The following is an 85,242-nucleotide window of genomic DNA, read 5'->3' as shown; positions in this document are numbered from 1 at the left end:
CCGCGTGCGTCGGGGCTGGGCACGGTGGCGGCCAGGCGCACCAGCGGCGCATAGGCTTCGCGGAACAGCGCAATGTCGGTCACGGCCAGCGCGCCCACGGTCTCGCCGTGGTAGCCGCCGGCCACGCCGACAAACCGGCACTTGTCGGCCTGGCCCGCGTTGCGCCAGTGGTGCGCGCTCATCTTCAGCGCGATCTCGGTGGCGCTGGCGCCGTCGCTGCCGTAGAACGCGTGGCCCAGGCCGGTGAGCGCGGCCAGGCGCTCGGAGAGTTCGACCACCGGCCCGTGGGTGAAGCCGGCCAGCATCACGTGGTCGAGCGTGTGCAACTGGTCCACAAGCGCGGCGCGGATCTCGGGGTGGTTGTGACCGAACAGGTTGACCCACCAGGAGCTGATCGCGTCAAGGTAGCGCCGGCCTTCGTGGTCGTGCAACCACACGCCTTCGGCCCGTGCCACCGGGATCAGCGGCAACGCCGCGCCCTCGGGCGCGTGCAGCTTCATCTGCGTGCAGGGGTGCCACACCGCGGCCAGGCTGCGCTGGCGCCAGGCGGCGTTGGGCGACACGGGCAGCGTCAAAGCTCGGCGCCCAGGGGCAGGATGACCGGGTCGCCGGCCTGCGGACCGGCGGGCTCGCTGCGGGTCTCGACGATGCGGTTGGCGGCATCGGGGAACACCAGCTTGGGCACGGCTTCGTCGAGCTTGTCTTCGTGCACCATGCCGAAGGCCGCGATGATCACCAGGTCGCCCACGCTGGCGCGCCGGGCGGCCGAGCCGTTGAGCGAAATGATGCCGCTGCCGCGCGGCGACTTGATGGCGTAGGTGATGAAACGTTCGCCGTTGTTGATGTTCCAGATGTGCACCTGTTCGTTGGGGCGGATGTTGCTCGCCTCCAGCAGGTCTTCGTCGATGCCGCAGGAGCCTTCGTAGTGCAGCTCGCAGTGGGTGACGGTGGCGCGGTGGATCTTGGATTTCAGCAGGGTGCGGAACATGGGTTGTCTCCTCGGAATGGGGCTTCAGCCTTCAATGGGGTGCAGGGGGTTTTCGTCACCGACCGAACGCGTGCGGGTGGTCAGGCCCACGCGCCGGAGCAGATCACGGTCGGCCTCGACGTCGGGGTTGCCGGTCACCAGCAGCTTGTCGCCGTAGAAGATGGAATTGGCGCCGGCCAGGAAGCACAGCACCTGGGTCGATTCGCCCATCTGCCGGCGCCCGGCCGACAGGCGCACCTTGGCCGTGGGCATGGTGATGCGGGCCACCGCCACCGTGCGCACGAACTCCAGCGGGTCCAGATCGGGCTCGTCGGCCAGTGGTGTGCCGGGCACCTTGACCAGGTGGTTGATCGGCACCGATTCGGGGTACGGCGCCAGGTTGGCGAGCTGCGCGATCAGGCCGGCGCGCCCGGCGCGTGATTCGCCCATGCCCACGATGCCGCCGCTGCAGACATGGATGCCGGCCTCGCGCACATGGCCCAGCGTGTCCAGCCGGTCCTGGTAGTCGCGGGTGGTGATGATGTCGCCGTACAGCTCGGGCGCGGTGTCCAGGTTGTGGTTGTAGTAGTCCAGGCCCGCGCCCTTGAGGCGCTGCGCCTGGTCACCCGTGAGCATGCCCAGGGTGCAGCAGGCCTCCAGGCCCTCGTCCTTGATCACGCGCACCAGCTCTTCGACCTTTTCCAGGTCGCGGTCGTTGGGCGCGCGCCAGGCGGCGCCCATGCAGAAGCGCGAGGCGCCGGCCGCCTTGGCGCCGAGCACGGCTTCGCGCACGGCCTCGGGCGTCATCATCTTGGTGGCTTCCACGCCGGTCTCGTGGTGCACCGACTGCGGACAGTAGCCGCAGTCCTCCGGGCAGCCGCCGGTCTTGATCGACAACAGCGTGGCCAGCTCCATCTCGGTGGGGTCGTGGTGCTCGCGGTGCACGGTCTGGGCGCGGTGCATCAGCTCGGGCAAAGGCAGGTCCAGCAGGGCCTGCACGGCGGCGACGCTCCAGCGCTGTGCCGTCGCCGGTGCAGACTTGACGGGGCGGTGCAGGGTCACAGGGGCTTCAACGATCATGTTCATCGGGTGTCTCCAGAGGTTCAGTCTTCAATGCCGCGCTGCGCCGGGATACCGGCGTTGAACGCGTGCTTGATCTTGGTCATTTCGGTCACGGTGTCGGCCAGCTCGATGATCTCGGGCGGGCAGCGACGACCGGTCAGACAGACATGCACATGCGAAGGCCGCTCGCGCAAGGTCTGCAACACACCGTCCAGCGGCAACCAGCCGTAGATCAGCGGGTAGGTGATCTCGTCGAGCACGACGAGAAAGTGATCACCGGCGAGGATGGTAGCGCGGGCCTTCTCCCAGCCGTCGCGCGCCAGTTGGGCGGAGCGTTCCAGGTCCTGACTCTTCCAGCTGAAGCCGTCGCCCAAGCCTTCGATCGGGATGCCGATCTGTTCGAACATGCGGTGTTCGCCGAAGCGCGCCGTTGGCACCTTCATGAACTGGTAGATCTTCACGGCCTTGCCGCGGCCGTGCGCGCGCAAGGCCAGCCCGAAGGCGGCCGTACTCTTGCCTTTGCCATCGCCGGTGTTGACGATCACGAGGCCACGGCGCTCGCCCTCGGCTTTGTCGTAGGGCTTCTCGCTCGGTGGGGTTTCAATCTGCATGGTGTGTCTTCGGTAAAGAGGTGATGCGCGGCAGCGCCACCCACTGCCCTTGCAGTGCGTGGACTTCGATGCGGTGGTCGAACACCGCTTCCAGCGCGCGGTGGGTGGTGGGCTCGGCACACAGGCCCTGGTGGGTGATGCGGCCTTGCGCCATCACCACCAATTCGTCGGCGTGCAGGGCCATGGCGATCTCGTGCAGCACGCTGACCACGGTCTTGCCTTCGCGCACGAGGGCCTGCACCAGATCGAGCCAGTCGGCCTGGTGCGGCGGGTCGAGGTTGGCCAGGGGCTCGTCCATCAACAGGACCTGGGCCTCGACGGCCAGCGCGCGGGCCAGCAGCACGCGCTGGCGCTCGCCGCCCGAGAGCTGACCGAGCGAGCGGGCGCGCCAGCCCCAGGCCTGGGTGGCCCGCAGCGCGCGCTCCACGGCGGCGTGGTCGGCGGCGCTGGGCGGGCTGAGCCAGGCCTGGTGCGGCAGGCGCCCGAGCATGGCGACGTCCCACACGGTGAGGTCGTCGCCACTCGATTCGTTTTGTCCCAGCCAGGCGAGCTGCTGCGCCCGCTGGCGGCTGGGCCAGTCGGCCAGCGGCCGGCCCAGCAAGGCGACCCCACCGCTGTGCGGCAGCAGCCCGGCGAGTGCCTTGAGCAGCGTGGACTTGCCCGCGCCGTTGGGCCCGACGATGCAGGTCCAGCGCGCACGCGGCAGCGCCAGGGTGATGTTGTGCAGGATCTCGGTGTCGCCCAACCGCGCGCTGAGACCGCGCGCTTCGATGGCAATGGCGTTCATGGTTGCGTTCACAGCCCCGCCCCCCGCGACACGCGCGTGTTGCGTTGCATCAACCACAGCAGGTAGCCGCCACCCAGCACGGCGGTGAGCACGCCCACCGGCAGCTCCTGCGGCGCGATCAGCCAGCGCGCCAGCGTGTCGGCCGCCATCAGCAACGCGCCGCCCATGCAGCTGGCCAGCAGCATCAGGCGGGCGCTGGTGGTCTTGACCATGGAGCGCACCAGGTGTGGCGCGGCGAGGCCGACGAAGGCGATCAGCCCGGTCTGCGCCACGGCGGTGCCGGTGGCCAGCGCGAGCACCGCCACCAGCGCCGCGCGCATGGGACCCAGCGGCAGGCCCAGGCTGCGCGCGGTCGCGTCGCCCAGGCTCAGGCCGTCGAGCACACGCGCCAGCAGCCAGGCCGCCAGCGCACACAGCGCCCACACGGCCACCATCAGCACGCAGGCGGTCCAGCCCACGAAGCTGGTCGAGCCCAGCATGAAGGCCTGCATGGCCTGCAGCGATTCGGGCGAGAACAGCAACACGAGGTGCGTCATCGCACCCAGCACCACGCCCACCACCACACCGGCCAGCAGCAGGCGCAGCGTGTGCTGCACGCCGCGCGAGAGCAGCAGCGTGAGCAGCACCGCCAGCACCGCGCCGCCGAAGGCTGCACCGGTCAGGCCCAGGCGCACCCAGACGCTGCTGGAGAACACACTCACGGCCACGCCGCTGTTCATCATGCCGGCGCCCAGCATGCCCGCGCCGCCGCCCATCGCGGCCAGCGCCAGCGCCACACCGAGCGATGCGCCGGAGGCGCTGCCGAGCAGAAACGGGTCGGCCAGCGGGTTGCGGAACAGGCCCTGCGCCACCGCGCCGGCCAGGCCCAGCAGCGCGCCCGCTCCCCAGGCGCCCAGCGTGCGCGGCAGGCGGATCTCCCACACGATCTGCTGCGCCATCGCGGTGGCGGCCGGATCGGCATCCGGGTTCAGCAGCGGGCCGATCAGGTTCTCAAAACCGGCGCTGCCCACGCAGACGCCGAGCGCGGCCAAGGCCAGCGCGGTGAGCAGCAGGCCCACCACCAGCCACGACGCGCGGCGTGCGTTCACGGGCGTACTCCCGCTTTTTTCGCGCCGGGCGCCTTATCGGCCAGGCAGCGCACCATCAGCCGGGCCCCCTCGGCCATGCGCGGGCCGGGCCGCACCAAGGTGTCGGACTCGTCGGCCGGGAACACACACAGGTGCTGCGCGCGCATGGCGCGCATGCTCATCCAGCCCGGGCGCTGCAGCATGCCGTCCACGCTGCGCTGGCCGACCATGATCAGGTCGGGGGCGGCGCGCACGATGTACTCGGGGTTGAGTTTGGGAAACGGCCCAAGCGACGCGGGCACGATGTTCTTCGTGCCCAGGCGCGTGAGCGTCTCGCCGATGAAGGAGCTTTCGCCCGCGGCGTACGGCCCGGGGTTGACCTCGAAATACACGCGCGTGCCGCGCACGCTGGCGGGCAGCGACTGCGCGGCGGCCATCACGGCTGCATCTATGGCGCGCCAGATTTTCTGCGCGTCGGGCACCTCCAGCAACTGGCCGATCTTGAGCATCACGCGCTGCACGTCGGCGTGCGTCTTGGGCTCCAGCGCCACCACCTTGAGGCCCAGCGCACGCAGCCGGTCGCCCGCGCGCGACGACGTCGCCATCAGCACCACATCGGGCCGCAGCGCCACGATCTGTTCGATGTTCGGGTCCAGCCCGCCGCCCACCTTGGGCAGCGGCTTCACGCTCGCGGGCCAGTTGGTGTAACGGTCCACGCCCACCAGGCGCTGGCACTGGCCGAGTTCGCACACCGTCTCGGCCAGCGAGGGCAGCAGGCTCACGATGCGTTGCGGCGAACGCTCGAAGTTCACCACATCGCCGCGGTCGTCGGTGATCTGCAGCGCGGCGCGGGCTGGCAAAGACAGCAGCGCCAGCCCCACCAGTGCCACAGCGGCCAGGATGTCACGCATCGGTTTCATGGCTTGTCTTTCAAGGTCAGCGGCAGGCCCGCCGCCATCAGGGTGACGCGCTCGCACGCGGCCGCCACGCTCTGGTTCAAGCGGCCCAGCGCGTCCACAAACTGGCGCACCTCGCGCCCCAGGGGGATCACGCCCAGGCCGATCTCGTTGCCCACCAGCACCAACGGGCCGGGCGCTGCGGCGATGGCCTCGCACAGCGCGTGGCCCGCCGCCTCCACGGCCGCCTCGTCGAGGGCTCGCGCGGCATCGGCCGGCATCATCAGGTTGGTCAGCCACAGCGTCAGGCAATCGACCACCACCAGGGTCTGCGCATCGCTGGCACGGCGCAGCGCCTCGGCCAGCGCCAGCGGCTCCTCCACCGTGACCATGCCCGGCACCCGCTCGGCGCGGTCGCGCCGGTGGCGCGCGATGCGTTCGCGCATCTCGCCGTCCCAGGCCTGGCCGGTGGCGATCAGCACGGCGCGGTGATCGGGCGAACGCTCCAGCCATTGTCGCGCCAGCACCTCGGCGCGGCGCGACTTGCCACTGCGCTGGCCGCCGAGGATGAATTCGCTGCGGGTCGGGTCAGCCATGCTGATTCATCCACGTTGCGACGATGCGGTGCATCTGCTCCACCCCGTCGGTCAGCGCCGCCGGGCCGGGTTGCAGGATGTCGGCCGACTTGATCTCGAACAGCTGGCCGTTCTTCACCGCAGGCACGTCCTGCCAGCCCGGCCGCGCCGCCACCTTCTCGGGACGGAACTTCTTGCCGCACCAGGAGCCGATCACGATGTCGGGTGAGCGCGCCACGATCTCTGCGCCGTCGGCGATGATGCGGTTCTTGCCCAGCGACTGCACGGCCAGCTCGGGAAACACATCGTCACCGCCCGCGATGCCCAGCAGCTCCGACACCCAGCGGATGCCGCTGATGTGCGGCTCGTCCCACTCTTCAAAGAACACCCGCGGGCGGCGCTTGCCCGCCGCCACCAGCGCGCTCACCTCGGCACGGATGGCCACCAACCGCAGGCGCATGACGTCGATGCGCGCCAGGCCCTCTTCAGCGCAGCCCACCATCGCAGCCACCTGGTACAGCATGGAAAAAACCTCCTCCACGCTGCGCTGGTTGAACACCGTCACCTGCACGCCGGCTCGGATCAGCGAGGCCGCGATGTCGGCCTGCAGGTCCGAGAAACCGAACACGCAGTCCGGCTGCAGCGCAAGGATCTTGTCGATCTTGGCGTTAAGGAAGGCGCTGACCTTGGGCTTCTCGTCGCGAGCCCGGCGCGGGCGCACCGTGTAGCCGCTGATGCCGACGATGCGGTGCTCCTGCCCCAGCAGGTAGAGCCACTCGGTGGTCTCCTCGGTCAGGCAGACGATGCGCTGAGGCCCCAGGTGCGGTGTGCTCACAAAACCTCCTCAAGGAACAGCGAGGCTGCGGCCTCGGGGTTGGAGGCAAACCAGGCGTGGAAATAACTGGCGCGCACCGGGCCTTGCGCGTAGATGGTCTCGCCGCGCCCGCCCGCGCGCTGCGATGCGGTCGATGAGCGCGGCATCAGTGGCGACTCGGTGGTCGAGTAGTGGAACGTGTGCCCGCGCAGCTCGCCCTGCGGCGTGTCCCAGCGCTGCGGCCCGAGCGCGGCCAGGCGCTTTTGCATGACCACTCGGCCGGGCAGCAGGCCCCACATCGCGTGCTCGTCGCCGTCGGTGGTGGTCAGGGTGTCAAACAGCGGCATCATGCCGCCGCACTCGGCCCAGACCGGCCGGCCCGCCGCGACGTGATCGGCCAGCGAGGCCCGGCAGTGCACACCCTTCGCCAGCGTGGCCGCGTGCAGCTCCGGGTAGCCGCCCGGCAGCCACACGGCGTCGCACGCGGGCACCGGCTCATCGGCCAGCGGCGAGAAAAACACCAGCTCGGCACCGAGCGCGCACAGGCTGTCCAGGTTGGCCGGGTAGATGAAGCAGAAGGCCGCATCGCGCGCCACCGCCACCGTGCGCCCCACCAGCCGGCGAGCGGGCAGCACGGGCGACACCGCGTCAAACCGCACCGCCCAACGCTGCCAGCCCGCGTGGTCGAGCTGACCCAGCGGCGTCTGCGCCAGCGCGTCGGCCACGGCGTCGAGCCGCTCCATGGCGTCGGGCAGCTCGGACGCCACCGTCAAGCCAAGGTGCCGCTCGGGCAGCGTGAAGCCCGCGTCGCGCAACAAGGCCCCGAGCCAGCCGGCGTCGATGCCCACCGCTTCACTTTCAGACATCGCCGGTCGCAACGAGCGCTGCAGCATCTGCGCGTGGCCCTCGCTGGCGACCCGGTTGGCCAGCACGCCCGCCCAGGGCAGGCCTTCCTGGTAGTGGCGCAGCCCGTGCGCCAGCGCGCCGAAGGTGCCCGCCATCGCCGAGGCGTCGATCACCGCCAGCACGGGCAGCCCGAAACGCCGTGCGAGGTCGGCCGCGCTGGGCTCACCGTCGAAGAGGCCCATGACCCCTTCGATCAGGATCAGGTCGCACGACGATGCGGCCTCAAACAGGCGCGCACGGATGTCGGCCTCGCCATTGAGCCAGAGGTCGAGGTTGTGCACCGGGTGGCCGCTGGCGAGCGTGTGCCAGTGCGGGTCCAGAAAATCCGGACCGCACTTGAACACCCGCACCCGGCGGCCCTGCCGCGTGTGCAGCCGCGCCAGCGCCGCCGTCACGGTGGTCTTGCCCTGGCCCGAGGCCGGGGCCGCGATCAGCAGCGCGGGGCAGACAGCAACGGCGTGGTCCATGGCGGCACTCAGCGCGGTGACCAGTTGAGGCCGACGTACAAGGTGCGCCCGGCGGTGGCGTAGCCCAGCACCGACTCGTAGGCCTTGTCGCTCAGGTTGTCGACACGGACCTGCAGCTTCCAGTCGGGCGTGAGCGCGGTGCTGGCCGTCAGGTTCAGCAGGCTGTAGGCCGGCAGGCGCTGCGTGTTGGCCGCGTCGTTGAACCGCGAGCCGACATGCTGCACCTCGCCCCCCAGTGTCCAGCTGGCGAGCTGGGTGTCGGCGGTCAGCGTGGCCTGGGTCTGGGCGCGCCGGGCGAGGCGCAGACCGGTCTCCTGGTCTTTGGGACGCATCAGGTCAAGCGAAGCGCCGAGGTTGACCGTGCCCACCCGGGTGCCGCCGCTGAGCGTGACGCCGGTGTAGCGCGCCCTGCCCGTGTTGCCGTAACAACCCGCGAATTCGCCCACGCCGTTGGCGCAGGTGCCAGGCCCGCTCACGTAGTCGATCAGGTTCTTCACCTCGTTGCGGTACAGCGTGAACCCGGCCCGGTCATGACCCGACTGGTAGCGCAGACCGGTTTCGAAGTTGCGGGCGGTTTCGGCCTTCAGATCGGGCGTGCCGTAGAGGCTGAAGCGCTGGAACAGCGTGGGCACACGGAACGCGGTGCCGGCCGACAGCGTGGCGCGCCAGGCGGGCGTGAACGCAAACGCGTAGGCCGCGCCCCCGGTGGACTGGCCACCGAACTCGCTGTCCTCGTCGTGGCGTGCGTTGAGCTGCAGCGTGTGTGCACCGTGGCGCAGTGTGTAGCCCAGTGCGAGCGCGTTCTGGTCGCGGTCGTTCTGTTCGGGGGTGGTGCTGCCGTTCGTGAGGCGGTCTTCGCGGCGCTCCAGATCGGCGCTCAGGGTGGCCGTTCCCATGCGCCACTCGTTGCGCAAGAGGTAGGTGTCGATGCGCGTGTTGGTGAGGTAAGGCGACGGCGTGGTTTCGTAGCGGTCGGTACCGCGTGTCACCCCCACCCGGGTTTTCCAGGTGTCGCTCCAGGCCGCCGACCAGCTGAGTCCCAGGGTGCGGAGGTCTTGCTGGCCCTGGTCGTCCTGACTGGGAAGAAAGCCGTCGTAGCCCGCCTTCTGCTCGCTGTCGAGCAGCGTCGCTTCCAGCTCGTGGCCGGGTGCGAGCTTCCAGCCCAGCCGCCCAGAGACCGAGTGGCTGCGGTAGCCGTCGCGGTCCGGGTTGCCCGAGAGCTTGGCATTGAACCCGTCGCTGCGCTCACCCGAGAGGCCCAGCGCGTAGCTCACCGCGTCCTGCCCGCCCCGCAGCGACACGCTCATGTCGCGCGTGTTGTGCGTGCCCACGCCCACGTGCACCGAGGGAAAGAAACCCGCCTCACCCTGGCGGGTGAAGATCTGGACCACACCGGCCAGGGCGTCCGATCCGTAGATCGCTGCCGCCGGGCCGCGCAGCACCTCGATGCGCTCGACCTGCGCCAAGGGAATCGCGTTCCAGCTGGCGCCGCCGGTGGACTGCGAGTCCACGCGGACCCCGTCCACGAACACGGCGGTGAAACGCGTCTCGGCGCCGCGCAGGTACACGCTCGTGGTCGAAGCGGGGCCGCCGTTGCGGGTCACGGTGATGCCCGGCACGCGCGACAGCACATCGGCCAGACCGTTGGCGCCGCTGCGCTCGATCTGCTCGCGGTCGATGATGGAAACGTCGGCCACCACATCGGCCACAGGAATGGCAGACCGCGTGGCGGTGACCACGGTTTCAGGCAGTTCCGTGGCGGTGGAGGTTGCAGAAGTCTGGGCGTGGGAAGACAGGGCCAGGATGGCCAGGGGCAGCACGGCCAGGGGCGCGCGCAGGTTGCGGTTTTTCATGAAAGCAGAACGAACGATGATGTGCTCTCACCGTCTTCCCCGACGGTGCCTGAGCGTCACGGCAGCGCGCCAACTTCTGGACGCACCACCACCTCGTTGGCCGGTATCCGGGCTGGCAGAGCGACCTTCATCACCTTCCCAGACAGCGCGAGCCGTCCAGTGGTTGTGAGATGAAAGCGGAGTGGCCTGAAGACATCAGGCATCTCGTCTGCTTACCGTTGCGGGGGCAGCGCAGGTTAGGTCGGTCCGTGTGGACTTTCCCTCCTGCTTCCCGTTGAACTGCGGCATGTGAACCACACCGCGAGCACCAACAGCGCGCATTGTAATCGCGTGGCCCGTGCCGCAACCCTACAATGTGGCAGCAACATGTCGTAACCATGGCCGATCCCAAGCACCTTGACCAGATCACCGAACGCGTAGAGCGGCTGCTGCTGCGACACGAGGAACTGCAGCGCACCAACGCCCTGCTGCACGAGCAGGTGCAGGCCCTGCAGGCCGAACGGGACTCGCTCAAGTCGCGCCTGAACGCCGCGCGCGCCCGCATCGACGCCCTGCTCGACCGGCTGCCCGCCTCGGCCACTGAAGGCCTGACGACCCCGCACAAGGATCGCGAATGAACAAGCCGGCCAGCAAACAGATTGAAGTCCAGATCATGGGTCAGAGCTACCTGCTGGCCTGCCCTGTGGGTGGCGAGTCGGCCCTGCTCGATGCCGTGGAGCGGGTCGACACCGCCATGTGCCGCATCCGCGATGCCGGCAAGATGAAGGCCCGCGACCGCATCGCCGTGCTCGCCTCGCTGAACCTCGCCTTCGAGCTGTCGCAAAAAGAGTCACAACATTTTGAACAGCCCGTGTTCGGCCACACTGAATCCGGCGCGCTGACCGAGCCCTCACAGACACTGGGCAGCGCGGACAACGATCCGGCCGCGCAGGCGCGCATGGACGAACTCATTCGCCGCCTCGACCAGACCCTGGGCAGCGACGGCCAACTGCTCTGACGACCATTCGGCGGCGCGCAAGTTTTTATGGACCGGCGGTCCTGAAAACACAGCGCAGCGAGCCTACAATCCAAACCGTCTGCAGTGCGCGCCGGGCTTTATATTTCCTTGAACCAATGCTCATTGAGCACGGACTAGGTACATTGCCTGATGGGTGTGAGCATCTCGCGTCAGATGAACCCGAAGTCACGCTGCCCTGGCCCACCTGAACCCCGGTTCAGGATGACGGTCCGGCGGCACGGCAGACACCTTATTCGAACCTCCCCCTGCGCCGCTTCGCGTCGTCCCCCCTCTCCTGCGGGAAGGGGGACGTGGCCTGTGGCCCGGCTGAGCCGGTTCCACGGCCACCCTCGACCAGACCACCCGCTCCGGTCGCACTTCTTCTCGCTCCCCATGATCCTTGAACCTCTGCTCATTGCCGAACTGGTTGCCCTTGGCCTGTGCACCGGCTTCCTGGCTGGCCTGCTCGGCATCGGTGGCGGCATGATCATGGTGCCCTTCATCACCGTGATCCTTTCGGGTCGTGGCGTCGCCCCCGATCTGTCGATCAAGATGGCCATCGCCACCTCCATGGCCACCATCATCTTCACCTCCATCTCCAGCGTGCGTGCGCACCACCAGCGCGGTGCCGTGCGCTGGGACATCGTCAAGCGCCTGGCGCCGGGCATCGTGCTGGGTGCCGCGCTGGCCAGCCTGGGCGTGTTCGCGATGCTCAAGGGTTCGTGGCTCGCGCTGGTGTTTGCCGCCTTCGTCAGCTTCTCCGCGACGCAGATGCTGATGGACAAGAAACCCAAACCCACACGCACCCTGCCCGGCACCGCGGGCCAGATCGGCGCGGGCACGACCATCGGCTTCCTCTCCGGTCTGGTGGGTGCGGGGGGGGGCTTCGTGAGCGTGCCTTTCATGACCTGGTGCAACGTCGCCATCCACAACGCCGTGGCCACCAGCGCCGCGCTCGGGTTCCCGATTGCGCTGGCCAATGCCCTGGGCTACATCGTCTCGGGCCAGGGCGTGGCCGGCTTGCCCACCGGTTCGCTGGGCTATGTGTTCCTGCCCGCGCTGCTGGTCATCGCCATCGCCAGCGTGCTCATGGCGCCGCTGGGCGTGAAAGCCGCGCACGCGCTGCCGGTGAAATCGCTCAAGCGCGTCTTCGCCAGCATCCTGTATGTGCTGGCCGCGTACATGCTCTACAAAGGTCTGGCAGCCTGAAGGGCTGTGAGCCCCCACGCTCCACCGCTGCGCGGGTCGCTGCCCCCCAAAGGGTGCGGTCTTGCTTGGGGCGGCCCTGCGTTGCGACCAGTGGCATTCCAGCTCAGGCCGTGAGCTGAACGTTCGACACCACGATGCCGTCCTCGTCGGCGTAGAGCCAGTCGCCCGGACGTACCCACACCCCCTGGATCTGCACCGCCAGATCGCGCAGCCCCTCGGTGCGGCGCTCGGTGGGCAACGGTATGCAGGCCAGCGCGCGGATGCCCACGTTGCAGACGGCCAGCTCGGCCACGTCACGAACGCAGCCATCGATCACCACGCCAGCCCAGCCATTGCGGGCCGCCGCAGCCCCGAGGTTGCCGCCCAGCAGCGCGCGGCGCAACGAGCTGCCGCCATCCACCACCAGCACCCGGCCCTCGCCCGCGCTTTCGACCGCCTGCTTCACCGGGGTGTTGTCTTCGAAGCATTTGACGGTGACCACCGGACCCGCGAAGCGGCGCACCGCACCGAATTCACGGAACACGGGCGGCAGCACACGAAAGGCGCCGGAGTCATCGTTCTTGTGGGCGTCACACAAATCGCAGGTGGCCATCATGGGGGTGTTGGACATGGTGAAAATCGGATTGAAAAGCGGGTTGAAAAATGAAGGGAAGACGGGCCTGGAAATCGAGCGCATTGGAGCATGACCACACGCTCTGACGAACAGCTTGCACAGGGCGTGGGCTGAAGTGTTGTTTTCAACGCCAATATGGGCCTCACTTCCTCTGAAAACCTGCAAAAAACCTGATCACGCCGCTTGGAATGGTGATGCAAGTCCATTAGCATCCGAGACACCAGTGAGAAAGCGCGTTTTCCGCTGGTGAATAGTCAACTTCTAGAAGGATATCCAACCATGGCAACTGCAAAAAAAGCGCCGGCTAAAAAAGCCGCCCCGGCCAAGAAGGCCGCTGCTCCGGCAAAGAAGGCCGCTCCTGCGAAGAAGGTCGCTGCACCCGCGAAGAAAGCCGCTCCGGCCAAGAAGGCTGCTGCTCCGGCAAAGAAGGCCGCTCCGGCCAAAAAAGCCGCCCCTGCCAAGAAGGCCGCTCCGGCGAAAAAGCGCACGCCCAACGCCGCGTTCATGAAGGCCATGACGCCCAGCGCCGCACTGGCCGCCATCGTCGGCTCCACCCCGCTGCCACGCACCGAAGTGACCAAGCAGGTCTGGGCTTACATCAAGAAGAACAAGCTGCAGGACGAAGTGAACCGTCGCATGATCAATGCCGACGCCAAGCTGAAGGAGATCTTCAAGAAGGCCCAGGCTTCGATGTTCGAAATGACCAAGATGATCAACGAACACCTGAAGTGATCAGGCCACGGGGCTCCGCGCTTCGCGCAGAGCCTTCGATCCAAAGAGCCGGCGCAAGCCGGCTTTTTTTCGTCTGGGCGCGACCGGCGCCGCCGAAGGGCAACGGCAATCGGATACCCCTGCAGAGCATCCCCCAAATGTGAGAAACTGAAAAAAACCTACCCCAAATGAGGTATGACAGTTCCACCCCCACAGCCCAACATGCCGGTCAGCGGTTCAGGTCATGAGGACCTGACTTCGCCGTTGCCGCTGCAATACAACAGGGTGGTCCTTGTGATGGACTTGGTGGAATCGGTGCGTCTGATGGCGGCGAACGAGTCGGCGGTGGTGAATCACTGGCGCGGCTTTCTCAGCCATGCACGAACGCAGGTGCTGCCCCAGCGGCGCGGTCGACTGGTCAAGAGCCTGGGTGACGGCATCCTGGCCGAGTTCGACCAGCCCGTCGACGCCGTGAAGGCGGCCCACGAACTCCACCGCTTCTTTGCCCCCCTCAACCAGACCCTGCCACCGGCCGAGCAACTGCACCTGCGGGCGGGCATCAACGCCAGCCACCTGTATGTCGATTCCGAAGACGTGTATGGCCACGGTGTGAACCTGGCTGCGCGCGTGACCAGCCTGGCCGATCCGGGGGACACGGTGGTCACAGCGGCCGTGCGCGATGCCATCGTGGACGGGGTGGACGGTGAAGTCGAGGACATGGGTGACAGTTATCTCAAGCACTGGCCCGAGCCGGTGCGCACCTGGCTGGTTCACCCGGTGCGAGACGGCCAGGCGGTCTGGCGTCCCGCGGCCCACGAGGCTGAGCCTGTCGACTTCCGGCCCTCCATCGCCGTCATCCCGTTCGAGGCCCGCAACCCTTCGCCGGAACACTTCGTCATCGGCGAACTCATTGCCGACGGCGTGATCGCACAGCTTTCACGCAGCCAGGACCTGCGCGTGATCTCACGCCTGTCCACCACGGCCTTTCGCAACCGCAGCGCCAGCCCCGGCGAAATCGACGCCCAGCTCGACGCCGCCTTCGTGCTCAGCGGCAGCTACGCCACCCTGGGTGACAGAGTGGTCATCATGGCCGAACTGTCCGACACGCGCCGGCATGAAGTCGTGTGGGCCGAGCGCCTCGGTGGCGACACCCTGGACCTGGTGCAGGAACAAAGCGAACTGCTCAACACGCTCAGCACCGCCTGTGCCCACGCACTGCTCCATGCCGAAATCCAGCGCAGCCTGGTGCTGCCCCTGCCCAAGCTGGATAGCAATTCGCTCATGCTGGGCGGTATCACGCTCATGCACCGCTCGACAGTCCGTGACCTGCAGCGCAGCCAGCAGCTGCTCGAAGCGGTGGCTGAACGGCACAAACGCGTGGCGGCACCGCGGGCCTGGATGGCCAAGTGGCACATCATGCAGGTGGTGCAAGGCCTCGCGGCCGATCCGGCCAGGGAATTCCAGCGGGCGATCGACATGGCCGACCGCGCGCTTGATCTGGAGCCCTCCAGCTCGCTGGCCATGGCCATCAAGGGCCACGCGCTGTGCCACCTGGGCAAGGACGTGGAGGCCTCGCACCGCCTGCTGCAGGAAGCCACCCAGAGCAACCCCAACGATCCCATGGCCTGGCTGTACAACAGCGTGTGGTCAACCATGTGGGGCACCCCCACGGATTCGATGATCGAAGCCGAAAATGCTCTGCACCTTTCCCCGCTGGATCCGCAGAAATATTATTTCGAGATGATGTTGGCGACCAGCTGCGCAGCCATGGAGATGTGGGAGCGCGCCATTGAACTCTCCCGTTCGTCGCTGCTAAAAAATCGATACCACCTGCCCACCATCAGAACCTTGCTGATTGCGCAGTACGAGTCTGGTGCCATGGATGATGCTATTCAGACCTTTGCGATTTTGCGCTCCCTTCAACCCGACCTGACCGTTTCAAGATACCTGTCTTCTGGGAGCCAAAGTCGCTTGAGGCGCAGAGGAGCGAAGGTCTTGGCAGCGCTAGGAATGCCCGAGTAATTTTTTCAAGGAGTGACCATGAGTGGAGGACTGAGTGGCGGTCTAAGTGGCGGTCTAAGTGGAGGACTGAGTGGCGGTCTAAGTGGCGGACTTGGTGCCGCCATGGTCTCTTCCGACGCCCTCATCCTGAGCCGAGCATCCATCGTCGGCCCATTCATCGGTGCGTCCTTGCACGCCACCGAACCCGGGTTCGACGAACCCGCCAACCTCAAACTCTGGGCCGATGGACCGCGCGTCACGGCCTGCTTCACCGAGTTGGTCGAGGGCCTGCTGTTCCGCACCCGCAACGGCCCCAAGGAAGCGCTGCTGGAATTCGCCAACCTGCAGGCTCGCAACATCCAGCGCGAACCACTCGTGCGCCTGCGCGCACCCACCAAGGCCCAGTTCAAGAAACAGCTGGATCTGGTTGCGGCCTACGCCGATCTGCGCGCCGACCGCGCAGCCGAGGTCGTGGCGCAGCTGACGCCGCCGCTGACGTTCTTTTCGTCCATGGTCGGCCTGACGGCACACCGCCACAAAAAAACCCTGCAGCTGCTGGATCTGGTCTTTGCGCTCTGCTTGCATGTGGAGATGCGCTTCAAGCACGTCTTCGCCAGCCTGCGGCCGGAAGCGTTTTCGCCGCAGATCCAGCCCATGATCCAGACACCCGGCCATGGCAGCTGGCCCAGCGGCCATGCCACCGAAGCCTTTGCCTTCGCCGTCCTGCAGGAGGCGCTGCTCAACGCCGCCTCTGCAGAAGGCGTCGCCACCCCCAACGGCACCGCCAGCCACGAACAGTTGCAGCGCCTGGCCGCACGCATCGCCGTGAACCGCACGGTGGCCGGTGTGCACTTCCCGGTGGACAGCGCGGCCGGTCGTCTGCTCGGCACGGCGCTGGCCGAGTTCCTGGTGGCCCGCGCCACCGGCACGCGGGTGCACGAGCGCGGCTTTGATGGCCGCCTGTTCCAAGGCGCGAACGGCGAGGCGCTGGACTTCAGCCTGCACCAGAAGATGGATGGCCCCCATAGGCAGGCAGCCTACACACGCTCGGCGACCAGCACGGGCGTGGGCAATGCCCCCCTGCTTACCTGGCTCTGGGAGGAAGCGATCAAGGAGTGGCAATGAGCGCCGCGTTGCGCAGCGTAGGGGTGCCGGAATGAGCGCACCGACCTGGCAGCCCTTGCCCACCGGTGAGTTCACCGGCATCGACTGGAGCGCCCCCGGCGCCATCAATGGTCAGGACCCCTACCTCGCCTGGGCCGAGGCCGACCACTTCGCCGGCTACCGGCGGGGCCCCGGCAAGAAGCCGCCAAAGTGGTTACCCATCGTGATCGAGCTCTCGGCGCAGGCCGAAGTGCCAGCGCTGGTGGCCGCATCCCGCACCGCGTGGCTGCAGATTCCCCGTGTGTACCTGAACGTACCCGGCCTGCGTTTTTGCAGCGCCCGCGTGAGGCCGCGCTTTTTCGACAAGCTTCGCAGCGATGCCCATTTGCGCAGCCTCATCCAGCGCTTCGAACTCGGCCTGCCGGTCGCGCCGCACACGCACGCGCTGATCGACCCTTGCACGCCCACCAGCCAGCCCACCCCGGCCCATGGCCTGCTCGGTGGCAAGGTGCTGGGCCTGATCGACGGCGGTCTGGCGCTGGCCAACAGCGCCTTTCTGGACCGGCACGGTCACACACGCATCCGGCATTTCTGGCGGCAGGACGCCTACGAGAACGGCAACTGGCCCGGTAACCAGCCACGCCACCGCGAACCGCTGGACCCGGCACGCGCCGGCCCCACGCCGCACGACATGGGCTACGGCCACGAACTGTCGGGCGCAGCCATCGACGCGGCCATGACGGCCTACACCCGGCAGGGCCAGGTGGACGAAGACGCGCTCTACCAGCACCTGCAGCTCTGGGACCTGAGCAAACCCGTCAACCACGGTACCCACGTGTTGAGTCTGGCCTGCGGGCCGGGCAGTCCACTGCATCCGGTCCACGACGACGCCAGCCGTGCCGACCTGGTGGCCGTGCAGCTCGACTGGTCGAACGTGCTCGACACCTCGGGCGGCGCCATGAACGTGAGCGTGCTCGACGGTTTGATGTACATCCTGGCGCGCTGTGCGCCGGGCGCGCAGGTGGTGGTGAACATCAGCTGGGGCACCCTGGCGGGGCCGCACGATGGCAGCTCCATCCTCGAGGCGGCCATGGACCAGCTGATCGCGCTGTATGGCGGGCGGCTGCAGGTCACCGTGCCCGCAGGAAACGCCTACCAGAGCCGCACCCACGCCAACGCCACGCTGCCGCCGAACCAGGCCGTGAACCTGCACTGGCGCGTGCAACCGGACGACCGCACCCAGAGCTTTCTGGAGCTGTGGTTGCCCGATGGCGCGCAGGACGTGACGATTTCCGTGACGCCGCCAGGACACCCGCAGCCTTTGCCCGCGATGCCCATGGGGCAGGCGGGCCTGTGGACCGACGCGCACGGCGCCCCCCTGTGCGGGCTGATCTTCCCCGCCTCGACCGCGCTCGGCACCCAGGGCACCTGCGCCCTGCTCGCGCTCGCACCGACCTTCAGCCGCCACGCCGCCGACACCACCGCGCCCTTTGGCCCGTGGAAAGTCACCCTCACCAACACAGGCGCCAGCACCACCCTCTTCGACGCCTACATTGAGCGCGACGATGTGGCCATTGGCCAGAACACCGGCGCCCGACAGTCCTACTTTGAAGACGCGGACTACGACACCAGTGGCAACCTCGGGTCTTTCGTCGACCATCCAGGCAACTCGACGCCGATCCGGCGCAGCGGCACCTTCAACAGCCTGTCCACCGGCCAGAACACGGTGAGCGTGGGAGGTACCCGGCGCGCGGCATCGCCCAGCGGGCACTTCGCCCTGTATTCCCCGCGCAAACCCGACCCGGACGCGGGCCGCCCTGAGCGGCCGGGCGTGAAGAAAGTGCCCGACACGCTGCAACCCAGCGATGACAACCCGACCCTGTGGGGTGTGCTGGGCGCGGGCAGTCGCAGCGGCAGCGTGATCCGCTTGGCCGGCACCAGCAGCTCGTCGCCACAGCTCGCCCGCCAGCGACTCAACGTAGCCTGAAAAACGCCCGCGCGGAACGGGTCTCGCGCTACCAGCGCGCGGGCAAGGGCTTGAGCAGCCAGATACAGCGCTCGCGGACGGCGATGTAGCCGCCACACTCCAGGTCTTTCAGCAGGCGGCTGACCATCTCGCGCGAACAGGCCAGGTGCTGCGCCATGGCCTGGTGGGTCAGTCGCTCGCGCAATGGCCGCTCGCCCCGTTCGTTGGGGGGGCTGGCCATCCGGTTCAGCAGGCTGACCAGACGACCGTACACATCGATGAGTGCCACGCTGCGAGCGCTTTCCGTGGCCAGGCGGGCGCGCCGGATCAGACGGCCCAGGAGCTCGAGGGCAAATTCGGGGTGATCGGCGATGTAGCCCAGCAGCGTGGCTCGGGTCACCACGGCGCAGGTGCTGGCCTCGATGGCTTCGACATTGGCCGACCGGGGACCGCCGTCGAGCGACATTTCGCCCACGTATTCCCACGGCCCGTACGTGCCGAGGGTGAGCTCCTTGCCGCTGTTGTCGGCCAGAAAGGCCCGAAGCCGGCCCTTGAGAACGACGTAGAGCGTGTCGCCGGTTTCCCCTTCCTGGATCAGCAGCGTCCCCCGGCGGTAGAGACGAGGCACCCCGAGGGCGGCCAGAGCCTCAATGTGTGATGTGGAACCGGGTTGGGGCGATAACGCGGCGGCAAGGGGCATGGGTGCTCATGGTTGGGCGAACTCCATGGCATTGTGAGGCATCGGCGAAACGATGCGCAAGGCGGGCACCACCGGCGGCAGGCTGTTGACGCGCTGCATCATCAAACGGATGCTGGGGCAGCCGGTCTTTTCGCGCAAGGCCTTGATCTGGCTGCGCACCGTGGACTGGACCACGCCGTGTTCGGCCGCGATGTCGGGGATCGACAAGCCGCGGCACAGGCCCATCAGCACCGACTCTTCACTTGGACTGAGGTTTTGCGACCGTGCAAACATGCGGACCGCCAGGTTCTCGCAGGCGCTTTGTCGCGACAACAGGACCAGCACCGACGGCTCGTCGGTCTCCAGGGGGTGGCTCAGCGGGATGAAGGCCAGGGACAGCTCCCGCGATGCACTGCGAAGCGAAACCAGCCGGCGCTGACCACGCAGGGCCTGCTCCAGCGCCTGCTGGATCTGCACGGTGAAGTCGGTGGTGACGCCCAGCAACGTGTTGCCGTGGTTCATGATCAGCCGGGCGCTGATCATTTCGTGGCGCGCGAGGTGGTTGGCATGGCGCAAACGGCCCTGGCCGTCGATCACCAGCACACCGTAATCGACTTCGTCCAGCACGCGCAGCAGGAGCGCCTGCTCAAGGCCACCCTGAGCGCCGAAGCCCGCTGCCGAAAAATGGCTGCGGGTGGAGATGGTTTCATTGGCTTGCCACATGTGACGTTCCTCCGTCGTGTTGATGGAGGAACTTTAGAAAAAAGGCGGCCGGACAGATAGCGCGTGGTTGCCCGGCGTTTTGTGATCTATTTACATTTCGCCGAGAAATCGGCCTGCGACAGGTCTTATGCCCGCGCCTTGTCGCGGATGGCCGACAAGGTGCCCCGCGTGGTGATGACTTCTTCACTGAGCATCACTTCGATCACCGTGCCGCCGGGCGCCGCCAGGGCACGCAGCAGCGCGGGCTCGAACTCGGCGGTGTGGGTGATCTGCTCGGCCGCGTAGCCGTAGGCCCGGGCGAGAGCACAGAAGTCCGGGTTGTTCAAATCAGAACCGCTCACGCGCGCCGGGTACTCGCGCTCCTGGTGCATGCGGATGGTGCCGAAGGTGCCGTTGTTGAGCAGCAGCACGATGCTTTTGGCGCCGTGCTGCACGGCCGTGGCCAGCTCCTGGCCATTCATGAGGAAGTCGCCGTCGCCCGCGATGGTGAAGGCGGTGCGCCCGGTGAGGATGGCCGCCCCGATCCCCGCCGGTACGCCGTAGCCCATGGCGCCGTTGGTGGGTGCGAGCTGGGTCTTGTGGCCTTTGACCAGCCCGTGGTAGCGGTAGAAGCGGTGCAACCACGACGCAAAGTTGCCCGCGCCGTTGGTGAGCACGGCATCGGCCGGCAGGTGCTCCTGCAGCGTGTGGATGAGGGCGGGCATGTCGATCGTGCCGGGCAGCACGATGCCCCCGTTGCCCACGTCCACGTTGGCCTCGTAATCGGCGTGGCAGGCCTGAGTCCACTGGCCCCAGGCGACACCGGGTGGCGCGGTCAAAACCTCCAGGCTGCGCGCTGCCGCGTTCATGGTGGCGTTGATCGCCAACGTGGCCTGGTAGACGCGGTTCAGCTCTTCGGCGCTGGCGTGGATGTGCACCAGCTTCTGTTTCGGCACCGGTGCTTCGATCAGCGTGTAGCCGCCGGTGGTCGATTCGCCCAGTCGTGGGCCGATGGCGATCAGCAGGTCGCTCTCGCGCACGCGCGCGGCCAGTGCCGGGTTGATGCCCAGACCGATGTCGCCCGCGTAGTTGGGGTGGTGGTTGTCGAAACAGTCCTGGAAGCGGAAGGCGTTGGCCACCGGCAGTTGCCAGTTTTCAGCAAAGCGCTGCAAGGCCGCTGCCGACTGCGGCGTCCAGCCACCACCGCCAGCGATCACCAGCGGGCGCTCGGCCTGCAGCAGCAGTTCGCGCAGGGTGCGCAGCGCGCCCGGGTCGCTCCAGGCCTGCACCGGCTCCACGCGCGGCAGCGGTTCGACGTCCACGGTTTGCGTAAGCATGTCTTCGGGCAGCACGAGTACCACCGGACCGGGCCGGCCGTTCATGGCGGTGGCGAAGGCGCGGGCCACGTATTCGGGGATGCGGCGCGCATCGTCGATGCGCTCCACGCGCTTGGCCATGCCCTTGGTGCTCGGCCCAAAGAAGCTCAGGTAGTCCACCTCCTGAAAGGCTTCGCGGTCGCGCGCGTCGCTGGCCACATCGCCGATGAACAGCACCATGGGCGTGGAGTCCTGGAAGGCGGTGTGCAGGCCGATGGAGGCGTTGGTCGCGCCCGGTCCGCGGGTCACGAAGCAGATGCCCGGTCGCCCGGTGAGCTTGCCCTGGGCTTCGGCCATGAAGGCGGCGCCGCCCTCCTGCCGGTTCATCACGAAACGGATGCGGTCGGCGTGGGCATGAAAGCCGTCGAGCACGGCGAGGTAACTTTCGCCCGGCACGCCAAAGGCGTGGGTCACACCCTGGGCGATCAGGCATTCGACGAGCAGGTGGCCGGCGAGTTTTTGTGTCATGCCGGCATTGTGCCGCGGGTCGAAATTCAAACTGTCCTGCGGCCGACACCCACAGCCGCATAGACCGATATGAACAGCACCACCGCGGCGCCGGCCAGCGTGAGCGCGTACCAGCCGCGGTCCATCAGGGCGCCAAACACCAGCGGCGAGATCGCAAAACCCACGTCCAGACCCGAATACACGGTGCCATAGACCCGGCCGGTTGCGCCTTTGGGCGTGGCTTTCTTGATCATCATGTCGCGGCTCGGGCCACCCACGCCGACGGCGAAGCCGGTGGCGGCCAGCGCCACCATGGTGCCGGTGGCGCCCAGCCAGCCCGTGGCGCACAGCAGCAGCAAGGCCGCACCACTGGACATCGAGACCGCCACCACGCGGTCGCTGGAGAACCGGTGGCTCTGCCCATAGGCCGCGACGAAGCCACCGACCAGCATGCCACCGGCGCCGCACAGCATGTAGGCGCTGATGGTCAGCGTTGCCGCTTCGACGCTCACGCCGTACAGGCTCTTCAGGATCGATGGCGCAAAACTCTGCACCACCGCGAGCGTCATCGTGGACAAGAGAAAAAAGGCAAAACACCACCACACCACCGGCAGTTTCAGATAGTCCAGCTCAGAACCCTTCGGTGCGTCGGCGAGGCGCACGTGCACCTCGGTGCGCAGCTTGTCGCGCTGCCAGAACAGCAGGGCCAGAACGGCCACGTAGAGCATCGCGGCGGCGTGGTATGCGGTGCGCCAGTCGGCCAGCGCGGTGATGCCGACCAGGAACGCGGGCGCCAGCGCCCAGCCCAGGTTGCCGGTGAGACCGTGGGCGCTGAAGGCGTGGCCCAGGCGCGGCGCCGACACGCGCTGGTTCAGGATGGTGAAGTCCGCCGGATGGAACGGCGCGTTGCCCAGTCCGGCCAGAGCGGCCACCAGCACCAGGCCCATGTAGCCCGTGACCATGGAAGCGGCCAGCGACGCCATCAGGAAGCAGGTGATGGCGGCGAACAGCACCGGCCGCGCACCTATGCGGTCCACCACGAAGCCGGCCATGGCCTGGCCCGAACCCGAGATGATGAAAAAGATGCTCATGAGCAGTCCGACGTCGGAATAGCTCAGGCCGAAGTCGCGCATGAACACCGGGAACAGGGGGGCGAGCAGCAGGTGGGAGAAGTGCGATGTGCCGTGCGCCAGGCCGACCAGCCCGATGACGGAAGCATCCTGCTTGAGGGGAATGGGGTTGGCCGGCGCTGTGGCGCCGAGGGTGGCGGTGTTCATGCGGCCAATGGTAGGGTGGGCAAGCAGGGCTGTTTTGCGATAAAAAGACAATTCCTGTCGAATTCCAGCCAAACCGCCCTGCCCCACCCATGAAACCCCGCCGCCCGCGCCAGGCCGTACCGGTCGGCGACACCGACCCCTTCGAACCCACGCCAGCGCGGCCGGTGCGCTGCCGCGCACGCGCCATGGGGCACGACACCCAGTTCGAGCCGCACCACCACCCCTGGGGCCAGCTCGCCTGTTGCGCCAGCGGCCTGCTGCAGGTGACGGTGTCCACGCCGGGAGACCCGAGCAGCAACGCGCCCGCGTTCGAAACCACCACCATCGTGCCGCCGTCGCGCGCGGTCTGGATTCCGCCGGGGGCGCGGCACGCGGTCACCATGCTCGAAGCCTCGCAATTGCACACCCTCTACATCGATGCGTCGGTGGTGCCGGCGGACTGGCGCTGTTCGCGCGTCCTGGTGGTGTCGCCGCTGCTGCGCGAGCTGGTGCGCGGCATGGACCTGCCGCACGCGCAGCAAGCGCCCCAGCAGCAGGCCCTGGCCACGCTGGTGCTGGCCGAGATCGCGAACGCACCCACCCAGCCACTGGGTGTGCCCATGCCCGACCCGCAACACGGCGACCGCCGGCTGCGCACGCTGTGCGAAGCCGTGATGAACGCACCCGCGCAGCACGCCACGCTGGCCGCCTGGGCGGCGCACAGCGGTGCGAGCGAACGCACGCTGGCGCGGCTGTTTCGTGAAGAACTGGGGACCGGCTTCCAGCGCTGGCGCCAGCAGGTGGTGCTGGCCCATGCATTGCCCATGCTGGCGCGCGGCGCGCCCGTGAGCCAGGTGGCCGCGGCCAGCGGCTACGCGAGCGACAGTGCCTTCACCGCCATGTTCCGCGCCGCGCTGGGCCAGCCGCCCACACGCTTCGGGCCGGGTCGACCAGCGTCCGCCTGATCAGGCGGGCCGCTCGACAGGCAACACCTCCCAGACCCGCTCCTTGGGCCGGCACAGGCGCGTGCCCAGCGGCGTGACGACGATGGGCCGCTCCACCAGCACCGGGTGGTTCACCATGAAATCGAGCAATTGCTCATCGCTCCAGTCGGGCCGGGCCAGATCGAGCTGCGCGTACAGATCGCCCTTGGTCCGGATCACGTCGCGCGGGCGCAGGGCCATGGCTTTCAGCAGGCCGGCCAGCTGTTCGCGCGTGTAGGGCGTCTTCAGGTACTCAACCACCAGCGGGTCGACGCCCGCCTCGCGGACCATGGCCAGCACGTTGCGCGAGGTGCTGCAGGCGGGGTTGTGGAAAAAGGTGATCTCGGGGTTCTTGGGCTTCATGTCGGTGCTTCGGTGGAGGCTGGCGAGAGCATAGCGCCCGCTCGCGGTGCAAAGTGCCCGGCCATCGGGCGCTGGCGGCCTTGTCACGCCCCTGTCACGCCCGGCCCGTATCTTGCTGATCTGAAGTCACACGCACAGGGAGCACCATATGGCCAACATCGAACGGTTCGCCAAAACACCCAAGGCCTGGGACGCACTCGCACGCCCGGGCCAGATCGGGCGCAAAGCCCACAGCCTGCTGCTGATGGCCAATGGACGGCGCAGCGAGCGGGAGCTTTCCATGCTGCTGGGGGATGACGTCTCCGAGCTGGCACACGGGCTGCAGCTCCAGGGTTACCTGCAGCCGATCCCGCTCGTGATGTACAGCGACGGGGACAACACCCTCAACAGCTGATCGCCCCGGCGCTCAGAGCCAGCGCTTGAGCAGCCCCATCACCTGGTCAAAGCGCTTGCCGTACGGCGGGTAAAACAGGCTGCCCATCGCAAAGCGCGATTGCACCAGCACGGACTTCTGCTGAGTGAAACGCAGGAAGCCCGTTTCACCGTGGTAGGCGCCCCAGCCACTCTCTCCCACGCCACCAAACGGCAGGTTGTCGTGGGCAATGTGCAGCAGGGTGTCGTTCACCGTCACGCCGCCGCTCACTGTGTTGCTCAGCACGTGGTCGCGCGCGCCGGTGTCGCTGCCGAACCAGTAGAGCGCCAGCGGGCGCGGCCCGGTGTTGATGGTGGCGATGGCGTCGTCCAGTTTTCTGTAGGTCAGCACCGGCAGGATGGGGCCGAAGATCTCCTCGCGCATCAGGCGAAGACCGGACGGGGTATCAAACACCAGGACCGGGTTCATCTGGCGCTCCTGGGCCACCGTGTGTGCCCCCTCCACAACCGAGGCGCGAATCTCCACCACCCGCGCACCCTGTGTCCGGGCCTCTGACAGCAGCGACTGCAGGCGCGCATGGTGCCGGTCACTGACGATGCTGGTGTAGTCGGGGTTGCCGCCGATGGTGGGGAACAGGCGCACCACGGCCGCCGCAAACGCCTTTTCGAATTCGGCCTCGCGCCCGCGCGGCAGCAGCACGTAGTCGGGTGCGATGCAGGTCTGCCCGGCGTTGAGCAGCTTGCCGTGGGCAATCTTGATGGCGGCGCTGGCGATGTCGCACGAAGCGTCGATGATGCAGGGTGACTTGCCGCCCAGCTCCAGCGTGGTGGGCGTGAGGTTGGCGGCCGCAGCCGCCGCCACCTTGCGGCCAACGGCGGTGGAGCCGGTGAAGAACAGGTGGTCAAACGGCAGGCTGGCGAACTCGTGCGCCACGTCCGCCCCGCCCTGCACCACACACACCTCGTCGGTCGCAAAGGCCTGGTTCAACACCGCGGCCAGCAACGCCGAGGTGTGCGGCGTGAGCTCGCTGGGCTTGATCATCACGCGGTTGCCCGCCGCCAGCGCCGTGGCGGCCGGGCCCAGCGTGAGCTGCAGCGGGTAGTTCCAGGGGCCGATGACGCCGATCACGCCCAGCGGCTGGCGCTGGATGTGCGCGCTGGCGGGCTGCAGGTAGATGGGTGTGGACACGCGCCGCGCTTTCATCCACGCGCCGGTGTGCTTCTCCAGGTCGCCCAGCAGCGCGCGCAGCACAAAAAAGTCGGCCACCTCGGTGAGTTGCAGGGAGCGCACGCCGAAATCGGCCTGCACCGCTTCGGCCAGCGCCGCGCCGTGCACGTCGATCAAGGCCCGCATGCGCTGCAGGCGGTCGAGCCGAAGCGCCAGCGGCACGTCGATCTGGGAGCGGCTGGCCCGGTACTGCGCGTCAAACAGGGCGCGCATCGGGAGGTCGGGCGGGGTCTGGGTCATGGTGCCATCATAGAAAAGACGCCGCCCCGGAGATAGGGGTTGTGCCCCTATCAGGCCGGAACCGCATCGGTGGCGACGACACAGGCGTGAGCGGGAGCGCCGGGCACGCCCTTGACCACCGCGTCGATGGCGGCATCGACCACCGGACGCACGGCCAGCGGCCGCAACCCGCGCTGGCGGATGAGCTTTTCGCAGCTGCGCCGGGTCATGGTGTGCGGGTGCCCGCCCCGGCTGGTGAACAGGAACAGCGTGGCCCGGGCGTTGGCCCAGACCAGCCGGGCACGCAACCACTGTCCGCTGGCCTGCAGATCCACCCAGTCACCCACATGCAGACTGGCGAGCACGCCTGCGGTTTCCGTCCCTTCATCCGCCTCTTCGCTGGACGTGGACAGTGGCGCTGCCGCGGAGTCCTCCACCACCGTGGCAACCGCAGCCGGCGCATCCTGGAACCCGGCCTCGACCCGCTCTCGCGCCGCCAGCCAGGGCGTGTCTGCCACCCGCGGCCGGGGAGCCTCGGCCAGGTTGTCCGTTTCGGGAAAGGCGACCACCGGGGTTTCGAGCGCACCCGGCATCGAAGTCCCGGCCTGGGACCGGGCGCTGGCACGGCGCAACGCCAGCACCGGCTCGTGGTAGCGGATCAAGGCATCGAAAAAGGTCTGTGTTTCCTCTACCGGTTTGTCCAGCATGCCCAGCCCGGCTCGCAGTTTCTGCAGCAGGCCCGGCAGCATCTCGATCAGCTTGCGCGGCTGGTGCAGCGTGACCTCGTGGCGCACGCTCCACAGCAGATCCGAGATCAGGGCCCGGTAGCCCAAGGGGTCAGGGCCGCCGTCGGGATGGCGCAGCTGCGCCTCGGCGATCACCAGCGACCAGCTGCCGTAGAGAAAATCCAGCACCGCCGCGGGCGCGTTGAACACGTCGGGCCGCAGGCTGATTTCCCACGCCACTTGGTCCGCCAGCTCCTGGCGCGCTTCGGCGAAATGCAGGGCCTGCAGGTGCTGCGTCTGCGCATCCGCCTCGGCCTGGTCGGCACTTGCCCAGTCTTCCCGCAGGTGTTCCAGCGCCACCGCAAAGGGTTCGGGCGTCGCACCGGGCAAGGCGTTGAGGGCATTGACGGCCTCGCGCACCGGCGCATGGAACTGCTCGAACTCGCCCGAGAATTCGTCGTTGAAGCGGAAGCTGCGCTGCGCGACCTGTTCCACCAGCAGGCGGGCCGGGTGCTGGTCTTTGGCGAAGAACCGGGGGTCGTCCATCGCCAGCCGCAGCAGGGCCGGCTCCAGCGCCACCACCGCCTCGCGCACCGGCGCCAGCAGCAGCGGATCGCGCGCCACCTGGTTGACCAGCTTGCGCACCAGGTCCAGGCCCACCGCCTGCGACACGCGTTCGGCCTGCTGTTTGAGGTCGAGCAACACCCGCGTGCGCTCGTGCGGGGCGGCGTAGGCGCCCCAGTGGTCCGTGCCCAGCTGCGAACCGATGCTGACCGCTCGAGCGGGCCGGTCGACGACCGGCAGGCCGCGGAACTGCACACGCTCGCGGTCGACCACCACCTCGTCCAGCAGGGGCAGATCGGCCTGGGCCTGGGCGATCCGCTGCTCACGCAACAGCTGGTCGTAATAACCCGAATCGAGCGCTTGCTCGAACCGGCCACCCTCATCGGCCAGGAAATCGTGGAACACCTGATGGTCCAGCCGGGCCTGCGTGCCGGCCAGAGCCGTCATGGGCGGCAGCGTCTGATACGGATCACCGCGCCCGGTCAGAGCGGGTTCAAAAGACTGCGCGTCGCGGGCCCATGGATCGCGCCGCGCTGAAGTCGGACCCGAGCCCGAGCCTGCTTGCGGATCCTCCACCAGGCGGATGCGATAGCCCGCTTCCTGCACATTGGCCTGCTGCAGCCGCAGCGCCAGTTGCTCGTAGAGCTGGCACAGCCCGCGACCGAGCGGGCTGGCCAGGTGCTGCAACCACAGGGACCGGATCTCGGGCTCGCGCTCGAACTCGGCAATGAGGTCGCGCAGCACCCGCACGAACACCGAGGGACGCAGCGGGTTCTTCTCCACCTGCACCGTCTCGAAGCCGATGAGCGAACTCATGCGCGCATCCAGCGCCGTCAGGGCCTGCTCCACCACCGGCATCAGGTCCTGCAGCAGGCGGGCCGATTCCAGCGATTCGGACACCGACAGGTCATCCACCAGCGCCAGCAACGAGGAGTCGGACAGCAGGGCCAGCGACGACGTTCGCCCGCCCTCGTCCCCTCCCCGCTCGAAGGCCTCGCGCAAGCGCGCCGGGTAGGTATCGGTCAGCACGCCCTTGCGTTGTGTCAATCCCCAGCAGGCCTGGGCCAGGCGCTGGCGCTCGGCCACCGCGCTGGACTTCGTTTCGGCCGCCTGCAAAGAAGCCACCGCCGCCTCGACACAACGGCCCAGCAAAGGCTTCGCCTGGCGGGCGACCTCATCAAAACATTGATCGAGCAACTGTGACGAATTCGGCATATATCCTTGGATTTATACCGTCCGCCTCTTGTTCGAATGCAAGGCAATGGCAACAACCTGTTACCAGTGCGACCGTCCATCCCCCGATCACGACCGTCCGACGGTTCTCACCCATCAGGCCATTTCGATGGGTTCGCCGAACTCGAACACGCCCGGGTAACGCACCGGATCCACGCCGACCGGAATCACCGATTTCGGCGGGTACTTGCCCTCCAGCAGCAGCTTGGAGAGCGGGTTCTCGATGCGCTGCTGGATCGCACGCTTCAAGGGCCGTGCACCGAACACCGGGTCGAAGCCGACCTTGGCCAGTTCGGCCAGCGCGGCGGGTGCCACCTCCAGCCGCAGGTCCATCTTCTGCAGGCGGGCCTGCAAAGCCTTGAGCTGGATGCCGGCGATGGACGCGATGTGCTGTGCGTCCAGCGCGTGGAACACCACGGTCTCGTCGATGCGGTTCAGGAACTCGGGCCGGAAATGGTCCTTGAGCTCACCCCAGACGGCTTCCTTGATGTCGTCGTAGGGCTGGCCCACCATGGCCTGGATCAGGTGCGAGCCGATGTTGCTCGTCATCACGATCACGGTGTTCTTGAAGTCCACGGTGCGGCCCTGGCCATCGGTCAGGCGACCGTCGTCCAGCACCTGCAGCAGCACGTTGAACACGTCCGGGTGCGCCTTTTCCACCTCGTCGAGCAGCAGCACGCTGTAGGGCTTGCGGCGCACGGCTTCGGTCAGGTAACCGCCCTCCTCGTAGCCCACGTACCCCGGAGGCGCACCGATCAGGCGGGCCACGGAGTGCTTCTCCATGAACTCGCTCATGTCGATGCGGATCAGGTGCTCCTCGCTGTCGAACAGGAAGCCCGCGAGGGCTTTGCACAGCTCGGTCTTGCCCACGCCGGTCGGGCCGAGGAACAGGAAGGAACCGGTCGGGCGGTTCGGGTCCGACAGGCCCGAGCGCGAACGGCGGATGGCGTTGGCCACCGCCGAGATGGCTTCGTCCTGCCCCACCACGCGGGTGTGCAGCTTGTCTTCCATCACGAGCAGCTTGTCGCGCTCGCCCTGCATCAGCTTGGCGACCGGGATGCCGGTGGCACGCGCCACCACCTCGGCGATCTCTTCGGCGCCGACCTGGGTGCGCAGCAGCTGCGGGCCCACACCCGCGCCGCCCTTGGCCTTGCCGGACTCTTTTTCCTGCGCTTCCTTGAGCTGCTTTTCCAGCTCGGGCAGCTTGCCGTACTGCAGCTCGGCCACCTTGGCCAGGTCGCCCTTGCGGGTCAGGCTTTCGATCTGCTGGCGCAGCTGGTCGATTTCTTCGCGCACCTGGGCGCTGCCCTGGGCCGTGGCCTTTTCGGACTTCCAGATTTCGTCAAGGTCGGCGATCTCTTTCTGCAGGCGGGTGATCTCTTCTTCGATCAGCGTCAGCCGCTTCTGCGAGGCTTCGTCCTTTTCTTTCTTGACGGCTTCGCGCTCGATCTGCAGCTGGATCAGCCGGCGGTCGAGCTTGTCCATCACCTCGGGCTTGGAGTCGAGTTCGATCTTGATCTTGGCCGCCGCCTCGTCGATCAGGTCGATCGCCTTGTCGGGCAGGAAACGGTCGGTGATGTAGCGGTGGCTGAGCTCGGCCGCGGCCACGATGGCCGGGTCGGTGATGTCCACGCCGTGGTGCACCTGGTAGCGTTCCTTCAGGCCGCGCAGGATGGCGATGGTCGCCTCCACCGTCGGCTCGCCCACCAGGATTTTCTGGAAGCGGCGCTCCAACGCGGCGTCTTTCTCGATGTACTTGCGGTACTCGTCCAGCGTGGTCGCGCCCACGCAGTGCAGCTCGCCGCGCGCCAAGGCGGGCTTCAACATATTGCCGGCGTCCATGGCGCCTTCGGCCTTGCCCGCGCCCACCATCGTGTGCAGCTCGTCGATGAAAACGATGGTCTGGCCTTCGTCCTTGGCCAGTTCATTCAGTACGGTCTTCAGGCGTTCCTCAAACTCGCCGCGGAACTTGGCGCCGGCCAGCAGCGCGGCCATGTCAAGGCTCAGCACGCGCTTGCCCTTGAGCGAATCCGGCACTTCGCCGGCCACGATGCGCTGGGCCAGGCCTTCGACGATGGCGGTCTTGCCCACGCCGGGTTCGCCGATCAGCACCGGGTTGTTCTTGGTGCGGCGCTGCAGCACCTGGATGGCGCGGCGGATCTCGTCGTCGCGGCCGATCACCGGATCGAGCTTGCCCAGGCGGGCGCGCTCGGTCAGGTCCATGGTGTATTTCTTCAGCGCTTCGCGCTGGCCCTCGGCCTCGGGGCTGTCCATCTTCTGGCCGCCGCGCACGGCCGTGATGGCGCTTTCCAGGCTCTTGCGGGTCAGCCCGTTTTCGTTCGCGATGCGGCCGATATCGCCCTTCTGATCGGCCACGGCGAGCAGAAACAGTTCGCCGGCAATGAACTCGTCACCGCGCTTGATGGCTTCCCTTTCGGTGGCCTGCAACAGCTTGGCCAGATCGGAGCCGACCTGCACCTGCTCCTGGCCCTGCACTTCGGGCAGGCGCTTCACTGCCGCCTCGGCGGCCTTGGCCAGGCCCTGCACGTTCACGCCCGCGCGCTGCAGCAGCGACTGCGGGCCGTCGGCTTGGCGCAGCATGGCCAGCAGCAGGTGGGCCGGATCGATGTAGGCGTTGTCGTTGCCGAGCGCCAGGGTCTGGGCTTCGCTCAGGGCTTCCTGGAACTTGGTGGTGAGTTTGTCGAGTCGCATGAAAGAGCTCTCCGGAAAATTTGATTACCCGGCATTTGGAGCGATTCCCCGGGTTTTCAAGGTGGTTTTTCCAGCATGCGCCCGCGTGCACCCCATCGTCTTGACGCAGATCAGCCGATCCCCGCCCTTCGGGGGCCGTCTGGACCGGCGCCGCTCAACGGCGCCAGTAGGCGTAGGTCCAGGCGGTGCTCAGGCCCAGCCGACGGTACAGCGCGAGCGCCGGCCCGTTGTCCGCGACGACCTGGAGAAACACCCGGTGAATCCCGCGGCGCAAGGCCTCTTCGGCCATGGCCTGCAACACCCGCCCGGCCAGGCCCCGGCCCCGGTGTGAGGCGGCGGTGCGCATGCCGTGCACGCTGAGCCAGCCGTGGCCGTAGGCCGCGGCCCCGCAGGCCACCGTCTGCCCGTCCTCGCGCAGGCTGGCATACAGCGTCCCGGTGGCCCGGCTCAGCGAGCGGGCACGGCTCCCACCGTCCACCGGGTCCAGGCCTTCGCCCAGGAACATCGCCATCCAGGCGGCGTCTGGCGTGTCCGCCAGGTCCGCCACCGGCCCAGTCTGCGCCATCAGCAGGTCCTGCACGCGGCCACACTGCGTCAGCGTGGGCTGGGCGCGCGCGAAGCCCCGCGCTTGCAGCCCCTGGTGCAGGGCTTCGAAGGCCGGTCCATCGGGCAGGCGGAAGGCCGGCACGAAACCCTGGGCGGCGTAGCGTTCGAGGATGTCGTCGAGCACCGCCGGGTCGGCCACGGCATGGCTCAGGGGGACAGCGCTGCGGGCACGGCCCACGGTGCCGCTGTCCATGGGCAGCAGCCAGCCGGGCAGCGCCTCCACGCGCTCGGGCGAAACGGCGTCGAGCGTGGCGCGCTCGATGGCTTCGATATCGGCGTCGGAAAGGATCGTGGGTGCCATGTCAGCAGGGGCGGTCAGGCGTTCTGACTCCGGATGCCCCACTTGGTCAGCGCTGCGTCGTCGCTGACCCGCGCATCCACCCAACGTGCGCCCTCCGGCGTCTGTTCCTTCTTCCAGAACGGCGCCTGGGTCTTGAGGTAGTCCATCAGGAACTCGCAGGCCTGGAAGCTCTCGCCCCGGTGCGCGGAGGTCACGGCGACCAGCACGATCTGGTCCAGCGGCTGCAGCAGGCCGACTCGGTGGATCACGCGCGCGGCGTAGATGTCGAAGCGCTTGAACGCCTCGTCCACCATCGCCTCGATGCTCTTCTCGGTCATGCCCGGGTAGTGCTCCAGTTCCATGGTGCTGATGCTCTGGCCATCGTTGCGGTCACGCACCGTGCCGATGAAGGTGCAGACAGCGCCGACGCGCTTGTCTTGCTCGCGCAGCCGGGCGACCTCGGTGCTGAGGTCGAAGTCCTGGGTCTGGATGCTGACGCGGGTGTTCATGGTCAGCCTCCGGTCACGGGCGGGAAAAAGGCCACTTCCGCGCCCTCGCTGAGCGCGGCGGCTTCGTCGGTCATGGTCTGGTTGAGCGACACACGCACCGCCCGGCCACGCGCCAGCGCCTCGGCGTAGCCCCCGCCCCGCGCGATCAGTTCGTCGCGCAGGACGGCCAGCGTGCCGGCCGCCGTGTCCAGCGACTCGCTGCCGGTGCCGACGGCTTCGCGGATGGAGGCGAAATAACGCAGTTGAATCTTCACGGGATAGGCCTTCAGAACAGCAGATCGGCAAAAGAAAGATAGGACACCAGATCGCCCCGGGCGATGGTGGTGCCAGCCGGGTTGTCGACCAGACCGTCGCCCCAGACCGCGGAGGTCAAAACGCCCGAACTCTGGTTGGGAAACAGGTCCAGTCCGCCGGCGGCGTTGCGGCGCACGCGCAGGAATTCGCGGCGCTTGTCGGCGCGCGGCAGGTCGAAGTGGGCGGGCAGCTTCACCGGTTGCAGACCCGGCACTTCGGCACCCTGCAACCGCAGCAGGAAGGGTCGCACCAGCAGCAGGAAGGTGACGAAACTGGACACCGGGTTGCCCGGCAGACCGATGAAGTGGCAGGGCAACGCCGCATCGGCACCAGCCCCCGCATCGCGCCGCACCGTGCCGTACGCGAAAGGCTTGCCCGGCTTCATGGCGATCTGCCACAGGTCGAGGCTGCCCAGCAGCTGAACGGACGGCTTGATGTGGTCCTCTTCGCCCACCGAGACACCGCCGCTGGTGAGGATCAGGTCGTGGTGGTCGGCCGCGGTCTTGAGCGCGGCGAGCGTCAGCTCGCGCTTGTCCGGCACGATGCCCAGGTCGCTCACTTCGCAGCCCAGGCGCTGCAGCAGTGTGCGCAGGAAAAAGCGGTTGGAGTTGTAGATCGCCCCGGGCTTCATGTCCTGGGGAGCCACCTCGCCCGGCATCACAAGTTCGTCGCCGGTGGAAAACAGGGCCACGCGCGGACGCACCATCACCGGCAGCTGGGCACAGCCGATGCTGGCCGCCAGGCCCAGGCCGGCCGGGGAAAGCCGGGTCCCGCGCGGCAAGACCACCGCTCCGCGCGTCACGTCTTCGCCGGCACGACGCACCCACTGGCCAGAGGCCGGCACGGCGTCGATGTGCACAGCATGCAGATTGCCGCCCACTTCACGGGTGTCTTCCTGCATCACCACCGCATCGGCACCCGCGGGCATGGGCGCACCCGTGAAGATGCGCGCGCAGGTGCCGGGCCGCAACGGCTCGGCGGCATGACCGGCCGCGATGCGCTGCGACACCGCCAGCACCTTGCCGGCTTCGGTCACGTCGGCCGCGTTGACGGCATATCCGTCCATGGACGAGTTGTCCTGCGGCGGCACCTGCAGTCCTGAGACCAGATCGCTGGCCAGCACGCGGCCATCGGCCTCGAACGTGGCCACCGTCTCGATCCGGGACAACGGAACGACCCGCGCGAGCAAGTCGGTCAACGCAGCGTCCAGCGCCATCAAGGGAGCCCGGGCGGGCGGTGCAGAAGCGTTCATGGCGTCAGGGTCGGTGGATGGGCATGTCCGCCGGGTCAGATGTAGGCCTCGGGAACATAGTCAAAACGGTCTTCATTGTCGAGCAGCCAGCCGGCCACGGCAGCGGCGTCGTTCAAATTCAGCAACGGGCGCAGGGTGGTCTGCGGCAATTGGTCGGCGCTGTCGGTGGCGATGGCGGCGACAAAGGCATCGTCCGGGTACAGCACGGGCTTGCCGGTGGCCGCACGCCAGACCTCCACCTTGAGCAGGTTGCTGTCGCGGTAGCCCTCGACCAGCACCCAGTCCACACCCGGATGCAGCGTGCGAATCACGTCGTGGACCGTCAGCTCAACCGGCCGCTCGAATTCGCGCATCAGCACCAGGCGCTGCGGTGATGCGGCCACCACCTCGTAGGCGCCGGCCTCGCGATGGCGCCAAGTGTCTTTGCCCGGGTGGTCAATTTCAAAACCATGGTGCACATGTTTGACCACCGAGACCCGCAGGCCCCGCTGACGCAGGACGGGGATCAGCTGCTCAACCAGCGTGGTCTTGCCCGCACCGGAAAAGCCTGCAAAGCCGACGACTTTCATGCCCGCTGCCGACGCCCGGGCATCACGCCGCGGGGCAATGCTGGGTGATGTAGCGCTGCACCGCCGCCGTGTCGGCCGCCATCACCTGCACCCGCTTGGGCAGGGCTTCGATGCCGTCGAACTTCGCGGGCCGGTCGGGCTGGCGCCCCAGCGCCTCGACGATGGTCTCGGCGAACTTGATGGGCAAGGCGGTTTCCAGCACGATCATCGGCGTCGCAGCATTCAGATGCTCGCGCGCCACCTTCACGCCGTCGGCGGTGTGGGTGTCGATCATCACGCCGAAGCGCTCGAAGGTGTCCTTGATGGTGGCCAGGCGGTCGGCGTGGGTGCTCTTGCCGCTGACAAAGCCGTAGTGGCTGGCGGCGTCGGCAAACACCGGGTCGGCGCCCAGATCGAATCGGCCGTCCTTGTTCAGCGCCTCGCCAAACAGCGCCTTGACGCGCGCGCCGTCGCGGCCCAGCAGATCGAACACGAAGCGCTCGAAGTTGCTGGCCTTGGAAATGTCCATCGACGGGCTGGAGGTCTCGTGCGTGTCAGCGCTGGCACGCACGCGGTAGACGCCAGTGCGGAAGAACTCGTCAAGCACGTCGTTTTCGTTCGTCGCCACCACCAGGGTCTGGATCGGCAGGCCCATCTGGCGTGCCACATGGCCGGCGCAGACGTTGCCGAAGTTGCCACTGGGCACGGTGAAACTAACCTTCTGGTCGTCGCCCGTGGTCGCCTGGAAATAGCCGGCGAAGTAGTACACGACCTGCGCGAGCAGACGCGCCCAGTTGATCGAGTTGACGGTGCCGATCTTGTACTGGCGCTTGAAGGCCAGGTCGTTCGACACGTTCTTGACGATGTCCTGGCAATCGTCGAACACGCCTTCGATGGCGATGTTGTGGATGTTCTGATCCATCAGGCTGAACATCTGCGCCTGCTGGAACGGGCTCATGCGGCCGTGCGGACTCAGCATGAAGACGCGCACGCCGTGCTTGCCCCGCATCGCGTACTCGGCCGCGCTGCCGGTGTCGCCAGACGTTGCCCCCAGGATGTTGAGCTCTTCACCGCGGCGCGCCAGCTCGTATTCGAACAGGTTGCCCAGCAACTGCATGGCCATGTCCTTGAAGGCCAGCGTCGGGCCGTTGGACAGGGCTTCCAGGTAGAAGCCTTTTTCGAGCTGCTTGAGCGGCACGATGGCCGCGGTGCCGTACACCGCTTCGGTGTAGGTCTTGTTGCACAGCGCCTTCAGGTCGGCCGCGGGAATGTCGTCGATGTAGAGCGACAGCACCTCAAACGCCAGCGCGGCGTAACCACCGGCCGCTCCGCCATTGAACACGCCGCGCCAGCGCGCCAGTGTGGCGGCTTCCACCTGCGGATAGCGCTCTGGCAGGTACAAACCGCCGTCGGGCGCCAGGCCTTCGAGCAGGATTTCGCAGAAGTGTTTGCGGTCCGGGTGGCCACGGGTGGAGAGGTACAGCATCTCAGTTCAGTTCTTCTTTTCGAATCCGCGTGATGGGTGCGAGCACGCTCGGCAGTGCCTGCATCTGCGCGAGCACGTCGTTCATGGCACCTTCACGGATGTCGTGCGTGAGGATGATCAGGTCGGTCTGGGTCGAGCCCTCGCCGCCCACTTCGTCGGCCTCGCGCTGCAGCACCGCGTCGATGCTGATGCCGGCGTTGGCCAGCAGGCCCGTCACCTGGGCCAGCACGCCGGCTTCGTCGGCCACGCGCAGGCGCAGGTAATAACTCGTCACCACCTCGCTCATGGGCAACACCGCCAGGTCGCTCATGGCGTCGGGCTGGAACGCCAGGTGCGGCACGCGGTGCAGCGGGTCGGCGGTGTGCAGGCGGGTGATGTCCACCAGATCGGCGATCACGGCCGAAGCGGTGGGCTCGCTGCCGGCGCCCTTGCCGTAATACAGCGTGGTGCCCACGGCGTCGCCCTGCACCACCACGGCGTTCATCGCCCCTTCAACATTCGCGATCAGGCGCTTGGACGGCACCAGGCTCGGGTGCACGCGCAGCTCGATGCCCTTGTCGGTGCGCTTGGTGATGCCCAGCAGCTTGATGCGGTAGCCCAGTTGTTCGGCGTATTTGATGTCGGTGGCGCCGAGCTGGGTGATGCCCTCCACGTAGGCCTTGTCGAACTGCACCGGGATGCCGAAAGCGATCGCGCTCATGAGCGTGACCTTGTGCGCCGCATCCACCCCCTCGATGTCGAAGGTCGGGTCGGCCTCGGCGTAGCCCAGGCGCTGCGCCTCCTTGAGCACGACGTCGAAGTCCAGCCCCTTGTCGCGCATCTCGGACAGGATGAAGTTGGTCGTGCCGTTGATGATGCCGGCGATCCACTGGATGCTGTTGGCGGTGAGGCCCTCGCGCAGCGCCTTGATGATGGGAATGCCACCGGCCACGGCCGCCTCAAACGCGACCATCACACCCTTGGCCGAAGCAGCGGCAAAGATCTCGGTGCCGTGCACAGCGAGCAAAGCCTTGTTGGCTGTCACCACGTGCTTGCCGGCCGCAATGGCTTCCAGCACCAGCGCCTTGGCGATGCCGTAGCCACCGATCAGCTCGATCACGATGTCGATATCGGGGTTGGCGATCACGGCGCGCGCGTCGTTCACCACCTTCACGTCCGGGCCGACGATGCTTTGCGCACGCGCCACATCAAGATCGGCCACCATGGTGATTTCAATGCCACGGCCAGCGCGGCGCTTGATTTCTTCCTGGTTGCGCTGCAGCACGTTGAACGTGCCGCTGCCCACGGTGCCTATGCCCAGCAGGCCTACTTGGATCGGTTTCATCGTTGTTAACTCTCGGCTTCAAAAATATCGGCGCCGGGCCATGCCATGGCCCAGGGCACCCAGTTTAGGGAACGGCCAGACTGGCGGTGTTGCCCATTGCAGGGGCGATTGATGCGTGCACAGGTGCATGGCGCTTGCGCCAGCCTTCGAAGAACTTGGCCACGCGGCCAATGGCTTCGCGCAGATCGTCCTCGTGCGGCAGGAAAACGATGCGGAAGTGCTGGTTGTCCGGGTAGTTGAAACCCGAGCCCTGCACCAGCATCACGCGGGTTTCCTGCAGCAGCTCCAGGAACAGCTGCTGGTCGTCTTCAACCGGGTACATCGCCGGGTCAAGGCGCGGGAACATGTAGAGCGCCGCTGTCGGCTTGACACAGCTGACGCCCGGAATGGCGGTGATCAGTTCGTAGGCCAGGTCGCGCTGGCGGCGCAGCCGACCACCTTCACACACCAGGTCGTTGATGCTCTGGTAACCACCGAGTGCGGTCTGGATCGCCCACTGGCCTGGCACGTTGGCGCACAGGCGCATGTTCGAGAGCATGTTCAGGCCCTCGATGTAGTCCCTGGCCGGCTTCTTGTCGCCCGAAACGATCATCCAGCCTGCGCGGTATCCGCAGGAGCGGTAACTCTTGGACAAGGAGTTGAAGGTCAGTGTCAGCACGTCTTCCGAAAGGCTGCCCAGCGCCGTGTGTTTCACGCCGTCGTAGAGCACCTTGTCGTACACCTCGTCGGCAAAGATCACCAGACCGTGCTCGCGCGCAATCGCCACGATCGCCTGGAGCAGTTCGTCGGAATACAGCGCGCCGGTCGGGTTGTTGGGGTTGATCACCACGATGCCCTTGGTGGCCGGGGTGATCTTGCGGCGGATGTCGTCCAGGTCGGGCATCCAGCCATTCGACTCGTCGCACATGTAGTGCACCGGCGTGCCACCCGAGAGGCTGACCGCCGCCGTCCACAGCGGGTAGTCGGGCGATGGCAGCAACAGCTCGTCGCCATCGTCGAGCAACGCGTTGGTGGCCATCACGATCAGCTCGCTGGCGCCGTTGCCGAGGTAGATGTCGTCCAGCGTCACGCCCTTGACGCCCTGTTTCTGCGTCTCGTGCATCACCGCCTTGCGCGCCGCAAAAATGCCCTTGCTGTCCGAGTACCCCGCCGAGTTCGGCAGGTTGCGGATCATGTCCTGCTGGATTTCCTCAGGGGCATCAAAACCAAACACCGCCAGGTTGCCGATGTTCAGGCGGATGATCTTGTGGCCCTCTTCTTCCATCTGGCGCGCGGCGTCCATGATGGGACCGCGAATGTCGTAGCAGACGTTGGCGAGCTTGGCGGATTTCTGGATGGTTTTCAAAGTCCCTCCCGCTTGGGGGCCGTAGAAAGAGGTGGAGAGCCGGGCTATGGCGCTGGGCGCTATATTACGGTGCGTCTTGTAGGGAAAACCTCCAATTTGACCACAGTTCTTCACCGTATCCGTGCACGCTCCGCCCCATTCCTGCGCCCGACTTCCCCATGAAACTGCACGCTGACAAGCCCGATCTGCACACCATCAACGCTTACGGCGATGGATGGATCGCGATCAACGGTCAGCGCCACACGCAAAGCCTCATCCTCGCGTCGTCCGGGGAATTGCTGCCTTGGGCCTGCGAGCGGTTCGAAGACCTCGAGCCCGCGCATTTCGAGCAACTGCTGAGCTGCTCGCCGGTGAAGCCCGAGCTGGTGGTGTTTGGCAGTGGCCCGCGCCTGCGATTCGTGCGCCCAGGCATGCTGGAGTGCCTGATCAACCAGCGCATCGGCGTGGAAACCATGGACACCCTTGCGGCCTGCCGCACCTACAACATCCTCGCTGGCGAAGGCCGGCGGGTGCTGGCCGCCCTGCTGATTGGCACCTGAATACCCGGGTACCGAGCGGTCCATTCGGGTCCATTCCCGGCCCGGCAACGCTGTTCAGGGTAAAATACCGGATTGTTTCCTGCTTTGACAGCCATTGGGCGCACGCCGCCCGTGGCGTGCTCGATGCACACGGGAAGCCAACGAATCACCACCAACTTACGTCAGGGGTCCACGCAGTATGGCAGTCGTTGTCAACAAACCCATTCCCGAATTTGAAGCCCTGGCCACCAGCGGTATCAAAGTCAGCAACCAGACTCACCTCGGCCAGACCGTCGTGCTGTATTTTTACCCGAAAGACAACACACCCGGCTGCACCACCGAGGCCATGCAATTCCGCGACAAGTACAAAGACTTCGTCAAGGCTGGTGCGCATGTGTTCGGCGTCTCGCGCGACAACATGAAGTCACACGATGACTTCAAAACCAAACTTGAATTGCCGTTCGAACTGATCGCCGACACGGAAGAAAAGATGTGCCACATGTTCGGTGTGGTCAAGAACAAGATCATGTACGGCAAGAAGGTCAAGGGCATCGAACGCAGCACCTTCCTCATTGGCGCCGATGGCGTGCTCAAGCAGGAATGGCGTGGCCTGAAAGTGCCGGGCCATGTCGAAGATGTGCTGAAGGCTGTCAAGACATTGAAAAAGGCCGTCTGAGCTTAACCACACCGCCGGTGGCGGCGGAATTTTGACCGTCACAGGGCTCGTGCATAATGGGTTCATGACATTGGGAAGACCCTTCGCCCGCCCTTCTTTCTCTGCCTTCTGCAGCCCAAAAAGCCGCCCGGTCTCCCCGGCGGCTTTTTGCTTTCCGGCCCAGCGCTGAACCACCAAGCCCTCCATGCCACTGCCTCCAGCACCCTCCAAACGCGCCGCCCTGCTTGCCTCCGATGCCTACAGCCTCAGGGCATCTGAAGAGTTGATCAGCTTTTCTCCGGAACCCGAGCGCGTGGCCACCCCCTTGCGTGCCGCTCCTGCGGCACCCGCCAGCGAGGCGCCGACTGCAAAAGCCGGTACACGGTCCCGTGGCCGGGAGCGAAAGCCCGAATTGGCCCCTGTGCCATCCCAACCCGCCGCGCGGGCGCCCTCCCCCACAACCCCGGCTGCAGAGCGCCAACCGGTCGAATTCCGTGCGCCTCAGCCAACGGGCAAACCACCGGTCGCCAGCGAGACCGTGTCGCGCGCTTCGCCCGTGGCCAGCAACCGCCGCGCAGGGCGCGCCAAATCCGGCGGGTCAACCGGACCGGCCCGTTTGTTCGTGCTGGACACCAACGTGCTGCTGCACGACCCGATGAGCCTGTTCCGCTTCGAGGAACACGACATCTTCCTGCCCATGATCGTGCTCGAAGAGCTCGACGGCCACAAGAAGGGCATGACGGAAGTCGCCCGCAACGGCCGCCAGACCAGCCGCACGCTCGATGCCCTGGTCGCGCAGCAAGGCGGCGACATGACACGCGGCCTCAAGCTCTCAGCCACCGGTCACCTGTCTGCGCGCGGCTTGCTGTTCTTCCAGACCGAACCGCTGGACGCCCAGTTGCCCGCCAGCCTGCCCCAGGGCAAGGCCGACAACCAGATTCTGGGTGTTGTGCACGCCCTGCGCGACAAGCACCCGCAGCGCGAAGTGATCCTGGTGTCCAAGGACATCAACATGCGGGTCAAGGCCCGCGCTCTGGGTCTGGCCGCCGAGGACTACCAGAACGACAAGACCCTGGATGACGGTGAACTGCTCTACGCCGGTGCCTTGGCCCTGCCGCAGGACTTCTGGACCCGCCAGAGCAAGACGATCGAGAGCTGGGCCAGCGGCAGCCACACCTTCTACCGCGTCAGCGGTCCGGCGGTGAGCCAGTTCTACATCAACCAGTTTGTGTACTTCGAAGCGCCCGGCGAACCCTCGCTGTACGCCCGCGTAACCGAAATCCGGGACAAGACCGCGGTCCTCAAGACGCTCAAGGACTTCACGCACCTGAAAAACGCGGTCTGGGGCGTCACCAGCCGCAACCGTGAACAGAACTTCGCGCTCAACATCCTGATGGACCCCGAGGTCGATTTCGTCACCCTGGCCGGCACGGCCGGCACCGGCAAGACGCTGATGGCGCTGGCCAGCGGCCTGACCCAGGTGCTGGACGACCGCCGCTACACCGAAATCATCATGACCCGCGCCACCGTGAGCGTGGGTGAAGACATCGGCTTCCTGCCCGGCACCGAAGAAGAAAAGATGGGCCCCTGGATGGGCGCGCTCGACGACAACCTGGAATTCCTGGCCAAGGGCGACGGCGGCAACGCCGGCGAATGGGGTCGTGCCGCCACCAACGAGCTGATCCGCAGCCGCATCAAGGTCAAGAGCATGAACTTCATGCGCGGGCGCACCTTCATGAACAAGTACGTCATCATCGACGAGGCGCAGAACCTGACGCCCAAGCAGATGAAGACCCTGATCACGCGCGCCGGCCCCGGCACCAAGATCATCTGCATGGGCAACCTGGCGCAGATCGACACGCCTTACCTGACCGAAGGTTCCTCGGGCCTGACCTACGCGGTGGACCGTTTCAAGGGCTGGCCGCACGGTGGCCACATCACGCTCGCGCGCGGCGAGCGTTCGCGGCTGGCGGACTTTGCTTCCGAAGTGCTGTAACCACCTGACACACAAAAAAAAGCCCGACGGAAGTCGGGCTTTTTTATTGCGTTCAGCGAACCGGGATCAGAAATCCCCGCCGCCAGCGAGACTCTCGAAACGCGTGAGCGTGTTCAGGAAGGTCAGTTTGACGACTCCGGTGGGGCCGTTACGCTGCTTGCCGATGATGATCTCGGCCACACCGGGTTCCTTGGACGTTTCGCGGTTGTAGTAGTCATCGCGGTAGATGAACATGATGATGTCCGCATCCTGCTCGATGGCACCGGATTCGCGCAGGTCGCTCATCATGGGGCGTTTGTCGGTGCGCTGCTCGACCGAGCGGTTGAGCTGGGAGAGCGCGATCACCGGACACTGCAGTTCCTTGGCCAGCATCTTCAGACCCCGCGAGATTTCACCCAGCTCGGTCGCACGGTTGTCCCCCCCGGCTGCACCCGAGCCACTCATGAGCTGCAGGTAGTCGACCACGATCAGGCCGAGCTTGCCGCACTGGCGCGAGAGGCGCCGCGCGTTGGCGCGCAGTTCGCTGGGGGTCAGGCCCGGTGTCTCGTCGATGTGCAGCGACACGTTGCGCAGCTTCTCGATGGCTTCGGTCAGGCGGGGCCATTCGTCGTCGGTCAGCTTGCCGGTGCGCAGGTGGCCCTGGTTGATGCGACCGATGGAACCAACGATACGCACCGCGAGCTGGGAGGCGCCCATTTCCATGGAAAACACCGCCACTGGAAGGCCTTCATTGAGCGCCACGTGTTCCGCGATGTTGATCGCGAAGGCCGTCTTGCCCATCGACGGACGCGCCGCCAGCACCACCAAGTCGCCCGCTTGCAGGCCCGAGGTCATGCGATCCAGATCAATGAAACCCGTGGGCACACCCGTCACGTCCATCGGGTTGTCGGCCATTTCCTGCACGCGGTCCAGCAGATCGACCACGAGCGTGTCCATGCCCTGGAAGCCCTCCTTCATGCGCGAGCCTTCTTCACCGATCTTGAAGATCTTCTGCTCGGCTTCATCCAGGATCTTGGCAACCTGCCGGCCTTGCGGGTTGAAGGCCGCGGTGGCTATTTCGTCGCTGGCAGCGACCAGTTTGCGCAGGATGGCGCGTTCGCGCACGATCTCGGCGTAGCGGCGGATGTTGGCTGCGCTGGGCACGTATTGCGCCAGCGAGTTCAGGTAGGCCAGGCCACCGGCCTCGTCGGCCTTGCCCAGGTTCTGCAGGTGCTCGAACACCGTGACCACGTCGGCCGGCTTGCTGGCGTTGACCAGCGAGGCGATGGCGGAATACGTCAGACGGTGTTCGTAGCGGTAGAAGTCGGAATCGTTGACCAGATCGGCCACGCGGTCCCAGGCGTGGTTGTCGAGCAGCAGGCCGCCCAGCACACTGGATTCGGCCTCGATGGAATGCGGTGGAACGCGCAACTGGGCGATCTGCCGGTCGGCACCGAAATCGACCTCGTCAAGACCGGCGTCAAACGAAGAAAGGGGACTGGAGAATGCGGTGGACATGGCTTTCCTGAAGGACCTTCAATGGTACGTCGCGGCCGTCCGGGTGTCATGGGACAAACCTGTGGACAACCGGTGCAAAGGCGGAGGATTTCGTGGGACAAGTCGCTCCAGCCGATGGGCGGGACGCAGCGCAGGAAACAAAAAAGCCGCCAACCCGAAGGCGGCGGCTTCTGTTCCATCCCTGGCAGCGAACTGCCGGGATGGATGAGGGCGATCAGGCGGTTTCGCCGAGCACCGAAACAGCGACGTCGATGGTGACGTCGGTGTGCAGGTTGACGCTCACGGTGTAGTCACCCGCGTTCTTCAACGGACCGTTGGGCATGCGAACTTGCGACTTGGCCACAGAGAAACCTTGCTTGTTCAGCTCTTCGGACACGTCGTGGTTGGTGACGGAGCCAAACAGGCGACCGTCCACACCGGCTTTTTGCGACAGCTTGATGGTCACAGCAGCCAGCTTTTCACCCAGGGCCTGGGCTTCAGCCAGCTTGGCAGCCGCCACTTTTTCGAGTTCCGCGCGGCGGGCTTCGAATTCGGCGATGGCGTTTTGCGTGGCGCGGCGGGCACGACCGGACGGGATCAGGAAGTTGCGGGCGTAGCCGTCCTTGACCTTGACCACATCGCCCAGGGCGCCGAGATTGACAACTTTGTCGAGCAGGATGATTTGCATGTCAGGCTCTCTTTCAGACGCGGTGCTGGTCGCTGTAAGGCAGCATGGCCAGGAAGCGTGCGCGCTTGATGGCCGTGTTGACCTGGCGCTGGTAGAAGGCGCGGGTGCCGGTCAGGCGCGCGGGGATGATCTTGCCGTTTTCGGCGATGAAGTCACGCAGGACATCAATGTCCTTGTAGTCGACTTCTTCGACGTTCGCCACGGTGAAGCGGCAGAAGCGCTTGCGCTTGAACAGCAGCGATTGGGTGTTGCGCTTGGGGCGCTTGTCTTTGTTGAAACGTTTCGGTGCAGCCATGATGGGCCTTTCCTATGTCTTGCTGAAATCTTGGATATGAAACACGACGCCTTTGCCGTTGCGTGCATTCGCCAGAAAACCGTGAAACTCACAAACCGAATCAAGTCCCTGTCGGGACAGTGTTTCAGCCTGGGCACCGAAGGCCACAGCCCTCAGTTGCAGTTTCACCAGTCGCGGGGTGTCCATTTCGGTGACCGTTGACTCGTGCTCCAGCACGAGGTTGACGGCCGGGATGCCTGCCGGTGTGTAGCGCAGGCTCTGAACCTGCACCACCACGGCGGACAATTGACACCGGTTGACCGCTGACGATGACACGCCCGGGATCAGGCGGCCTGGACTCGCTGTTCCTGGTTGCCGTGGGCGGGCTGTTGAAGCTTGCGGGCTTCTTCACGCTCGACCGACTTCATCATGCTCGAAGGGCCGGTTTCGGCTTTCTTCTTGAGCACGGTCAGGTGGCGCAGCACGGCGTCGTTGAACTTGAAGGCGTGCTCCAGTTCAGCCATCACAGCCTGATCGGCCTCGATGTTGACACACAGGTAGTGGGCTTTGGACAGCTTGTTGATCTGGTAAACCATCTGGCGACGGCCCCAATCTTCAACGCGGTGGATCTTGCCGCCGCCGGCCGTGATCATGCCCTTGTAGCGCTCCAGCATGGCTGGAACCTGTTCGCTTTGATCCGGATGGATCAGCAAAACGATTTCGTAATGACGCATAGACTCTCCTTTTGGATAAAAAAGCCGCCCCCAGCGTCTGTTTGGGGTGCAGCAAGGCAAGCCCGCGATTATAGCAAAGTTCCGGGCTGTCTGTAAAACAGGCTTGGCTTGATCGAACGGATGGAAGCTGGGCTATGACGCCGGAGCCTAGCGCCGGGGGTAGCGAAGGTGCTCCACCAGATCCTGCACATCGCGACTCGGCGGCGGCGTGACCAGGCTCACCAGAATGATCACGGCGAAGCCAAGGGGAACACCAAAAATGCCGGCAGAAATCGGCAGGATGCCGAACCAGAGCTCCACCGGCGAGGTGACCCCAAACACATCGCGCAACCACGGCTGCGTGGTCACCATGTAGTAGAAGGTGACGCCCAGACCCGCGATCATGCCCAGAGCCGCGGCGATGCCGGTGGCGCGTTTCCAGAAAATGCCCAGCACGAGCGCCGGGAAGAACGCCGCCGCCGCGAAGGAAAACGCGGCCGAGACAAGGAACAGGATGTCGGCCGGCTTCTGCGCCGCCACATACGCCGCCACCAGGGCCACCATGAGCAGCAGCACCTTGGAGATGGTGACCCGGCGCGCGGTGGACGCGTTGGGATCGATCATCTTGTAGTACAGGTCGTGAGACAGCGCGTTGGCAATCGTCAGCAACAGCCCGTCGGCGGTGGACAGCGCCGCGGCCAGCCCCCCGGCGGCCACCAGACCGGAGATCACATAGGGCAAGCCGCCAATCTCTGCTGTGGCCAGCACGATGATGTCGCCACCGATGGACATCTCATTGAGCTGCAGCAACCCGTCGTTGTTGATATCGGTCACTGACAGCAGCGAAGGATCGACCTTGTTCCACGCGGAAACCCACTGGGGCAAATGGTCGAACGGGGTGCCGATGAGCACGTGGAACACCTCGAACTTCACCAGCACAGCCAGCGCCGGCGCGGTGAAGTACAGCAGGAAGATGAAAAACAGCGACCAGGTCACCGATTGCCGGGCCTCCTTCACGCTGGGCACCGTGTAGTAGCGCATCAGGATGTGGGGCAGCGCTGCGGTGCCCACCATGAGGCAGAAGATCAGCGCCAGGAAGTTGCGGCGCGAGTCGTCGTAGGTCTTCCGGGCCTCGGCGTCCCCGTCAGGATCCCCGGCAAACTGGGCCGCGTGCGCCGGCATGCCGTTGAGCGGCAGCGACTTGGTGTCGGCCTCGGCCTTGGCACGGGACCAGGTGACCCGGGCCGAAGCGGCATCCCGCGGCAAGGCAGACAAGGCCTTTTCGGCAGCCGATATCTGCGACGACGGCGCATTCGCCGTGCGCAATCCGGCGAGCTTCGCTTCAGCAGCCGCCTTGGCCGCCACCAGGGCTGCCGCGGGGTTTTCCAGCTTGGCGGCGAGTTCGATCGAACGGGCTTTGTAGATCTCACGCACCTCCAGCTCTTTGGGGTCGTTCGCGAGCAGCTTTTCCTTGGCCGTCACCTTTTCCAGCTGAAACCCGTAGATGGCCTGAGGCACCGGAACCCCGGTCTGTTTGACCGACAGCCACACCACCGGCAGCATGTAGGCCACGATCAGCACGATGTATTGCGCCACCTGGGTCCAGGTCACGGCACGCATGCCGCCCAGGAAGGAGCACACCAAGATGCCGCCCAGTCCGAGGAAGATGCCGAGCTCGAAAGCCACGCCGGTCAGGCGCGAGGTGATCAGACCCACGCCCGATATCTGGGCCACCACATAGGTGAACGAACACAGGATGGCCGCAGCAATCCCGAGCAGGCGCGGCAGGTTGCCGCCATAGCGCTCCCCGAGGAAATCCGGGATGGTGAACTGGCCGAACTTGCGCAGATAAGGCGCCAGCAGCAGGGCCACCAGGCAATAGCCGCCGGTCCAGCCCATGATGAACGCCAGGCCGCTGTAGCCCGTGAGGTACACGGTGCCGGCCATGCCGATGAACGACGCGGCCGACATCCAGTCCGCGCCGGTGGCCATGCCGTTGTAGACGGCGGGCACCCGGCGGCCGGCGACGTAGTACTCGGTGGCGTCCGTCGTGCGGCTCATGATGCCGATGCCCGCGTAGAGACCGATCGTGGCGAGCAGGAAGATGAAGCCTATCCAGTCGCGCGGCAGGCCCATCTGCTCCGCCACGGCCAGGCTGACCACAAACAGGGCGAAGCCCCCGGTGTACCAGAGGTACACCTTGTCGAGCTGCTGCTTGAACGCCTTGCTGGCGGCGATGTCGCTGGCGCTGCGCCGGGATTCGGGTCGACCTGTCATGGTTTATGGCCCATCCTCATCCACCCCGTGCTGGATGTCGAGCCGGTTCATGTACCAGGCGTAGAACCCGATGATGAGGCAGTACACCACCAGGGCGCCCTGCGCCCCCACCCAGAAGCTGAAAGGCCAGCCGAAGAAGTTGAAGTTCAGGTCGCGGGCGAAGTAGCTCACCACAAAAGTCACCACAAACCAGATCGCCAGCAAGACGGCCGTGATGTTCAGGTTTTTCCGCCAGTAGCGGCGGTGGTTGTCGGTGGGTTCCATGTGATCCATTGGTTTCTTCGCCGGTGTCAGGCCCGGGCGGTCCCCAGACCGGTCTCGCGCTCCAGCTGGGCCGCCACACGCGGCTCGAACCCACGCAGGTGGTGAATGATTTTTTCGGCCTCATCGGGCGCCTGCCGATCCACCTGCACCCGGGCCATCTGGTACCACCCATATGGGCTCATGGGCTGCAGTTCGGTGTTCTTGCGCAGCGCCTGCAGGGCTTCATCCAGGCGCTGCTGGGCGATGAGGCTGAGCGACAGGCCGTACCACGCCCGGTCCAGCCGGGGATCGATGGCGATCGCACGGCGGAACGCTGCCTCGGACGCGGCCAGCAGGCCCAGCGATTCGCACACGTAGCCCAGATTGAACCAGCCGTCCGCCCGCTCAGGGTGCTGCCGGACCAGCCGCTCCAGCAAGCGCCGCGCCGCTGTTGGGTCACCCAGGCAGGCGTGAAGGTGTGCGCCCGTGGCGAGTGAAAACGCGTCGAAGGGGTGGGCCTCAAGGCGGTGCAGGACCCGCGCCAGCGCCTGCCGCTCCAGTCCGAACATCAGCAGCAGCCGGACCCGAGCGCGTTCCAGCGTGACGCTCATGCGCTCGGTCATCGACACAACTGCACCCCGATCTCAAGGCAATGGGCAATCTTGGCCGCGGTGGCCGCGAGCCAGACAAAACCCAGGATCAGGAAAGCCACCAGTGGCCGATGGCGTTCGAGCACCACCCGGGGTGTCACCCAGCCCGCCAGCTGAACAAACGGTCGGGCGATCTGTTGCAGCAGCTGGTAGAAGAAATTCTGCGCACGGCGCTGGCCCGCCAGCAAGCCCAGCACCCATTGCCCGAACAACGCCAGCAGGGCGATTTCGGCGACGAGTTTGACGGCAGAGAGGAGGATCAACATGGAGGGCTCAGGACAAGGTGGCGCCATTCTGGATTTCGAGCTTACCAAGTTCTTACAGAAGCGCCGACATCGCGTCTGACACAGGTCAAACGCCAACAGGGTATACCCGCAATACCCCCTTCTCCCGGGGTGTAGCATGTCCGGCAAGCATCCCAACAGGTCCAGGACATGAGCGCATCCGCCAGCAAAACCCCCTCCCTCACCGCCGCCATCCGGGACCATCGGGTGTTCGGCCGCTTGCCCGCCAGTGCCCAGGCCTCGTTGGCCAAAGCCTTGATGGTTCAGGAGTACGAGGCCGGCGTGCGCCTGGCCGATGGCGAAACGTTCGCGTCCCATCTGTACTGGCTCATGGACGGCACCGTGGAGCTGCAGGATGCCGATGACCATGCGCTGCTCACCTTGCAGGCGGGTGAGTTCTTTGGTCTGGACCAGGGCGGTGACCTGATGGCTTGCGCCGCGGTGGCCCTGGGCGCCTGCCGCGTCGCGCAACTCGACCACGCCACCCTGAATGCCTTGCGCCAGGAGGCCCCTGCCCTCGCCTATTTCCTGCCCCAGGGGAATCGCCTCCCACGCAACGCCCTGGCCAGCGCCGGCATCGAGACCGACCCCGCGCTCAACCTGATGACCACCCCGGTGCGCGCGCTGATCAAGCGGGCACCCATCACCTTGCCCCCACAAACCAGCATCCGCGAGGCGGCGCAGGTCATGAGCGAAAAGCGCGTGTCCTCGGTGCTGATCGTGGAGCAGGACCACCTTTTTGGCCTGATCACCGACCGCGACCTGCGCAACCGGGTCATTGCCGCCGGCATGGACACCGGGCGCTCGATCATGGACATCGCCACGCTCGCGCCCATGACCATCGACGTGCAGAACCCGGCCTTTGATGCCTTGCTGCTCATGGCCCGCCACAACATCCACCACGTGCCCGTGCTCGACGGCCAGCGCATCGCCGGCATGATCACCGCCACCGACCTGACCGAGCAGCACAGCACCTCGGCCGTGTACCTCGCGGGTGATATCTACAAACAAGGCAGCGTCGAGGGCCTGCAGCAGGCCAGCACCAAGATCAAGCGACTGCAGCAGAGCCTGGCATCGGCCCAGGCTTCGGCCTACAGCACCGGCCACATCATCACCGCCATCACCGACGCCATCACCAGCCGGTTGCTGCAACTCGGCGAAGCCCGCTTCGGCCCGGCGCCGGTGGACTACGTGTGGGTCGCCGCCGGTTCCCAGGCGCGCAGCGAACAGACCGCCAAGTCCGACCAGGACAACTGCATGGTGCTGGACGACAGCTACGACGAAGCGCAACACGGCGCCTACTTCAAGGCCCTGGCCCAGTTCGTCTGCGACGGGCTGGACGCCTGCGGTTACGTCTACTGCCCCGGTGAAATGATGGCCATGACCGACACCTGGCGCCAGCCACGGCGGCGCTGGGCCGAGTACTTTGCACGCTGGACCGGTCAGCCCGATCCGAAATCACTGATGCTGACCTGTGTGTTCTTCGACCTGCGCGCCGTGCACGGCAACAACCAGTTGCTCGACGGACTGCGCCGCGAGGTGCTCGAACGCACCAGGGGCAACAGCATCTTTCTGGCCCTCATGGTGGGCAACGCGCTCACGCACCAACCGCCGCTGGGCATGTTCAAGGGCATCTCCAGCATCCGCAGCGGTGAGCACAAGGGCACCATCGACCTCAAGCACACCGGCGTGGTGCCCATCGTCGATCTGGCCCGCGTGTACGCGCTGGCCGGCGGCGACGATGCCGTGAACACCCACGACCGGCTGCTGGGCGCCGCAGCGGGCGGTTCCATCAGCGAACAGAGCGCCCGCGACCTGCGTGATGCGCTGGAGTTTCTGGCCTTCACCCGCATCCAGCACCAGGCCCGCCAGATCGCCGCCGGTCTGGCCCCGGACAACTACCTGAATCCGGACGACATCTCCAATTTCGAACGCTCCCAGCTCAAGGACGCCTTCACCGTGGTCCAGTCACTGCAAAGCGTGCTGGGCCAGCGCTACAAGATGTGATACCCCCCGCGCCGGCCTGCGGCTGTCACCCCCCAGGGTGCGATGCGAGTGGCCCGGCAAAGCCGGTTCCACCGCATCCTGGGTCAAGGCACGCGCTCCGGAGAGGTACTGGGTGATGCGAGTGGGAGTTGATCCCAGGGCACCGCGGAACCGGCTTCGCCGGGCCGCCAGTGCCGCCCCCTGAGGGGTGACGCGCCCTCCGGGCGCGGCGCGGGGGGTCAATACTTGATTCGGGCGTAGTACGTCTTCTGCGCCGCTTCCCGCGCCTCGCCCAGCGTGTGGATCCCCTTTTCGGCCAGCATCGGAATCAGTTTCACAAACACCTCGGCGGTGACCATGGCGTCGCCCAGTGCGGTGTGGCGCCCGATGACGGTGACGTTGAAGCGCTCGGCCAAGGCCTCCAGCCGGTGCGAGTCCTGGTTGGGATGGATCAGCGCGGAGAGCAGCAGCGTGTCCAGCACCGGGTGGTCGAAGACCACACCGGTCTGCGCCTCCTTGAGTTGCAGGAAACGCATGTCGAACGCGGCGTTGTGCGCCACCAGCACGGTGTCCTGCGCGAAGGCATGGAAGGCCGGCAGCACCTGGTCGATGGTCGGCTGCCCCACCACCATCTCGGGCTGGATGCCGTGGATGGGAATCGACGCCGCAGGGATCGGGCGCTTCGGGTCCACCAGCTGTTCGAAACACTCCTGGCGCAGCAGCTTGTTGTTGACGATGCGCGCCGCACCGATCTGGATGATCTCGTCGCCCTGCGACGGATTGAGCCCGGTGGTCTCGGTGTCGAACACCGTGTAGACCAGATCGGCGAGCTTGCGATCGTCCAGCGTGCGCGTCTGTTCGGTGGTCTTGAACAGGTCGAAGTCGTAGTACTCGGGACGGCTCTCGCTCTTGAGGAAGGCGGCGGCGTCCACCTGCTCCTGCGGGTTGGCCAGCGGGAGCAGGAAGCGGAAGAAAGCCTGGTGGCGCACGCGTTCGCGCTCGAACCAGAAAGCGCCGCCATGGCGCTCGACCACGTCACGCACGGTCAGGCGCGTGGTTTCATGCCCCACCTTCATCGGGTCCATTTCCCAGCTCATCACCGTCTCGGTGCTCATCGCCTGGCCGGACCATATGAGGTCCAGCTGGGCCTTGCCAGGGCTGCCCGCCGCAGGCGCCAGGCGCAGCTGCACGAAACGCACCTCGAACTCATCGGCCAGGCGGCCGGTCAGGTACACCAGCGCCTGCAGCATCGAAAAGCTCTCCACCTTGAGCCACAGAGCGCTGTCCACGTCCACCGTCGAAGCCGGCAGGCCGGTCACCACCTCAATGCGGCGCAGCGCTGCGTTCACAAGATCGGCGCCCAGCATGTCTTCCAGCGGCCAGCGGGTCTTGAGGCTGTCGGCCGAGCCCGCTTCCAGCGCCCCGATGCGCTGGCTGAGCGTGCGCGTCTCTTCGCGGATGACCCCCAGGAAGCGCTCGCGCATGGCGGGTTCCAGATCGGGGTAGTCGAGCATGTCGATCGCGGCCTGCATGTTGGCCAGTGCAGAACGGCTGCCCTCGGTGAGCGAGTGCAGCACCTGGTCTTTGGCCGACTCGGCCTCGTAGTCGCGCGTGATGTTGTCCAGCATCAGCACGAAGCCGCTGAGTTCGATGCGGTCGGCCGGCGACTCGGCCGCCTGGGCCTGGGCCGAACGCACCGGCGCCATCTGCACCCGCAGCAGCTGACCGGCCGCCGTGGTGGTCACGAACTGGGCCGACGGCTGGCCGGCGCCACGCAGCATGCGCTGCTGGATGTTCTCCAGTGCGTGGGCCACCAGCTTGCGGTCGAACACGCTGTAGATCGAGCGACCGAGACCGATCAGTTCGGCGCCACCGGCCACGCCGGGCGCCTGCGAGAGCGCGCGGAACTGCATGCGCGCGCGGTTGTTGTACAGAATGATGCGGCCGTCGAGGTTGCAGACCACGACGCTTTGCGTGAGCTCGGACATGAGCGCGGCCAGACGCGACTTTTCCTGCTCGATGCCTTGCGCCGCCTCATGCACCTTGGCGTCCATCTCGCGCCGCAGGTCTTCGCGTTGCCCCACCAGCTGGTTGAACAGCCCCACCAGCACCTTGGTCTCAACATTGCCCTTGGGCGTGAGTTCGCGCACGACGTCGGTGCGCAGAAGCACCTGCGCTTCTTCGGCCAGTTGCACCGAAGGCGTGACCCAGTGGTCGAACCAGCGCTTCAGACCCCAGGCAATGGCCGCCATGCCGGCGCCCCACGTCAGGGAGATCAGCATCAGGCGGTCCCCCAGCAGGCCCCAGACGGTCGCCCGGTCGTCCGGCTCCAGGGTCGAACCGAGCAGGCCAAACGTTGCCAGCAACCAGGCCACCGACACCACGGCCGCCACGACCAGCAGCCACCACAGGCGGCGGTCGGTCTTCTGCTGCCCGCTCATGAAGCCGCACCCAGCAGCTCGCGCACCTTCTGGACCAGTTCCTTGGTCGAAAACGGCTTGGTCATGTAAGCGTTGGCGCCCAGCGCCAGGCCCTTGGCCACGTCGGTGTCGCGGCCTTTGGCCGTGAGCAGGAGGATGCGGATGTCGCGCAGGTTTTCATTGGCACGGACTTCGCAGCAGACATCAAAGCCGGTCTTGATCGGCATCATCACGTCGAGCAACACGAGGGCCGGGCGCTCGCGGGCAATCGCATCCATCGCTTCCTGGCCATCGCGCGCCAGCACCACCTCGAAGCCTTCGCGCTTCATGAGGAACTCCAGCGAAATGAGGATGTTCGGTTCGTCGTCTGCGATCAGTATTTTCTGGCTCATGTTGCTGTGCTCCTCTGGTGTTCGTCGTTGTAGCTGTCGTCGGCGGCGGTCGGTGCGTGGCGGGGCAGCGAGAAGCCGAAGCAGGCGCCCTGCCCCGGCGTTGAGCGCAGCCACATGCTGCCGCCAAAATGCTCCACGATCTGGCGGCTGATGGGCAGGCCCAGCCCCGTGCCACCCGCCCGGTAATGATCGTCACCAGCGACCTGCCGGAATTTTTCGAAGGCCACCGCCTGCTGTTCCAGCGGGATGCCCGGGCCGTTGTCTTCGACTTCCACGGTCAGGCGGTCCGGGTCCTCATGCAGGCGCAGCACCACACGACCACCCTCTCGGGGGGCGTACTTCAGGGCATTCGACAGCAGGTTCAGCACCACCTGCGTGAGCCGATCGGCGTCGGCCCGGACCGCATGCACCTGCGCCGGCAAGCTCAGCACCAGCGCCACCCCGCGCTCACGGTAGCTCTCCTTCATGGTGCCCGCGGCCTGTTCGGCCACCTCGCGCAGGTCCACATCGGTGTCGTGCCACTCGGCGTGTCCCGCCTCGATCTTGGCCATGTCCAGCACCTGGTTCACCAGCCGGCTCAGGCGTTCGGCCTCGGTGACGATGATGCCCAGGAACTGCTGTCGTTGCGCCGTGTCCATGTGGTCATCGTCGCGCATCAGCTCCGACAGGGCCCTGATGGAGGTCAAGGGCGTGCGCAGCTCGTGGGTCACCGAAGACATGAAGTCGTCCTTCATGCGGTCCAGGCTCTTGAGCTTCTCGTTGGCTTCGCGCAATTCGGCCGTGGCCCGTTCCAGCGAACGCGATTTGTCCTCCAGCGCATGCGAATAGGCCCGCAGCTGCGAGGCCTCGTCGAGGATGCGCATCACGTCGTCCAGGTCCAGCGCCTCTTCTTCCACCACCGCCGCGACCATGACACGGGCCGAGGCGCTGCCGATCGCACCCGCGAGCTGGGTCTCGACAAAATGCACCAGCCGCGCGTCGCCCGGGATCTGGTCGATACTGGCCACACCCAGGCGCGCGGCATAGCCCACAAACAGGCGCTGGGCCACGTCCACACCGAGAAAGCGCCCGGTCAGCGGCAGCAGCGCCGACACCTGCGCCTTGCCCTGCCAGAACACCGGCCGCGCATGCGCCGTGCGGTTGAACACGTCGACGAACAACAGCGCCTGACTGGTTTCGGCCGCTGATGGTGCCCGCCACAGCGACACACCCACGTAGGCGCCGATGTTCGCCAGCAGGCTCCAGAAGAGCGAATGCGTCAGGTTGTCGAGTCCCGAGAGGCCAAGAAACGCCTCGGGTTTGAACCAGTGCCAGCCAAAGGGGCCGAACTGCAGAAAGTCCGAACCCAGCCAGCCCGACTTGGCCAGCGAGGGCAACATCAGGGTGTAGACCCAGAAGCCGAAACCCAACAGCAGACCGGCCAGGGCGCCACGGCGTGTGCCGCCTTTCCAGTACAGGCCGCCCAGCATGGCGGGGGCGAACTGCGCCACCGCGGCGAAACTGATGAGGCCGATGCTGACCAGCGCGTAGGCCTCGCCCGCCAGGTGGAAATACAGGTAGCCCAGCAGCAGGATGCCCAGGATGGCCAGGCGCCGGATGCCCAGCAGCAGGCCGGTGAGGTCACCGCTGGCGCGCGCACCGAAGCGCCTCATGCGCAGCAGGAGGGGCATGACCAGGTCGTTGCAGACCATGGTGGAAACCGCGATCGCTTCGACGATCACCATGCCGGTCGCGGCGGAGAGCCCGCCGACGAAGGCAGCCAGCGCCAGCGCCCCATGGCCCTGCGACAGGGGCAGCGAAAGGATGAAGGTTTCCGGATCCATGCGCCCCGGGCCAAAGTGCAGCAAGCCACCGATGGCAATGGGCAGCACAAACAGGTTGATCAGCAGCAGGTAGAGCGGAAACACCCAGACCGCGCGGCGCAGGTGCTGCTCGTCGACGTTTTCCACCACCATCACCTGGAACTGCCGCGGCAGAAAAATCACCGACAGCATGGCCAGCAGGGTGAGGCCGAACCACTGCGGATACGCAAAAGGCTGGTTCTGGCCGAACTGCAACAAGCGGCGCAGTTCGGCCACCGCGTAGGCCTGGTCAAACAGCGCGGCCGGGCTGGCGAACAAGCCGAACGAGACAAAGAGGCCCACCGCCAGGAAGGCCACCAGCTTGACCACCGACTCGAAAGCGATCGCTGCCACCATGCCTTCATGGCGCTCGGTGCTGTCGAGGTGGCGCGCGCCAAACACCATGGTGAAACCCGCCAGCATCAGCGCCACATACAGGGTGCTGTCGTTCCACCATTGCGCGCTTTGCACCGCAGGCGAACCCAGCGGCGAGGTCAGCACGGCGTAGCCGCTGGCGATCGCCTTGAGCTGCAGCGCGATGTAGGGCACGATGCCGACCACCGTGATCATCGTCACCAGCCCGGCCAGCAAAGGGCTCTTGCCGTAGCGGCTGGCGATGAAGTCGGCGATGGAGGTGATGCGGTAGGTCTTGGCCACGCGGATCATCTTGCGCACCACCATCCAGGCCAGGATCATGGCCAGCATCGGCCCGAGGTAGATCGGCAGGAACCACACCCCCGAGTTGGCGGCCCGGCCGACGCTGCCGAAGTAGGTCCATGCGGTGCAGTAGACCGCCATCGACAAGGCGTACACCCAAGGGCTGGAAATCACCGAGCGGCCTTGCGCCGCGCGCCAGTCGCCCCAGTAGGCCACGGCAAACAGCAGCAACAGGTAGGCGAACGAAACGGCGATGACCAGCGGGGCGGACAGCATGGGCGGGTCGTGTTACGTCAGTGGGGCCGTGCGGAGTCGCTGGCGGCGGGATCGCGTTCGCGTCCGTGCTCGACGACCCAGGCCAGCGCTGCGATCAGCAGCACCCAGATACCGAACAAGGCCAAAGGAAACAGTGGCAACCCGAAGACCCTCGCTTCGTGGTCCCAGAGCGCCAGCAAAGGAAAGCTCAACAAGGCCCAGCCGGCCACGAACAGGGCCACCAGGCGTTGGGCATCCAGGCCTTGAAACATGTGTGTCTCCTCAAGCGGCGGGCGCGATGCATCGCCGCGCCTGTCTCAAAGGATTGTGCCCCAAGCACTGACCACGGGCTTACGTTGCAACGCAACAAAAAAGGCGGCAAGGGTTGCCCCTGCCGCCGTGCGCCGTGGCTCGCCCGCGCTTTATTTCTGGGACGCTGCCAGCAGCTGCCAGGTGTCCACCACGGAGTCCGGGTTCAGCGAGATTGAGCTGATGCCTTCGGCCTGCAGCCACTGGGCGAAATCCGGGTGGTCGCTGGGGCCCTGGCCGCAGATGCCCACGTACTTGCCCTCGGCCTTGCAAGCGCCGATGGCCATCTTGAGCAGGGCCTTGACGGCGGGGTCGCGCTCGTCGAAGTCCTTGGCCAGCAGCTCCAGACCCGAATCGCGGTCCAGACCCAGGGTGAGCTGGGTCAGGTCGTTCGAGCCGATCGAGAAGCCGTCGAAGAATTGCAGGAACTCGTGGGCCAGCACGGCGTTGCTCGGGATCTCGCACATCATGATGACCTTGAGCCCGTTCTCGCCGCGCTTGAGGCCCTTCTCGGCCAGCAACTCGGTCACACGCTGGGCCTGGCCCAGGGTGCGCACAAACGGCACCATCACCTGCACGTTGTCCAGTCCCATGTCTTCGCGCACACGCTTCAGGGCCTCGCACTCCATGGCAAAGGCTTCGCGGAAGTCTTCGCTGATGTAGCGGGCCGCACCGCGGAAGCCCAGCATGGGGTTCTCTTCATCGGGCTCGTAGCGGCTGCCGCCAACCAGCTTGCGGTACTCGTTGGACTTGAAGTCCGACAGGCGAACGATCACCGGCCGGGGCCAGAAAGCCGCCGCGATGGTCGCCACGCCTTCGGCCACCTTGTCCACGTAAAACGCACGCGGCGAAGCGTGGCCTCGCGCCACCGATTCCACGGCCTTCTTCAGGTCGGCGTCGATCTGCGGGTAGTCCAGGATCGCCTTCGGGTGCACGCCGATGTTGTTGTTGATGATGAATTCCAGACGGGCCAGGCCCACGCCACCGTTGGGGATCTGCGCGAAATCGAACGCCAGCTGGGGGTTGCCCACGTTCATCATGATCTTCACGTCCACCTCGGGCATGGTGCCGCGCTGCACTTCGGTGATCTCGGTTTCCAGCAAACCGTCGTAGATGTTGCCGGTGTCGCCCTCGGCGCAGCTCACCGTCACCAGCATGCCGTCCTTGAGCGACTCGGTGGCGTCGCCGCAACCCACCACGGCCGGAATGCCCAGCTCGCGCGCGATGATGGCAGCGTGGCAGGTGCGGCCACCGCGGTTGGTCACGATGGCGCTGGCGCGCTTCATCACCGGTTCCCAGTTCGGGTCGGTCATGTCGGTCACCAGCACATCGCCGGGCTGAACCTTGTCCATCTCGCTGATGTTGTGCACCAGGCGCACCGGGCCGGTACCGACCTTCTGGCCGATGGCACGGCCCGAGGCCAGCACGGCACCCTTGCCCTTGAGCTTGTAGCGCACCTCGGTCTTGCCGGCCGACTGGCTCTTCACGGTCTCGGGCCGAGCCTGCAGGATGTAGAGCTGGCCGTCGATGCCGTCCTTGCCCCACTCGATGTCCATCGGGCGGCCGTAGTGCTGCTCGATCACCAGCGCGTAGTGCGCCAGTTGCTCGACGTCGGCGTCGGTCAGGCTGTAGCGGTTGCGCTGCTCGACCGGTACGTCCACGGTTTTCACCAGCTTGCCCTTGAGCGCGCTGTCACTGGCCTTCTCTTCGGCCGTGGTGAAGGTCATCTGGATCAGCTTGCTGCCAAGGTTGCGGCGGATCAGCGCGCGCTTGCCGGCCTTGAGCATGGGCTTGTGCACGTAGAACTCGTCGGGGTTCACGGCGCCCTGCACCACCGTCTCGCCCAGGCCGTAGCTGGAGGTGATGAAGACCACGTCTTCGAAGCCCGATTCGGTGTCGATGGTGAACATCACGCCGGCAGCGCCCGTGTCGGAGCGCACCATGCGCTGCACACCGGCCGACAGGGCCACGTCGGCATGGGCAAAGCCCTTGTGCACGCGGTAGCTGATGGCGCGGTCGTTGTACAGCGAGGCAAACACCTCTTTCATCTTGTGCAGCACTTCGTCGATGCCGTGCACGTTGAGGAAGGTTTCCTGCTGGCCGGCGAACGAGGCGTCGGGCAGGTCTTCGGCGGTGGCGGAGGACCGCACGGCGAAGGTGGCTTTGTCGTTGTCACCCACCAGCGTGACGAACGCGTCGCGGATAGCCTTTTCCAGGTCGGCCGGGAAGGGCTGGTTTTCCACCATGGCGCGGATCTCGGCACCGGCTTCAGCCAGGGCGCGCACATCTTCGGTGTCCAGCGCGTCGAGGCGCGCATTGATGCGGTCCGTCAGGCCGTCGTATTTCAGGAACTCGCGAAAGGCGTGCGCCGTGGTCGCAAAACCGGTGGGCACCTTCACGCCGCTGGGCAGCTGCGAGATCATTTCACCGAGGCTGGCGTTCTTGCCGCCGACAGCTTCGACGTCGGACATCCGCAGGTGCTCGAAAGGCACGACCAGATCGGTCGGGGAAAACAGGTTGGACATGGATAGACTCCGCTCAAGTTAAAAAACCGGGGGCTCCATGCACGGCGCTGGCGACCTGTGTGTTCTGTTGTGGGTCTTGCACCGGGCAACGGGGCTGAAATCTGGCGGGCTGGAACCGGGATAATGACCGGAGCCCGAATCCGCAATTGTAGGGCGGCAGCCTGCTTCAGGCGGTACACCGTTGCCCTGCGGTGTGAAAACCGCGGTGGCATCGCCTGAATATTTTTGCACCCCCTACCCCGGGACCGCTTCATGACCAACCGAACCGTCTTTTTCGTTTCCGATGGCACCGGCATCACCGCTGAAACCTTCGGCAACGCCATCCTCAACCAGTTCGAGGCCCAGGTGCGGCGTGTGCGGCTGCCTTTTCTCGACAGTGTGGACAAGGCCCACCAGGCGGTGCGCCAGATCAACCACACCGCCGTGGTCGAGGGCCGGCGCCCGCTGGTCTTCACCACCGTGGTCAACATGGAGGTCCTGCAGGTCTTCAAGGAACACTGCACAGGCATGATGCTCGACATGTTCGGCACCTTTGTGGAGCCGCTGGAGGCCGAGCTGGGCATCAAGTCCAACCACCGCGTGGGCCGCTTCTCGGACGTGTCCAAGAGCAAGGAATACCACGACCGCATCGAAGCGATCAACTTCTCGCTGATGCACGACGACGGTCAGAGCCACCGCGACCTGGCCGGTTCGGACGTGATCCTGGTCGGCGTGAGCCGCAGCGGCAAGACGCCGACCTCGCTCTACCTGGCCATGCAGCACGGACTGAAGGCCTCCAACTACCCGCTGATCCCGGAAGACTTCGAGCGCCGCAAATTGCCGCCCGCATTGATGCCGCACCGCAAGAAGATCTTCGGCTTGACGATCGCCCCGGAACGCCTGTCCGAGATCCGCAACGAGCGGCGGCCCAACTCGCGCTACGCCAGCCTGGAGAACTGCCGCATGGAGGTCAGTGAGGCCGAAGGCATGATGCGCCGCGAGGGCATCCGCTGGCTCTCGACGACGACGAAGTCGATCGAAGAAATCGCCACCACCATCCTGCAGGAAATCCGGCCCGAACAGCTCAGCTATTGAGCCCCCGCCCACGCACGTGGGTGCGTGGCGGGGACACCGTTCCTATTTGCCTGCTGCGGGCTTCTTCTTGGCCGGGCCGAGGCCGTGGGCCTGGCGACCCAGTGCGAACGAGGCAAACAGTTTGATCCACAAGGTGGACCCCGCAATCGCCACCCAGGTGTCGTAGTCCAGCAGCCCCAGCAGCACAAACACGATCACCACCACCATCACCACACCCGCAATACCGTTGATCGCCATCTCGTAAGGCGCGTACTTCTCCGCGTTGGGGGGTGGCAGTCCTTTCTTGAGGGCCACCTCGGAAAAGTCCTTCTTCACCAGGATGCGCCAGGTGCGACGCAGCCAGAAGAACGCCACCGGAAACAAGGCGAGAAAAAAAATGATGCGTATGGGAAATACGCTCAAACCCAGATCCATCCGACGTTCCTTCAAGTTGATTCGCAACACAAGAGATCTTCTGCTGTGCACAGCGCGCGCTGACCGGGGTGCGCTGTGCACAGCAACGCCCGTGATTGTCACCGGCCTGCCGCCTGAAAAACAAAACCCCGGCAGTGACCTGACGGGGTTCTGTTCAAGCGCCGGACAGACGGGCGTCTGACCGGCGCGGGTTCATACCATCAGTGGCCGGTCGCTGCGCCAGCGCCCTTGGGGACACGGATGGATTCAACCAACTCCTGGATGTGCTTCGGCGCCGGAGCCGTCAGTTTGTTCACCAGGAAGGCCACCGTGAAGTTGACGATCGCGCCCAGCGTGCCGATGGCTTCCGGCGTGATGCCGAACCAGCCATTGACGCCACCAACCATGTCGACAAAGTCGGTGCCCTTGACGAAGAACAGACCCTTGTGAGCGAACACATAGAACAGCGTCGTGAACAGGCCCGCCAGCATGCCGGCGATCGCGCCCTTGTCGCTCATGGTGCGGCTAAAGATGCCCATCATGATTGCAGGGAACAGCGATGACGCGGCGATACCGAAGGCCAGCGCCACGGTACCGGCCGCGAAGCCCGGAGGGTTCAGACCCAACCAGCCGGCCAACACAATCGCCACAGCCATGGCGATCTTGCCCGCGAGCAGCTCGCCCTTTTCAGAGATGTTGGGGTTGAACACGTTCTTCACCAGGTCGTGGGACACGGCAGACGAGATCGCCATCAGCAGACCGGCTGCGGTCGACAGCGCGGCAGCGATACCACCCGCAGCCACCAGCGCGATCACCCAGTTGGGCAGCAGCGCGATTTCCGGGTTGGCCAGCACGATGATGTCGGCGTTGACGGTCAACTCGTTGCCCTTCCAGCCTGCGGTAGCGGCCTTGCCCTTGGCGACTTCGTTCTTGGTCGCGTCGTTGTAGTACTGGATGCGGCCGTCGGCGTTCTTGTCTTCCCACTTCAGCAGGCCGGTCTTTTCCCAGCGCTTCATCCAGTCCGGACGGTCTTCGTTCTTGATGCTGGACTCGGCAGCGTAGAGGTCGCCACCCGACGTCACAGCCGTGTTCACGGTACTGTGCAGGTTCAGCTTGGCCATGGCGCCAACGGCAGGTGCCGTGGTGTACAGCAGGGCGATGAAGACCAGGGCCCAGCCGGCGGAGGCGCGGGCATCGGCCACCTTCGGCACGGTGAAGAAGCGAACGATCACGTGGGGCAGGCCCGCGGTACCGATCATCAGCGACACGGTGTAGAAGAACATGTTCAGCATCGAACCGGCGCTGGTGGTCGTGTACTGACTGAAGCCGAGGTCGGTGACGACCTGGTCCAGCTTAACAAGCAGCGACGTGTCGGTACCGACCAGATCCGAACCCAGGCCCAGTTGCGGCAGGAAGTTGCCGGTCAGGTTCAGGGAAATGAAGATCGCCGGGATGATGTACGCAAAGATCAGCACGCAGTACTGGGCTACCTGGGTGTAGGTGATGCCCTTCATGCCACCGAACACGGCGTAGAAGAACACGATCGCCTGTCCGATGTAGATGCCGGTATCGCTGGACACGTTCAGGAAGCGAGAGAACGCCACACCCACACCGGTCATCTGACCAATGATGTAGGTGGTGGAGGCGGTCAGCAAGCAAACCACGGCCACGGTCGAGGCGGTCTTCGAATAGAAGCGGTCGCCAATGAACTGGGGCACGGTGAACTTGCCGAACTTGCGCAGGTACGGCGCCAGCAGCATGGCCAGCAACACGTAGCCACCGGTCCAGCCCATCAGGAACACGGCGCCGCCGTAGCCCATGTTGGAGATCAGGCCGGCCATGGAGATGAAGGACGCGGCCGACATCCAGTCAGCGGCCGTGGCCATGCCGTTGGTGATGGGGTGCACCCCGCCGCCGGCCACGTAGAACTCGGACACGCTGCCAGCGCGCGCCCAGTAGGCAATGCCGAGGTACAGCGCGAAGCTGGCCCCGACGAACAGATAGGTGGTGGTTTGGAGATCCATTTGTAGGTCCTCTGTTTAGTCTTCTTGCACACCGAACTTGCGGTCCAGCTTGCCCATCGCGTGCGCGTAATAGAAGATCAGCGCGATGAACACATAGATGGAACCCTGCTGGGCAAACCAGAAGCCCAGCGGGTAACCGCCGAGCTTGATGCCGTTGAGCATGTCAGCAAACAGGATGCCGGCACCGTAAGAAACCAGGAACCAGATGATCAGGATCTTGGTCAGCAGCCCCAACGTCGCCGACCAATAGGCCTTCGCGTTTTTTTCGCTTTCAGTTGTCATGAAAGTCATCTCCTCGTAGTGTTGCCTTGCCATTTCAGCGGTGTGACCCGCCCCGCTTTGCATGCCGTTTTCCCTGCGGAACCCAGCATTACGGGCGGACTGTGGAAGCACTTCCTTACAGTTAAATTGCAATTGCACGCCCAGGGTCAGAAGCCAAGGGTAAGTCCCTAGAAGCATTCAAAGGTGGGACGGGGCGCTCAAAGAAGAGCCCCCTTGAGACGTCTGAAACACCGGCACTTCATAGGGGGAAAGACAAACCGCCAGCCCCGGGTCGACACAACCCGTCGCGAACCCTGTCAGCACTCGTTCAGTTTGCGGTCAGTGGGTGGTAAGAACCCGGCCATACGCTGCCACCTGTTTTATTCACCACAACAGGAGACGTCATCATGCAAGATGATCTGGTCCAGCGGATTGCCAGCAATCCCAAATATCAAGAACTCAAAGCCAAACGATCCCGCTTCGGCTGGTGGCTCACCCTGGCCATGATGGTCGTGTATTACGGCTTCATCCTGCTGGTCGCCTTCAACAAGGAATTCCTCTCGCAGAAGCTGGGCGACGGCGTCCTCACGATGGGCATCCCCGTTGGTTTCGGCGTGATCATCTTCACCATCGTCATCACCGCCATCTACGTCAAACGCGCCAACACCGAGTTTGATGACCTCTCCAACGAAGTGATCAAGGCCGCGTACAAATGATGCCCGCTCAAAATTCCCTGCGTCGCGTGCTGACGCTGCTGGCGCTCTTCGGTGTGTCGTTTGCTGCCTGGGCAGCGGGCGCCGACCTCGGTCAGGCCGAGCAACAGCCCACCAACTGGACCGCCATTTCCATGTTCGCGATGTTCGTGGTGGGCACCCTGTTCATCACCAAATGGGCCGCGGCCAAGACCAAGTCGGCATCGGACTTCTACACCGCTGGTGGTGGCATCACCGGCTTCCAGAACGGTCTGGCGATTGCCGGCGACTACATGTCGGCCGCCTCGTTCCTCGGCATTTCCGCGGCCGTGATGGCCAGCGGTTTTGACGGCCTGATCTATTCCATCGGTTTCCTGGTGGGCTGGCCGGTCATCACCTTCCTGATGGCCGAGCGCCTGCGCAACCTGGGCAAGTTCACCTTCGCCGACGTGGCCGCGTTCCGCTTCAACCAGACCCCGGTCCGCGTCTTTGCGGCCTCCGGCACACTGGTGGTCGTCGCGTTCTACCTGATCGCGCAGATGGTCGGTGCCGGACAGCTCATCAAGCTGCTGTTTGGCCTGGAGTACTACATCGCCGTGATCATCGTCGGCGCACTGATGATGGTCTACGTGCTGTTCGGCGGCATGACAGCCACCACCTGGGTGCAGATCATCAAGGCCTGCCTGCTGCTGGGTGGCGCTTCGTTCATGGCCTTCATGGTGCTGCTGCACTTCGGCTTCAGCCCCGAAGCGATGTTCGCTGGTGCTGTTCAGATCAAGACCGATCTGGCGCTGAAGGACGGCAAGATTGCCGAGGCCGCCACGGCCGCCGGTCAGTCGATCATGGGCCCGGGCAACTTCGTGAAGGACCCGATCTCGGCCATCAGCTTCGGCATGGCCCTGATGTTCGGTACCGCCGGCCTGCCGCACATCCTGATGCGCTTCTTCACCGTGCCCTCGGCCAAGGAAGCCCGCAAGTCGGTGATGTGGGCCACCGGCTGGATCGGCTACTTCTACCTGCTGACCTTCATCATCGGTTTCGGTGCGATCACCTTCGTGCTGACCAATCCCGACTTCCTCGATGCAAAGGGTGGCTTGCTGGGCGGCAACAACATGGCCGCCATCCACCTGGCGAATGCGGTGGGTGGCAACGTGTTCCTGGGCTTCATCTCGGCCGTGGCCTTCGCCACCATCCTCGCGGTGGTGGCTGGCCTGACGCTGTCAGGCGCCTCGGCCGTGTCGCACGACATCTACGCCACCGTGGTCAAGAAGGGCAAGGCCGATTCGGCATCCGAATTGCGCGTGTCGAAGATCACCACGATCTGCCTCGGCATCGTGGCGGTGGTGCTCGGTATCGCCTTCGAGAAACAGAACATCGCCTTCATGGTGTCGCTGGCTTTCGCGATCGCGGCATCGGCCAACTTTCCGGTGCTGTTCATGAGCGTGCTGTGGAAAGACTGCACCACCAAAGGCGCCGTGATCGGTGGCTTCCTGGGGCTGATCTCCTCCGTGGTGCTGACCATCGTGTCGCCCTCGGTCTGGGAAGCCACGCTGGGCAACCCCAAAGGTTCGGCCCTGTTCCCCTACACCTCACCGGCCCTGTTCTCCATGACCATCGGCTTCGTGGGCATCTGGCTGTTCTCCATCCTGGACAACAGCGCCCGTGCCAAGGTGGACCGCGGGGGCTTCCTGGCCCAGCAGGTTCGTTCGGAAACAGGTATCGGCGCTTCCGGCGCCTCGGGCCACTGATCCACGAAAAAGCGGATCTCGGTCCGTGCCCAACAAAAAAGCCACCGGGTTGCCCCGGTGGCTTTTTTGTTTTGGAAACGGAGGTTCGTTCAGGCGGTCACGGCTTCGGAGGCAGCGGCCACCACCGGCTGGCGGATCAGGTGGTCAAAGGCGCTGAGCGCGGCCTTGGCACCCTCACCCGCGGCGATCACGATCTGCTTGTACGGCACCGTGGTGCAGTCGCCCGCAGCGAACACGCCCGGCACATTGGTGTGGCCCTTGGCGTCGACCACGATCTCGCCAAAGCGGCTGAGCTCCACCGTGCCCTTGAGGAACTCGGTGTTGGGCACCAGGCCGATCTGCACGAACACACCTTCCAGCGGCACCAGGTGTTCCTCGTTGGTCGCACGGTCCTTGTACTTCAGGCCATTGACCTTGCCATCTGCACCGGTGATCTCGGTGGTCTGCGCGTTCACGTGGATCGTCACGTTGGGCAGGCTTTTCAGCTTGCTCACCAGCACGGCATCGGCCTTGAGCTGGTCGGCGAACTCGACCAGGGTCACGTGCTGCACGATGCCCGCCAGGTCGATGGCCGCTTCCACGCCCGAGTTGCCACCACCGATGACCGCCGTGCGCTTGCCCTTGAACAGCGGGCCATCGCAATGCGGGCAGTAAGCCACGCCCTTGTTCTTGTATTCCTGCTCGCCGGGCACGTTGACGTTGCGCCAGCGCGCGCCGGTGGACAGGATCACGCTGCGCGCCTGGAGCACGCCGCCGTTGGCCATCTGCACCTGCACCAGACCGCCCGGCTCTTCAGCGGGGATGATCTTGTCGGCGCGCTGCAGGTTCATGATGTCGACCTCGTAGTGGCGCACCTGGGCTTCCAGCGCGGCGGCGAACTTGGGACCGTCGGTTTCCAGCACCGAGATGTAATTCTCGATCGCCATGGTGTCGTTGACCTGGCCACCGAAACGCTCGGCCGCCACACCCACGCGGATGCCCTTTCGGGCGGCGTACACAGCCGCTGCCGCGCCGGCTGGGCCCCCGCCAACGATCAGCACGTCGAACGGGTCCTTGGCGTTGAGCTTGGCGGCTTCGCGGTCACCCGAGTTGGTGTCGAGCTTGGCCACGATCTCCTCAACCGTCATGCGGCCGGAACCAAAAACCTTGCCGTTCAGGAACACCATGGGCACGGCCATGATGTCGCGCTCGGTCACTTCCTGCTGGAACGCGCCACCTTCAATCACCACGGTCTTGACCTTGGGGTTGAAGATCGCCATCAGGGAGAGCGCCTGCACCACGTCCGGGCAGTTGTGGCAGGTCAGGGACATGTAGACCTCGAAGCCGAAGTCGCCGTCCAGGGCTTTGATGGACTCGATCACGTCGGCCTCGACCTTGGGCGGGTGACCACCGGTCCACAGCAGGGCCAGCACCAGCGAGGTGAACTCGTGGCCCAGCGGCAGACCGGCGAAGCGCACGCCCTGGGTTTCGCGCTCACGCGCAACGACGAACGACGGCTTGCGCGCATCGTTGCCCGAGGCGTCCAGCGTGACCTTGTCCGACAGCGAAACGATGTCGTCCAGCAGGCTGCGCATCTCCACACCGGTGGCGCTGTCGTCGAGCGAAGCGATCAGCCGGATCGGCTGGCGCAGCATGCCCAGATATTGCTGGAGCTGGGATTTCAAAGTGGCGTCAAGCATGGTGGACTCCTGAAAGGAAAGATGAGGTGCGGAAGGCCGCTGGTGCATGGGCCTGCATGCAAGCCCATGAGGCAGCGGTACTGCCAGAAGAAAAAGGGAGACAACTGCAACCTTGGAGGATCGCGAGGCAGTTCACCCAGAACGCCGCGGAACCGGCTTTGCCGGGCCGCCAGCGTTGCCCCCTTGAGGGGGTGACGCGCCGCTAGGCGCGGCGCGGGGGTGCTTAGATCTTCCCGACCAGTTCCAGGGAAGGAGCGATCGTCTTCGCGCCTTCGTTCCACTTGGCCGGGCACACCTGGCCGGGGTTGGCGGCGGTGTACTGGGCGGCCTTCAGCTTGCGCAGGGTTTCCTTGACATCGCGAGCGATTTCGTTGGAGTGGATCTCGGCGGTCTTGATGATGCCGTCGGGATTGATCACGAACGTGCCGCGCAGGGCCAGACCTTCTTCAGGGATGTGCACGCCGAAGGCGTTGGTCAGGGTGTGGGTCGGGTCGCCGACCAGGGGGAACTGGGCCTTGCCCACGGCGGGGCTGGTCTCGTGCCACACCTTGTGCGAGAAGTGCGTGTCGGTCGTGACGATGTATACCTCGGCGCCGGCCTTCTGGAACTCGGCGTAGTTGTCGGCGGCGTCTTCCACTTCGGTCGGGCAGTTGAAAGTGAAGGCTGCCGGCATGAAGATCAGGACCGACCATTTGCCCTTCAGGCTTTCGTCGGAGACTTCAATGAACTTGCCGTTGTGGAAGGCCTGGGTCTTGAAGGGCTGGACTTGGGTGTTGATCAGGGACATGGTATTTCCTAAGTTGGAGTTGAAAGAAACGGTGATCAGGACGCGACGGGTATCGCGATGGGTTGAATCATAGACGACAACTATCATGAAGTCGCATTGATAGTTTACATTGGATCGATAGCTTTTGTTGCGCAGCAGCATGACCGGGTCGCCCACGCACCCACAGGCGGTGGCGACTGGGCGGATCTGTCCGATGTTGGGTCGGTGCTACAAAAACCGGATTCAGGCAACAATACTTATGCACTTTATTGCGAATCGTTCGCGTTTGCAATAACATTGTTTTTTCCAGCCAGCCACAGCGCAGTGCGTTGAAGCCAGCCGACAACCCGTTCGACCACCGCTTCCATGTCACAACGCAAAAAGACCCTGCGCCACGCCCAGCGTGCCCTGCCCCGTTCCTCCACCTCTGCAAACTCCGGCGTGATGCTCCCACTGGGCGCCATGCTGCTGGCCGGCTCCCTGAACGCCATGGCCCAGACCGCGCCAGCCGGCGCCGAAAAGACCTTGCCCACCGTGGTGGTGCGCGAACAGGCCGAAACGCCAGAGGGCAAAGACGCGCTGCGCGCCACCGAGACCCGCATCGGCAAAGGCCAGCAGCAGCTGCGCGACATCCCGCAGTCGGTCACCGTGGTCACCGAACGCCTGATCGACGACCGCAACCTCGACACCGTCAAGGAAGCCCTGAAAAACACCGCTGGCATCACCTTCCTGGCGGCCGAAGGCGGCGAGGAAGACATCCGCCTGCGCGGTTTCGCGCTGCAGGCGACCGGCGACCTGTTCATCGACGGCATGCGCGACCCGGCCATCTACGACCGCGACACCTTCAACCTCGACCGCATGGAAGTGCTGCGTGGTTCGGCCTCGATGATGTTCGGCCGCGGCTCCACCGGCGGCGCCGTCAACCAGGTCAGCAAGACACCCCGCTTGATTGACGAACACCAGGTCGACCTGACGCTGGGCAACCACAAGTACGTCCGGGCCACGGGCGACTTCAACATCCAGACCGGCGAAAGCGCCGCGCTGCGCATCAACGCCATGGCCACCAAGGCCGACAACAACGGCAGTGGCGCCAGCCTCGACAAGCGCGGTGCCGCCCTGGCCTACCGCAATGGCATTGGCGACCGCAACGAGTTCCAGGTCAACCTCTACCACCTGGACAACAACAACGGCATCAATTACGGCATGCCGTACATCGCGCCCACCGCCGATTCCAGCGACCGCGTGCTGCTGCCGCTCGACCCCGACACCTACTACGGCGCCGCCAGCGACTACAACAACGGCAGCGCCACCCTCATCGGGGGCTCGCACACGCACCGTTTCAGCCGCGACAGCGAACTCAGGACCCAGGTGCGCGTGGGCCAGTTCGAGCGCGACCAGCGCTCCGGCGCCATCCGCCTGTGCACCCGCGGCGTGAACCAGCAGACCGGCGCCGTGACCAACCCACAATGCCCCAGCGCCGTCTCATTGGAGAACTTCGGCCCGAACACCCGGCTGACCCGTGGCAACCACCTGAAAATCCAGGACATGGACACGGCCCAGTTCCAGAGCGACTACTCGGGCAAGTTCGAGGCACTGGGCGCCAAGCACGACCTGCTGGCCGGTGTGGATTTCTCTCGCGAAGAACGCACCGTTTACGCCGCGCGCTCCCGCGCCCAAGGTGGCGTAGACATCACCAAGCCCACCACGCTGATCGGCACACCGGACGACGGCGCCTGGGTGGACGAATCGTCCCGCGTGCTGCGCGTGAACAACCAGTACACCTCACAGGGATGGGGTGCCTATGTGCAGGACACGGTGGAAATCGCCCCCGCCTGGAAGGTGGTGGCCGGCCTGCGCTACGACAAGCTCACCGGTGACTACGACAGCTTCAGCCTGCCGCAAAACGCTGCCGGCCCGCTGAGCACCGAAAGCTACCGCATGGAGGTGTCGGAATGGAGCCCACGCGCTGGCGTGCTGTTCCAGCCCACGCCACAGCAGTCGTACCATTTCTCGGTTGGACAGTCGTTCAACACCTCGGGCGACGCCTACTCGCTGGGCGCCAGCAACGTCGACACCCCGCCCGAGAAGAGCCGCAACATCGAACTCGGCGCCAAGCTGGATTCGGCCGACAAGCGCTTCTCCACACGCCTGGCCGTGTTCCGCTCGACCAAGTACAACGAGCGCAACACCGATCCGGATCGCCCGGTCGTGACGCTGTCGGGTGAACGCCACGTGGCGGGCTTCGAGGCCGACGTCGTGGGTCGCCTGACCTCCAAGTGGGAAGTCTTTGGCTCCTACATGTGGTTGCCCGTGGCCAAGGTCGACCGGGCGGCTCCCTGCCCGACCACCGGTCAGTGTTCACAAGGTGCCGCTGGCGAGCGTCCGGGCGACCGCCCTTCGCTCACCCCCGAGCACAGTGGCACCGTGTGGACCACCTACCAGTTCACGCCCAAGCTGCGCCTGGGGGCCGGCCTGAACTTCCGTGGCAAACAGTCGCCGACCCGTGTCGAATGGACCGTTCCGTCCTACGTCACCGCCGACCTGATGGCCGAGTACAAGTTCGACTTCGACCGCCTGACGCTCAAAGCCAACCTGTCCAACATCACCGACAAGCTCTACGCCGACCAGCTCTACCCCGGGCACTACATCCCGGGTGCCGGGCGCACGCTGCAGGTGACCGCCAGCCTGAAGTTCTGATCGCGATCCCCATCGCCTGAAAGCACGTTGGCCGCCCCGCTGTTCCGCAGGGGCGGCCTTTTCCATTTGTGAACAACCATCAAAAAGACGGACCCCACCATGCTGCTCACCCTGCCCGACATCCTGTCAACCGAAGACCTGACCCTGGCGCGCCGGCTGCTCGCCGATGCGCCCTGGACCGACGGCCGGGACAGCGCCGGCCCGCAGGCGCGCACCGTCAAGAACAACCAGCAACTGCCGCACGACAGCGAAGCCGCACAAAGCATCCGGACGATGGTGTTGAATGGCCTCAACCGTTCGCCGCTGTTCTTCAGCGCCGCGTTGCCATTGCGCATCTTCACACCCCGCGTCAACCGCTACGGCGGCGAGGCCAACACCTACGGCAACCACATCGACAACGCGATCCGGCTCAAGGTGAATGAAGCCGGACAGACCGAATACGTGCGCACCGACGTCTCCTGCACCGTGTTCCTGAACGACCCCGACGAGTACGACGGCGGTGAGCTCACCGTGAGCGACACCTACGGCACCCGCGGCGTGAAGCTGCCCGCCGGCCACGCCGTGCTCTACCCCGGCACCAGCCTGCACCAGGTGACCCCGGTCACGCGCGGACACCGGCTCGCCTGTTTCCTCTGGGTGCAGAGCATGGTGCGCAACGACGAACAGCGCCGCCTGCTCTACGAACTCGACATGAACATTCTGGCCCTGCGCCAGCAACACGGCGAAACGCCCGAGGCCACGTCCCTGACCGGCACGTACCACAACCTGTTGCGCATGTGGGCACAGACGTGAGTGGATTGCCCGAAGGGTTGGTCAACCTCGCCGACCACGAAGCCCATTCCGCCACCGTGCTCGATGCGAATGCGCAGGCCTATTTCAACGGTGGTGCAGCCGACGAGATCACCCTGCGCGAGAACGTCCTGGCCTGGCAGCGCATCCCGCTGTGGCCACGCGTGCTGCGCCCCCTGGCCGGCGGGCACACGCGGGTGAAGCTGCTCGGCCGCACCCTGGCCCATCCGATCCTGATCGCGCCCATGGCGTACCAGCGCCTGGCCCACCCGCACGGTGAACTGGCCACGGCGCTGGCGGCGGCCGTGCTGGGCGCGGGCCTGGTGCTCAGCACCCAGGCCAGCACGCCCCTGGAAGATGTGGCCCAGGTGGTGCTGGGCGAAGCCGATCGCGGCCCGCTGTGGCTCCAGCTCTACCTGCAGCCCGACCGGGGCTTCACCCGGGCGCTCGTGCAGCGCGCCGAAGCCGCGGGCTATGAAGCCCTGGTGCTCACGGTCGATGCGCCGGTGAATGGGGCCCGGGACCGCGAGCGCCGCGCCGGCTTCACGCTGCCGCCCGGCATCTCCGCCGTCAACCTGCAAGGCCTGCAGGCGCCCGCGCCCGCAGCATTGCGACCGGGCCAAAGCCCGCTCTTCGACGACCTGCTGACCCACGCCCCCAGCTGGGACGATGTGATCTGGTTGCGCGAGCAGACCCGACTGCCCGTCCTGCTCAAAGGCATCACCCACCCGGCTGATGCAAAGCAGGCGCTGGCCTGCGGCGTGGCCGGCCTGATCGTGTCCAACCACGGCGGCCGCACGCTGGACACCCTGCCCGCCACCGCCACCCTGCTGCCCGCCATCGCACAGGCGGTCGGCGATGCGCTGCCGCTGCTGGTGGACGGCGGCATCCGGCGCGGCACCGACGTGCTCAAGGCCATCGCGCTGGGTGCCACCGCGGTGCTGGTCGGCCGACCGGTCATCCACGGGCTGGCGATCGCGGGCGCCACCGGCGTGGCACACGTCATCCGCCTGCTGCGCGACGAACTGGAAATCGCCATGGCGCTGAGCGGTTGCCGGACGCTCGACGAGGCCAGCGCGGCGTTGTGGTCTCGCCAGTCCGGCTGAATCACGGACGTCCATTTATTTCGGTAATTTTTGGCATTTATCGCGAATGCGAGCAATTCGCATTTATACTGAAACCCTGTCTTCAACCGCAGACTGAAAGGGGCTCACCATGACCGGCAGTGTTTTCATTCTGGGCGGCAGCCTGATCCTGATACTGGCCGCCGCGTGGTGGGTGCTTCACCCCTGAATCCGCGAAGCGCCCATTCCAACCGAACGTCGCGTCCACCTACACTATGTCTTCCGCCAGCGCGAGCCTCGCGCTACCCCTTTCAGGAGCCCCGCAGGCTCCCACTCCGACACCCTGCATGGACCGCCGCCTGTTCATCGTGATCGCCGTGGTCGGCTTTCATGTACTGGGCCTGTGGGCCCTGCAAACCGGCCTGCTGCGCCGGGCGGTGGAGCTCGTGGTGCCCGTGCAGGTGATGGCCGAATTCATCGAACTGCCCCAACCCCAGGTGACGCCCACCCCGCCGCCACCGCAGCCCCAACCCGCGCCCGTCCCCAAAAGGGTCACCCCGCCAGTGCCCAGGCCGGCTCCGCAACCGGTGGCCATTGCCGACCCGACCCCTTCCCCCACGGCCGCGACGGGCACCACCGAACCCCAGCCACCCGCGCCGCCCATGCTCGCCGCCCCGCCGATGGCCGCTGAACCTTCACCACCAGCGCCACCCAAGATCGTTTTGCCTTCGAGCGATGCTGCGCATCTCAACAACCCTCAACCTCCCTATCCCAAGCTGTCATCCCGTCTTGGCGAAACGGGAGTGGTGGTGCTAAGAGTGCGAGTCGAGATCGACGGAACCCCTTCACAGGTGCAGATCCTCGAATCAAGCGGCTACGACAGACTCGACCAAGCTGCATTGACCACTGTGAAGAATCTCTGGCGATTTGTACCAGGGACAAAAGACGGAACCCCGATCCCCAGCTGGGTTGTCCAACAGCTTCGCTTCGAAATAACCAAGTAGGCCCCCTGAAAGCAATACCCATGGAACCACAAAACGTCTCATCCGGCCTGGCCCACGTCTGGATCCAGGGCGACGCCGTCACCCGCACCGTCGCCATCGTGCTGCTGGCCATGTCGCTCGCAACCTGGATCATCATCCTGTGGAAATACCTCGACCAGCGCGCCCAGCGCCAGCAGGCCAAGGCCTGCGAAGGGTTCTGGCACAGCGCCGACTTTGCAGAAGGCCTGGACAAGCTCGGTGCGCAGGACGGCAACCCGTTCCGCGCGCTGGCCAACGAAGGCCGCGAAGCGGCGCGCCACGTCCTGCACAAGGACGGCCGGCCCGGTCCGCAACTGCACGACACGCTCGACGTGAGCGACTGGGTCGAACGCTGCCTGCGCCGCAGCCTGGACGACGCCACGGCGCGCGCCCAGAGCGGCCTCACCGTGCTCGCCTCCATCGCCTCCACAGCGCCTTTCGTGGGCCTGTTCGGTACCGTCTGGGGCATCTACCACGCACTGCTGGGCATCGGAGCGGCCGGCCAGGTCAGCATCGACCAGGTCGCCGGTCCGATCGGCGAGGCGCTGATCATGACCGCCATGGGCCTGCTGGTCGCGATTCCCGCCGTGCTGGGCTACAACGTCCTGGTGCGCGGCAACAAGGGCATCAACCACCAGCTCAACCGCTTTGCCCACGACCTGCACGCCTACTTCGTGACCGGTGCCCGAGTGACGGCCGGTGGCGACGGCAAGGTCCTGCCCATGAAAAAAGCCTGACCGCCTGAGGACAACACCATGGCCATCGGAACCCAGGACGACAGCGACGAGATGCTCGCCGAGATCAACATGATCCCGTTCATCGACGTCATGCTGGTGCTGCTCATCATCTTCATCATCACCGTGCCGGTGATCAAACACGCGGTCAACATCGACCTGCCGCGCGCGAGCAATGAGAAGGTGCTCGACAAACCGGAAAACATCCGCCTGTCGGTGGACGCCGACGGCGCCTATTTCTGGAACGAGACCCCGGTAAAGGACGCCGACTTCGAGCAGCGCCTCGCCAGCGCCGCAGCCCAGGAGCCGCAGCCCGAACTGCACATCCGCGGCGACAAGGCGGTTCGCTACGAGCGCGTGGCCCTGGCCATGGCCGCCGCCCAGCGCGCGGGTGTGCGCAAGATCGGCTTCATCACCGAGCCGGTGGCGCCGTGAGACCCGGTCAACCGGCCCAGGAGGACGCATGTTGAGCAAACCACCGCCGAACGACCCCGTGCCCATGACGGACCGGCCTCAGGCCGTGGAGACGCTGCCTGAAACGGCGCCGCCCGTTCTGCTCACCAGCCACGATGTACTGCGCGGCCAGAAGTCGGTGGCCATCACCCACAACGGCGCGCTTTACCGCTTGCAGACCACCCGCCAGGGCAAACTCATCCTGACCAAATAAGGATCAACTCAACTTCATCGTGGGGCGACCCGGGGAAATACCATCTCCCCGAGCGTCGTTTTTTGGCCAGCCAGGGGATTCCGGTCCCGGTAGCCAGTCATTTTTTCCTCACAACCCGATGGCCGCGATGCCCGCGCGAGCGATCTGCGCGTCTTCGCTCGATTTCACGCCGCTCACGCCGACCGCGCCAATGCACTGACCGTCTTTCATGATCGGCACGCCACCTTCGAGCATGCCGGCCACGGCGGGCGCGCTCAGGAACGACACCCGCCCCTGGTTGATCACATCCTCGTAGACCTTGCTTTCGCGGCGCCCCAGCGCCGCGGTGTGGGCCTTGGCGGGTGCAATGTGCGACGAAATGGCCGGGGCACCGTCCAGGCGCTGCAGCCAGAGCAGGTGACCGCCATCGTCCACGATGGCGAACGTGACCGCCCAGCTGTTTTGCAAGGCTTCGGCCTCGGCCGCTGCGGCGATGAGTTTGACGTCGGCGAGTTCGAGCACGGCTTTGTTTTTCATGAACTTATTCCTTCTAAGGGGTATCTGACTGGGGTTCGCGAGCCGGCTTCACCGCCCAGGCTCTGGACTTGGGACGATACCGCACTACGGGCCCTGCGCAGGTCACAACTGCCCTGACCAGAATGCGGTTTTTGCCGGGTCGCACAGCGGACAAGGCCGCGCCCTACAATGCGGCTTCACCAGCGATCGGCCCCCCGGACCGGATGCTGTCAGACCACTGCGTCAGATGATGAAGGAGCTCACCACCATGACCGACCAAGTACAACCCACCAGCGGGCGCTTCGGCACCGCCGTATCCACTTCCGCGCAGCGCAACAAGGTGATGCGCAACACCTACTGGCTGCTCGCGCTGTCCATGCTGCCCACGGTGCTCGGCGCCTGGATCGGCGTCGCCACCGGCATCACCGCCAGCCTGACGGGTGGCCTGGGCCTGATCGTTTTCCTGGGTGGCGCCTTTGGCTTCATGTTCGCCATCGAGAAGACCAAGAATTCCGCAGCCGGCGTGCCGGTGCTGCTGGCCTTCACCTTCTTCATGGGCCTGATGCTCTCGCGCCTGCTGGCCGGGGTGCTGGGCTTCAGCAACGGCGCCAGCCTGATCATGACCGCGTTCGGCGGCACCGCTGGCGTGTTCTTCATCATGGCCAACATCTCGACCGTGATCAAGCGCGACCTCTCGGGCATGGGCAAGTGGCTCTTCGTCGGTGCCTTGGCGATCATGATCGGCGCGATCATCAACGTGTTTGTCGGCAGCACCGCCGGCATGGCCGCCATCGCCACCCTGGCCATCATCGTGTTCAGCCTCTACCTGCTGTACGACCTCAAGCGCATCGTGGACGGCGGCGAAACCAACTACATCAGCGCCACGCTGGGCCTGTACCTGAGCCTGTTCAACATTTTCCAGAGCCTGCTGGCCCTGCTGGGCATCTTTGGCGGCGAACGCGACTGATCGCTCTCACCGCCTCAGCGAAAAAGGACCTTCGGGTCCTTTTTCTTTGCCGGTTCGCAAGCCCATTCCCGGTCGCCGGAGCATGAAAACCATTCAAGTTGGCGCACCAGAAGCCGAAAGAAAGGGCACACCCGCACGCACCCAGCACCATGCGACACACCGCCCTCACCTTCTGCCTGATCGCCGCAGCCAGCCTGCTGGCCGGCTGTGACGCCCTGGGCATCGAGACCGCCCCTCAGGTCGCCGCCAAGAAGGAAGCCGAAGGCATGGCCATCGGCAGCGCCTGCCGACATGCCATTCGCAGCATCGAGGATTGTTTCAACGGCAACCCCAAGGCTGGCAAGGCGGCCGTTTTCGCCGGCTGGAAAGACATGGACCAGTACATGCGCGAAAATCAGATCGTCGGCATGCCATCAGAACCCGATGCCGCCGAACCCAGCCCAAGTAAGGCCGACGAAGCCGAAGCGCCCAGCGATCCGAACGCCAACGCCGTCCGGTCGCACAAGTCCTGACAAAAGCGGTCAGACCGCGCCGGCCACGCGCTCGGCGTCCTGCTCGAACACCGCCATGCTCTCCACGTGCGCCGTGTGCGGGAACATGTTCACCACACCCGCCGCCACACAGCGGTAGCCCGCCTGGTGCACCAGCAGGCCCGCATCGCGCGCCAGCGTAGCCGGGTTGCAGCTCACGTAGACGATGCGCTTGGGCGGTGTCCAGCCACCGCGTAGTTCGGGCTGCAGGTGCAGGTCGGCGAGCGTCTTGGCCAGCGCAAACGCGCCCTCGCGTGGCGGGTCCACCAGCCACTTGTCCGCCTGCCCATCGCCCACCAGTTGCGAGGGCGTCATCTCGAACAGGTTGCGCGCCACAAACGCCGTGGGCGCCAACGGCACCGCTCGACCGGTCTGATTGCCCGCCAGGTTCTCGCGCGAGCGCGTCACCAGCGTTTCGCTGCCTTCAATGCCCAGCACTTCGCCCGCCTGAGTGGCGATCGGCAAGGTGAAATTGCCCAGCCCACAGAACCAGTCGATCACGCGCTCGTGTTTCTGTGCATCGAGCAGGCGCAAGGCGCGTGAGACCAGCACGCGGTTGATGTGCGGATTGACCTGGGTGAAATCGGTGGGTTTGAACGGCATGGTGATGCCGAAATCGGGCAACGCATACGACAACAGGGGGCCGCCCTCGTCGAGCAGCTTCACCGTGTCCGGCCCTTTCGATTGCAGCCACCACTGCACACCATGCTGGGCAGCGAAGGCACGCAGACGGGTGAGGTCGTCGTCCGACAGCGGCTCCAGATGGCGCAGCACCAGGGCGGTCACGTCGTCGCCACAGGCCAGTTCGATCTGCGGACAGGTTTCGCGCGCATCCATGCCGAAGATCAGCCCACGCAGCGGCATCAACATGGCACTCACATGCGGTGGCAGCACATGGCAGACCTGCATGTCGGCCACGTAGCGGCTCTTGCGTTCGTGAAAACCGATCAGCACCTCGCCTTTCTTGTGCACAAAACGCACCGACAGGCGCGCGCGGTAGCGGTAACCCCAGGCCGGCCCTTCGATGGGCCGCAGCATGGTCTGCGCCTTGACCTTGCCCAGGTGCCAGAGGTTGTCCTCCAGCACACGTTGCTTGATGGCCACCTGGGCGTTCTCGTGCAGGTGCTGCATCTTGCAGCCACCGCAGGCGCCCGCGTGCAGGCCGAAATGCGGGCAGCCCGGGCGCACGCGCTGCGAGGATTCGCGGTGGATGGCGGTGACGACGCCCGCTTCCCAATTGTTCTTCTTGCGGTGCACGCTGGTGCTGACCACTTCAAAGGGCAAAGCGCCTTCGATGAAGACGACTTTGCCGTCCGGGCGGCGGGCGATGCCCTGGGCATCGATGTCGAGGGATTCCACCGCCAGCCAGCCTTCCGGCAAAGTGGCTTCGGAAGCGGCGGGCGCGTCGTCGCGCGCGGTGGTGAGAAGGCTGTTTTCGTGGGCGAGAGGTGCGGTCATCCCCCGATTGTCTCAGGACGCGAGACGGGATCCCGCGTCAAGCCCAGGCTTTGAGGTACTCGTCCCAATGGCTCTCGGTGGGCGCCAGGTTGCCCAGCGTTTCCTTGACGTAGGTGATTTCCTGCTCGTACTCGGCTTCGGTCAGGCCGCCACGCATCTTCTGGAAACGGCAATACACCAGGTAGGTGTTCATCACGTCGGTCTCGCAGTAACGGCGGATGTCATCGGTCTGACCGGCCAGGTACTGCGCGTACACCTGCGAGCCGTCCATGCCGAGCTTGCCGGGGAAGCCGCAGAGCTTGGCCATGGCATCGAGCGGCGCATTGTTCTTCGGGCTGTACATCGCCAGCAGGTCCATCAGGTCCAGGTGGCGCATGTGGTAACGGCTGATGTAGTTGTTCCACTTGTACTCGCGGTCGTCTTCGCCCATGTCCCAGTACTTGCTGGCCTCAACGCCGTGGCGCAGGCCACGGTAGTGCAGCACGGGCAGGTCGAAACCACTGCCGTTCCAGCTCACCAGCTGCGGCTGGTGTTTCTCGATGCTGTTGAAGAAAGTCTGCACCACCTTGCCTTCGCTCGCGCCATCGCGGTCAACGAATGAATGGATGCGCAAGCCCTCGGCGTTGCGAAACACCACGCTGATGACCAGGATGCGCTGCAGGTGCAAAGGCGTGAAATCGCTTTGCCCTTTTTCCTTGCGTTCCGCCAGCCAGGCTGCGTACACCTGCTCGTCGCTGGTCTCGGTGGGTTCCCCACGCAAGGCCCTAAGGCCCGCGATGTCGGGGATCGACTCGATGTCAAAAACCAGAACAGGCCAGGACATAAGATTGGGCGCAGAACGTCAAACGTTGAGAGAAACCTGATCGGCGTGCGGGTCTGCACCCAGCACACACCGAGGAACCGGCTTCGCCGGTCCAAAGGTGTGGTCCCCCTGGGGGGAAGCCGCGAAGCGGCGCAGGGGGGTTACCTCTTCGGCAGATGACCCAGCGGATCGACCGGTTTGCCCAGGCGACGCACCTCGAAGTGCAGCTTCACGCGATCGGCATCGCTGCTGCCCATCTCGGCAATCTTCTGCCCCTGGCGAACCGCCTGGTCTTCGCGCACCAGCAAGGCCTGGTTGTGGGCGTACGCCGTGAGGTAGGTGTTGTTGTGTTTGAGGATGATCAGGTTGCCATAGCCGCGCAAGCCAGCGCCGGCGTAGACGACCCGGCCATCGGCCGCCGCCACAATCGGATCACCCACACGCCCGGAAATCGCCACGCCTTTGTTCTTGGCCTCGTCAAACGGTGCGATCACCGGCCCCTGGGCTGGCCAGACAAACTGCAGCTCCTCGGCCGATGCCACCGGAGGCTCTGCCGGTGCGGGAGCTGCCGGTCCGGGCGGGAGCGTGGTGGCCGGTGCCGGGCTGTTGCCGGCGGTCAGGGGCCGCGCCACCACGCCGGGTGTCGCAACGGGCGCCGCGGTCACTGTGGTGGGGGTTGTCCCTGATGCACCCGCTGTGCCGGTGGTCGCGGGAGGCGCCACGCGCAAGACCTGGCCGACTTCGATCAGGTTCGGATTGGCCAGGTTGTTCCAGGCCTGCACATCGCGCCAGGCCTGTCCGCTCTCCAGCGCAATGCGGTACAGGGTGTCGCCCGGGCGCACGGTGAAATAACCGGGCTTGCCCGCGTTCTCGGCACCCGGCAAGGGTTTGACCTCCGTGGCTTTGGCGCCCGAACGGTCTTCCACCGGCGCGGGCTGCGAGACACGCCGGGTCGAACAACCCGCGGCCACCAGCAGGCTGGTGACCGCAGCCACCAGCAGCACGCTGCGCCACGCCGCTCGACGCGCGGGCACGCCTTTCGGTGCCAACGGGTCGAATTCCACTCTGTTCATCTTGACTCCCACCTGGTTGCAGCCCTGGCGATGTTCCGAGGACTGCCTGAAAAAATCCCGAGCCCCCACCAGAAGGTGGACCTCATGCGACCCCTGATTTTAGAGGCACGAACAGCACCGGCTCCAGCACCGTTTTCTTCACACCCGTGGCGGTTTTGTCGATGACCACCAGATGCTGCTGGCCCACGCCGGTCACGGCCGGGGCCACCAGACGTCCACCCACCGCCAACTGGTCTATCCAGGCCTGCGGAATCGCCTCGCCACCGGCCGCTGCGATGATGGCCGCGTAAGGAGCGCCTTGCGCAAAACCCAGCATTCCGTCGCCAAACAGCAGATGCAGATTGGCCAGTCGCAGACCCCGCACATTTTCGCGTGCTTTTTCGTGCAGGCCGCGCAGGCGCTCCATGCTGTAGACCTCCCGCGACACCTGGCTCAGGACCGCGGCCTGGTAACCACATCCGGTCCCGATTTCAAGCACCCGACCGAGCTTTTCGGTGCGCCCCTCGCACAGCAGTTCGATCATCCGGGCGACCACATTGGGTTTGGATATGGTTTGACCCAAACCTATGGGGAGACTCGTGTCTTCATACGCCTGGTTGACGAGCGCCGTATCGACAAAACGGTGTCGCTCCACCGCGCCCATCGCCGCCAGCACCGCGGGATGGCTCACCCCCTGCGCCTGCAGCTTGCGGACCATGGCCGCACGCAACGCACGTGAGTCCATATCCACAAGCTTCGCGGTCGGCGCTGATCGCGGGGCGGCCGTGGTCTTTGCATGTGCTGGCGCCGCGGGGGTGTTTTTGCGCGCCGGCGCACCCTGCGCAGGGGCGGCCAGCTGAACAGGGAAACCCGGCCGCGGTCGGGCCGGTGTCTTTGTGGCTAGCGCCTGAGGGCCAGGCGTAGGTGGTTTTTTCATGCCGCAGCGCTGCCTGTGTCGTGCCGACGGGTAGTACCAGCGGGCGTGGCAGCCGCTGGTGCTCCCGAAAGCTGTGCTGCGGTCGGCGCCCAGTACGGCAGGCGTTCGTGGTCCGTGAGGTCCACCTGCAGCGGCGTGATGGTCGCGTAGCCCAGCGCCGTGGCGTGGAAGTCGGTGCCTTCGGCATCGTCCTTGGCCGCCCCGGCGCCGCCGATCCAGTACATGGTGTCGCCGCGCGGATTGGTCTGGGCGATCACCTGCTCGGCCGCATGGCGCCGCCCCAGCCGGGCCACCTTGAATCCCGGTATCTCGCTCGCGGGTCGGTTGGGGATGTTCACATTGAGCAGCCAGGGCGCATGGTGCTGCGGGGATCCGTCCAGCGACGGCAGCAGTTGCGCCACCAGCTCGGCAGCCTTCTGCGCGGCCACATCCAGATGGGCCCAACCCTTCTGGGTCTGGGAAAACGCGATCGCCGGGATACCGAACAGGTAACCCTCCATCGCGGCGCCCACGGTGCCCGAATAGATGGTGTCGTCGCCCATGTTGGCGCCGTTGTTGATGCCGGAAACCACCAAGTCGGGGCGGTAGCCCAGCAACCCGGTGAGCGCGATGTGTACGCAGTCAGCCGGCGTGCCGTTGACGTAGCGAAAACCGTTGTGCGCCGTGTGCACGTACAGCGGCGAATGCAGCGACAGCGCATTCGATTTGGCGCTGTTGTTGTGCTCGGGCGCCACCACCTCCACCTCGGCCAGATCCTTGAGCGCTTCATACAGCGCCACGATGCCGGGCGCCTGGTAACCGTCGTCGTTGGAGATGAGGATTTTCATGCTGTTGATTCTAGGTGGATTGCCCCACCGGACCGGGTTCACGCCACCGACAGCCCAACCCCGGTCGCCCCAGCGACAGAAAGCGGACATACCCGCTGTGCCCGACCCGGCGCCCTGCCTATCATCAGCCGCTTCCCCCCTGTCCTACGAGGAGACAACATGCAAGCCTGGCTGTGCGAAAACCCTGTCGGCGTCGAAGCCCTGACCTGGAAAGAGCTGCCCACCCCCGAGCCAAAGGCGGGCGAAGTGCTGATCGAAATCCAGGCCGCGAGCCTGAACTTCCCCGATCTGCTGATCGTGCAGAACAAGTACCAGATGAAACCCGCCCTGCCCTTCGTACCGGGCTCCGAATACGCGGGCGTGGTGCGCGCGGTGGGCGAAGGCGCGAAGCACCTGCAGGTGGGCCAGAGTGTGGCCTGCCTCAGTGGCACCGGGGGCTTTGGCACACACACCCTGGCACCCGCCGCGCTGTGCATGCCCCTGCCGCCGGGTTTCCCGCCGGTGGACGCGGCCGCCTTCATCATGATCTACGCCACCTCGTGGCACGCGCTGATGGACCGCGCTGCGCTCAAGGCGGGCGAGACCGTGTTGGTGCTGGGCGCGGCCGGTGGCGTGGGCACGGCGGCGATCCAGATCGCCAAGGCCGCCGGTGCGCGCGTGCTCGCCGCCGCATCCACCGACGACAAATGCGAACTGTGCCGCCAACTGGGCGCAGACGCCACCATCAACTACAGCGTGCACACGCCCCAGGCTGGCCTGCGCGACGAAATCAAACGCCTGACCGACGGCAAGGGCCCCGACGTGATCTACGACCCGGTGGGCGGTGATTTCGCCGAACCCGCCTTCCGCTCCATCGCCTGGCGCGGGCGCTACCTGGTGGTGGGTTTTGCCAGCGGTCCCATTCCCAGCCTGCCGCTGAACCTGACCCTGCTCAAGGGCGCCAGCATCGTCGGCGTGTTCTGGGGCGACTTTGCTCGCCGGGAGCCGCAAGCCAACGCGCAGATGATGCAGATCCTCGCCGGCATGTATGCCAAGGGCCAGGTCAAACCGGTGATCGACCAGACCCTCCCCATGAGCGAACTGCCCAGGGCCTACGCCATCATGGGTTCGCGCTCGGTCAAGGGCAAGCTGGTGCTGGTGAATTGAACGCACCCATAAGGAAAAAGCCCGCTGGTCTCGCAACCAGCGGGCTTCTTTTATGGGGAGGGATGGCTGATCGGGGCATGTCAACAGAAATTGCATTTTTGCAAGCGGCGGATTTGCTCAAGCCGCAAAACAACGGATATAGCCCCCAAAAGCCGAAACCCCCAAGTACGCGAGGTACGAGGGGGTTAGGGGGAGTAAGAGCCTGACGATGACCTACTTTCACACGGGAATCCGCACTATCATCGGCGCAAAGTCGTTTCACTGTCCTGTTCGGGATGGGAAGGAGTGGTACCAACTTGCTATGGTCGTCAGGCATAACGGGTTGTCCTTGCTGTGCTGGTGCACAACAGGGACGAATTCATAGAGTTTCGAATCAGCTGATTTTGATTGCTGCCAACGATGTGGAACAACGTGAGTTGTCCACGGGGGCATAACAATAACATTTGCACTTGGACGATTATCGTCAAAGTTATAGGGTCAAGCCGCACGAGCAATTAGTATCAGTTAGCTTAACGCATTACTGCGCTTCCACACCTGACCTATCAACGTCCTGGTCTTGAACGACTCTTTAGGGGGCTCAAGGCCCCGGCAGATCTCATCTTGGAACGAGTTTCCCGCTTAGATGCTTTCAGCGGTTATCTCTTCCGCACTTAGCTACCCGGCAATGCCACTGGCGTGACAACCGGTACACCAGAGGTGCGTCCACTCCGGTCCTCTCGTACTAGGAGCAGGCTTCCTCAAATCTGCAGCGCCCACGGAAGATAGGGACCAAACTGTCTCACGACGTTTTAAACCCAGCTCACGTACCTCTTTAAATGGCGAACAGCCATACCCTTGGGACCGGCTACAGCCCCAGGATGAGATGAGCCGACATCGAGGTGCCAAACACCGCCGTCGATATGAACTCTTGGGCGGTATCAGCCTGTTATCCCCAGAGTACCTTTTATCCGTTGAGCGATGGCCCTTCCATACAGAACCACCGGATCACTATGTCCTGCTTTCGCATCTGCTCGACTTGTCAGTCTCGCAGTTAAGCACGCTTATGCCATTGCACTATTAGCACGATGTCCGACCGTACCTAGCGTACCTTCGAACTCCTCCGTTACACTTTGGGAGGAGACCGCCCCAGTCAAACTGCCTACCATGCACTGTCCCCGATCCCGATAAGGGACCTAGGTTAGAACCTCAAACACACCAGGGTGGTATTTCAACGTTGGCTCCACAAGATCTAGCGACCCTGCTTCAAAGCCTCCCACCTATCCTACACAGATCTGTTCAAAATTCAATACAAAGCTACAGTAAAGGTTCATGGGGTCTTTCCGTCTTTCCGCGGGGAGATTGCATCATCACAAACATTTCAACTTCGCTGAGTCTCTGGAGGAGACAGTGTGGCCATCGTTACGCCATTCGTGCAGGTCGGAACTTACCCGACAAGGAATTTCGCTACCTTAGGACCGTTATAGTTACGGCCGCCGTTTACTGGGACTTCGATCAAGAGCTTGCACCCCATCAATTAATCTTCCAGCACCGGGCAGGCGTCACACCCTATACGTCCACTTTCGTGTTTGCAGAGTGCTGTGTTTTTAATAAACAGTCGCAGCCACCAATTTTTTGCAACCCGTTCGTGCTCAGATGTTCTCATCACACTACAAGGGCACACCTTCTTCCGAAGTTACGGTGTCAATTTGCCGAGTTCCTTCTCCAGAGTTCTCTCAAGCGCCTTAGAATACTCATCTCGCGCACCAGTGTCGGTTTGCGGTACGGTCAATTACAAGCTGAAGCTTAGTGGCTTTTCCTGGGACCTCGTTCAGTTACTTCGCGAGCAAGCTCGCTCGATCAACAGCCTCGGTATATGACACGCGGATTTGCCTACGTGTCGCCTACATCTGTCTAAACCGGCACATCCAACCGCCGGATAACCTATTAAGATCCGTCCCCACATCGCACTTGTAATCGGTACAGGAATATTGACCTGTTTCCCATCAGTTACGCATCTCTGCCTCACCTTAGGGGCCGACTCACCCTACGCCGATGAACGTTGCGTAGGAAACCTTGCGCTTACGGCGAGGGGGCTTTTCACCCCCTTTAACGCTACTCATGTCAGCATTCGCACTTCTGATACCTCCAGCATCCTTTACAAGACACCTTCA

The 85,242-nt window shown here is 65.4% G+C and carries 79 protein-coding genes, 2 rRNA genes, 1 other RNA gene and 1 riboswitch (1 of these 83 cut by a window edge); of the genes, 27 read left to right on the top strand and 55 right to left on the bottom strand.

The window, feature by feature from the left end; all coding sequences use genetic code 11:
- The 11 genes from F3K02_RS27265 to F3K02_RS27215 all read right to left on the bottom strand — a co-directional run.
- Positions 1–500: aminotransferase class III-fold pyridoxal phosphate-dependent enzyme (locus tag F3K02_RS27265; protein WP_177139928.1), on the bottom strand; the 500-nt coding region annotated here is incomplete at its 3' end.
- A gap of 71 nt (positions 501–571) precedes the next feature.
- On the bottom strand, positions 572–988 hold the full coding sequence (gene panD / locus F3K02_RS27260; protein WP_177139849.1) for an aspartate 1-decarboxylase: 417 nt from the start codon (positions 986–988) through the stop codon (positions 572–574).
- Between the two features lie 24 nt (positions 989–1,012).
- A complete protein-coding gene (gene bioB, locus F3K02_RS27255; protein WP_425485649.1) occupies positions 1,013–2,047 on the bottom strand; it encodes a biotin synthase BioB in 1,035 nt (344 codons plus the stop codon).
- 23 nt (positions 2,048–2,070) lie between these two features.
- Positions 2,071–2,640 carry a cob(I)yrinic acid a,c-diamide adenosyltransferase gene (gene cobO, locus F3K02_RS27250; RefSeq protein ID WP_177139845.1) on the bottom strand — a complete coding sequence of 190 codons (570 nt, stop codon included), beginning with the start codon at positions 2,638–2,640 and terminating at the stop codon, positions 2,071–2,073.
- Complete coding sequence (locus F3K02_RS27245) at positions 2,630–3,427, bottom strand: ABC transporter ATP-binding protein (RefSeq protein WP_177139843.1); 798 nt, start codon at positions 3,425–3,427, stop codon at positions 2,630–2,632. Before F3K02_RS27245 ends, cobO begins: the two co-directional genes overlap by 11 nt.
- An 8-nt stretch (positions 3,428–3,435) precedes the next feature.
- Positions 3,436–4,515 (bottom strand): iron chelate uptake ABC transporter family permease subunit, encoded by a 1,080-nt coding sequence (locus F3K02_RS27240; protein WP_177139841.1) that lies wholly within the window; start codon positions 4,513–4,515, stop codon positions 3,436–3,438.
- Entirely contained in the window at positions 4,512–5,414 is a 903-nt protein-coding gene (locus F3K02_RS27235; RefSeq protein WP_177139839.1) for an ABC transporter substrate-binding protein, read from the bottom strand. Before F3K02_RS27235 ends, F3K02_RS27240 begins: the two co-directional genes overlap by 4 nt.
- Entirely contained in the window at positions 5,411–5,986 is a 576-nt protein-coding gene (gene cobU / locus F3K02_RS27230; RefSeq protein WP_177139837.1) for a bifunctional adenosylcobinamide kinase/adenosylcobinamide-phosphate guanylyltransferase, read from the bottom strand. Before cobU ends, F3K02_RS27235 begins: the two co-directional genes overlap by 4 nt.
- Complete coding sequence (locus F3K02_RS27225; protein WP_343067183.1) at positions 5,979–6,800, bottom strand: ABC transporter substrate-binding protein; 822 nt, start codon at positions 6,798–6,800, stop codon at positions 5,979–5,981. The genes cobU and F3K02_RS27225 overlap by 8 nt, the downstream gene beginning before the upstream one ends.
- The gene (locus F3K02_RS27220; protein ID WP_177139835.1) at positions 6,797–8,152 is read right to left on the bottom strand and encodes a cobyrinic acid a,c-diamide synthase CobB; all 1,356 of its coding nucleotides are present in this window, start codon (positions 8,150–8,152) and stop codon (positions 6,797–6,799) included. The genes F3K02_RS27225 and F3K02_RS27220 overlap by 4 nt, the downstream gene beginning before the upstream one ends.
- 8 nt (positions 8,153–8,160) lie before the next feature.
- On the bottom strand, positions 8,161–10,005 hold the full coding sequence (locus F3K02_RS27215) for a TonB-dependent receptor domain-containing protein (protein WP_177139832.1): 1,845 nt from the start codon (positions 10,003–10,005) through the stop codon (positions 8,161–8,163).
- 81 nt (positions 10,006–10,086) lie between these two features.
- Positions 10,087–10,332, bottom strand: a riboswitch (cobalamin riboswitch).
- Between the two features lie 50 nt (positions 10,333–10,382).
- Here F3K02_RS27215 and F3K02_RS27210 point away from each other — a divergent pair.
- The 4 genes from F3K02_RS27210 to F3K02_RS27195 all read left to right on the top strand — a co-directional run bounded on the left by F3K02_RS27210 (position 10,383) and on the right by F3K02_RS27195 (position 12,211).
- A complete protein-coding gene (locus tag F3K02_RS27210) occupies positions 10,383–10,622 on the top strand; it encodes a DUF904 domain-containing protein (protein WP_177139830.1) in 240 nt (79 codons plus the stop codon).
- Entirely contained in the window at positions 10,619–11,002 is a 384-nt protein-coding gene (locus tag F3K02_RS27205; RefSeq protein WP_177139828.1) for a cell division protein ZapA, read from the top strand. The genes F3K02_RS27210 and F3K02_RS27205 overlap by 4 nt, the downstream gene beginning before the upstream one ends.
- A gap of 73 nt (positions 11,003–11,075) precedes the next feature.
- Positions 11,076–11,254, top strand: a non-coding RNA gene (ssrS, locus tag F3K02_RS27200) — 6S RNA.
- Between the two features lie 141 nt (positions 11,255–11,395).
- Positions 11,396–12,211, top strand: a complete 816-nt coding sequence (locus F3K02_RS27195; RefSeq protein WP_177139826.1) for a sulfite exporter TauE/SafE family protein — start codon at positions 11,396–11,398, stop codon at positions 12,209–12,211.
- Positions 12,212–12,314: 103 nt separating this feature from the next.
- On the opposite strand, the gene rraA is transcribed toward F3K02_RS27195, so the two are convergent.
- A complete protein-coding gene (gene rraA / locus F3K02_RS27190; protein ID WP_177139824.1) occupies positions 12,315–12,821 on the bottom strand; it encodes a ribonuclease E activity regulator RraA in 507 nt (168 codons plus the stop codon).
- A gap of 282 nt (positions 12,822–13,103) precedes the next feature.
- Here rraA and F3K02_RS27185 point away from each other — a divergent pair, with 282 nt between their 5' ends.
- From F3K02_RS27185 to F3K02_RS27170, 4 genes are all read left to right on the top strand, one after another.
- On the top strand, positions 13,104–13,556 hold the full coding sequence (locus F3K02_RS27185) for an SWIB/MDM2 domain-containing protein (protein WP_177139822.1): 453 nt from the start codon (positions 13,104–13,106) through the stop codon (positions 13,554–13,556).
- Between the two features lie 276 nt (positions 13,557–13,832).
- Positions 13,833–15,557 (top strand): adenylate/guanylate cyclase domain-containing protein, encoded by a 1,725-nt coding sequence (locus F3K02_RS27180; protein WP_218179596.1) that lies wholly within the window; start codon positions 13,833–13,835, stop codon positions 15,555–15,557.
- Between the two features lie 102 nt (positions 15,558–15,659).
- The gene (locus tag F3K02_RS27175; protein WP_177139818.1) at positions 15,660–16,661 is read left to right on the top strand and encodes a phosphatase PAP2 family protein; all 1,002 of its coding nucleotides are present in this window, start codon (positions 15,660–15,662) and stop codon (positions 16,659–16,661) included.
- A 31-nt stretch (positions 16,662–16,692) separates the two neighbouring features.
- On the top strand, positions 16,693–18,627 hold the full coding sequence (locus tag F3K02_RS27170) for a S8/S53 family peptidase (protein WP_177139817.1): 1,935 nt from the start codon (positions 16,693–16,695) through the stop codon (positions 18,625–18,627).
- Positions 18,628–18,655: 28 nt separating this feature from the next.
- Here F3K02_RS27170 and F3K02_RS27165 read toward each other — a convergent pair whose 3' ends face one another.
- The 4 genes from F3K02_RS27165 to F3K02_RS27150 all read right to left on the bottom strand — a co-directional run bounded on the left by F3K02_RS27165 (position 18,656) and on the right by F3K02_RS27150 (position 23,087).
- The gene (locus F3K02_RS27165) at positions 18,656–19,306 is read right to left on the bottom strand and encodes a Crp/Fnr family transcriptional regulator (protein ID WP_177139816.1); all 651 of its coding nucleotides are present in this window, start codon (positions 19,304–19,306) and stop codon (positions 18,656–18,658) included.
- Positions 19,307–19,312: 6 nt separating this feature from the next.
- The gene (locus tag F3K02_RS27160; protein WP_177139815.1) at positions 19,313–20,008 is read right to left on the bottom strand and encodes a helix-turn-helix transcriptional regulator; all 696 of its coding nucleotides are present in this window, start codon (positions 20,006–20,008) and stop codon (positions 19,313–19,315) included.
- A 125-nt stretch (positions 20,009–20,133) separates the two neighbouring features.
- Positions 20,134–21,831, bottom strand: coding sequence for a thiamine pyrophosphate-binding protein (locus tag F3K02_RS27155; RefSeq protein WP_177139814.1), 1,698 nt, complete (start codon positions 21,829–21,831; stop codon positions 20,134–20,136).
- 26 nt (positions 21,832–21,857) lie between these two features.
- The gene (locus tag F3K02_RS27150) at positions 21,858–23,087 is read right to left on the bottom strand and encodes an MFS transporter (RefSeq protein WP_177139813.1); all 1,230 of its coding nucleotides are present in this window, start codon (positions 23,085–23,087) and stop codon (positions 21,858–21,860) included.
- A gap of 89 nt (positions 23,088–23,176) precedes the next feature.
- Between F3K02_RS27150 and F3K02_RS27145 the strand changes: the two genes are divergently transcribed.
- On the top strand, positions 23,177–24,031 hold the full coding sequence (locus F3K02_RS27145) for an AraC family transcriptional regulator (protein ID WP_177139812.1): 855 nt from the start codon (positions 23,177–23,179) through the stop codon (positions 24,029–24,031).
- Here F3K02_RS27145 and arsC read toward each other — a convergent pair whose 3' ends face one another.
- A complete protein-coding gene (gene arsC, locus F3K02_RS27140; RefSeq protein WP_177139810.1) occupies positions 24,032–24,412 on the bottom strand; it encodes an arsenate reductase (glutaredoxin) in 381 nt (126 codons plus the stop codon).
- A 148-nt stretch (positions 24,413–24,560) separates the two neighbouring features.
- Between arsC and F3K02_RS27135 the strand changes: the two genes are divergently transcribed.
- The gene (locus F3K02_RS27135) at positions 24,561–24,806 is read left to right on the top strand and encodes a hypothetical protein (protein WP_177139808.1); all 246 of its coding nucleotides are present in this window, start codon (positions 24,561–24,563) and stop codon (positions 24,804–24,806) included.
- Positions 24,807–24,818: 12 nt separating this feature from the next.
- Here the strand turns inward: F3K02_RS27135 and F3K02_RS27130 are convergent, their stop codons facing one another.
- The 11 genes from F3K02_RS27130 to F3K02_RS27080 all read right to left on the bottom strand — a co-directional run bounded on the left by F3K02_RS27130 (position 24,819) and on the right by F3K02_RS27080 (position 39,109).
- The gene (locus F3K02_RS27130; protein WP_177139806.1) at positions 24,819–26,252 is read right to left on the bottom strand and encodes a coniferyl aldehyde dehydrogenase; all 1,434 of its coding nucleotides are present in this window, start codon (positions 26,250–26,252) and stop codon (positions 24,819–24,821) included.
- Positions 26,253–26,302: 50 nt separating this feature from the next.
- Entirely contained in the window at positions 26,303–28,735 is a 2,433-nt protein-coding gene (locus tag F3K02_RS27125) for a DUF1631 family protein (protein WP_177139803.1), read from the bottom strand.
- A gap of 114 nt (positions 28,736–28,849) precedes the next feature.
- Positions 28,850–31,465 carry an ATP-dependent chaperone ClpB gene (gene clpB, locus F3K02_RS27120; protein ID WP_177139802.1) on the bottom strand — a complete coding sequence of 872 codons (2,616 nt, stop codon included), beginning with the start codon at positions 31,463–31,465 and terminating at the stop codon, positions 28,850–28,852.
- Between the two features lie 154 nt (positions 31,466–31,619).
- The gene (locus tag F3K02_RS27115) at positions 31,620–32,372 is read right to left on the bottom strand and encodes a GNAT family N-acetyltransferase (protein ID WP_177139800.1); all 753 of its coding nucleotides are present in this window, start codon (positions 32,370–32,372) and stop codon (positions 31,620–31,622) included.
- Positions 32,373–32,386: 14 nt separating this feature from the next.
- Positions 32,387–32,860, bottom strand: a complete 474-nt coding sequence (gene moaE / locus F3K02_RS27110; protein WP_177139797.1) for a molybdopterin synthase catalytic subunit MoaE — start codon at positions 32,858–32,860, stop codon at positions 32,387–32,389.
- Positions 32,861–32,862: 2 nt separating this feature from the next.
- Positions 32,863–33,114, bottom strand: a complete 252-nt coding sequence (gene moaD / locus F3K02_RS27105) for a molybdopterin converting factor subunit 1 (protein ID WP_177139795.1) — start codon at positions 33,112–33,114, stop codon at positions 32,863–32,865.
- An 11-nt stretch (positions 33,115–33,125) separates the two neighbouring features.
- Positions 33,126–34,406, bottom strand: coding sequence for a molybdopterin molybdotransferase MoeA (locus tag F3K02_RS27100; RefSeq protein ID WP_177139793.1), 1,281 nt, complete (start codon positions 34,404–34,406; stop codon positions 33,126–33,128).
- A 35-nt stretch (positions 34,407–34,441) separates the two neighbouring features.
- Entirely contained in the window at positions 34,442–34,975 is a 534-nt protein-coding gene (mobB, locus tag F3K02_RS27095; RefSeq protein ID WP_177139791.1) for a molybdopterin-guanine dinucleotide biosynthesis protein B, read from the bottom strand.
- A 22-nt stretch (positions 34,976–34,997) separates the two neighbouring features.
- The gene (gene thrC, locus F3K02_RS27090) at positions 34,998–36,440 is read right to left on the bottom strand and encodes a threonine synthase (protein ID WP_177139789.1); all 1,443 of its coding nucleotides are present in this window, start codon (positions 36,438–36,440) and stop codon (positions 34,998–35,000) included.
- Between the two features lies 1 nt (position 36,441).
- On the bottom strand, positions 36,442–37,764 hold the full coding sequence (locus tag F3K02_RS27085; RefSeq protein WP_177139787.1) for a homoserine dehydrogenase: 1,323 nt from the start codon (positions 37,762–37,764) through the stop codon (positions 36,442–36,444).
- Between the two features lie 64 nt (positions 37,765–37,828).
- Positions 37,829–39,109 carry a pyridoxal phosphate-dependent aminotransferase gene (locus tag F3K02_RS27080; RefSeq protein WP_177139785.1) on the bottom strand — a complete coding sequence of 427 codons (1,281 nt, stop codon included), beginning with the start codon at positions 39,107–39,109 and terminating at the stop codon, positions 37,829–37,831.
- A gap of 158 nt (positions 39,110–39,267) precedes the next feature.
- Here F3K02_RS27080 and F3K02_RS27075 point away from each other — a divergent pair, with 158 nt between their 5' ends.
- From F3K02_RS27075 to F3K02_RS27065, 3 genes are all read left to right on the top strand, one after another.
- Complete coding sequence (locus F3K02_RS27075) at positions 39,268–39,648, top strand: Mth938-like domain-containing protein (protein WP_177139783.1); 381 nt, start codon at positions 39,268–39,270, stop codon at positions 39,646–39,648.
- 178 nt (positions 39,649–39,826) lie between these two features.
- Positions 39,827–40,303 carry a peroxiredoxin gene (locus F3K02_RS27070; protein WP_177139781.1) on the top strand — a complete coding sequence of 159 codons (477 nt, stop codon included), beginning with the start codon at positions 39,827–39,829 and terminating at the stop codon, positions 40,301–40,303.
- Positions 40,304–40,487: 184 nt separating this feature from the next.
- Positions 40,488–42,278: a PhoH family protein gene (locus tag F3K02_RS27065; RefSeq protein WP_177139779.1), complete on the top strand. Its 1,791-nt coding sequence runs from the start codon at positions 40,488–40,490 to the stop codon at positions 42,276–42,278.
- Positions 42,279–42,344: 66 nt separating this feature from the next.
- Here the strand turns inward: F3K02_RS27065 and dnaB are convergent, their stop codons facing one another.
- The 9 genes from dnaB to F3K02_RS27020 all read right to left on the bottom strand — a co-directional run bounded on the left by dnaB (position 42,345) and on the right by F3K02_RS27020 (position 48,865).
- Positions 42,345–43,775: a replicative DNA helicase gene (gene dnaB / locus F3K02_RS27060; protein WP_177139777.1), complete on the bottom strand. Its 1,431-nt coding sequence runs from the start codon at positions 43,773–43,775 to the stop codon at positions 42,345–42,347.
- 214 nt (positions 43,776–43,989) lie between these two features.
- A complete protein-coding gene (gene rplI, locus F3K02_RS27055) occupies positions 43,990–44,442 on the bottom strand; it encodes a 50S ribosomal protein L9 (RefSeq protein WP_177139775.1) in 453 nt (150 codons plus the stop codon).
- 13 nt (positions 44,443–44,455) lie between these two features.
- Positions 44,456–44,737 carry a 30S ribosomal protein S18 gene (gene rpsR, locus F3K02_RS27050; RefSeq protein ID WP_177139773.1) on the bottom strand — a complete coding sequence of 94 codons (282 nt, stop codon included), beginning with the start codon at positions 44,735–44,737 and terminating at the stop codon, positions 44,456–44,458.
- A 12-nt stretch (positions 44,738–44,749) separates the two neighbouring features.
- The gene (priB, locus tag F3K02_RS27045; protein WP_177139770.1) at positions 44,750–45,022 is read right to left on the bottom strand and encodes a primosomal replication protein N; all 273 of its coding nucleotides are present in this window, start codon (positions 45,020–45,022) and stop codon (positions 44,750–44,752) included.
- A gap of 38 nt (positions 45,023–45,060) precedes the next feature.
- Positions 45,061–45,450 carry a 30S ribosomal protein S6 gene (gene rpsF / locus F3K02_RS27040; protein WP_177139768.1) on the bottom strand — a complete coding sequence of 130 codons (390 nt, stop codon included), beginning with the start codon at positions 45,448–45,450 and terminating at the stop codon, positions 45,061–45,063.
- Positions 45,451–45,597: 147 nt separating this feature from the next.
- On the bottom strand, positions 45,598–47,706 hold the full coding sequence (locus F3K02_RS27035; RefSeq protein WP_177139765.1) for a sodium:solute symporter family protein: 2,109 nt from the start codon (positions 47,704–47,706) through the stop codon (positions 45,598–45,600).
- Between the two features lie 3 nt (positions 47,707–47,709).
- On the bottom strand, positions 47,710–47,970 hold the full coding sequence (locus F3K02_RS27030) for a DUF4212 domain-containing protein (protein ID WP_177139763.1): 261 nt from the start codon (positions 47,968–47,970) through the stop codon (positions 47,710–47,712).
- Between the two features lie 26 nt (positions 47,971–47,996).
- Positions 47,997–48,572: a tetratricopeptide repeat protein gene (locus F3K02_RS27025; protein ID WP_177139760.1), complete on the bottom strand. Its 576-nt coding sequence runs from the start codon at positions 48,570–48,572 to the stop codon at positions 47,997–47,999.
- Positions 48,569–48,865 carry a hypothetical protein gene (locus F3K02_RS27020; protein WP_177139758.1) on the bottom strand — a complete coding sequence of 99 codons (297 nt, stop codon included), beginning with the start codon at positions 48,863–48,865 and terminating at the stop codon, positions 48,569–48,571. The genes F3K02_RS27025 and F3K02_RS27020 overlap by 4 nt, the downstream gene beginning before the upstream one ends.
- A gap of 168 nt (positions 48,866–49,033) precedes the next feature.
- Here F3K02_RS27020 and F3K02_RS27015 point away from each other — a divergent pair, with 168 nt between their 5' ends.
- Positions 49,034–50,890, top strand: a complete 1,857-nt coding sequence (locus F3K02_RS27015) for a putative nucleotidyltransferase substrate binding domain-containing protein (protein WP_218179595.1) — start codon at positions 49,034–49,036, stop codon at positions 50,888–50,890.
- Between the two features lie 218 nt (positions 50,891–51,108).
- Here the strand turns inward: F3K02_RS27015 and F3K02_RS27010 are convergent, their stop codons facing one another.
- From F3K02_RS27010 to ppsA, 5 genes are all read right to left on the bottom strand, one after another.
- Complete coding sequence (locus tag F3K02_RS27010) at positions 51,109–53,310, bottom strand: 3'-5' exonuclease (protein WP_177139756.1); 2,202 nt, start codon at positions 53,308–53,310, stop codon at positions 51,109–51,111.
- A complete protein-coding gene (locus F3K02_RS27005; protein WP_177139754.1) occupies positions 53,307–53,681 on the bottom strand; it encodes a response regulator transcription factor in 375 nt (124 codons plus the stop codon). The genes F3K02_RS27010 and F3K02_RS27005 overlap by 4 nt, the downstream gene beginning before the upstream one ends.
- Positions 53,678–56,455, bottom strand: coding sequence for a sensor histidine kinase (locus F3K02_RS27000; protein ID WP_177139752.1), 2,778 nt, complete (start codon positions 56,453–56,455; stop codon positions 53,678–53,680). The genes F3K02_RS27005 and F3K02_RS27000 overlap by 4 nt, the downstream gene beginning before the upstream one ends.
- A 17-nt stretch (positions 56,456–56,472) precedes the next feature.
- Positions 56,473–56,706, bottom strand: a complete 234-nt coding sequence (locus F3K02_RS26995) for a hypothetical protein (RefSeq protein ID WP_177139750.1) — start codon at positions 56,704–56,706, stop codon at positions 56,473–56,475.
- Positions 56,707–56,856: 150 nt separating this feature from the next.
- Positions 56,857–59,268, bottom strand: coding sequence for a phosphoenolpyruvate synthase (ppsA, locus tag F3K02_RS26990; protein WP_177139748.1), 2,412 nt, complete (start codon positions 59,266–59,268; stop codon positions 56,857–56,859).
- Positions 59,269–59,520: 252 nt separating this feature from the next.
- Here ppsA and ppsR point away from each other — a divergent pair, with 252 nt between their 5' ends.
- On the top strand, positions 59,521–60,342 hold the full coding sequence (gene ppsR / locus F3K02_RS26985; protein ID WP_177139746.1) for a posphoenolpyruvate synthetase regulatory kinase/phosphorylase PpsR: 822 nt from the start codon (positions 59,521–59,523) through the stop codon (positions 60,340–60,342).
- A 42-nt stretch (positions 60,343–60,384) separates the two neighbouring features.
- Here the strand turns inward: ppsR and F3K02_RS26980 are convergent, their stop codons facing one another.
- The 3 genes from F3K02_RS26980 to F3K02_RS26970 all read right to left on the bottom strand — a co-directional run bounded on the left by F3K02_RS26980 (position 60,385) and on the right by F3K02_RS26970 (position 63,041).
- Entirely contained in the window at positions 60,385–60,744 is a 360-nt protein-coding gene (locus F3K02_RS26980) for a hypothetical protein (RefSeq protein WP_246309845.1), read from the bottom strand.
- A 212-nt stretch (positions 60,745–60,956) separates the two neighbouring features.
- Positions 60,957–62,759 (bottom strand): sodium:solute symporter family protein, encoded by a 1,803-nt coding sequence (locus F3K02_RS26975; RefSeq protein WP_177139742.1) that lies wholly within the window; start codon positions 62,757–62,759, stop codon positions 60,957–60,959.
- 15 nt (positions 62,760–62,774) lie between these two features.
- A complete protein-coding gene (locus F3K02_RS26970; protein ID WP_177139740.1) occupies positions 62,775–63,041 on the bottom strand; it encodes a DUF4212 domain-containing protein in 267 nt (88 codons plus the stop codon).
- Between the two features lie 386 nt (positions 63,042–63,427).
- On the opposite strand from F3K02_RS26970, the gene F3K02_RS26965 reads away from it, so the two are divergent.
- Together F3K02_RS26965 and F3K02_RS26960 are read left to right on the top strand one after the other, a co-directional pair.
- Entirely contained in the window at positions 63,428–63,736 is a 309-nt protein-coding gene (locus F3K02_RS26965) for a DUF485 domain-containing protein (RefSeq protein WP_177139738.1), read from the top strand.
- Positions 63,736–65,460: a cation acetate symporter gene (locus F3K02_RS26960; protein WP_177139922.1), complete on the top strand. Its 1,725-nt coding sequence runs from the start codon at positions 63,736–63,738 to the stop codon at positions 65,458–65,460. The genes F3K02_RS26965 and F3K02_RS26960 overlap by 1 nt, the downstream gene beginning before the upstream one ends.
- An 89-nt stretch (positions 65,461–65,549) precedes the next feature.
- Here F3K02_RS26960 and ahpF read toward each other — a convergent pair whose 3' ends face one another.
- Positions 65,550–67,139 carry an alkyl hydroperoxide reductase subunit F gene (gene ahpF, locus F3K02_RS26955; RefSeq protein ID WP_177139736.1) on the bottom strand — a complete coding sequence of 530 codons (1,590 nt, stop codon included), beginning with the start codon at positions 67,137–67,139 and terminating at the stop codon, positions 65,550–65,552.
- Between the two features lie 223 nt (positions 67,140–67,362).
- Positions 67,363–67,926 (bottom strand): alkyl hydroperoxide reductase subunit C, encoded by a 564-nt coding sequence (gene ahpC / locus F3K02_RS26950; RefSeq protein WP_177139734.1) that lies wholly within the window; start codon positions 67,924–67,926, stop codon positions 67,363–67,365.
- A 345-nt stretch (positions 67,927–68,271) separates the two neighbouring features.
- On the opposite strand from ahpC, the gene F3K02_RS26945 reads away from it, so the two are divergent.
- The 7 genes from F3K02_RS26945 to hemP all read left to right on the top strand — a co-directional run bounded on the left by F3K02_RS26945 (position 68,272) and on the right by hemP (position 74,878).
- Positions 68,272–70,602 carry a TonB-dependent receptor gene (locus F3K02_RS26945; RefSeq protein ID WP_246309843.1) on the top strand — a complete coding sequence of 777 codons (2,331 nt, stop codon included), beginning with the start codon at positions 68,272–68,274 and terminating at the stop codon, positions 70,600–70,602.
- A 99-nt stretch (positions 70,603–70,701) separates the two neighbouring features.
- Positions 70,702–71,394 carry a Fe2+-dependent dioxygenase gene (locus tag F3K02_RS26940; RefSeq protein ID WP_177139732.1) on the top strand — a complete coding sequence of 231 codons (693 nt, stop codon included), beginning with the start codon at positions 70,702–70,704 and terminating at the stop codon, positions 71,392–71,394.
- A complete protein-coding gene (locus F3K02_RS26935) occupies positions 71,391–72,497 on the top strand; it encodes an alpha-hydroxy acid oxidase (RefSeq protein ID WP_343067180.1) in 1,107 nt (368 codons plus the stop codon). The genes F3K02_RS26940 and F3K02_RS26935 overlap by 4 nt, the downstream gene beginning before the upstream one ends.
- A 305-nt stretch (positions 72,498–72,802) precedes the next feature.
- Positions 72,803–73,459 carry an energy transducer TonB gene (locus F3K02_RS26930; protein WP_177139728.1) on the top strand — a complete coding sequence of 219 codons (657 nt, stop codon included), beginning with the start codon at positions 72,803–72,805 and terminating at the stop codon, positions 73,457–73,459.
- Between the two features lie 20 nt (positions 73,460–73,479).
- Positions 73,480–74,214, top strand: coding sequence for a MotA/TolQ/ExbB proton channel family protein (locus tag F3K02_RS26925; RefSeq protein ID WP_177139727.1), 735 nt, complete (start codon positions 73,480–73,482; stop codon positions 74,212–74,214).
- 18 nt (positions 74,215–74,232) lie between these two features.
- Positions 74,233–74,646, top strand: coding sequence for an ExbD/TolR family protein (locus tag F3K02_RS26920; protein WP_177139726.1), 414 nt, complete (start codon positions 74,233–74,235; stop codon positions 74,644–74,646).
- Positions 74,647–74,674: 28 nt separating this feature from the next.
- A complete protein-coding gene (hemP, locus tag F3K02_RS26915) occupies positions 74,675–74,878 on the top strand; it encodes a hemin uptake protein HemP (protein WP_177139725.1) in 204 nt (67 codons plus the stop codon).
- Between the two features lie 108 nt (positions 74,879–74,986).
- Here hemP and F3K02_RS26910 read toward each other — a convergent pair whose 3' ends face one another.
- A complete protein-coding gene (locus F3K02_RS26910; protein WP_177139724.1) occupies positions 74,987–75,394 on the bottom strand; it encodes a GlcG/HbpS family heme-binding protein in 408 nt (135 codons plus the stop codon).
- 247 nt (positions 75,395–75,641) lie between these two features.
- Here F3K02_RS26910 and F3K02_RS26905 point away from each other — a divergent pair, with 247 nt between their 5' ends.
- Together F3K02_RS26905 and F3K02_RS26900 are read left to right on the top strand one after the other, a co-directional pair.
- Complete coding sequence (locus F3K02_RS26905; protein WP_177139723.1) at positions 75,642–76,340, top strand: Bax inhibitor-1/YccA family protein; 699 nt, start codon at positions 75,642–75,644, stop codon at positions 76,338–76,340.
- Positions 76,341–76,489: 149 nt separating this feature from the next.
- A complete protein-coding gene (locus F3K02_RS26900) occupies positions 76,490–76,852 on the top strand; it encodes a hypothetical protein (protein ID WP_177139722.1) in 363 nt (120 codons plus the stop codon).
- Between the two features lie 9 nt (positions 76,853–76,861).
- Here the strand turns inward: F3K02_RS26900 and rlmD are convergent, their stop codons facing one another.
- The 5 genes from rlmD to surE form a co-directional block, all read right to left on the bottom strand.
- Positions 76,862–78,328: a 23S rRNA (uracil(1939)-C(5))-methyltransferase RlmD gene (gene rlmD, locus F3K02_RS26895; protein ID WP_177139720.1), complete on the bottom strand. Its 1,467-nt coding sequence runs from the start codon at positions 78,326–78,328 to the stop codon at positions 76,862–76,864.
- A gap of 37 nt (positions 78,329–78,365) precedes the next feature.
- Positions 78,366–79,151, bottom strand: coding sequence for a 3'-5' exonuclease (locus F3K02_RS26890; RefSeq protein ID WP_177139718.1), 786 nt, complete (start codon positions 79,149–79,151; stop codon positions 78,366–78,368).
- A gap of 140 nt (positions 79,152–79,291) precedes the next feature.
- Positions 79,292–80,203 carry a peptidoglycan DD-metalloendopeptidase family protein gene (locus F3K02_RS26885; protein WP_177139716.1) on the bottom strand — a complete coding sequence of 304 codons (912 nt, stop codon included), beginning with the start codon at positions 80,201–80,203 and terminating at the stop codon, positions 79,292–79,294.
- 82 nt (positions 80,204–80,285) lie between these two features.
- Entirely contained in the window at positions 80,286–81,119 is an 834-nt protein-coding gene (locus F3K02_RS26880; RefSeq protein WP_177139714.1) for a protein-L-isoaspartate(D-aspartate) O-methyltransferase, read from the bottom strand.
- On the bottom strand, positions 81,116–81,946 hold the full coding sequence (surE, locus tag F3K02_RS26875) for a 5'/3'-nucleotidase SurE (protein WP_177139712.1): 831 nt from the start codon (positions 81,944–81,946) through the stop codon (positions 81,116–81,118). The genes F3K02_RS26880 and surE overlap by 4 nt, the downstream gene beginning before the upstream one ends.
- 159 nt (positions 81,947–82,105) lie before the next feature.
- Here surE and F3K02_RS26870 point away from each other — a divergent pair, with 159 nt between their 5' ends.
- Positions 82,106–83,092 carry an NADPH:quinone oxidoreductase family protein gene (locus F3K02_RS26870; protein WP_177139710.1) on the top strand — a complete coding sequence of 329 codons (987 nt, stop codon included), beginning with the start codon at positions 82,106–82,108 and terminating at the stop codon, positions 83,090–83,092.
- Between the two features lie 200 nt (positions 83,093–83,292).
- Here F3K02_RS26870 and rrf read toward each other — a convergent pair.
- Positions 83,293–83,405 (bottom strand): 5S ribosomal RNA (gene rrf / locus F3K02_RS26865).
- 160 nt (positions 83,406–83,565) lie between these two features.
- A 23S ribosomal RNA gene (locus F3K02_RS26860) occupies positions 83,566–85,242 on the bottom strand; it runs 1,202 nt beyond the window's last position.

It is taken from the genome of Hydrogenophaga aromaticivorans (assembly GCF_013387465.1).
GTDB classification, from domain to species: domain Bacteria; phylum Pseudomonadota; class Gammaproteobacteria; order Burkholderiales; family Burkholderiaceae_C; genus Hydrogenophaga; species Hydrogenophaga aromaticivorans.
The sequence above is the reverse complement of the archived record's forward strand: the minus strand, read 5'-3'. Positions and strand labels throughout refer to the sequence as shown.

Bases quoted from the DNA above. Each gene is read 5' to 3' on its own strand.
- panD (WP_177139849.1), bottom strand. From the start codon at position 988: ATGTTCCGCACCCTGCTGAAATCCAAGATCCACCGCGCCACCGTCACC.
- bioB (WP_425485649.1), bottom strand. From the start codon at position 2,047: ATGATCGTTGAAGCCCCTGTGACCCTGCACCGCCCCGTCAAGTCTGCA.
- cobO (WP_177139845.1), bottom strand. From the start codon at position 2,640: ATGCAGATTGAAACCCCACCGAGCGAGAAGCCCTACGACAAAGCCGAG.
- F3K02_RS27245 (WP_177139843.1), bottom strand. From the start codon at position 3,427: ATGAACGCCATTGCCATCGAAGCGCGCGGTCTCAGCGCGCGGTTGGGC.
- F3K02_RS27235 (WP_177139839.1), bottom strand. From the start codon at position 5,414: ATGAAACCGATGCGTGACATCCTGGCCGCTGTGGCACTGGTGGGGCTG.
- cobU (WP_177139837.1), bottom strand. From the start codon at position 5,986: ATGGCTGACCCGACCCGCAGCGAATTCATCCTCGGCGGCCAGCGCAGT.
- F3K02_RS27220 (WP_177139835.1), bottom strand. From the start codon at position 8,152: ATGGACCACGCCGTTGCTGTCTGCCCCGCGCTGCTGATCGCGGCCCCG.
- F3K02_RS27215 (WP_177139832.1), bottom strand. From the start codon at position 10,005: ATGAAAAACCGCAACCTGCGCGCGCCCCTGGCCGTGCTGCCCCTGGCC.
- F3K02_RS27210 (WP_177139830.1), top strand. From the start codon at position 10,383: ATGGCCGATCCCAAGCACCTTGACCAGATCACCGAACGCGTAGAGCGG.
- F3K02_RS27205 (WP_177139828.1), top strand. From the start codon at position 10,619: ATGAACAAGCCGGCCAGCAAACAGATTGAAGTCCAGATCATGGGTCAG.
- F3K02_RS27195 (WP_177139826.1), top strand. From the start codon at position 11,396: ATGATCCTTGAACCTCTGCTCATTGCCGAACTGGTTGCCCTTGGCCTG.
- rraA (WP_177139824.1), bottom strand. From the start codon at position 12,821: ATGTCCAACACCCCCATGATGGCCACCTGCGATTTGTGTGACGCCCAC.
- F3K02_RS27185 (WP_177139822.1), top strand. From the start codon at position 13,104: ATGGCAACTGCAAAAAAAGCGCCGGCTAAAAAAGCCGCCCCGGCCAAG.
- F3K02_RS27180 (WP_218179596.1), top strand. From the start codon at position 13,833: ATGGACTTGGTGGAATCGGTGCGTCTGATGGCGGCGAACGAGTCGGCG.
- F3K02_RS27175 (WP_177139818.1), top strand. From the start codon at position 15,660: ATGGTCTCTTCCGACGCCCTCATCCTGAGCCGAGCATCCATCGTCGGC.
- F3K02_RS27170 (WP_177139817.1), top strand. From the start codon at position 16,693: ATGAGCGCACCGACCTGGCAGCCCTTGCCCACCGGTGAGTTCACCGGC.
- F3K02_RS27165 (WP_177139816.1), bottom strand. From the start codon at position 19,306: ATGCCCCTTGCCGCCGCGTTATCGCCCCAACCCGGTTCCACATCACAC.
- F3K02_RS27160 (WP_177139815.1), bottom strand. From the start codon at position 20,008: ATGTGGCAAGCCAATGAAACCATCTCCACCCGCAGCCATTTTTCGGCA.
- F3K02_RS27155 (WP_177139814.1), bottom strand. From the start codon at position 21,831: ATGACACAAAAACTCGCCGGCCACCTGCTCGTCGAATGCCTGATCGCC.
- F3K02_RS27150 (WP_177139813.1), bottom strand. From the start codon at position 23,087: ATGAACACCGCCACCCTCGGCGCCACAGCGCCGGCCAACCCCATTCCC.
- F3K02_RS27145 (WP_177139812.1), top strand. From the start codon at position 23,177: ATGAAACCCCGCCGCCCGCGCCAGGCCGTACCGGTCGGCGACACCGAC.
- arsC (WP_177139810.1), bottom strand. From the start codon at position 24,412: ATGAAGCCCAAGAACCCCGAGATCACCTTTTTCCACAACCCCGCCTGC.
- F3K02_RS27135 (WP_177139808.1), top strand. From the start codon at position 24,561: ATGGCCAACATCGAACGGTTCGCCAAAACACCCAAGGCCTGGGACGCA.
- F3K02_RS27130 (WP_177139806.1), bottom strand. From the start codon at position 26,252: ATGACCCAGACCCCGCCCGACCTCCCGATGCGCGCCCTGTTTGACGCG.
- F3K02_RS27125 (WP_177139803.1), bottom strand. From the start codon at position 28,735: ATGCCGAATTCGTCACAGTTGCTCGATCAATGTTTTGATGAGGTCGCC.
- clpB (WP_177139802.1), bottom strand. From the start codon at position 31,465: ATGCGACTCGACAAACTCACCACCAAGTTCCAGGAAGCCCTGAGCGAA.
- F3K02_RS27115 (WP_177139800.1), bottom strand. From the start codon at position 32,372: ATGGCACCCACGATCCTTTCCGACGCCGATATCGAAGCCATCGAGCGC.
- moaE (WP_177139797.1), bottom strand. From the start codon at position 32,860: ATGAACACCCGCGTCAGCATCCAGACCCAGGACTTCGACCTCAGCACC.
- F3K02_RS27100 (WP_177139793.1), bottom strand. From the start codon at position 34,406: ATGAACGCTTCTGCACCGCCCGCCCGGGCTCCCTTGATGGCGCTGGAC.
- mobB (WP_177139791.1), bottom strand. From the start codon at position 34,975: ATGAAAGTCGTCGGCTTTGCAGGCTTTTCCGGTGCGGGCAAGACCACG.
- thrC (WP_177139789.1), bottom strand. From the start codon at position 36,440: ATGCTGTACCTCTCCACCCGTGGCCACCCGGACCGCAAACACTTCTGC.
- F3K02_RS27085 (WP_177139787.1), bottom strand. From the start codon at position 37,764: ATGAAACCGATCCAAGTAGGCCTGCTGGGCATAGGCACCGTGGGCAGC.
- F3K02_RS27075 (WP_177139783.1), top strand. From the start codon at position 39,268: ATGAAACTGCACGCTGACAAGCCCGATCTGCACACCATCAACGCTTAC.
- F3K02_RS27070 (WP_177139781.1), top strand. From the start codon at position 39,827: ATGGCAGTCGTTGTCAACAAACCCATTCCCGAATTTGAAGCCCTGGCC.
- F3K02_RS27065 (WP_177139779.1), top strand. From the start codon at position 40,488: ATGCCACTGCCTCCAGCACCCTCCAAACGCGCCGCCCTGCTTGCCTCC.
- dnaB (WP_177139777.1), bottom strand. From the start codon at position 43,775: ATGTCCACCGCATTCTCCAGTCCCCTTTCTTCGTTTGACGCCGGTCTT.
- rplI (WP_177139775.1), bottom strand. From the start codon at position 44,442: ATGCAAATCATCCTGCTCGACAAAGTTGTCAATCTCGGCGCCCTGGGC.
- rpsR (WP_177139773.1), bottom strand. From the start codon at position 44,737: ATGGCTGCACCGAAACGTTTCAACAAAGACAAGCGCCCCAAGCGCAAC.
- rpsF (WP_177139768.1), bottom strand. From the start codon at position 45,450: ATGCGTCATTACGAAATCGTTTTGCTGATCCATCCGGATCAAAGCGAA.
- F3K02_RS27035 (WP_177139765.1), bottom strand. From the start codon at position 47,706: ATGACAGGTCGACCCGAATCCCGGCGCAGCGCCAGCGACATCGCCGCC.
- F3K02_RS27030 (WP_177139763.1), bottom strand. From the start codon at position 47,970: ATGGAACCCACCGACAACCACCGCCGCTACTGGCGGAAAAACCTGAAC.
- F3K02_RS27025 (WP_177139760.1), bottom strand. From the start codon at position 48,572: ATGACCGAGCGCATGAGCGTCACGCTGGAACGCGCTCGGGTCCGGCTG.
- F3K02_RS27020 (WP_177139758.1), bottom strand. From the start codon at position 48,865: ATGTTGATCCTCCTCTCTGCCGTCAAACTCGTCGCCGAAATCGCCCTG.
- F3K02_RS27015 (WP_218179595.1), top strand. From the start codon at position 49,034: ATGAGCGCATCCGCCAGCAAAACCCCCTCCCTCACCGCCGCCATCCGG.
- F3K02_RS27010 (WP_177139756.1), bottom strand. From the start codon at position 53,310: ATGAGCGGGCAGCAGAAGACCGACCGCCGCCTGTGGTGGCTGCTGGTC.
- F3K02_RS27005 (WP_177139754.1), bottom strand. From the start codon at position 53,681: ATGAGCCAGAAAATACTGATCGCAGACGACGAACCGAACATCCTCATT.
- F3K02_RS27000 (WP_177139752.1), bottom strand. From the start codon at position 56,455: ATGCTGTCCGCCCCGCTGGTCATCGCCGTTTCGTTCGCCTACCTGTTG.
- F3K02_RS26995 (WP_177139750.1), bottom strand. From the start codon at position 56,706: ATGTTTCAAGGCCTGGATGCCCAACGCCTGGTGGCCCTGTTCGTGGCC.
- ppsA (WP_177139748.1), bottom strand. From the start codon at position 59,268: ATGTCCAACCTGTTTTCCCCGACCGATCTGGTCGTGCCTTTCGAGCAC.
- ppsR (WP_177139746.1), top strand. From the start codon at position 59,521: ATGACCAACCGAACCGTCTTTTTCGTTTCCGATGGCACCGGCATCACC.
- F3K02_RS26975 (WP_177139742.1), bottom strand. From the start codon at position 62,759: ATGGATCTCCAAACCACCACCTATCTGTTCGTCGGGGCCAGCTTCGCG.
- F3K02_RS26970 (WP_177139740.1), bottom strand. From the start codon at position 63,041: ATGACAACTGAAAGCGAAAAAAACGCGAAGGCCTATTGGTCGGCGACG.
- F3K02_RS26965 (WP_177139738.1), top strand. From the start codon at position 63,428: ATGCAAGATGATCTGGTCCAGCGGATTGCCAGCAATCCCAAATATCAA.
- F3K02_RS26960 (WP_177139922.1), top strand. From the start codon at position 63,736: ATGCCCGCTCAAAATTCCCTGCGTCGCGTGCTGACGCTGCTGGCGCTC.
- ahpF (WP_177139736.1), bottom strand. From the start codon at position 67,139: ATGCTTGACGCCACTTTGAAATCCCAGCTCCAGCAATATCTGGGCATG.
- ahpC (WP_177139734.1), bottom strand. From the start codon at position 67,926: ATGTCCCTGATCAACACCCAAGTCCAGCCCTTCAAGACCCAGGCCTTC.
- F3K02_RS26945 (WP_246309843.1), top strand. From the start codon at position 68,272: ATGTCACAACGCAAAAAGACCCTGCGCCACGCCCAGCGTGCCCTGCCC.
- F3K02_RS26940 (WP_177139732.1), top strand. From the start codon at position 70,702: ATGCTGCTCACCCTGCCCGACATCCTGTCAACCGAAGACCTGACCCTG.
- F3K02_RS26930 (WP_177139728.1), top strand. From the start codon at position 72,803: ATGGACCGCCGCCTGTTCATCGTGATCGCCGTGGTCGGCTTTCATGTA.
- F3K02_RS26925 (WP_177139727.1), top strand. From the start codon at position 73,480: ATGGAACCACAAAACGTCTCATCCGGCCTGGCCCACGTCTGGATCCAG.
- F3K02_RS26920 (WP_177139726.1), top strand. From the start codon at position 74,233: ATGGCCATCGGAACCCAGGACGACAGCGACGAGATGCTCGCCGAGATC.
- hemP (WP_177139725.1), top strand. From the start codon at position 74,675: ATGTTGAGCAAACCACCGCCGAACGACCCCGTGCCCATGACGGACCGG.
- F3K02_RS26910 (WP_177139724.1), bottom strand. From the start codon at position 75,394: ATGAAAAACAAAGCCGTGCTCGAACTCGCCGACGTCAAACTCATCGCC.
- F3K02_RS26905 (WP_177139723.1), top strand. From the start codon at position 75,642: ATGACCGACCAAGTACAACCCACCAGCGGGCGCTTCGGCACCGCCGTA.
- F3K02_RS26900 (WP_177139722.1), top strand. From the start codon at position 76,490: ATGCGACACACCGCCCTCACCTTCTGCCTGATCGCCGCAGCCAGCCTG.
- rlmD (WP_177139720.1), bottom strand. From the start codon at position 78,328: ATGACCGCACCTCTCGCCCACGAAAACAGCCTTCTCACCACCGCGCGC.
- F3K02_RS26890 (WP_177139718.1), bottom strand. From the start codon at position 79,151: ATGTCCTGGCCTGTTCTGGTTTTTGACATCGAGTCGATCCCCGACATC.
- F3K02_RS26885 (WP_177139716.1), bottom strand. From the start codon at position 80,203: ATGAACAGAGTGGAATTCGACCCGTTGGCACCGAAAGGCGTGCCCGCG.
- F3K02_RS26880 (WP_177139714.1), bottom strand. From the start codon at position 81,119: ATGAAAAAACCACCTACGCCTGGCCCTCAGGCGCTAGCCACAAAGACA.
- surE (WP_177139712.1), bottom strand. From the start codon at position 81,946: ATGAAAATCCTCATCTCCAACGACGACGGTTACCAGGCGCCCGGCATC.
- F3K02_RS26870 (WP_177139710.1), top strand. From the start codon at position 82,106: ATGCAAGCCTGGCTGTGCGAAAACCCTGTCGGCGTCGAAGCCCTGACC.